At 66.5% G+C, this 113966-nt stretch carries 99 protein-coding genes and 5 tRNA genes (2 of these 104 running past the window's edge); 61 read left to right on the forward strand and 43 right to left on the reverse strand.

Annotated elements, in window-relative coordinates:
* The 13 genes from CTP10_RS05765 to CTP10_RS05825 form a co-directional block, all read left to right on the forward strand.
* A protein-coding gene (locus tag CTP10_RS05765; protein ID WP_116317723.1) for a RelA/SpoT family protein crosses the window boundary here: on the forward strand, positions 1-1841 show its 3' portion. It extends 385 nt beyond the left edge of the window; the window shows 1841 of its 2226 coding nt (coding positions 386-2226); its start codon lies off the left edge, out of view; the stop codon is at positions 1839-1841.
* A 21-nt stretch (positions 1842-1862) separates the two neighbouring features.
* Positions 1863-1939, forward strand: a tRNA-Val gene (locus tag CTP10_RS05770).
* A gap of 368 nt (positions 1940-2307) precedes the next feature.
* Positions 2308-4215 (forward strand): threonine--tRNA ligase, encoded by a 1908-nt coding sequence (gene thrS / locus CTP10_RS05775; protein WP_116317724.1) that lies wholly within the window; start codon positions 2308-2310, stop codon positions 4213-4215.
* 46 nt (positions 4216-4261) lie between these two features.
* Positions 4262-4783, forward strand: coding sequence for a translation initiation factor IF-3 (gene infC, locus CTP10_RS05780; RefSeq protein ID WP_081479471.1), 522 nt, complete (start codon positions 4262-4264; stop codon positions 4781-4783).
* Positions 4784-4951: 168 nt separating this feature from the next.
* On the forward strand, positions 4952-5149 hold the full coding sequence (gene rpmI, locus CTP10_RS05785) for a 50S ribosomal protein L35 (protein ID WP_006575466.1): 198 nt from the start codon (positions 4952-4954) through the stop codon (positions 5147-5149).
* A 28-nt stretch (positions 5150-5177) separates the two neighbouring features.
* Complete coding sequence (gene rplT, locus CTP10_RS05790) at positions 5178-5534, forward strand: 50S ribosomal protein L20 (RefSeq protein ID WP_008650487.1); 357 nt, start codon at positions 5178-5180, stop codon at positions 5532-5534.
* Positions 5535-5785: 251 nt separating this feature from the next.
* Entirely contained in the window at positions 5786-6817 is a 1032-nt protein-coding gene (pheS, locus tag CTP10_RS05795; RefSeq protein WP_116317725.1) for a phenylalanine--tRNA ligase subunit alpha, read from the forward strand.
* A gap of 60 nt (positions 6818-6877) precedes the next feature.
* The gene (gene pheT, locus CTP10_RS05800; RefSeq protein ID WP_116317726.1) at positions 6878-9325 is read left to right on the forward strand and encodes a phenylalanine--tRNA ligase subunit beta; all 2448 of its coding nucleotides are present in this window, start codon (positions 6878-6880) and stop codon (positions 9323-9325) included.
* Between the two features lie 90 nt (positions 9326-9415).
* Positions 9416-9826 carry an integration host factor subunit alpha gene (locus tag CTP10_RS05805; RefSeq protein WP_116317727.1) on the forward strand — a complete coding sequence of 137 codons (411 nt, stop codon included), beginning with the start codon at positions 9416-9418 and terminating at the stop codon, positions 9824-9826.
* A gap of 125 nt (positions 9827-9951) precedes the next feature.
* Positions 9952-10374: a MerR family transcriptional regulator gene (locus tag CTP10_RS05810; RefSeq protein ID WP_116317728.1), complete on the forward strand. Its 423-nt coding sequence runs from the start codon at positions 9952-9954 to the stop codon at positions 10372-10374.
* Positions 10375-10430: 56 nt separating this feature from the next.
* Positions 10431-10507: transfer RNA gene (locus CTP10_RS05815), tRNA-Pro, on the forward strand.
* Positions 10508-10707: 200 nt separating this feature from the next.
* A complete protein-coding gene (locus CTP10_RS05820; protein WP_233527964.1) occupies positions 10708-10989 on the forward strand; it encodes a hypothetical protein in 282 nt (93 codons plus the stop codon).
* Positions 10990-11099: 110 nt separating this feature from the next.
* A complete protein-coding gene (locus CTP10_RS05825; RefSeq protein WP_158577635.1) occupies positions 11100-11267 on the forward strand; it encodes a hypothetical protein in 168 nt (55 codons plus the stop codon).
* A 7-nt stretch (positions 11268-11274) separates the two neighbouring features.
* Here CTP10_RS05825 and CTP10_RS05830 read toward each other — a convergent pair whose 3' ends face one another.
* From CTP10_RS05830 to CTP10_RS05850, 5 genes are all read right to left on the reverse strand, one after another.
* On the reverse strand, positions 11275-11499 hold the full coding sequence (locus CTP10_RS05830; protein ID WP_116317730.1) for a DUF2188 domain-containing protein: 225 nt from the start codon (positions 11497-11499) through the stop codon (positions 11275-11277).
* A gap of 101 nt (positions 11500-11600) precedes the next feature.
* Entirely contained in the window at positions 11601-11894 is a 294-nt protein-coding gene (locus tag CTP10_RS05835; RefSeq protein WP_116317731.1) for a hypothetical protein, read from the reverse strand.
* Positions 11895-11897: 3 nt separating this feature from the next.
* Positions 11898-12146, reverse strand: a complete 249-nt coding sequence (locus CTP10_RS05840) for a hypothetical protein (protein ID WP_116317732.1) — start codon at positions 12144-12146, stop codon at positions 11898-11900.
* A gap of 186 nt (positions 12147-12332) precedes the next feature.
* The gene (locus CTP10_RS05845) at positions 12333-12839 is read right to left on the reverse strand and encodes a cupin domain-containing protein (RefSeq protein ID WP_116317733.1); all 507 of its coding nucleotides are present in this window, start codon (positions 12837-12839) and stop codon (positions 12333-12335) included.
* A gap of 39 nt (positions 12840-12878) precedes the next feature.
* Entirely contained in the window at positions 12879-13139 is a 261-nt protein-coding gene (locus CTP10_RS05850; RefSeq protein ID WP_116317734.1) for a hypothetical protein, read from the reverse strand.
* Positions 13140-13377: 238 nt separating this feature from the next.
* Between CTP10_RS05850 and CTP10_RS05855 the strand changes: the two genes are divergently transcribed.
* The 3 genes from CTP10_RS05855 (at position 13378) to CTP10_RS05865 (ending at position 14476) form a co-directional block, all read left to right on the forward strand.
* Positions 13378-13764: a hypothetical protein gene (locus CTP10_RS05855; RefSeq protein WP_116317878.1), complete on the forward strand. Its 387-nt coding sequence runs from the start codon at positions 13378-13380 to the stop codon at positions 13762-13764.
* 45 nt (positions 13765-13809) lie between these two features.
* Positions 13810-13998: a hypothetical protein gene (locus CTP10_RS05860; RefSeq protein WP_116317735.1), complete on the forward strand. Its 189-nt coding sequence runs from the start codon at positions 13810-13812 to the stop codon at positions 13996-13998.
* Between the two features lie 100 nt (positions 13999-14098).
* Positions 14099-14476, forward strand: coding sequence for a hypothetical protein (locus CTP10_RS05865; RefSeq protein WP_116317736.1), 378 nt, complete (start codon positions 14099-14101; stop codon positions 14474-14476).
* A 51-nt stretch (positions 14477-14527) separates the two neighbouring features.
* Here the strand turns inward: CTP10_RS05865 and CTP10_RS05870 are convergent, their stop codons facing one another.
* Entirely contained in the window at positions 14528-19396 is a 4869-nt protein-coding gene (locus CTP10_RS05870; protein WP_116317737.1) for an NAD-glutamate dehydrogenase, read from the reverse strand.
* A 207-nt stretch (positions 19397-19603) separates the two neighbouring features.
* Positions 19604-20197, reverse strand: a complete 594-nt coding sequence (locus CTP10_RS05875; protein WP_116317738.1) for a MarR family transcriptional regulator — start codon at positions 20195-20197, stop codon at positions 19604-19606.
* Positions 20198-20608: 411 nt separating this feature from the next.
* Here CTP10_RS05875 and CTP10_RS05880 point away from each other — a divergent pair, with 411 nt between their 5' ends.
* Positions 20609-22126, forward strand: coding sequence for an acetyl-CoA hydrolase/transferase family protein (locus CTP10_RS05880; RefSeq protein WP_116317739.1), 1518 nt, complete (start codon positions 20609-20611; stop codon positions 22124-22126).
* A 66-nt stretch (positions 22127-22192) separates the two neighbouring features.
* Here the strand turns inward: CTP10_RS05880 and CTP10_RS05885 are convergent, their stop codons facing one another.
* The 3 genes from CTP10_RS05885 to CTP10_RS05895 form a co-directional block, all read right to left on the reverse strand.
* Positions 22193-22555 carry a hypothetical protein gene (locus CTP10_RS05885; protein ID WP_116317740.1) on the reverse strand — a complete coding sequence of 121 codons (363 nt, stop codon included), beginning with the start codon at positions 22553-22555 and terminating at the stop codon, positions 22193-22195.
* A gap of 320 nt (positions 22556-22875) precedes the next feature.
* Positions 22876-23856: a tripartite tricarboxylate transporter substrate binding protein BugE gene (locus tag CTP10_RS05890; protein ID WP_116317741.1), complete on the reverse strand. Its 981-nt coding sequence runs from the start codon at positions 23854-23856 to the stop codon at positions 22876-22878.
* A gap of 381 nt (positions 23857-24237) precedes the next feature.
* A tRNA-Lys gene (locus CTP10_RS05895) sits at positions 24238-24313 on the reverse strand.
* Between the two features lie 131 nt (positions 24314-24444).
* On the opposite strand from CTP10_RS05895, the gene CTP10_RS05900 reads away from it, so the two are divergent.
* Positions 24445-25353 (forward strand): LysR family transcriptional regulator, encoded by a 909-nt coding sequence (locus CTP10_RS05900; RefSeq protein WP_116317742.1) that lies wholly within the window; start codon positions 24445-24447, stop codon positions 25351-25353.
* Between the two features lie 121 nt (positions 25354-25474).
* Positions 25475-26863 (forward strand): 8-oxoguanine deaminase, encoded by a 1389-nt coding sequence (locus CTP10_RS05905; protein ID WP_116317743.1) that lies wholly within the window; start codon positions 25475-25477, stop codon positions 26861-26863.
* 132 nt (positions 26864-26995) lie between these two features.
* On the opposite strand, the gene CTP10_RS05910 is transcribed toward CTP10_RS05905, so the two are convergent.
* Positions 26996-27071: transfer RNA gene (locus tag CTP10_RS05910), tRNA-Lys, on the reverse strand.
* Between the two features lie 226 nt (positions 27072-27297).
* Between CTP10_RS05910 and CTP10_RS05915 the strand changes: the two genes are divergently transcribed.
* Positions 27298-27561, forward strand: coding sequence for a DUF1488 domain-containing protein (locus CTP10_RS05915; RefSeq protein WP_029047712.1), 264 nt, complete (start codon positions 27298-27300; stop codon positions 27559-27561).
* A gap of 206 nt (positions 27562-27767) precedes the next feature.
* Here the strand turns inward: CTP10_RS05915 and CTP10_RS05920 are convergent, their stop codons facing one another.
* The 4 genes from CTP10_RS05920 to folD form a co-directional block, all read right to left on the reverse strand.
* On the reverse strand, positions 27768-29612 hold the full coding sequence (locus CTP10_RS05920) for a SulP family inorganic anion transporter (RefSeq protein ID WP_376790634.1): 1845 nt from the start codon (positions 29610-29612) through the stop codon (positions 27768-27770).
* Between the two features lie 170 nt (positions 29613-29782).
* Positions 29783-30613, reverse strand: coding sequence for an exodeoxyribonuclease III (gene xth, locus CTP10_RS05925; protein WP_199414510.1), 831 nt, complete (start codon positions 30611-30613; stop codon positions 29783-29785).
* On the reverse strand, positions 30610-32724 hold the full coding sequence (locus tag CTP10_RS05930; RefSeq protein WP_116317744.1) for a M3 family metallopeptidase: 2115 nt from the start codon (positions 32722-32724) through the stop codon (positions 30610-30612). Before CTP10_RS05930 ends, xth begins: the two co-directional genes overlap by 4 nt.
* A gap of 133 nt (positions 32725-32857) precedes the next feature.
* Entirely contained in the window at positions 32858-33709 is an 852-nt protein-coding gene (folD, locus tag CTP10_RS05935) for a bifunctional methylenetetrahydrofolate dehydrogenase/methenyltetrahydrofolate cyclohydrolase FolD (RefSeq protein ID WP_116317745.1), read from the reverse strand.
* A 184-nt stretch (positions 33710-33893) separates the two neighbouring features.
* Between folD and CTP10_RS05940 the strand changes: the two genes are divergently transcribed.
* The gene (locus tag CTP10_RS05940) at positions 33894-34574 is read left to right on the forward strand and encodes an energy-coupling factor ABC transporter permease (protein WP_116317746.1); all 681 of its coding nucleotides are present in this window, start codon (positions 33894-33896) and stop codon (positions 34572-34574) included.
* Positions 34575-34676: 102 nt separating this feature from the next.
* On the opposite strand, the gene CTP10_RS05945 is transcribed toward CTP10_RS05940, so the two are convergent.
* Positions 34677-35309, reverse strand: a complete 633-nt coding sequence (locus CTP10_RS05945) for a response regulator transcription factor (protein WP_116317747.1) — start codon at positions 35307-35309, stop codon at positions 34677-34679.
* Positions 35310-35458: 149 nt separating this feature from the next.
* Positions 35459-38044, reverse strand: coding sequence for a PAS domain S-box protein (locus CTP10_RS05950; protein ID WP_116317748.1), 2586 nt, complete (start codon positions 38042-38044; stop codon positions 35459-35461).
* 422 nt (positions 38045-38466) lie between these two features.
* Here CTP10_RS05950 and aceE point away from each other — a divergent pair, with 422 nt between their 5' ends.
* From aceE to lpdA, 4 genes are all read left to right on the forward strand, one after another.
* Entirely contained in the window at positions 38467-41154 is a 2688-nt protein-coding gene (gene aceE, locus CTP10_RS05955) for a pyruvate dehydrogenase (acetyl-transferring), homodimeric type (RefSeq protein ID WP_116317749.1), read from the forward strand.
* 166 nt (positions 41155-41320) lie between these two features.
* Entirely contained in the window at positions 41321-42988 is a 1668-nt protein-coding gene (aceF, locus tag CTP10_RS05960) for a dihydrolipoyllysine-residue acetyltransferase (RefSeq protein WP_116317750.1), read from the forward strand.
* A 59-nt stretch (positions 42989-43047) separates the two neighbouring features.
* Positions 43048-43677, forward strand: a complete 630-nt coding sequence (locus CTP10_RS05965) for an MFS transporter (RefSeq protein ID WP_116317751.1) — start codon at positions 43048-43050, stop codon at positions 43675-43677.
* Positions 43678-43710: 33 nt separating this feature from the next.
* Complete coding sequence (gene lpdA / locus CTP10_RS05970; RefSeq protein ID WP_116317752.1) at positions 43711-45489, forward strand: dihydrolipoyl dehydrogenase; 1779 nt, start codon at positions 43711-43713, stop codon at positions 45487-45489.
* 529 nt (positions 45490-46018) lie between these two features.
* Here lpdA and phaP1 read toward each other — a convergent pair.
* Positions 46019-46597, reverse strand: a complete 579-nt coding sequence (phaP1, locus tag CTP10_RS05975) for a TIGR01841 family phasin PhaP1 (protein WP_063238608.1) — start codon at positions 46595-46597, stop codon at positions 46019-46021.
* A gap of 363 nt (positions 46598-46960) precedes the next feature.
* Between phaP1 and CTP10_RS05980 the strand changes: the two genes are divergently transcribed.
* The 5 genes from CTP10_RS05980 (at position 46961) to pbpG (ending at position 51553) form a co-directional block, all read left to right on the forward strand.
* The gene (locus CTP10_RS05980) at positions 46961-47881 is read left to right on the forward strand and encodes a histone deacetylase family protein (RefSeq protein ID WP_116317753.1); all 921 of its coding nucleotides are present in this window, start codon (positions 46961-46963) and stop codon (positions 47879-47881) included.
* On the forward strand, positions 47878-48804 hold the full coding sequence (locus tag CTP10_RS05985) for a DMT family transporter (RefSeq protein ID WP_116317754.1): 927 nt from the start codon (positions 47878-47880) through the stop codon (positions 48802-48804). The genes CTP10_RS05980 and CTP10_RS05985 overlap by 4 nt, the downstream gene beginning before the upstream one ends.
* Before the next feature lie 97 nt (positions 48805-48901).
* Entirely contained in the window at positions 48902-49348 is a 447-nt protein-coding gene (locus CTP10_RS05990) for an acyl-CoA thioesterase (protein WP_116317755.1), read from the forward strand.
* 25 nt (positions 49349-49373) lie between these two features.
* A complete protein-coding gene (locus tag CTP10_RS05995) occupies positions 49374-50087 on the forward strand; it encodes a nitroreductase (RefSeq protein ID WP_116317756.1) in 714 nt (237 codons plus the stop codon).
* A gap of 251 nt (positions 50088-50338) precedes the next feature.
* Positions 50339-51553, forward strand: a complete 1215-nt coding sequence (gene pbpG / locus CTP10_RS06000) for a D-alanyl-D-alanine endopeptidase (protein ID WP_116317757.1) — start codon at positions 50339-50341, stop codon at positions 51551-51553.
* A 65-nt stretch (positions 51554-51618) separates the two neighbouring features.
* Here pbpG and CTP10_RS06005 read toward each other — a convergent pair whose 3' ends face one another.
* The 3 genes from CTP10_RS06005 to CTP10_RS06015 form a co-directional block, all read right to left on the reverse strand.
* Entirely contained in the window at positions 51619-53031 is a 1413-nt protein-coding gene (locus CTP10_RS06005; protein ID WP_116317758.1) for an FAD-binding oxidoreductase, read from the reverse strand.
* A gap of 15 nt (positions 53032-53046) precedes the next feature.
* Entirely contained in the window at positions 53047-53775 is a 729-nt protein-coding gene (locus tag CTP10_RS06010) for a FadR/GntR family transcriptional regulator (RefSeq protein ID WP_116317759.1), read from the reverse strand.
* 145 nt (positions 53776-53920) lie between these two features.
* On the reverse strand, positions 53921-54706 hold the full coding sequence (locus CTP10_RS06015; RefSeq protein WP_029047693.1) for an IclR family transcriptional regulator: 786 nt from the start codon (positions 54704-54706) through the stop codon (positions 53921-53923).
* Between the two features lie 232 nt (positions 54707-54938).
* On the opposite strand from CTP10_RS06015, the gene CTP10_RS06020 reads away from it, so the two are divergent.
* From CTP10_RS06020 to CTP10_RS06030, 3 genes are read left to right on the forward strand one after another with little or no spacing between them, the layout of a single operon-like run.
* Entirely contained in the window at positions 54939-55664 is a 726-nt protein-coding gene (locus CTP10_RS06020; RefSeq protein ID WP_116317760.1) for a (Fe-S)-binding protein, read from the forward strand.
* A gap of 17 nt (positions 55665-55681) precedes the next feature.
* Positions 55682-57094, forward strand: a complete 1413-nt coding sequence (locus CTP10_RS06025) for a LutB/LldF family L-lactate oxidation iron-sulfur protein (protein WP_116317761.1) — start codon at positions 55682-55684, stop codon at positions 57092-57094.
* Positions 57091-57360: a hypothetical protein gene (locus CTP10_RS06030; protein ID WP_116317762.1), complete on the forward strand. Its 270-nt coding sequence runs from the start codon at positions 57091-57093 to the stop codon at positions 57358-57360. The genes CTP10_RS06025 and CTP10_RS06030 overlap by 4 nt, the downstream gene beginning before the upstream one ends.
* A 62-nt stretch (positions 57361-57422) precedes the next feature.
* On the opposite strand, the gene CTP10_RS06035 is transcribed toward CTP10_RS06030, so the two are convergent.
* On the reverse strand, positions 57423-58310 hold the full coding sequence (locus tag CTP10_RS06035; protein WP_116317763.1) for a LysR substrate-binding domain-containing protein: 888 nt from the start codon (positions 58308-58310) through the stop codon (positions 57423-57425).
* Positions 58311-58436: 126 nt separating this feature from the next.
* Between CTP10_RS06035 and CTP10_RS06040 the strand changes: the two genes are divergently transcribed.
* From CTP10_RS06040 to CTP10_RS06050, 3 genes are all read left to right on the forward strand, one after another.
* The gene (locus CTP10_RS06040) at positions 58437-59438 is read left to right on the forward strand and encodes an ornithine cyclodeaminase family protein (protein WP_116317764.1); all 1002 of its coding nucleotides are present in this window, start codon (positions 58437-58439) and stop codon (positions 59436-59438) included.
* Entirely contained in the window at positions 59435-60268 is an 834-nt protein-coding gene (locus tag CTP10_RS06045; protein ID WP_116317765.1) for a phosphate/phosphite/phosphonate ABC transporter substrate-binding protein, read from the forward strand. Before CTP10_RS06040 ends, CTP10_RS06045 begins: the two co-directional genes overlap by 4 nt.
* Positions 60269-60365: 97 nt before the next feature.
* Complete coding sequence (locus CTP10_RS06050; protein ID WP_116317766.1) at positions 60366-61400, forward strand: tripartite tricarboxylate transporter substrate binding protein; 1035 nt, start codon at positions 60366-60368, stop codon at positions 61398-61400.
* A 72-nt stretch (positions 61401-61472) separates the two neighbouring features.
* Here the strand turns inward: CTP10_RS06050 and CTP10_RS06055 are convergent, their stop codons facing one another.
* The 15 genes from CTP10_RS06055 to CTP10_RS06125 all read right to left on the reverse strand — a co-directional run bounded on the left by CTP10_RS06055 (position 61473) and on the right by CTP10_RS06125 (position 76389).
* On the reverse strand, positions 61473-62267 hold the full coding sequence (locus CTP10_RS06055; protein WP_116317767.1) for an ABC transporter ATP-binding protein: 795 nt from the start codon (positions 62265-62267) through the stop codon (positions 61473-61475).
* Between the two features lies 1 nt (position 62268).
* Entirely contained in the window at positions 62269-63165 is an 897-nt protein-coding gene (locus CTP10_RS06060; protein WP_116317768.1) for an ABC transporter permease, read from the reverse strand.
* A gap of 169 nt (positions 63166-63334) precedes the next feature.
* Positions 63335-64312 carry an ABC transporter substrate-binding protein gene (locus tag CTP10_RS06065; RefSeq protein ID WP_116317769.1) on the reverse strand — a complete coding sequence of 326 codons (978 nt, stop codon included), beginning with the start codon at positions 64310-64312 and terminating at the stop codon, positions 63335-63337.
* 275 nt (positions 64313-64587) lie between these two features.
* Positions 64588-65646, reverse strand: coding sequence for an aldo/keto reductase (locus tag CTP10_RS06070; protein WP_116317770.1), 1059 nt, complete (start codon positions 65644-65646; stop codon positions 64588-64590).
* A 30-nt stretch (positions 65647-65676) separates the two neighbouring features.
* Positions 65677-66711, reverse strand: a complete 1035-nt coding sequence (locus tag CTP10_RS06075) for a quinone-dependent dihydroorotate dehydrogenase (RefSeq protein WP_116317880.1) — start codon at positions 66709-66711, stop codon at positions 65677-65679.
* 81 nt (positions 66712-66792) lie between these two features.
* Positions 66793-67590 (reverse strand): arginyltransferase, encoded by a 798-nt coding sequence (locus tag CTP10_RS06080; RefSeq protein WP_116317771.1) that lies wholly within the window; start codon positions 67588-67590, stop codon positions 66793-66795.
* A gap of 57 nt (positions 67591-67647) precedes the next feature.
* On the reverse strand, positions 67648-68400 hold the full coding sequence (aat, locus tag CTP10_RS06085; RefSeq protein WP_116317772.1) for a leucyl/phenylalanyl-tRNA--protein transferase: 753 nt from the start codon (positions 68398-68400) through the stop codon (positions 67648-67650).
* Positions 68401-68446: 46 nt separating this feature from the next.
* The gene (locus CTP10_RS06090; protein ID WP_116317773.1) at positions 68447-69031 is read right to left on the reverse strand and encodes an NUDIX hydrolase; all 585 of its coding nucleotides are present in this window, start codon (positions 69029-69031) and stop codon (positions 68447-68449) included.
* 326 nt (positions 69032-69357) lie between these two features.
* A tRNA-Met gene (locus tag CTP10_RS06095) sits at positions 69358-69433 on the reverse strand.
* 122 nt (positions 69434-69555) lie between these two features.
* Positions 69556-70308, reverse strand: a complete 753-nt coding sequence (locus tag CTP10_RS06100; protein WP_116317774.1) for an RES family NAD+ phosphorylase — start codon at positions 70306-70308, stop codon at positions 69556-69558.
* Positions 70268-70657 (reverse strand): MbcA/ParS/Xre antitoxin family protein, encoded by a 390-nt coding sequence (locus CTP10_RS06105; RefSeq protein ID WP_116317775.1) that lies wholly within the window; start codon positions 70655-70657, stop codon positions 70268-70270. The genes CTP10_RS06100 and CTP10_RS06105 overlap by 41 nt, the downstream gene beginning before the upstream one ends.
* A 170-nt stretch (positions 70658-70827) precedes the next feature.
* The gene (gene boxA / locus CTP10_RS06110; protein ID WP_116317776.1) at positions 70828-72066 is read right to left on the reverse strand and encodes a benzoyl-CoA 2,3-epoxidase subunit BoxA; all 1239 of its coding nucleotides are present in this window, start codon (positions 72064-72066) and stop codon (positions 70828-70830) included.
* Between the two features lie 76 nt (positions 72067-72142).
* Positions 72143-73567: a benzoyl-CoA 2,3-epoxidase subunit BoxB gene (boxB, locus tag CTP10_RS06115; RefSeq protein ID WP_116317777.1), complete on the reverse strand. Its 1425-nt coding sequence runs from the start codon at positions 73565-73567 to the stop codon at positions 72143-72145.
* Between the two features lie 42 nt (positions 73568-73609).
* Positions 73610-75310, reverse strand: a complete 1701-nt coding sequence (boxC, locus tag CTP10_RS06120) for a 2,3-epoxybenzoyl-CoA dihydrolase (RefSeq protein WP_116317778.1) — start codon at positions 75308-75310, stop codon at positions 73610-73612.
* 125 nt (positions 75311-75435) lie between these two features.
* A complete protein-coding gene (locus tag CTP10_RS06125; protein ID WP_116317779.1) occupies positions 75436-76389 on the reverse strand; it encodes a helix-turn-helix transcriptional regulator in 954 nt (317 codons plus the stop codon).
* A gap of 309 nt (positions 76390-76698) precedes the next feature.
* Here CTP10_RS06125 and CTP10_RS06130 point away from each other — a divergent pair, with 309 nt between their 5' ends.
* The 8 genes from CTP10_RS06130 (at position 76699) to CTP10_RS06165 (ending at position 86388) form a co-directional block, all read left to right on the forward strand.
* Positions 76699-78321, forward strand: coding sequence for a benzoate-CoA ligase family protein (locus CTP10_RS06130; RefSeq protein WP_116317780.1), 1623 nt, complete (start codon positions 76699-76701; stop codon positions 78319-78321).
* 4 nt (positions 78322-78325) lie between these two features.
* Positions 78326-79162 carry an alpha/beta fold hydrolase gene (locus CTP10_RS06135; protein WP_116317781.1) on the forward strand — a complete coding sequence of 279 codons (837 nt, stop codon included), beginning with the start codon at positions 78326-78328 and terminating at the stop codon, positions 79160-79162.
* A gap of 120 nt (positions 79163-79282) precedes the next feature.
* Positions 79283-80485 carry an ABC transporter substrate-binding protein gene (locus CTP10_RS06140; RefSeq protein WP_116317782.1) on the forward strand — a complete coding sequence of 401 codons (1203 nt, stop codon included), beginning with the start codon at positions 79283-79285 and terminating at the stop codon, positions 80483-80485.
* Between the two features lie 210 nt (positions 80486-80695).
* Complete coding sequence (locus CTP10_RS06145; RefSeq protein WP_116317783.1) at positions 80696-81562, forward strand: branched-chain amino acid ABC transporter permease; 867 nt, start codon at positions 80696-80698, stop codon at positions 81560-81562.
* Between the two features lies 1 nt (position 81563).
* Positions 81564-82661, forward strand: a complete 1098-nt coding sequence (locus CTP10_RS06150) for a branched-chain amino acid ABC transporter permease (protein ID WP_233527965.1) — start codon at positions 81564-81566, stop codon at positions 82659-82661.
* Positions 82658-83419 (forward strand): ABC transporter ATP-binding protein, encoded by a 762-nt coding sequence (locus CTP10_RS06155; RefSeq protein WP_116317784.1) that lies wholly within the window; start codon positions 82658-82660, stop codon positions 83417-83419. Before CTP10_RS06150 ends, CTP10_RS06155 begins: the two co-directional genes overlap by 4 nt.
* Positions 83416-84165, forward strand: coding sequence for an ABC transporter ATP-binding protein (locus CTP10_RS06160; RefSeq protein WP_233527966.1), 750 nt, complete (start codon positions 83416-83418; stop codon positions 84163-84165). Before CTP10_RS06155 ends, CTP10_RS06160 begins: the two co-directional genes overlap by 4 nt.
* A 321-nt stretch (positions 84166-84486) precedes the next feature.
* Positions 84487-86388: a potassium transporter Kup gene (locus CTP10_RS06165; protein ID WP_116317786.1), complete on the forward strand. Its 1902-nt coding sequence runs from the start codon at positions 84487-84489 to the stop codon at positions 86386-86388.
* Positions 86389-86455: 67 nt separating this feature from the next.
* Here the strand turns inward: CTP10_RS06165 and CTP10_RS06170 are convergent, their stop codons facing one another.
* A complete protein-coding gene (locus tag CTP10_RS06170) occupies positions 86456-87484 on the reverse strand; it encodes a hypothetical protein (protein WP_233527967.1) in 1029 nt (342 codons plus the stop codon).
* A 457-nt stretch (positions 87485-87941) separates the two neighbouring features.
* On the opposite strand from CTP10_RS06170, the gene CTP10_RS06175 reads away from it, so the two are divergent.
* The 3 genes from CTP10_RS06175 (at position 87942) to CTP10_RS06185 (ending at position 90442) form a co-directional block, all read left to right on the forward strand.
* Positions 87942-88400, forward strand: coding sequence for a hypothetical protein (locus CTP10_RS06175; protein ID WP_116317787.1), 459 nt, complete (start codon positions 87942-87944; stop codon positions 88398-88400).
* A gap of 229 nt (positions 88401-88629) precedes the next feature.
* The gene (locus CTP10_RS06180) at positions 88630-89055 is read left to right on the forward strand and encodes a hypothetical protein (RefSeq protein ID WP_116317788.1); all 426 of its coding nucleotides are present in this window, start codon (positions 88630-88632) and stop codon (positions 89053-89055) included.
* Between the two features lie 307 nt (positions 89056-89362).
* Positions 89363-90442 (forward strand): alpha/beta fold hydrolase, encoded by a 1080-nt coding sequence (locus CTP10_RS06185; RefSeq protein WP_116317789.1) that lies wholly within the window; start codon positions 89363-89365, stop codon positions 90440-90442.
* 24 nt (positions 90443-90466) lie between these two features.
* On the opposite strand, the gene CTP10_RS06190 is transcribed toward CTP10_RS06185, so the two are convergent.
* A complete protein-coding gene (locus CTP10_RS06190) occupies positions 90467-91522 on the reverse strand; it encodes a bifunctional UDP-4-keto-pentose/UDP-xylose synthase (protein WP_271815575.1) in 1056 nt (351 codons plus the stop codon).
* Positions 91523-91589: 67 nt separating this feature from the next.
* Complete coding sequence (locus tag CTP10_RS06195; protein WP_442875119.1) at positions 91590-93329, reverse strand: glycosyltransferase family 39 protein; 1740 nt, start codon at positions 93327-93329, stop codon at positions 91590-91592.
* Positions 93330-93582: 253 nt separating this feature from the next.
* Between CTP10_RS06195 and CTP10_RS06200 the strand changes: the two genes are divergently transcribed.
* A complete protein-coding gene (locus tag CTP10_RS06200) occupies positions 93583-94254 on the forward strand; it encodes a response regulator (protein ID WP_116321064.1) in 672 nt (223 codons plus the stop codon).
* The gene (locus CTP10_RS06205; protein WP_116321063.1) at positions 94251-95609 is read left to right on the forward strand and encodes an ATP-binding protein; all 1359 of its coding nucleotides are present in this window, start codon (positions 94251-94253) and stop codon (positions 95607-95609) included. Before CTP10_RS06200 ends, CTP10_RS06205 begins: the two co-directional genes overlap by 4 nt.
* Positions 95610-95666: 57 nt before the next feature.
* Here the strand turns inward: CTP10_RS06205 and CTP10_RS06210 are convergent, their stop codons facing one another.
* A complete protein-coding gene (locus CTP10_RS06210) occupies positions 95667-98012 on the reverse strand; it encodes a Tex family protein (protein ID WP_116321062.1) in 2346 nt (781 codons plus the stop codon).
* Between the two features lie 143 nt (positions 98013-98155).
* Between CTP10_RS06210 and CTP10_RS06215 the strand changes: the two genes are divergently transcribed.
* The 3 genes from CTP10_RS06215 to CTP10_RS06225 all read left to right on the forward strand — a co-directional run bounded on the left by CTP10_RS06215 (position 98156) and on the right by CTP10_RS06225 (position 101457).
* Positions 98156-98977: a hypothetical protein gene (locus CTP10_RS06215; RefSeq protein WP_116321061.1), complete on the forward strand. Its 822-nt coding sequence runs from the start codon at positions 98156-98158 to the stop codon at positions 98975-98977.
* 33 nt (positions 98978-99010) lie between these two features.
* Positions 99011-99214 carry a DUF465 domain-containing protein gene (locus CTP10_RS06220; RefSeq protein WP_116321060.1) on the forward strand — a complete coding sequence of 68 codons (204 nt, stop codon included), beginning with the start codon at positions 99011-99013 and terminating at the stop codon, positions 99212-99214.
* A gap of 71 nt (positions 99215-99285) precedes the next feature.
* Entirely contained in the window at positions 99286-101457 is a 2172-nt protein-coding gene (locus tag CTP10_RS06225) for an ATP-dependent DNA helicase (protein ID WP_116321059.1), read from the forward strand.
* Between the two features lie 103 nt (positions 101458-101560).
* Here CTP10_RS06225 and CTP10_RS06230 read toward each other — a convergent pair whose 3' ends face one another.
* The gene (locus tag CTP10_RS06230; RefSeq protein WP_116321058.1) at positions 101561-102391 is read right to left on the reverse strand and encodes an outer membrane protein assembly factor BamD; all 831 of its coding nucleotides are present in this window, start codon (positions 102389-102391) and stop codon (positions 101561-101563) included.
* A gap of 17 nt (positions 102392-102408) precedes the next feature.
* Between CTP10_RS06230 and CTP10_RS06235 the strand changes: the two genes are divergently transcribed.
* A complete protein-coding gene (locus CTP10_RS06235) occupies positions 102409-103680 on the forward strand; it encodes an RluA family pseudouridine synthase (RefSeq protein ID WP_116321057.1) in 1272 nt (423 codons plus the stop codon).
* Complete coding sequence (gene pgeF / locus CTP10_RS06240; protein ID WP_116321078.1) at positions 103664-104467, forward strand: peptidoglycan editing factor PgeF; 804 nt, start codon at positions 103664-103666, stop codon at positions 104465-104467. Before CTP10_RS06235 ends, pgeF begins: the two co-directional genes overlap by 17 nt.
* A 4-nt stretch (positions 104468-104471) precedes the next feature.
* On the opposite strand, the gene CTP10_RS06245 is transcribed toward pgeF, so the two are convergent.
* Complete coding sequence (locus CTP10_RS06245; protein ID WP_116321056.1) at positions 104472-104708, reverse strand: hypothetical protein; 237 nt, start codon at positions 104706-104708, stop codon at positions 104472-104474.
* Positions 104709-105141: 433 nt separating this feature from the next.
* On the opposite strand from CTP10_RS06245, the gene phaC reads away from it, so the two are divergent.
* The 7 genes from phaC to bktB form a co-directional block, all read left to right on the forward strand.
* Entirely contained in the window at positions 105142-106911 is a 1770-nt protein-coding gene (gene phaC / locus CTP10_RS06250; RefSeq protein ID WP_116321055.1) for a class I poly(R)-hydroxyalkanoic acid synthase, read from the forward strand.
* A gap of 82 nt (positions 106912-106993) precedes the next feature.
* A complete protein-coding gene (locus CTP10_RS06255) occupies positions 106994-108175 on the forward strand; it encodes an acetyl-CoA C-acetyltransferase (RefSeq protein WP_116321054.1) in 1182 nt (393 codons plus the stop codon).
* A 104-nt stretch (positions 108176-108279) separates the two neighbouring features.
* Positions 108280-109020: a 3-ketoacyl-ACP reductase gene (locus CTP10_RS06260; protein WP_116321053.1), complete on the forward strand. Its 741-nt coding sequence runs from the start codon at positions 108280-108282 to the stop codon at positions 109018-109020.
* Positions 109021-109444: 424 nt separating this feature from the next.
* Complete coding sequence (gene phaR, locus CTP10_RS06265) at positions 109445-109996, forward strand: polyhydroxyalkanoate synthesis repressor PhaR (RefSeq protein WP_022534503.1); 552 nt, start codon at positions 109445-109447, stop codon at positions 109994-109996.
* 229 nt (positions 109997-110225) lie between these two features.
* Positions 110226-111194, forward strand: a complete 969-nt coding sequence (locus CTP10_RS06270; protein ID WP_116321052.1) for a tRNA dihydrouridine synthase — start codon at positions 110226-110228, stop codon at positions 111192-111194.
* A 159-nt stretch (positions 111195-111353) separates the two neighbouring features.
* Positions 111354-112733: a 30S ribosomal protein S12 methylthiotransferase RimO gene (rimO, locus tag CTP10_RS06275; RefSeq protein WP_116321051.1), complete on the forward strand. Its 1380-nt coding sequence runs from the start codon at positions 111354-111356 to the stop codon at positions 112731-112733.
* Positions 112734-112847: 114 nt separating this feature from the next.
* A protein-coding gene (bktB, locus tag CTP10_RS06280) for a beta-ketothiolase BktB (protein WP_116321050.1) crosses the window boundary here: on the forward strand, positions 112848-113966 show its 5' portion. It continues 66 nt past the right edge of the window; the window shows 1119 of its 1185 coding nt (coding positions 1-1119); it begins with the start codon at positions 112848-112850; the stop codon falls past the right edge of the window.

Genomic DNA, 113966 nt, shown 5'->3' on the forward strand with positions numbered 1-113966 from the left:
AGGTCGAGGCACTGCGCAAGATGCTGCTCGCGTTCGCGCAGGACATCCGCGTGGTGCTGGTGCGGCTGGCGTCGCGGCTGCAGACGCTGCGCTGGCTTGCGGAGACCAAGCACACGCCGACCCCGGGCGTGGCGCGCGAAACGCTCGACATCTACGCGCCGCTGGCCAACCGCCTGGGTATCTGGCAGATGAAGTGGGAGCTGGAAGACCTGGCGTTCCGCTTCGAGCAGCCCGACACCTACAAGCGCATCGCCAGGCTGCTGGACGAAAAGCGCATCGAGCGCGAAGGCTATATTGCCGGCGCCATCGCGCGGCTGCAGTCCGAGCTGACGGCCGCCGGCATCCGTGCCGAGGTGTCCGGCCGGCCCAAGCACATCTACAGCATCTGGAAGAAGATGCGCGGCAAGGAGCTTGATTTTGCCGACCTGTACGATGTGCGCGCCTTCCGCGTGATCGTCGAAGATATCAAGGACTGCTATACGGTGCTGGGTATCGTCCACCATATCTGGCAGCCGATCCCGCGCGAGTTCGATGACTACATCTCGCGGCCCAAGGCCAACGGCTACAAGTCGCTGCACACGGTGGTGATCGGCGATGACGGTCGCGCTTTCGAGGTGCAGATCCGCACGTACGAGATGCACCACTTCGCCGAATACGGCGTGGCGGCGCACTGGCGCTACAAGGAAGCTGGCAGCAAGGGCTACGGTGGGCAGTTCTCCGCCAGCGAACGCTACGACGAGAAAATCGCCTGGCTGCGCCAGCTGCTGGCATGGAAGGACGATGCCGATCACAGCGTGGCGCACGACGAGTGGGAGCAGCTCAAGCACGCCGCGATCGACGACCACATCTACGTGCTGACGCCGCAGGCCCGCGTGGTAGCGTTGCCGCACGGCGCGACGCCGCTGGACTTCGCCTATTACCTCCACAGCGACCTCGGCCACCGTTGCCGCGGCGCGCGCGTGGACGGCACCATGGTGCCGCTGAATACCACGCTGAAGAACGGCCAGACCGTCGAGATCATCGCGGTCAAGCAGGGCGGGCCCTCGCGCGACTGGCTCAATGCCGAGCTTGGCTACCTGGCCAGCAGCCGTGCGCGCGCCAAGGTGCGCGCGTGGTTCAACGCGCTCGATTCGCAGGAGACCATCGCACAGGGCCGCGCCCTGATCGACAAGACCCTGCAGCGCGAGGGTAAGACCGCGGTCAAGCTGGAAGACCTGGCCGCGCGGCTGAACTTCAAGACGCCCGACGACCTGTTCGCGGCGGTGGCCAAGGATGAGTTCAGCCTGCGCCATGTCGAGCACGCGCTGCGCCACCCCGAAGGCGAAACCCAGGCGCCGCTCAGCGAGGAAGACGCCGTCACCAAGAAGAGCCGTGCCACCAGCGTGGCGCGCGGCGCCAAGAGCGGCGTGCTGGTGGTGGGCGTGGATTCGTTGATGACGCAGATGTCGCGCTGCTGCAAGCCGGCGCCACCGGACGATATCGTCGGCTTTGTCACGCGCGGACGCGGGGTGTCGATCCACCGGCGCAACTGCCATACCTTCCAGCAGTTGTCGGCGCGCGCGCCCGAGCGGGTGATCCAGACCGAGTGGGGGCAGAAGAGCCACGCGGCGGTGTATCCGGTTGATATCCACGTCGAGGCAATCGACCGGCAGGGGTTGCTGCGCGATATCTCTGAAGTGCTGTCGCGCGAGAAGATTAACGTCACCGGCGTGAAGACTTTGTCGAGCAAGGGCGTGGCACGCATGCAGTTCACCGCCGAGGTGTCCGAGGCGACGCAACTGCAGCGCGCGCTGTCGCTGATCGAAGAGGTGCAGGGGGTATTGCAGGCAAAAAGAAAGTGATGCTATACTTGCGTCTTCGCTAGGCTCGTAGCTCAGCTGGTTAGAGCACCACCTTGACATGGTGGGGGTCGTTGGTTCGAGTCCAATCGAGCCTACCAACGAATTGCAGTAACAACGAAGTGCAGCAAATCCGATTCAACCTGACATGGAACGGAAAGGCATCATGTTCATGACACCGCGAACTACTACCGCTGGCAAGCGACAGTAGTCGAGGTGCGCCTTCCGACCCGGTTGAAGCGGGTTTGACAAAGAGAAACGCGGCCTTGGCCGCGTTTTTTTTCGTCTGTCGCCTGCCAGCAGCCTGATAAGCTGCCGCTCGCGCGCGTTGGCGTGCATGCGCAGTGTGCAGCAATAAACAATCGAACAATCGCCGGGCCGTGCAGCCGCGGACCGGTGCCCGCAAGATGCAGTTTGATCCGCCTGGCCGAGGCGCTACGCGCCGCCGGCGGAATCCTGGAGAGTCCAAATGATCGCAATCACGCTGCCGGATGGGTCCCGCCGCGAGTTTCCGGGCCCGGTGACGGTTGCCGAAGTGGCGCAGAGCATCGGCTCGGGCCTGGCCAAGGCCGCGCTGGCCGGCAAGGTCGACGGCAAGCTGGTCGACACGAGCTACAAGATCGAAGACGACGCCCAGCTGGCCATCGTCACGGACAAGGACGCCGACGGCGTCGATGTGATCCGTCACTCCACGGCGCACTTGCTGGCCTATGCCGTCAAGGAACTGTATCCGGAAGCGCAGGTGACGATCGGGCCGGTGATCGAGAACGGCTTCTACTACGACTTCGCCTACAAGCGCCCCTTCACGCCCGAAGACCTCGCCGCCATCGAAAAGAAGATGACGGAACTCTCCCGCAAGGACGAGAAGGTCGTGCGCGAAGTGTGGAACCGCGACGAAGCCGTGGCGCTGTTCGAGTCGATGGGCGAGAAGTACAAGGCCGAGATCATCGCCTCGATCCCGGCCGACCAGGAAATCGGGCTGTACCGCGAAGGCAAGTTCGTCGACCTGTGCCGCGGCCCGCACGTGCCGTCGACGGGCAAGCTCAAGGTCTTCAAGCTGATGAAGGTGGCCGGCGCCTACTGGCGCGGCGACGCCAACAACGAGATGCTCCAGCGCATCTACGGCACGGCCTGGGCCAGGAAGGAAGACCAGGAAGCCTACCTGCACATGCTGGAAGAGGCCGAGAAGCGCGACCACCGCAAGCTGGGCAAGACGCTCGACCTGTTCCACCTGCAGGAAGAGGCGCCCGGCATGGTGTTCTGGCATCCGAAGGGCTGGCAGGTGTGGCAGGCCGTCGAGCAGTACATGCGCGGCCGCCTGGGCAACGCCGGCTACGACGAGGTGCGCACGCCACAGGTGATGGACCGTTCGCTCTGGGAAAAGTCCGGCCACTGGCAGAACTACAAAGAGAACATGTTCGTCACGGAGTCGGAGAAGCGCGACTACGCGATCAAGCCGATGAACTGCCCGGGCCACGTGCAGATCTTCAACCACGGCCTGCGCTCTTACCGCGACCTGCCGCTGCGCCTGGCCGAGTTCGGCGCCTGCCACCGCAATGAGCCTTCGGGCGCGCTGCACGGCCTGATGCGCGTGCGCGGCTTTGTGCAGGACGATGCCCACATCTTCTGCACGGAAGAGCAGATCGTGGCCGAAGCCAAGGCCTTCAACGAGCTGGCGTTCTCGGTCTACGACGACTTCGGCTTCAAGAACGTTTCGGTGAAGCTGTCGCTGCGCCCCGAACAGCGCGCCGGCTCGGACGAGGTCTGGGACCACGCCGAGGAAGGCCTGCGCCTGGCGCTGCGCGCGTGCGGCGTGGAGTGGGAAGAGCTGCCGGGCGAGGGTGCGTTCTATGGCCCGAAGGTGGAATACCACATCAAGGACGCGATCGGCCGTTCGTGGCAATGCGGCACGCTGCAGCTTGACCTGGTGCTGCCGGAGCGCCTGGGGGCCGAATACGTCTCCGAGGACAACTCGCGCAAGCGCCCGGTCATGCTTCACCGCGCCATCCTGGGCTCTTTCGAGCGCTTCCTGGGCATCCTGCTGGAAAACCACGCCGGCGCGCTGCCCGCCTGGCTGGCCCCGGATCAGGTCGTGGTCATGAATATTGCGGATTCGCAGGCAGAATACGCCGAAAACGTCGTGCAATTGCTGCAAAAACAAGGGTTTAGGGCCAAGGCCGATTTGCGCAACGAGAAAATTACGTATAAAATCCGCGAGCATTCCCTTCAGAAGGTTCCTTACCTGCTAGTGGTAGGCGACAAGGAGCGGGATGCCAGTCAAGTGGCCGTGCGTGCCCGTGGCAACGTGGATCTGGGTGTGATGCCCGTCTCCGCGTTTGTTGAGCGTCTGCAACACGACGTCGCCAGCAAAGCCTGATGGGTGGTGAGCACGGCTTGTTTTTTTCTTCTTGAGGTAACGCAACATCGCTACGGACAAAGGTCATCGCATCAACCGGGAAATCAGCGCGCCTGAGCTGCGCCTGGTAGGGGTTGATAACGAGCAGCTCGGCATCGTCAAGTTCATGGACGCTCTGCGGCTGGCTGAGGACAAGGACTTGGACCTGGTGGAGATCGCCCCGAATGCGACTCCTCCCGTCGCCCGGATCATGGATTACGGGAAGTTCAAGTACGAGGAAGCCAAGCGCGCCCACGAGGCCAAGCTGAAGCAGAAAATCATCCAGGTCAAGGAAGTCAAGTTCCGGCCGGGTACGGATGATGGCGACTACAACGTCAAGCTGCGCAACCTGAAGCGCTTCCTGGAAGATGGCGACAAGACCAAGATCACGCTGCGGTTCCGTGGTCGCGAGATGGCGCACCAGGAAATCGGCGCGCGCATGCTCGAACGCCTGAAGGCGGACCTGGAAGAAATCGGCCAGGTCGAGCAGATGCCGAAGATGGAAGGGCGCCAGATGGTGATGGTGCTCGCTCCCAAGAAGAAGAAGTAATTCTTGCACGGTGCAGAGGCCGGGATGCCAGTGCATCCCGGCGTTGCTTCGTGCGGAAGTCGCGCGTGCCCTGCAAGGGGCGTCGTGCAACAACAAGTGGATGCGGGTCTTGCAAGCGTCGGCGTGAGCCGTCCACCTGCATGCATGTCATATGAGCTGGAGTTTTTCATGCCGAAGATGAAGACGAAGAAAAGCGCTTCCAAGCGCTTTACTGCCCGTCCGAACGGTTCGTTCAAGCGTGGCCAGGCCTTCAAGCGTCACATCCTGACCAAGAAGACCACCAAGAACAAGCGTCAACTGCGCGGCACTCAGGACGTCCATGAGACGAACCTGAAGTCGGTGCGCGCGATGATGCCTTACGCATAACCCCTGACGATAACGAAAGGAGAATTACATGCCTCGAGTAAAGCGTGGGGTCACTGCACGGGCCCGTCACAAGAAAGTCATCGATGCTGCCAAGGGTTACCGCGGCCGTCGCAATAATGTCTATCGCATCGCCAAGCAGGCGGTCATGCGTGCTGGCCAGTACGCGTACCGCGATCGCCGCAACAAGAAGCGCGTGTTCCGCGCTCTGTGGATTGCGCGTATCAATGCCGCGACGCGTGAGCATGGCATGACCTACAGCGTGTTCATGAACGGCCTGAAGAAGGCCTCGATTGAGCTGGACCGCAAGGTGCTGTCGGACATGGCTATTCACGACAAGCCTGCCTTTGCCGCCATCGTCAACCAGGTGAAAGCCACCGTTGCCTGATGCCGGCTGCGGTAGCGCATAAGCGCTGCCGGGCAAGCACCGACCGCAAGGTCGACCGCTGACCGCAAGGTCTGCTGAAACGGGGCTCCTCACCGAGCCCCGTTTTTATTTGCGTTTCCGCATACCGTTTTGTGCTTGTTATCGGGACGGCATCCGGAAACGCATACCGCACGTAGTGCCAACCCACGTCGAGCCGGCTTTGTTTTTTTGACATTGTTCCGCCGACGTCAGAACACTCCACGACCGCCGCCATGTCTCAGGATCTGGACCAAATCGTCGCTGACGCCCAGGCCGCTTTCGCCGCCGCCAATGACAACGCCACGCTGGAAAACGAAAAGGCCCGCTTCCTGGGCAAGACCGGCGCGCTGACCGAACTGCTCAAGGGCCTCGGCAAGCTCGACCCGGAGACCCGCAAGAGCGAGGGCGCGCGTATCAACCAGGTCAAGCAGCAGGTGGAAGCCGCGCTGCAGGCGCGACGCCAGGCGCTGGCCGATGCGCTGATGAATGCGCGCCTGGCCGCCGAAGCCATCGACGTCACGCTGCCCGGCCGTGCGGTTGCCGGAGGCAGCCTGCATCCGGTGATGCGCACGTGGGAGCGTGTCGAGCAGATCTTTGGCTCGATCGGCTTCGACGTGGCCGACGGCCCCGAGATCGAAACCGACTGGATGAACTTCACTGCGCTGAACAACCCGGACAACCATCCGGCACGTTCGATGCAGGATACGTTCTACGTCGATGGCCGCGACAGCGACGACAAACTCCTGCTGCTGCGCACGCACACCAGCCCGATGCAGGTCCGCTACGCCAAGATGCATGTGGAGAAGTACGCCGGCAAGCCGATGCCGCCGATCAAGGTGATCTGCCCGGGCCGTACCTACCGCGTCGACAGCGATGCCACCCACTCGCCGATGTTCAACCAGGTCGAAGGCCTGTGGATCGGTGAGGACGTCAGCTTTGCCGACCTGAAGGGCGCGTACACCGACTTCCTGCGCAAGTTCTTCGAGCGCGACGACATCCAGGTGCGCTTCCGTCCGTCGTACTTCCCGTTCACCGAGCCGTCTGCCGAAATCGACATGGCCTTCGGCAATGGGAAATGGCTGGAAATTTCCGGTTCGGGCCAGGTGCACCCGAACGTGCTGCGCAACATGGGCCTCGATCCCGAGCGCTATATCGGTTTCGCGTTCGGCTCCGGCCTGGAGCGCCTGACCATGCTGCGCTATGGCATCAACGACCTGCGCCTGTTCTTCGAGGGCGACGTGCGCTTCCTGCGCCAGTTCGCCTGATAAGGCGCGCCGTCAAACTCGTCACCGACTACACAGAATACTTACCGGATCAGAAGCGCCATGCAATTCTCGGAATCCTGGCTTCGCACCTTCGCCAACCCTGAAAAGATTTCCACCGACGCGCTGTCGCACAGCCTGACCATGGCCGGGCTCGAAGTGGAAGAGGTGGGCCCGGTCGCGCCGCCGTTCGACAAGGTGGTGGTCGCGCACGTGCTGTCGACCGAGCGCCATCCCAACGCCGACCGCCTCAACGTGTGCCAGGTCGATGCCGGCACCGGCGAGACCCTGCAGATCGTTTGCGGTGCGCCCAACGTCAAGCCCGGCATCAAGGTGCCGTGCGCGCTGGTCGGCGCGGTGCTGCCGCCGGCAGAGGACGGCGGCAACCCGTTCGAGATCAAGGTCGGCAAGCTGCGTGGCGTGGACAGCTACGGCATGCTGTGCTCGGCGCGCGAACTGAAACTGTCCGAAGACCACGGCGGCCTGATGGTGCTGCCGGAAGACGCGGTGGTCGGCCAGAACATCCGCGAACACCTGAACCTGGACGACCAGGTCTTCGTCATCAAGCTGACGCCGAACAAGGCCGACTGCCTGTCGATCCATGGCGTGGCGCGCGAGGTGTCGGCGCTGACCGGTGCCGCGCTGAACCTGCCTGACATGTCGCCGGTGCCGGTGACGCTCCAGGACAAGCTGCCGGTCAAGGTGTCGGCGCCCGACCTGTGCGGTCGCTTCTCCGGCCGTATTATCCGCGGCGTCAACGCACGTGCCGCCACGCCGCAGTGGATGGTGCAGCGCCTGGAGCGCTCGGGGCAGCGCAGCGTGTCCGCGCTGGTCGATATCTCGAACTACGTGATGCTGGAACTGGGCCGTCCGTCGCACGTGTTCGACCTGCACAAGATCCACGGCGGCCTCGACGTGCGCTGGGGCCGCAAGGGCGAGCAGATCAAGCTGCTGAACGGCAACACCATCGAGGTCGACGACCAGGTCGGCGTAATCGCTGACGACAAGGAAATCGAGAGCCTGGCCGGCATCATGGGCGGCGACAGCACTGCCGTCACGCTGGACACCACCGACATCTACCTCGAAGCCGCATTCTGGTGGCCGGCCGCGATCCAGGGCCGCAGCCGCCGCTACAACTTCTCGACCGACGCCGGACATCGCTTCGAACGCGGCGTGGACTACGCCACCACTGTCGAGCATATCGAGCGCATCACCGCGCTCATCCTCGAGATCTGCGGCGGCCAGGCCGGTCCGGTGGATGACCACGTGGTCAACCTGCCGGTGCGCAAGCCGGTCAGCCTGCGCGTGGCGCGCGCCGAGCGCGTGCTCGGCATCGAGCTGTCGCCGGCAGTGATCGCCGACGTGTTCCAGCGCCTGCAGTTGCCGTTCACGCGCTCGCAAGGCGCCGAAGGCGAAGTTTTCGAAGTCACGCCGCCGAGCTACCGTTTCGACATCGAGATCGAGGAAGACCTGATCGAGGAAGTCGCGCGTATCTACGGCTTCGAGCGCATCCCGGCGCGTCCGCCAGTCGCCGAAAGCGAAATGCGCCCGACCAACGAGGCTCGCCGCTCGACGCATGTGGTGCGCCACGCGCTGGCTGCGCGCGACTACCAGGAAGTCATCAACTTCGCCTTCGTCGAAGAGAAGTGGGAACGCGACTTCGCTGCCAACGACAAGCCGATCCGGCTGCTGAACCCGATCGCCAGCCAGCTGGCCGTGATGCGTTCGTCGCTGGTCGGCGGCCTGGTCGAAAAGGTGCGCTACAACCTGAACCGCAAGGCCGCGCGCGTGCGCCTGTTCGAGGTGGGCCGCGTGTTCCATCGCGACGAGAACGTGAAGGACGGCGGCCTGACGGTGGCCGGTTACCACCAGCCGATGATGGCCGCGGGCATCGCCTACGGCCCGGCGTTTGAAGAGCAGTGGGGCATCGCCACGCGCAATGTCGACTTCTTCGATGTGAAGGGCGATGTCGAAGCACTGTTCCATCCGCGCGTGCCGCGCTTCGAGCCGGTGTCACACCCGGCGCTGCATCCTGGCCGCGCCGCGCGCGTGCTGGTCGATGGCAAGCCGGTTGGCGTCGTCGGCGAGCTGCATCCGCGCTGGCTGCAGGAATACGAACTGCAGCACGCACCGGTGCTGTTCGAACTGCAGCTCGACGCGCTGCGCGAGACCGGCCTGCCCGCGTACACCGAGGTCTCCAAGTTCCCCGCTGCCGTGCGCGACCTGGCGGTGGTGGTGAAGCAATCGGTACGCGTGCAGGACATGCTCGACGCCATGCGCGCGGCGCTGGAAAAGCAGGGCTATGGCCGCTTCTGCCAGGGCCTGGTGCTGTTCGACGAGTTCCGTCCCAAGGCCGCTTCGGCCGCCATTGGCGCGGACGAGAAAAGCCTTGCGTTCCGGGTGACCTTGCAAGATACTGGGTCGACCCTCCAGGACGAAACCGTCGACAGCGCAGTGCGCTGCATGGTCGACGCGCTGACAGAGGCCTTCCAGGCCCGGCTGCGCGGCTAGACCGACATCACCAGCGACGGCTTTACGATAAACAAGGGCGCCCGAGCCTGGCCTCGGGCGGATCGCCAGACAGACACTTGAGCGATCGACATGAATGATCGAGACGCGAATTCCATGACCGCTGCAGCACTGGGTGACATGAGCGACCGGCAGGCTTCCACCCTTGACGACGCGACGCCGGATACCCGCGCGCCCGAAGTTCCTACGCTGACCAAGGCCGAACTTGCCGAGATGCTGTTCGACCAGGTCGGCCTGAACAAGCGCGAATCCAAGGACATGGTCGAAGCCTTCTTCGACGTCATCCGCGAAGCGCTGGAGCACGGCGACAGCGTCAAGCTGTCCGGCTTCGGCAACTTCCAGTTGCGCGACAAGCCGCAGCGGCCCGGGCGCAATCCCAAGACCGGTGAAGTGATTCCGATCACCGCGCGCAGGGTCGTGACGTTCCACGCCAGCCAGAAGCTCAAGGGCCTGGTGGAAGAACGCGCGGACATCGCCGGCTGACGCGTCACCGCCTCACCCGAAAGGCGGATTGCTTCGGCAGGCCTGCATCGGTATCCTTCTGGGCGCGCAAAACCTTGCGCGCCAACCTCATGGCCGGCATGGCCTGACGCTCGTCTACACACCGCATGTCGGACAAATCCAGCGAACGCATCGCCTTGCCGCCGATCCCGGCCAAGCGCTACTTCACCATCGGTGAGGTGAGCGAGCTTTGCGCCGTCAAGCCGCATGTCCTGCGCTACTGGGAGCAGGAGTTCACGCAGCTCAAGCCGGTCAAGCGCCGCGGCAACCGCCGCTACTACCAGCACCATGAAGTGCTGCTGATCCGGCGCATCCGCGAACTGCTGTACGAGCAGGGCTTCACCATCAACGGCGCGCGCAACCGGCTCGACGAAGGCCGCCATCACACTGCCGCGGCGCCGGAAACCGCCGACGAAAGCCGCGAGGAAAGCCCGGCAGCGCTGTCGATCGATGTGGCCGGTTTGCGCAATGAACTGGTCGAGGTGCAGCACCTGCTCGCACAACTGCGCGAGATCGCGAAGCAGGGATAATTTGTGCTTCGGGAGCTAGTCATGCACGAAATGCTTCTGATATAATCTTCTTCTTTCGGGGCGTAGCGCAGCCTGGTAGCGTACCTGCATGGGGTGCAGGTGGTCGGAGGTTCAAATCCTCTCGCCCCGACCAGACAAGAAACCCGCTTGGTGAATGCCAGGCGGGTTTTTTCATTGTGCGTCTTGTTCGCAGCGATGCGATCGTGTGTTGCTTCAGCTTGCATCGCTTGGCCATGCGGTCCCACGGTGGAAGGCGATGAGGCGTAACGCTTTGATACACCCTCTGACAGCGGCTGTTGTTATGCTCAGCGACTTCATGCGCAGGTCGTTCTCATGGCACGCACGTTCATTACTCCATTCCTCATCCTCTCCTGCCTGGTCGCCTCACCTGTCACTCACGCAGGCGGCGAGTACAAGGAGAAATTTCGCAGTGGTCCGTGCAAGATCGAACGCGAGGTCAAGCGCGATGGCGAGTACAAGGAAGAGCGCAAGTGCAAAGGCGGTCCGCGCGGCTATGAGCACAAGGAAAAGTACCGCGACGGTCCATGCCTGATCGAGCGTAAATGGGACGACGACGGAGAATATGAAGAGAAGGTCGAATGCAAGCGTTCATGAACGCGTGACCTGCGCCGTAACCGGCTCCGCATTGCGCCTATAGTGGATGCTCTGGCTGCGGCCATGGCATGACAGGATGATGGCGTCCTGTCGCAATGACGGAGGACGGGATGTCGGACAAGGACCATGGGATGGGGATTGCCGGTACCACCTGCATCGCGCTGGCGGTGGCGGGGCTTGCGCTGACCGCGTCGTTGATTCTCGCTTACTATGCGACGCGGTCGCGCATCGAGGGCTTGTATCTCGGTGGCGGCGGGCAGGAGTCCGCTGGCGAGTAGTCCGGTATTACCCTTTGATATCGGGCGGGTCATTACCGAAGCTGTTGCGCAGGCGGATCTGACCGTCGCGGCCGTGAATCAGCAGTTCGACGCGCAGTTGCTTCGCTTTCTCCGTGCCCGCAGCGATGGCGTCTTCCTGCGACGCAAACAGTTGGCGCCCGCCGGCACCGCCTTCGGATTCGATTGCCCAGCCGTGTTCGACGGGAACGACATGGATGTTGTTGCCTGGCATGGCGATCTCCGGTTGTGTCGATGCAGCCAGTCTCGGCGCGCTCGCGGGGCGCCGGTATCCGTCTTCGTCCGACAGCCATGTGCCGCGCGCAAGACTCCCGGTTACGGGGCTGGCTCGGGCTCGGCGCGGTAGGCGGACCAGTAGTAGTGCGTGTACCGCCCATGGCGCGCCTGCTTCTTTTCGAGGAACAGCCGTACGGTGCCGGCGTGCCCGGCCTCGAGCAGCACTTCGCGGTGGCCAGGGCCGTCGCGAGTGGCCGGTCCGAGCGTGCCCAGCGCGGCGGCAATGTAGTGGCCGGGGATGCGGCCCAGGATGCCGTTGGCCCCGGAAACCGGATAGCTGTCGGGCGCCGCCGCCGGCATGTGGCAACGGGAAGCGAGCTTGTTGTTGCCCATCGGTCAGGGCCTGCCAGGACTGATGCTGATGACATCCCGGGTCACGTCCAGGAGCGGCAGGTGACCATAGGCGCGCAGCCGGCGGATATCCTCGCGGGCCGAGGCCGGCATGCCGGGGCGGCACGATAACGCCCTGGAGCTGATCTGGAAGGTTCCGCAGCTGGGGCAGGTGTAGCGGTAGCCGCGTGGCGCGGCGCGCAGGCGCTCGGCGGCGGCGCCGCAAACGGGGCAGATGGCGGGTTCGGGTGACATTGGCGCACAGGAAGAATACTGTATGGATATACAGTATAGCGCTGCTGCGCGGACTGTCGGCGGAAAATGCGGTGGGATACCCGGGTTCTTTGGTGATGGGGGCGCGGCGTGGCGGCGTAGACTGGCGCAGCAGTCCTGACCGGCCCGCCCGCACCCCGCCGTGGCGGGCTGTTTTTTTGCCAGGGGCTAACGCGAGAGCCGGCGAAACAGGGAGTGATGGCCGCTTGCCAGGCCGGCAAGCGCGGCGGGATCCGCTAGTTCGAACTCGCTGAACTGGAAGGCCGGTGCCACGGTGCAGCCGACCAGCGCAAAGTCGACGTTGTCCCCCAGGTCCACGCGTTCCGCGGCAAACCATCGGCCGGCTGGAACTATCGCCTGGAAGGTTGCGCCGGCGTGGCGCAACGGGTCGCCGAGACGTTGCGTGACAATGCCGCCGTCGACAATGCTGTGCACGTCTACCGGCGAGCCGCGGTGGAAGTGCCACAACTCGTCGGAACGGATGCGGTGCCAGGCGGAATAGTCGTTGCCACAAAGCATGTAGTAGATCGCCGTGCTGGCTTCGCGCATACGCTGGTCGGCACACACGACCCGTTCTGCGCTGCGGTAGGTCTCGCGATAGAAGCCGCCTTCGGGGTGCGGCTTCAGGTCAAGGGTGCGGATCAGTTCGCTGGCGGCAAGGCTGCGGTCTGGCATGTTGGCGTCGGCAGGGCATGGTGTTGGCGGAAGCCTAGCTTAAAGCAGGGCGAAGCGGGCCTGCGCGGGGCCGACCAGCACCGGGCGGCTGACCGGGTAGCGGTGGTGCGTGCCGTGCGTCTCGAATGAGAGGAAATCGGGTGTCCAGCGCAGCGACCGGAGCAGATCCGGCTCGATGCCGTGGACGATGATGGCGCCCGCGTCAACGCTGACGCTGCCGCAGGGCAGGCGCAGGGATTCAGCATCGTCGCCGAAGTAGAAGGCCTCAAGCAGGATGGAATCGGACTGGTACAGGGGCATATGGCAAGGACCATGCGGCAGCGCGGCCAGCGGCAGGACGCCTGTCGGATTACTGTATGGATATACAGTATAGTCGCCGCCAGTGGTTCGGTCACGCCCGGATTCTTATTTCAGGGGGCTGGTGCGCCGCAGTGGCCTTCTTCCGGATTGGTATAACCTGAAACCAACACCGCGCACGCTGCCAGTGTCTTGCGCAGGTGACAGGATTGCCGGCAGGGGCCAATGACAGGGGATGCCGATGGAGTGTGGAAGCAGGGCTTGCTGGTTTGGCCTGGGCGTGGCGCTTGGCGCGGCGCTGGGCGGCGCTTGCGTGGCGCTGGTGCGGGCAAGTCCGGCGCGAGGCGGGTCGAACCCCCGGGCGGATGCACCGGTGGTGCCATCCGATGCCAGCGCCGACCGGGCGCTGACCGATGACGCGACCGACGTGGTCGAGTATCGCGGCTTTGTGGTCCACGTGTTTTGCCACGCGCTGGGGCCGGGACGTTTCAAGGCGTTGTGCGATATTTGGGAGTCTGGCGCAGTCGTGCTGGAAGGCGGTGCGCCGCCGACCACGCATGCCACGCCGGAGGATGCCCGCGCCGCGGCGATATCATGGGCGCGGCAGTGGGTGCAACGAAATGGCTGAGCGGTTCGCTGTCGAGGCCTTGATTATCAATTTTCAGGAGAGTTCATGTTTGTTTGTGGGAACCAGGCTTGCGGCGCGCGCTGGGAGCCGGACGAGGTGCAGATCCGCAACGAAGGGCAGGGGCCGGTGTTCCGCTGCCCGCAGTGCGGCGCCCGCAATCATGTCCAGGCCCGTACCGCGCGCGATGGCACCACGGTCTACCGGCAGGTAGCTGCGAAGCCGGCAGCGCGATAGCCGTATCGGCGTCGCAAGCCTGTGCGCACCCCACGCATGTGGGGTCAAATTCACATGGCTGCCGACTTAAGCTCGCTCCGGCGGGACCGTTAAACACAAAATGGACTTTGCCGACTTTCCTCAAGACTCCGCTTCCAATGCTGAACGCATGGGCTGGGCGAATGCTTCCCCGGAAGTCATCGCCAAGGTATTGAATTCGGCGCTGGCGGCGCAGGACCTGTCCGGGTTTGCCGCGCTGCTGTCTGATATCGCGCGCGACCGCGGCCTCAAGGGGCAGCGCGCCGCGCACCAGTCGATCTACGACATGCCCTATGCCAGCCTGCTGCCCCGGCAGAAGCACCTGTTGTCAGATGCCTTCGACCTGCTGGTGCTGCTCGGGCTGGAGTTGCGCGCCCGCGGGGCCGATGATGGCCTCGACACGGACATCGAAGAAGACAGCGACGACGATGCCGCGCATGCCGCGGACGCTGGCGAGTAAGCCCGGCGCGCCCGCCGCGCTCGCCGACTTGCCCGCCCCACGGCTGGCGCGCTAGCCGCGCTCCAGCATCCCGATCTCGCGCACCGCGACCGACAGCATCGACAGCCCCGCCGCGCCCGACGCGCGCTGGTCGGCCAGCATGCGCGTAAAGCGTTCCAGCGCACCATGGCGGCTGGTACGCCAGGCATCGATCATTGCTTCCGGAGACTCCAGCTCGCCGGGCTGCGACAACACGCTGACCGTCAATGCACGCTTGAGCCGGCCCAGGTCTTCCAGCGTGGTCGTGCGCGCCAGCAGGTCCCAGTGCGTGTCCGAAGGCAGCGCCAGCGCACGCTCGCGCAGCCAGCTGAAGCTCAGGTGGCTGTCCAGCGCGAAATACACCCCCGCGACCAGGTCGAGGCTGCGCTCGCACGCATTCGCCACTTCGGCGATATCCAGTGCCGCCGCGGAAATCTCGCTGCCGGCCACGCGCAAGGCCAGCACCTCGTCGACACCGGCATCGGAGAAGGTCCTGGCATGTTCCGCCAGCGCCGCCGCATCGGCCGGCGGCAGCAGTTGCGGCAACTGCGGCACCAGCCACTGCGCCGCCTGCGTAAAGCGCGCCAGTTGGGCGCCGGCCTGGCCGCCGCCGCGCAGATAGCGGATAAACCACAGGCAGGCTCGCTCCAGCAGCACCGCCACCTCGCCGAACATGCGCGCCTGCTCGGCATCGGGCACGCGGTTGTCCAGCGCATCGATCTCCTGCCACAGTGCGGTCAGCCCGAACACGTCGCGCGCAATCAGGCAGGCCCGCACGATGTCGGCCGGGCGCGCGTCGGTTTCTTCCATGATCCGGTGCACGAAGGTCGCGCCGATGCGGTTGACCAGCATATTGGTCAGGTGCGTCGACAGGATCTCGCGCCGCAGCGGATGGCGATGCATGGCTTCGCCATGGCGCTGGCGCAGCGGCACCGGGAAGTAGTCGGCCAGCAGGCCGCCGACCAGCGGGTCTTCGGGTACGTCGGAATCGAGCAGCGCGTCGTACAGCCACATCTTGCTGTACGCCAGCAGCACCGCGCGCTCGGGCGACGTGAGCCCTTCGCTGGCCAGCTTGCGCTCGGCGATCTCTTCGTCGGACGGCAGGAATTCCAGCGCGCGGTTCAGCCGCCCGGCGCGCTCCAGCCAGCGCACCAGCCGCGCCTCGCCATCGAGCAGCGGCGCGGCGTGGCGCCCGGCCACCGACAAAGCCTGGGTCTGGTAGTAGTTGTCCTGCAGCACCAGCAGGCCGACCTCGTCGGTCATCTCGGCCAGCAGCTTGTTGCGCTGCTTCTCGGTCATCTCGCCGTCGGCCATCACCAGGCCCAGCAGGATCTTGATATTGACCTCGTGGTCGGAGCAGTCCACGCCGGCGGAGTTGTCGATCGCATCGGTGTTGATGCGGCCGCCCTTGCGCGCGAACTCGATGCGCCCCAGCTGGGTAAAGCCCAGGTTGCCGCCTTCGCCGACCACCTTGCAGCGCAGTTCGTTGCCGTTGACGCGCACCGCGTCGTTGGTGCGGTCGCCGGCCTGCAGGTGTGTTTCCTGGCTCGACTTGACGTAGGTGCCGATGCCGCCGTTGTAGAGCAGGTCGACCGGCGCCATCAGGATGGCGTGGATCAGCTCGGCCGGCGACAGCGCGCTGGCCGTGATGCCGAGCACCGCCTGCACCTGCGGCGTCAGCGCGATGGTCTTGGCCGTGCGCGGGAAGATGCCGCCGCCAGCGGAGATCAGCGTGGCGTCGTAGTCGGCCCAGCTCGAGCGCGGCAGGCTGAACAGCCGCGTGCGTTCTTCCAGCGTGCGCGCGGGATCCGGATCGGGGTCGAGGAAGATGTGACGGTGGTCGAAGGCGGCTACCAGTTTGATATGCGGCGACAACAGCATGCCGTTGCCGAACACATCGCCCGACATGTCGCCGACGCCGGCCACGGTGAAGTCCGTGGTCTGGATATCGACGCCCATCTCGCGGAAATGCCGCTTGACCGACTCCCACGCGCCGCGCGCGGTGATGCCCATCTTCTTGTGGTCGTAGCCGACCGAGCCGCCGGAGGCAAAGGCATCGTCCAGCCAGAAGCCATACTCGGCGGAAATCGCGTTGGCGAAGTCGGAGAACGTCGCGGTGCCCTTGTCGGCGGCGACCACCAGGTAGGGATCGTTGTCGTCATGCCGCACCACGTCGGGTGGCGGCACCAGCTGGCCGCCGACAAGGTTGTCGGTCAGGTCCAGCAGCCCGCGCAGGAAGGTCTGGTAGCAGGCGATGCCTTCCTGCAGGAACGCATCGCGGTCGGTCGGGGGAGGCGGGCGCTTGACCACGAAACCGCCCTTGGAGCCCACCGGCACGATTACTGTGTTCTTGACCATCTGCGCCTTCATCAGCCCCAGCACCTCGGTGCGGAAGTCTTCGCGGCGATCGGACCAGCGCAGCCCGCCGCGCGCCACGCGGCCGCCGCGCAGGTGCACGCCCTCGACGCGCGGCGAGTAGACCCAGATCTCGAACATCGGCCGCGGCTCGGGCAGCCCCGGCACCAGCGCCGGGTTGAACTTGAACGACACATAGGGACGCGGCTGGCCGTCCTCGCTGCGGTGGAAATAGTTGGTGCGCACCGTGGCCTGGATTACCCCCAGAAAGAGCCGCAGGATGCGGTCCTCGTCGAGGTTGGGCACCTTGTCGAGCGCGGCTTCGATATCCGCCAGCAGCTTGTCGCAGCGCGCCTGGCGCGCGGTGTCGGCAGCCACCTGGCTGACGGTGTCGAAGCGCGCGATGAACAGCGCGACCAGCATCGCCGCGATGCCCGCATTGCCGGTCAGCGCGCGTTCGATATAGGCATCGCTGAAGGTCGAGCCGACCTGACGCAAGTAGCGCGCGTAGGCGCGCAGGATGGTGACATCGCGTGCGGCCATTTCGGCGCGCAGCACCAGCCGGTTGAGGTCGTCGTTCTCGATTTCACCATGCCAGGCGCGCGCAAAGGCGTCTTCGAACAGTGCCTTGACGCGCGCGATATCGAAATCCGCCGCGCCGCCGCTGTCCGCGATCTCCAGCCCGAAGTCATGCACCCACACCGGCGCGCCGGTATCGGGCTCGATCAGGTACGGACGCTCTTCGTCCACCCGCACGCCCAGGTGTTCGAGCATGGGCAGGCTGTGCGACAGCGCGATCGGCTCGCCTGCGCGGTAGACCTTGAAGCGGAACGCGCCCGGCGCGGCCTCGATCGGCCGGTACAGGTTCATGGCCATGCCGCGCGCGCTGTCGTTGGCGCGCAGCGCGTGCTCCATCAGCTCGATGTCGCGCACCGCGGTCCGGGCAGGGTAGTCTTCGCGGTAGCCTGCGGGAAACGAGGTGCCATAGCGCTGCAGCAGCCGGTTGCCTTGTTCTTCGCCGTGGCTTTCGTGCAGCGCTTCGGCGAGGTCGTCCTGCCAGCGGCGGCTGGCGTGGACGATGCGCTGCTCCAGTTCGGCGGTATCGACATGCGGCATCGTGCCGGGCTCGCCGCGCACGGTCAGCTGGATGCGCGCCAGCGGCGATTCCGACAGCAGCGGCGTGAATTCGCAACTGGTGCCGTGGAAGGCCGCGGTCAGCAGCTTCTGGATCTTCTGGCGCAGGTCGGTGTTGTACTTGTCACGCGGCACGAACACCAGGCACGAGACAAAGCGGTCGAAGCGGTCGCGCCGCACGAACAGCCGCGTGCGCTGGTGTTCCTGCAGCCGCAGGATGCCGATGGTGATGTCGAACAGTTCGTCCTCGCTCGCCTGGAACAGTTCGTCGCGCGGATATTGCTCGAGGATCGTGACCAGCGACTTGTACAGGTGACCCTTGGTGAGGAAGCCGGCGCGTGCCAGGATATTGGCGCACTTGCGCCGCACCAGCGGAATCTCGGCGATCGGCGCCATGTAGGCGGTAGACGTGTACAGCCCCACGAAGCGGCGCTCGCCGAACAGCTGGCCCTGTGCATCCAGCAGCTTGACGCCGACATAGTCGAGATAGCCCGGTCGGTGCACGCTGGCGCGCGAATTGGCCTTGGTGACGAAGATCGGCGAGGGTCCCTCGATGATGGCGGTGGCCGCGGCGGGCAGCGGCGTCAGGTCCTGCGCGTCCGGCTCGCGCAGGCTCTCGCGCAGGATGCCCGCGCCAGAGCCCGGCACGCCGCGCAGGAAATAACGCCCTTCCTGCGCCACCAGCTGGTAGTCGCGCTGGCCGAGGAAGGAGAAATGGTCGTCCATCATCCATTCCAGGAAGGCGCGGGCCTCGGTGCTGTCGGGCGAGGCGGCATCCGGTGCCTGCGCCAGCGCGGCGATGGTGGCCTGGGTGATGTCGCACATTGCAGGCCAGTCTTCGACCGCGGCCCGCACGTCGCCCAGCACGCGCGCGATACCGCTGCGCAGCGCTTCCAGCCGCGCGGCCTCGCCGCTGCGGTCGACCTCGAAGTGGATGAAGGATTCCAGGCGTGAATTGTCGCCGGGCTCGCCGGCGCCGCCCAGGGCGATGCGCTCGATGCCGCCGGTGGCGCTACGCCAGACGCGGAACACCGGGTGGATCGCCGAATGCAACGCCAGCCCTTGCCGGTTGATCTCCATGGTCACGGAGTCGACCAGGAAGGGCATGTCATCGTTGACGATCTCGACCACGGTATGGTCGGAATGCCAGCCGTGCTCTTCCAGGGTGGGATTGTAGATGCGGATGCGCGCGCTGCCCGGGACGAACTTCTGCGCGGTCTGCCAGTGCGCCATCACGGCACCATACAGGTCGTCGACCTCGCGGTGCAGCAGGTCGTCGGCGTCAGCCTGGTCGTAGTAGTGCCGCAGGAAAGGCTCGGCAGCGCCAAACGTGGCCGCCGGCAGCCGTTCCCGCGCGAAGGCAAGCAGTTCGTCCAGCAGGTGCGCGACTTTGTCTTCGTTCTCCTGCGGCATGATCCCTCCTCGCGGTATCGATGGACGACGCGGCCAGTGCGGCCCGCGCGGCAACGACGCCGCCCGGTCCGGCATGTGCCGGGGCATGCTCATACTTTAGGAAAAATCAGCGGACCTGGCGGGACAAAGTCGCGAAGAAAGCGAACGATCCGGACAGTGCGGCCGGTCCGCCTGCAAGGGAGGCGGCAACCGGCCCTGGCGCGCGCGTCAGAAGCGTGCGCTGGCGAGGGTAGGACAGGACGCCGGGCGATGCGCAACCGGCAACAGTCCCGTGCAGGGGACGACGGACGCCGACACGCCGGCCGGCGTGGCGGTCCCGGCGGCATTGGCCAGCTTGTCCTGGCGCGCGGCTTCGCCGCCCACGCGGATCTGGCGCGTGGTGTGATCGTTCAGCCGGATCTTCATCCGTTCCAGCAGGCTGCCCAGCGCCACGCGCTCCTGCGGGCTGAACGGTGCCACCGACACGCTGTGCAGCGCGCTGAGCGCCTGCGAGGCGCGTTCGAGGCGGCTCACGGCGGTGTCGGCGATGCGCGGCGTAATGGCCTCGGCATACTCGATCCAGCCGTCGCGACGCAGTTCATGCAGCAGCAGTTCAGACTGCGGGACATCGATCGGCATGGCGCCCGGCAAGGGGGCGCCGCGCACGAAGTCGCCACGCCGGACCGCGCGCAGCAACAACCATTTGGCGTAAGTCAGGCCAGAGGCGGAGAGGGTCTGCTCCAGGGCGTCTTGCCAGGCGGTAACGGCGTCGACCAGTGCAAGGACGACCGGCTCGTTGGGTTCGAGAGGTCTCGGCTGCATGAATGGCGTCTCCTGATTTTTAAAAATGCCGCCACTACGATGCTGCGGGCACCCGTCACGCTGTTGCAACGGGTTGCTGGGCCGAGCATGGCCGGCCCGGGCGGCACGGTTGCAGGACCTCTCTGGCGGGCCCGTTCAACCGATGAGGCGAGACACTACCAGAAACTTTTGCCATTTTTGTGACATTGCGGGTATGTCCTGAGGCACCAGGCGCAGTGAGTGGTGCGCGCGCCCCCGGTAGCGGCAACTGCCATGAAAAAAGCGACTGGAATCCATGACTTTAAATCGCAGCCGGAATATAGGCAGCTGGCTACACTGCCAGCCGGAGAACCCGCAAGCCAGCCTGCAGTGACGCGAGGCACGGGGCGAGCGGCACGGGCAAGGGCCTGCGCCGCCAGACCGGAGATCACGATGGACAAGGAACGCATTCGCCTGGCCAGGCTGCATGACAAGGTAGTCTCGGCCGACGAAGCCGCCGCGCTGATCCGCGACGGCATGACCGTAGGCATGAGCGGGTTCACCCGCGCGGGCGACTGCAAGGAAGTCCCGTTCGCGCTGGCGCGGCGCGCGGCGACCGAGCCGCTGCGCATTACCCTGATGACGGGCGCCTCGCTCGGCAACGACATCGACCGCGTCCTGGCCGAGGCCAACGTGATCGCGCGCCGTCTGCCATTCCAGTCCGATGCCACGCTGCGCCGCAAGATCAACGCCGGCGAAGTGATGTTCATCGACCAGCACCTGTCCGAAACCGTCGAGCAGCTGCGTTCCGGCCAGATCGCGCCGGTCGACGTCGCGGTGGTCGAGGCCGTCGCGATCACCGAGCAGGGCGGCATCATCCCCAGCACCTCGGTGGGCAATTCGGCCAGCTTTGCCATGCTGGCGCGCAAGGTGATCGTCGAGATCAACATGAACATGCCGCTGGAGCTTGAAGGGCTGCATGACATCTATTTCCCGGTCCAGCGCCCGTACCGCCAGCCGATCCCGCTGATCGCCGCCGAGCAGCGCATCGGCCTGCCGTACATTCCGATCGATCCGGAGAAGATCGCCGCCATCGTCATCACCGCCAGGGACGACAGCCCGTCGAACGCGCTGCCGCCAGACGACGAGACGCGCAACATCGCCGGCCACCTCAATGACTTCCTGCTGCGCGAAGTGCGCGCGGGCAAGCTGTCGCCGTCGCTGCAGCCGCTGCAGGCCGGCATCGGCACCATTGCCAACGCCGTGCTGCACGGGTTGGTCGACTCACCGTTCCGCGACCTGAAAATGTATTCCGAGGTGCTGCAGGACAGCACCATCGAGTTGCTCGATGCGGGCCGGCTGTCGTTCGCCTCGGCCTCGTCGGTGACGCTGACGCGCGAGGTCTACCAGCGCTTCCTGTCGAACCTGGACCGCTACCGTTCGCGGCTGCTGCTGCGCCCCCAGGAAATCAGCAACCATCCCGAGATCCTGCGCCGGCTGGGGCTGATCACCATCAACACGGCGCTGGAGTGCGACATCTACGGCAACGTCAATTCCACGCACGTGGGCGGCACGCACATGATGAACGGCATCGGCGGCTCCGGCGACTTTGCGCGCAATGCGCACCTGTCGGTGTTCGTGACCAAGTCGGTGGCCAAGGGTGGCGATGTGTCGAGCATCGTGCCGATGGTGGCGCACGTGGACCACACCGAGCACGACGTCGACATCATCGTCACTGAGCATGGCCTGGCCGACCTGCGCGGGCTGGCACCGCGCGAGCGCGCCTGCACCATCATTGCCAATTGCGCCGATCCGCAATACCGTGAGCTGCTCGGCGACTATTTCCGCCGCGCCAGCGCCCACGGCGGCCAGACGCCGCACCTGCTGGAAGAGGCGCTGTCCTGGCATGTCGGCTTCCGCGATCGCCGCACGATGCAGCCCGCACGGCCGGCGCAGGCGCTGGCTGCCTGACAGAGACCGCCAAGCCAAAGTAAAACAGCCCGCCGAAGCGGGCTGTTTTACTTGGCAACTGCAGGCTTACTGCGCCTTGCTGCCCTGGCTGGCGGGCGCCTTGGCGCCATCGGTGTACGTGTCGAACTTGCCGGCCTTGGCACCGTCGGTGTACGGATCATACTTGCCGGCCTTGGCACCATCGGTGTTCGGGTCGAACTTCTTGCCCGAGCTGGTCAGGTCGGAGCGGGTCGACTTCTTGGCGCCGTCGGTGTAGGGGTCGAACTTGCCCGACTTAGCAGGGTTCTGGTTCGGACTGGCCTGCTTCTTGGTGTGGCTGCCGCCGTAGAGGTCGCCGCCCTCGGTGTAGTTCTTCTGCGCATAAACCTGCGTCGCGCCCACAGCGGCGAGTGCTGCAATGATCAGGGTCGAAACGGTCTTCTTCAGCATCTGTCTTATCCTCGCGATATCGGCAGCGCAGCGCCTGTGCGATGCCGGGTTTGGGGCCGAGCGTGGTCCGGCATGCGGCCGGCCGTGTGGCGGATCACCCAGCTAATGTACCGAGTTGGCGCGTGTCCGCAAAGTGAAAGTTTCTTCCAGGGATATTGAAACGCTTGGGTGGGCGTAGCGTCCTGTCCTGGATCAAGATCCGGCCGATGGGTCAGAACTTTCGAGCCAGGCAGTGTCGCTATCGGCACCTTTGGTGGCGTCCAGATGAAAAAACGGCTGCCATGCGGCAGCCGTTCGATGGCCCCTCGTCCTGGCGCCGGTTATTCCAGCGTGATGTTCTGGTCATGCGCAATCTTCTTGCGCAGGTCGAGTTCGCGCTTGATCTGCGCGGTGTACTGGGCCGAGGTATTGCCGTCGGTGTAGGCGCCGCTTTCAGCCAGGCGGCGCTTCACGTTCGGGTCCTGCAGTGCCTTGACCGCGGCAGCGTGCACGCGCGTGAGGATGGCCGCGGGCGTGCCGGCCGGCGCTACCAGGCCGTACCAGGCCATGTTGTTCATGTCCTTCATGCCGGCTTCGGCAAAGGTCGGCACGTCGGGCAGGCCCTCGACGCGCTTGGGTGCCGCCACCGCCAGCGCACGCAGCTTGCCGGCCTGGATATGGGGCATCGACGACGGCAGGTTGTCGAACTGCGCGTTGACCTGGCCGGCCAGCGTGTCGTTCAGCGCCGGGCCCGATCCGCGATAGGGGATATGGACCATGTCGGTCTTGGTGATGTCCTTGAACAGCTCGCCATCCAGATGCGAGATGCTGCCCTTGCCGGCGGAAGCGTAGCTGTATTTGCCCGGGTTGGCCTTCAGCAGCGCAACGAATTCCTTCAGCGTCTTGGCCGGCACCTTCGGGTTCACCGTCAGCACGTTTGGCACGTTGACCAGGTTGGTGATCGGCGCGAAGTCCTTGAGCGGGTCGTACGGGTTCTTCGGATTGGTGGCCGGGTTGGTCGCCATGGTGCTGACCGTGGCGATGCCCAGCGTGTAGCCGTCCGGTGCGGACTTGGCCAGCGCGTCGGCACCGATCGCGCCACCGCCGCCGCCGCGGTTTTCCACCACCACCGGCTGGCCCAGTTCACGGCCCAGGGCGTCGGAGACCGAGCGCGCGACGATGTCGGTGGTGCCGCCGGCCGCGAACGGGACGATCAGGCGGATCGGCTTGGTGGGGTAGGACTGCGCCTGGGCAAAGCCGGCGTACGCCAGGCCGATGGCTGCGACGCAGGCGGCTGCGCCTGCTTTGTTGACTGCTTTCAAGGATGCCTCCGTTCTTCTTTCACTGATTGCTTGCCAGGCGGGCTGCAGGCGTTTTCTCGGGCGCAGATTTATCGCGCGCCCCGCGCCGTCAGTCTTCCCGCGCCGGCCGACCCGGCCGCGCCAGGGTGCGGCAGCGGCCTGCACGCCGCCATCGTTCCGCGATACGGAACTATGTTCCACGACGTGTGCGGGAGCGATTCAACCGGGAAAGCGCGCGCAATGGAATTGGTGACAACCCGCGTATCAAGAAAACGGCGGCCGTGCCGTATGGGTGAACCCGGCTTGCACAAGCGTAGGTGGGGCCTGGAACGGACTGGCGAGCGGAAACAAAAAAGAAATGAAAAAAGCCGGAAGCAAGCTTCCGGCTTTTCATGAATTCGCTGGTGGGGCGTGAGTGACTCGAACACTCGACCTACGGATTAAGAGTCCGCTGCTCTACCAACTGAGCTAACGCCCCAACGAAGAAAAAGATTGTAGCAAGGTATCTGATACGACGCAAGACCCTTTCGCCATTTTTTGCGAAGGCGGGCGGCGGCAGGGCACGCGCCCGCCGCTACAATGCGGCACGTCCCGATACCCTGCCAGCCCATGCACGCCAGAGTCCTGCGCTACCTCGACGAGGTTGTCCGCCGCGGTTCGATCCGCAAGGCGGCCGAGCACCTGCACGTGGCGCCGACGGCCGTGAACCGGCAGATCCTCGATCTCGAAGCCGAGCTGGGTGCGCCACTGTTCGAACGCATCAACAAACGGCTGCGCCTGACGCCGCTGGGCGAGATGGTGCTGGCCCACGTCCGTCAGACGCTGCGCGATCATGATGCCCTGCGCGAGCGCATCGAAGAGTTCAAGGGAGCTCGCCGCGGCGACGTCACCGTGGCGGTCACCGCGGGGCTGGCCGGCTCCCTGATGCCGTCGCTGGTGCATGCCTTCCGCCAGCGCTACCCGGGCATCGTCGTGCGCGTGAACGACCTGCCGGTTGCCGATATCGTTGTCGCGGTCGAGCAGGGCGATGCCGATCTCGGGCTTGGCTACGATTTGCCGGAGCTGCCCGCCTTTCGTGCGCTGGCCACCAGCGACTGGCAGATCGGCGCGGTGGTGCCGCCAGGCCATGCGCTGGCGGCGCAGCCGTCGGTGCTGCTGAGCGAGTGCGTCGGCTATCCGCTGATCCTGCCCGCGCCATCGCTGTCGATCCGCGCGCTGCTGGACGCCGCCTTCTCCCGCAATGCCATCGAGGTGTCGCCGGTGGCCGAATCGACCTCGACCGTGCTGATCCGCCAGCTGGTCATGCTCGGCACGGGCGTGGCGCTGCTGAATCCGCTCGATGTCATGGAGGAGCGCGCGCGGCAGGCGCTGGTGTATGTGCCGCTGCGCGACCGCCACTTGCAGGGCCAGACGCTGACGCTGGTGGCGCGTGCGCGCGGCACGCTCAGCGCGGCCGCGGAGCTGATGGCCGAACGCATCGGCGATGCACTGGCCACGTTGTTCGCCCAGGCTCGTTAGTGAGGGTGGTGCCGGTGTCCACTTTTTGTGGACACGGTGGTCGGAATTCCATGCTTAGGCGCGAGCAACCCTTCGCCTTAGACTGGCGGCATCTGTCCCCACGAACCGAAGGAATGCCACCATGACCCTGATTGCCCTGAACGCCGACGTACTCGTCACGATGGATGCGCAGCGCCGCGAGATCCGCGACGGCGCGCTGGTCGCCGAGGGGCCGGCGGTGCAATGGGTCGGCCCCACCAACGAACTGCCGCCCCGATACCGCCGCATGGTCGACGACGGCAGCGCGCAGGTGCTCGACATGCGCGGCCGCGTGGTGACGCCCGGCCTGGTCAACACGCACCACCACATGTACCAGAGCCTGACGCGAGCCGTGCCCGCCGCGCAGGATGCCGAGCTGTTCTCGTGGCTGACCAACCTGTACATGCTGTGGTCGCACCTGACGCCGGAAATGATCGCCGTGTCGACGAAGACCGCGATGGCCGAGCTGATGCTGTCCGGTTGCACCACCACCAGCGATCACCTCTACCTGTTCCCCAACGGTTCGCGCCTGGACGATTCGATCGGCGCCGCGCAGGAGATGGGCATGCGCTTCCACGCCGCGCGCGGCTCGATGAGCGTGGGCCGCAGCAAGGGCGGCCTGCCGCCCGACGTGGTGGTGGAAGACGAGGCCGCGATCCTGCGCGACAGCCAGCGGCTGGTCGAGCAATACCACGACAGCGCGCGCCATGCCATGCTGCGTGTCGTGCTGGCGCCGTGCTCGCCGTTCTCGGTATCGCGCGACCTGATGCGTGAGTCGGCCGTGATGGCGCGGCACTACGGCGTGTCGCTGCACACCCACCTGGCCGAGAACGACAACGACATCGCGTACTCGCGAGAGAAGTTCGGCCTGACGCCGGCGCAATATGCCGAGGATCTGGGCTGGGTCGGACACGACGTGTGGCACGCGCACTGCGTCAAGCTCGACGAAGAGGGTATCGCGCTGTTCGCGCGTACCGGCACCGGCGTGGCGCATTGCCCGTGCTCGAACATGCGCCTCGCCTCCGGCATTGCGCCGGTGCGGGCGATGCGCGATGCCGGCGTGCCGGTCGGGCTGGGCGTCGACGGCAGCGCGTCAAACGATGGCGCGCACATGCTGGGCGAAGCGCGCCAGGCCATGTTGCTGCAGCGCGTCGGCTACGGCCCGGCTGCGATGAGCGCGCGCGAGGCACTGGAGATCGCCACGCTGGGCGGCGCACGCGTGCTCAACCGCGACGATATCGGCGCGCTCGCACCGGGCATGTCGGCGGACTTCGTCGCCTTCGATATGTCAGGAGTGGGCTTTGCCGGCGGCGGCCACGACCCGGTCGCTTCGCTGGTGTTCTGCACCCCGGCCAATGTCGCGGCGAGCGTGATCAACGGCCGCGAAGTGGTGCGCGATGGCGTGTTGCTGACGGCGGACCTGCCCAGCGTGCTGACGCGGCATCGCGCGCTGGCGCGCACGCTGTTCGAGCGCGCCAGCGTGGGTGCCTGACCGCGCCGGGATGGACTGCCGCGGGCATGCGTTGCCTGCCCGCGGCAGTTTTCGAAGCGATCGGAACGAAAAGCGGAGCGGGGAAAAGCAAAAGGCCGGAAGCATTGCTGCTTCCGGCCTTTCTGTATTCGCTGGTGGGGCGTGAGTGACTCGAACACTCGACCTACGGATTAAGAGTCCGCTGCTCTACCAACTGAGCTAACGCCCCAACGAAGAACGAGATTCTAGCATGATTTTCGGCGCTGTCAACAGTTGGAGCAAAACCAGGCGCAACGCTTTTCGCGCATGCCGATGCCGGCAGCCATCCGGTGAACGGAACCGAACGCCAGCCTTGCAGGTCATCCATTTGAGCGCAATCGCACAAGCCGGATCCGCACGATATCGCCGGAGCCATGTTAGGATTCTTCTCCACTTGCATATGGAGGGCTGCACCGATGGATATCAAATTCCAAGAGCAAGAGCGTTACGACATCAACAATGAAGGCTTGCTCTTCCAGGCGATCGTCAATGGCGAGAAAGTGACTTGCGTAGTGACACGCGAGGCACTGTGGGAAGGCTTCAGCGCCGACCAGGTGCTGTCGCTGGAAGAGGCATTCCGTGCCGGCCGCGAAACCATTGAACGCGCCGCCGTGGTGCTGATCGAGCAGGGCGCGCCCCAGCCAATCGTCGTCAAGCGCGCCCACGTGGCGCCGATCTGATGAGGATGGATGCCCCGGCCAGCCGTCGGCATGTCGCGGGCGCCCATCCACCATCAGGCATCACCGCGTAGGGCCGTCCGGCCTTGCGTACCTGGTCCGGCAACGCCGGCGCAGGCACTACCGTCATCTCCGCTGTTTCAATTTCCGTTTGTTTAACACTGTCCTCGGCAGATTTTTATTGCTGAAGGGACGTTGTGCGCGACGCGTCAGCGTGCCGCCGTGGTGGCGCATGCCTTCGGCTGCGGTGCGCCCGCCGCATCCGTGCTGGCGGCGTCGTGCATGGATGCTCCCGGCCGTGACGCGCATTCTTCGAAGATCCTGGCGCGGCACTGTGCACAGATCTCGGGCGACAGTTTGCCAATGATCGTGTGCAGCGCCTGCCGCTTGGTCGGGAAGATATGGTCCGGCCCCAGCTTGTTGCTGAAGCCGGTCTGCTCCCATGTCTGCAGCACTTGCGTGCGCGGGCGGTGGAAGTAGAGGTCGCCACCCATGGCGCGGCGCTCGGCAAGCTCGTTTTCCCACATCTCCGCGCCCGCCAGGTCGATGAAGTTCATGCTCTTGGTCATCGCCAGCAAGTGCGTCTGGCCGGCATTGACCGTGCGCAGCCAGTGCAGGCGGTCGGTCACGTACTGCACGGCGCCGAAGTAGATCGCGCCTTCCATGCGCAGCAGCTTGAGTTGCGGGCATTCCGGCTGCGGACGGTGCAGTTCGTCCAGCGGCGTGAAGCGCCGGCCAGGGTCGTCGGCATCAGGCACCAGGCTGCGCACAGCCGGCCGGGAGGTGCGGTACAGGTAGGCCACCAGCGACAGCACGGTGCCGAGCAGCACGGCCATTTCGAGCCGGATCACCAGCGTCGCGGCGAACGTGCCGATGGCGATCGCGAACTCGGTACGGCTCAGCGTGAAGATGCGCCGCAGCCGCGCAATATCGAGCAGTCCCCACGCTACCAGCAGCAGCATGGCGCCGATCGCCGCCATCGGGATCTGCGCCAGCAGCGGCGCGCTGACCGCGACCAGCGCCACCAGCCACAGCGCCGAGAACACGCTGGCCAGCGGCGTGCGCGCGCCGGCTTCAAAGTTGGGTACCGAGCGGTTGAGCGAGCCGCACGAGATATAGCCGGAGAAAAAGCCGCCAGCGATATTGGACAGCCCCTGGCCGATGAATTCGCGGTTGGCGTCGATATGCTGCCCGGAGCGCAGCGCCACCGCCTTGGCGATCGAGATCGACTGGCCCAGCGCGACGATGGTCAGCGCGGAGGCGATGCCGAGCAGGTCGGGCAGCTTGCGCCAGTCGACGTCGGGCACGTGGAAATTCGGCAGGGCCGACGGGATCGGCCCGACCACGTTCACATGCTGGGCGAAGGTGCCGGCCTGGTTTAGCAGCAGCGCCACGCCATATCCGGCCAGCAGGCCCAGCAGCATGAACGGCAGCTTGCGCCACAGCCGCTTGCATAGCAGCGTGACCACCAGCGTCACGGCAGCGACGGCAACCGCGGACCAGTTGATGGTGTCGGCGTGTTCGGCCAGGTGGCGCAGCACGCCGAAGGCACTGGTGCCGGTCGGCACTTGCAGGCCGAACACATCCTTCAGTGCATAGAGCCCGATCAATGTCGCGGCGCCGCACGTGAAGCCGAGCAACACCGACGGCGAGATAAAGTTGGCGAGCGAACCGAGCCGCAACGTGCCGACCGCGAGCTGCATCACGCCGACCACGATGGTCACCGCCAGCGCCAGCCCGATATACGCGGGGCTGCCGGCGAATGCGAGCGGGCTCAGCATGGCGAACAACGCCAGCGAATTGGCATTGGTCGGCCCCGACATCACGTGCCAGCTCGAACCGAACAGCGCCGCGACGATGCAGGGCACCACCGCGCTGTAGATGCCGTACTGCGGCGGCAGTCCGGCCAGCGTGGCGAAGGCCACGCCTTGCGGCAGCACCAGCACCGCGCCGAGCAGGCCGGCGATCACGTCGGCGCGCAGTGTGGTGCGGTCGACGCGCTGGCGCCACGGGAACATGCGGTGCAGGAAAGAGCCTTGCGTGGATACGGACATGGGGAACAGGACAGCCTCGGCGCCCCTGTCAGCGGTCTCGCCGCGTTCAGGGGTTCATGCCGGCAGTGTAGCGGGCAGGCCGCCGCGGGGCGAGCCGGGCATGCCCGGACTTGCGTGAACGCGTGGACTGGGGCGGCGCGTGCCGCGGCAGCCGCAGCCCCTGGCGGGCGTCAGCCGCAGTGCAGCGTGGCGACCACCGGCGTGTGATCCGAGGGCTGTTCCCAGGTGCGCGGCACGCGGTCGATCGCGCAGGCGGAGCATTGCTCCACCAGCGCCGGCGACAGCAGGATATGGTCGATGCGCAGCCCGGCATTGCGGCGGAACGCCATCATGCGGTAATCCCACCAGGAGAAGCTCTTCTCCGGCTGCTCGAACCTGCGGAAAGCATCGGCCAGGCCCAGTTCCACCAGTGCGGTGAAGGCGGCGCGCTCCGGCGGCGACACGAGGTTCTGGCCCACCCACTTGGCCGGGTCGTGCACGTCACGGTCTTCGGGCGCGATATTGAAGTCGCCCAGCAGCGCGAGGCGCGGATGGCGCTGCATTTCCTCGCGCAACCACGCTGTCATCGCTTCCAGCCACTTGAGCTTGTACGTGAACTTTTCCGACTCGGGCGACTGGCCGTTGGGAAAGTAGGCGCAGACCAGCCGCAGGTCGCCATAGGTGGCGGCGATCACGCGCTGCTGCGCATCCTCGAAGCCCGGGATGTTACGCACCACGTCAGCCGGCCCGGGCATGCTGGCGTCGCGGGCGACGATGGCCACGCCGTTGTACGTCTTCTGGCCGGTGTAGATGCTGTGGAAGCCGGCATTTTCCAGTTCGGCCAGCGGGTACTTGTCGTCCGGCAGCTTCAGTTCCTGCAGGCACAGCGCGTCGATCGGCGCGCCGGCCTGGTCCTGCTCGGCCAGCCATTGCAGCACCTGCGGCAGGCGCACCTTGAGCGAGTTGACGTTCCAGCTGGCGATGCGCAGCGGACCACTGGTGGGCAGTGCAACCGCGCTCATGCCGCCATCCCGCCGTGGCGCAGCAGCGCATCGATCTGCGGCGCGCGGCCGCGGAACGCGACGAAGGATTCCATCGCCGGGCGGCTGCCGCCCACCGACAGGATCTCGCGCTGGTAGCGCGCGCCGGTCTCGCTGTCGAGCACGGTGCCCGACAGCTGCGCCGCTTCTTCAAACGCCGCATAGACGTCGGCCGACAGCACCTCCGCCCACTTGTAGCTGTAGTATCCCGCCGCGTAGCCGCCGGCAAAGATATGGCTGAAGGTATTCGGCCAGCGCGACAGCGGATGCTGCGGCACCACGTGCACGCGGTCGTTGATCTGGCGCGAGAGCTCGAGCACCGAGGTGGCGCCGGCCGGGTCGAAGTCCGTATGCAGGTGCATGTCGAACGACGAGAACACGATCTGGCGCAGCGTCATCATGCCGTTCTGGAAGTTCTTGGCGGCCAGCATGCGGTCGAACAGCGTGCGCGGCAGCGGCGCGCCGGTGTCGACGTGCTGGGTCATGCCGGTCAGCACTTCATACTCCCAGCAGAAGTTTTCCATGAACTGCGACGGCAGTTCCACCGCATCCCATTCCACGCCGTTGATGCCCGACACGCCCAGCTCGCCCACCTGCGTCAGCATGTGGTGCAGGCCGTGACCGAACTCATGGAACAGCGTGATCACTTCGTCGTGCGTGAACAACGCGGGCTTGTTGCCCACCGGCGCGGAGAAGTTGCAGGTCAGGTACGCGACCGGCGTCTGCACGCCGCCTTGCTCCAGCACCTTGCGGCCGCGCGCATCGTCCATCCACGCGCCGCCGCGCTTGCCTTCGCGCGCGTACAGGTCGATGTAGAACTGGGCCAGCAGCGTGCCGTCGGCGGTGGTCACGCGGAAGAAGCGCACGTCCTTGTGCCAGGTCTGCGCCGGCTCGGCCTCGATACGCACCGAGAACAGCTTCTGCACCACGCCGAACAGGCCTTCCAGCACCTTGGGCTCCGGGAAGTACTGCTTGACCTCGTGCTCGGAGAACGCATAGCGCTGCTGGCGCAGTTTTTCCGAGGCGTAGGCCACGTCCCAGGGCTGCAGGTCGGACAGGCCGAGTTCGGCGGCGGCGAAGGCCTTCAGTTCGGCCCAGTCCTTCTCGGCGTACGGGCGTGCCTTGACGGCGAGTTCGTCGAGGAACTTCAGTACTTCGGCCGGCGACTCGGCCATCTTCGGCACCAGCGAGACTTCGCCGTAGCACTGGTAGCCGAGCATCTGCGCTTCTTCACGGCGCAGCGCCAGCTGGTCGCGCATGTTGGCAGTGTTGTCCCAATCCGCCTGGCCCTGGCCGTACTGCTGGCCGAGTTCCGAGGCGCGCGTGACATTGGATTCGTACAGCGTCTGGCGCAGCGCGCGGTCGTCGGCGTACTGCAGCACCGGGAAGTACGAGGGGAAGTGCAGCGTGAACTTCCATCCGGCCTTGCCGTCTTTCTCGGCGGCGTGGCGGGCGGCTTCCTTCGCATCGTCGGGCAGGCCGGCGAGCCGTGCCTCGTCCTCGATGATCAGTGCGTAGGTGTTGGTGGCGTCCAGCACATGATCGGAGAAGGCCTTGGACAGCTGCGCCTGCTGCTCCTGGATTTCGGCAAAGCGCGGTTTCCGGTCTTCAGGCAGCTCGGCGCCGCCCAGGCGGAAGCCGCGCAGTTCGTTCTCGATCAGCTGGTGGCGTGCCGCGCTCATGCCGGCAAACTCGGGGCTGGCGGCCAGCGCCTTGTACTTTTCATACAGCGCCAGGCTCTGGCCGAGCGACGACCAGAACTCGGTCATGCGCGGCAGGTTGTCGGCGTGCGCCTTGCGCAGCTCCGGCGTGTCGGCGACGGCGCTCAGGTGGCTGACCACGCCCCAGGCGCGGCCCAGCGGCTCGGTGGCGACTTCCAGCGCCTGCACGGCGTTGGCCCAGTCGGCCGGCGTGGCCGGATCCTCGGCGCGGGCGACGGCCTGCTGCGCGTGTTCCAGCAGCACGTCCAGCGCCGGGCTGATGTGCTCGGGCCGGATTTCGGCAAAGCGGGGCAGGTCGGAAAAGTCCAGCAGCGGGTTGCTGGTCGCGTTGGTCGCGTTGGTCGAGGTGGTGGCGTCGGCAGCTTGGTCCATGGCGTGTTCTCGGTTGGCTGGCCTCAAAGGTCGATGCCCCGCAGATGGGGGCGGGGTGCGGGCATTTCCAGCACCCCGTGTGGCGTACTGTACGTCGGATGCAAGTCCAATGTACGCCGAACGCGCAGGGGCTTCAGCCCGCGGCGCGTTCCGCTGCTTCCAGCGTGTTGACCAGCAGCATGGTGATGGTCATCGGGCCGACGCCGCCCGGCACCGGCGTGATGTAGCCGGCCACCTCGCGCACGCCGGCGAAGTCCACGTCGCCGCACAGCTTGCCGTTGTCGTCGCGGTTCATGCCGACGTCGATCACGACGGCGCCCGGCTTGACCATGTCGGCGGTGATCAGGTTGCGCCTGCCGACCGCGGCCACCACCACGTCAGCCTCGCGGGTATGGGCGCCGATATCGCGCGTCTTGCTGTTGCAGATGGTGACGGTGGCGCCAGCCTGCAGCAGCAGCATCGCCATGGGCTTGCCGACGATGTTCGAGGCGCCCACCACCACGGCACGCGCGCCGCGCAGCGGGTACTGGATCGATTCCAGCATCTTCATGCAGCCGTACGGGGTGCACGGGCGGAACAGCGGGGCGCCGGTCATCAGCGCGCCGGCGTTGGCGACGTGGAAGCCGTCGACATCCTTTTCCGGGGCAATCGCTTCCAGCACCTTGTGGCTGTCGATGTGCTTGGGCAGCGGCAGCTGGACCAGGATGCCGTGGATGCTCGGGTCCTGGTTGAGCGCGTCGATGCGGGCCAGCAATTCCGCCTCGGACAGGTCGGCCGGGTAGCGGTCGAGCGAGGAGTGGAAGCCGTTGTCCTGGCAGGCCTTGACCTTGTTGCGCACGTAGACCTGGCTGGCCGGGTCTTCACCGACCAGGACCACGGCCAGTCCGGGGCGGTGGCCGCGTTCGGTCAGGCTGGCGGCGCGCTGGGCGGCTTCGGAACGGATTTGTTTGGCAAGGGCGTTGCCGTCGATCAGTTGGGCAGACATGGGGGAAAAGACCGGTTTAGGCGGGTTTAGGCGGGTTTTGGCAGATTCTTGGCCGCGAGTGGCGTGTGCCCGGCATGCAGGCAAGCGGATCAAAGGCGAATTATAAAGGGTCAGTGCGGGCTGGCGCGCGCAGCTTGACCGGCGGCAAGGGTTGGCCGGGTGCGGCGCTGGTAGCATCGGCCGCATGCACACCGCGCTCCCGTCCCTGCTGTCCGATCCGCTGCTGATTGTCGTGTCCCTCGCCGGGCTGCTGTGGGCGCTGACGCGGCGGCCGTGGCAGCTGCTGCGGCGCAATGCGCTGCAGCACGCCTGGCTGGGCGCAATGGTATTGGTGGCGCTGCTGTGGACGGTTCGTGCCACGCTGGTCGGCGGCCTGGTGATCCAGTTGATGGGCGCCACGCTGATGGTGACGCTGTTCGGGCTGCCGCTGGCGCTGCTGTCGCTGTTCGTGGTGGACCTGGTGTCGCTGTTTGGGCTGGAGTACCTCGCCGGGCACGGCTGGGAGCTGTTCGACTGGCCTTCGCTATGGGTGCGCTATACCTGGCTGGCGCTGGTGCCGGCGCTGCTCTCGGCAGGCCTGCAGGCGCTGATGCGGCGCTGGCTGCCGCGCCATCCGTTCGTCTTCATCCTGGGACACGGCTATTTCACCGCGGGTCTGGCCGCGCTGGGCGCCGGCGGGGTGCAGGCGGCGTGGCGGCACGTGATGGCGCCGGGGCTGCCGTTCACCGTGGCCGAAACGCTGACGGCAACGCTGATCCTGGCGTTTGGCGAGGCTTTCCTGACCGGTATGCTGGTGGCCATCTTTGTGGTCTACCGGCCACAATGGGTGGTCACCTTCCGGGACGAGGAATACCTGAAGAACTAGGAAGGGACCGGGCGCCAGGGAGGGACTGGACGCCTGGGTGCGCCCGGCAAGCGGCCGGCCACATGACGGAGCCAGCCTGCACGGTGCTGCCGGCCCGTCGGGTCAGCTGTTGCGCGACAGCGCCAGGCGCAGCAGGTCGGCGACCGTGTTGACGTTGAGCTTTTCCATGATGTTGGCGCGGTGCGCCTCCACCGTCTTGATGGAAATGCCCAGGTCGTCGGCGATCTGCTTGTTCAGGCGACCGGCCACGATACGCTCCAGCACCTGCTGCTCGCGCGTGGTCAGCTTGCCCAGCAGGTCCTTGGCGGCGCGCTGCTCGCGCGCGGCGGAATGGTCGGTGCGGGCCTTCTGCAGCATGCGCTCGACCAGCGCGCGCAGTTCGGATTCGTCGAACGGCTTCTCGATGAAGTCGATCGCGCCGCGCTTCATGGTCGTGACCGCCATGGGCACGTCGCCGTGGCCGGTGATGAAGACGATCGGAATATTGATGTTCTCGGCGATCATCCGCTCCTGCAGTTCCGGGCCGCTCATGCCGGGCATGCGCACGTCGAGGATCAGGCAGGACACCTGGCCGGCGTCGTAGGCGGCGAGGAACTGCTCGGCGCTGGTAAAGCTGCGAACCTGGTAGCCATTGCCCTCCAGCAGCCAGGTCAGCGAGTCGCGCATGGCTTCATCGTCGTCGACGATGAACACGGTCTCGCCGCGGTGGGGCGTGGGGTTTGGCGTTGCGGTCATGTAGTCTCCTCGGGACAACAATTCATTGCTGCGAAGTGTAACCGCCCCGGGGCCTCTGTGGCGAGACGGATCCCCCACCTGCGTAGGGGGTCTGGCGCCGGCCTTGCGGGGGTGTCCGGAATGAATCGGACAGCGGTGGAATGCGGGGATTATTGCTCGGCCATCACGGGATGCAGCGGCAGCATGATCTTGAAGGTGCAGCCGACGCCGTCGATATTGTTCTCCACCCACAGCCGGCCCTGGTGCGACTCGATGATCGAGCGGCAGATGTTCAGCCCCATGCCCATGCCGTCGGACTTGGTGCTGAAGAAGGGCTCGAACAGGCGCTCCTTGGTGGCCTCGTCGACGCCCGGGCCCTGGTCGATGACGTCGATATGGATGTTGTCACCGATCTCGCCCGGCTCCACGCGCGCATGCAGGCGCACCACGCCGCCGGCGTGCAGCGCCGGCAGGCCGGCCATGGCCTCGACCGCGTTCTTGAGCAGGTTCACTAGCACCTGCTCGATCAGCACCGGGTCGACATAGATGGTCATCGGCGGTGCCGGCAGCCGGGTCAGGATGGTGACGCGGCGCCGGGTCGCCTCCAGGTCGGCCAGGCCCACGGCATCGGCGACGATGTCGTGCAGCGACGCCTCGCGCCGTTGTGGCTGGCTGCGCTTCACGAAGCCACGGATGCGGCTGATGATGGTGCCGGCGCGCACGGCCTGCGCCGACGTCTTCTCCAGCACCGGGATCAGGTCCTCCGGCGTGCTGCGGCCCGAATGCAGTCGCGCCACCGCGCCCATGCAGTAGTTATTGATTGCGGCCAGCGGCTGGTTCAGTTCATGCGCCAGCGACGACGCCATCTCGCCCATGGTGGTCAGGCGGCTGGTGAACTGCAGGCGTTCTTCATGCTGGCGTGCCATTTCCTCGGCGGCCTTGCGCACCGTGATGTCGGTGGCGATCTGCATCTGCGCCAGGTGGCCGTCGACCCACTGGATATAGCGGCGGCGCACCTCGAACCATTTCTGCATGTCGGGTACGAACACCTCGCGCGCGTCCGACGCATAAGGCATCAGTTCCGAAGCGGGCAGGCCGGCGTAGGCATCGACATAGTCGGCGTTGTCGCTCGAGACCTGTTCCTTGTCGAGCTCGTCGCCGGCCAGCTTGAGGTGGCCCTCGGCCTCCCAGCCGAACAGCTGCCGGTAGTAGCGGTTGGCGAACAGCAGCTCGGCCTTGTCGGTGGCAAGCACCGACACCGCCGCGTCCAGGCTCTCCAGCACCGTGGTGAAGCGGTCATGCGCGGCGGCCAGTTCCTCGCGCGCGCGCTTGGGCTCGGTGATGTCCGTCATCGAGCTCATCCAGCCGGTATGGCGGCCGCGGCTGTCCACCAGCGGCGACACGTACATGCGTGCGTAGAAGCTGCTGCCGTCGCGGCGCATCGTGCGCATCTCATAGCCGCCGGCGGGCGACTTGCCCTGCAGCGTCAGGTCGATCTGCTTCTGCATCTCCTGCTGGTCGTTGGGCGGCCAGTAGGGGAAGGGCGGCAGGCGCCCGACCAGGTCGTTCTCCTGCCAGCCGGTCATGCGGCAGAAGGCGGGGTTGACGTAGGTGATGCGGCCGTTCAGGTCGAGCGCGCGCAGGCCGATCAACATCGAGTTTTCCATCGCGCGGCGGAACGAGGTCTCAGCCAGCAGCGCGCGCTGCGCCTCGGAGCGGCGGCTGGTGTGGCGCCACATGCTCCACAGGCTCCACAGCAGGAAGCAGGACAAGCCCACCACCAGCCACAGCAGCATGTTGTTGGGCAGGTTCGACGGTGGCGGGTAGGCGTCGGCGCGCAGCGACAGCGAGTGGCCCGGCGGATCGAGCAGCACCTCGTACGACAGCGCGTTGCCCGGGACCGGCCGCAGCGAGGTGCTGGCGCGGGTCTGGTTGTTCTTGTCGATCAGCGAGAAGCGGTAGCGCTCGGTCAGCTCAGGCGGCAGCAGGTGCGTGAGGATGCCGTTGATCGAGTAAAGCGCGCCGAGCGTGCCGAGGAACTCGTTGTCGCGCACGATCGGCACCTGCATCAGCATGAAGCTGTCGCCGCGGTCGTTGACCAGCGGGCGCGAGTAGACCACGCGCTGGGTTTCGCGCGCGGCATCGAAGGTGTCCAGCACTTCGGGTTCGAGCGGCTGGTCCTGGTTCTCGCGCAGGCGCACCGCGAACTCGGACGTCGACGGCAGCGACCAGCGGCCGCGCTTGGTGGCGTCGAGCCAGTTGATAAAGACGATCTCGGGGTTCTCGCGCAGGATTTCCTGCGCCGCGGTGCGGTAGGCGCCTTGCTCCAGTTGTGCCGCGGCGATGTCGCGCGCCAGTGAGGCCAGCTGGTCCTGGTTGCTGAGCAGGGACAAGCGTACGCGCTGCTGCGCCCAGGCGGCGTCGCGGTACAGCGCGTCGCGCTGCTGCTGGCGCTCGGTCTCGTGCAGCGACCACAGGATCACGCCCATCGCCACCGTGAACAGCACGATCGCGACCAGCGGGATGAACATGAACCAGCTGGTGGCGACCAGGTTGCGCCAGCGCAGCCACCACAGGCCGCGGGGCGCCGCTACCGGCGCGCCGTCGTCGGGGCCGAGCGTGTCGATCGGACCAAGCCCGGCCGCCGGGGAGGGGGTGTGGCCGGGATCGCCACCGGCGGCCTTGGCTGTACCCGAGGCATCGGGTGAGAGCATGGCTGCGCGCAGGCGGGAAAGGAAGAGATCGAGGAACGGCATGGGAGGGATTGACGGCTGACCTGCCAGTGTACCGAGATTATTGCGGTGCGTCGCTTGGGGAAAGCGCCAATGAAATCCCGGCTGCCGCTGCCCGTGCCGCCGCCCTTGTGGCTGGCGGCAGGCCGGCCGGGACATGATTGTTGGTGCACCGCGTCATTATTTCACATTGCAAAAAACGATATCGCAATTTGAAAATTTCACTTGTGTTGGCAAATGGGCTTCCATAGAATCGGTTCGACCCAAGAATGCGGGCGGTAGCCATGCGCCTGCCGCGCGGAGGGACCGGAACAGGTTCCCCGGCGGCGGCCCCGATGCAAGGCGCGGCAGCGCTGAACCCGCAACGGTGCGAGTCAACCCGTAAAGCCCCCAGGCCGGCGCCGGAAGCGCAGGCACGGAAGCACGAATTCACCCAGGAGACAGTCATGTCCGCCGTACCAGAGCAGATTCTCGGCGCATCCAGCGCCAACGACGCCGATCCCCAGGAAACCCATGAATGGCTGGATGCCCTGCAGGGCGTCCTCGCCGCCGAGGGCCCTGCGCGCGCCGCGTTCCTGATCGACAAGCAGATCGAGTACGCACGCGTGAACGGCGTGACCCAGCCGTTCCACGCCGAGACGCAGTACATCAACACCATTCCGGTGGAGCAGCAGGCCCGTATCCCCGGCGACCAGGACATCGAGCACCGCATCCGCTCGTACACCCGCTGGAACGCCATGGCGATGGTGCTGCGCGCCAACAAGCACACCAACGTCGGCGGCCATATCTCCTCGTTTGCCTCGGCGGCCACGCTGTATGACGTCGGCTACAACCATTTCTGGCGTGCCCCCTCGGAACAGAGCGGCGGCGACCTGGTCTTCGTGCAGGGCCACTCGGCACCGGGCGTGTACTCGCGCGCCTTCCTGCTGGGCCGCCTGAGCCAGGACCAGCTCGACAACTTCCGCCAGGAAGTCGACGGCAAGGGCATCTCGTCGTACCCGCACCCGTGGCTGATGCCGGATTTCTGGCAGTTCCCGACCGTGTCGATGGGCCTGGGGCCGATCATGGCCATCTACCAGGCCCGCTTCATGAAGTACCTGGACAGCCGCGGCCTGGCCAAGGCCGGCGACCGCAAGGTATGGGCCTTCCTGGGCGACGGCGAGACCGACGAGCCGGAATCGCTGGGCGCGATCGGCATGGCCGGCCGCGAGAAGCTCGACAACCTGGTTTTTGTCATCAACTGCAACCTGCAGCGCCTGGACGGCCCGGTGCGCGGCAACGGCAAGATCATCCAGGAACTGGAATCCGAGTTCCGCGGCGCCGGCTGGAACGTGATCAAGGTGGTGTGGGGCAGCAAGTGGGATTCGCTGCTGGCCCGCGACACCAAGGGCCTGCTGATGAAGCGCATGATGGATTGCGTGGACGGCGAATACCAGACCATGAAGGCCAAGGGCGGCGCCTACGTCCGCGAACACTTCTTCAACACGCCTGAGCTGAAGGCGATGGTCGCCGACTGGTCCGACGAGGACATCTGGCGCCTGAACCGCGGCGGCCACGACCCGCACAAGATCTACGCCGCCTACAAGGCCGCCAGCGAGCACAAGGGCCAGCCCACGCTGATCCTGGCCAAGACCATCAAGGGCTATGGCATGGGCGACGCCGGCCAGGCCATGAACGTGGCCCACCAGCAGAAGAAGATGCCGGTGGACGCAATCCGCAAGTTCCGCGACCAGTTCAACCTGCCCGTTGCCGACGACCAGCTGGAAGAGGTGCCGTACATCACCTTCCCGGAAGGCTCGAAGGAACTGGAGTACATGCGCCAGGCGCGCCTGAACCTGGGCGGCTACCTGCCGGCCCGCCGCCAGAAGGCCGAGGCGCTGCCGGTGCCGCAACTGTCGGCGTTCGACGCGCTGCTGAAGGCCACCGGCGAAGGCCGCGAAGTGTCCACCACCATGGCCTTCGTCCGTATCCTGAACACGCTGCTGAAAGACAAGCAGATCGGCAAGCACGTGGTGCCCATCGTGCCGGACGAGTCGCGCACCTTCGGCATGGAAGGCCTGTTCCGCCAGGTCGGCATCTGGAACCAGGAAGGCCAGAAATACGTGCCGGAAGACCATGACCAGCTGATGTTCTACAAGGAATCGCAGACTGGCCAGGTGCTGCAGGAAGGCATCAACGAAGCCGGCGCCATGTGCGACTGGATCGCCGCCGCCACGTCGTACTCGACGCACGGCGTGCAGATGATCCCGTTCTACATCTACTACTCGATGTTCGGCATCCAGCGTATCGGCGACCTGTGCTGGGCCGCTGCCGACATGCGCTCGCGTGGCTTCCTGCTGGGCGGCACCGCCGGCCGCACCACGCTGAACGGCGAAGGCCTGCAGCACGAAGACGGCCACTCGCACGTGTTCCACGCCGCGATCCCGAACTGCATCTCGTACGACCCGACCTTCCAGTACGAACTGGCGGTGGTCATGCAGGACGGCCTGCGCCGCATGTACGCCGAGCAGGAAGACGTCTACTACTACCTGACGGTGATGAACGAGAACTACGAGCATCCGGAAATGCCGGCTGGCGTAGAGCAGGACATCGTCAAGGGCATGTACCAGTTCCGCAAGGGCGTCGAGAACAGCAACGCGCCGCGCGTGCAGCTGCTGGGCTCGGGCACGATCTTCCGCGAGGTGATTGCCGCCGCCGAACTGCTGAAGAAGGACTGGGGCGTCGAGTCCGACCTGTGGGGCTGCCCGAGCTTCACCGAACTGGCCCGCGAAGGCCAGGCCGCCGAGCGCTACAACCTGCTGCATCCGTCCGAGACGCAGCGCGAGTCGTTCGTCACGCAGAAGCTGAAGTCGGCCCGCGGTCCGGTGATCGCCTCGACCGACTACGTGCGCGCCTTCGCCGAGCAGATCCGCCCGTTCGTGCCGCGCCGCTACGTGGTGCTGGGCACCGACGGCTTCGGCCGCTCGGATACCCGCGAGAAGCTGCGCCACTTCTTTGAAGTGGATCGCCACTGGGTCACGCTGGCCGCGCTCAAGGCGCTGGCCGACGAGGGCGCCATCAGCCGCGACAAGGTGGCCGAGGCCATCAAGAAGTACAACCTCGACCCGAGCAAGCCCAACCCGATGTCGGTCTGATCCGGCAGCCAGCACCCACACCCGCAGTACGGCTACGCCGTGCCGCGGGCGCCCCGGCCTGACGCCGAAGGCGCCTTGCGGCACGGCGGCGTGACAGAAGCGGGCGGCGAAGGTAATCTCGCCGCTTGCGGATGTCATGCGCGCTGGCCTGCCCAGGAGACACTGAATGAGTCAAGCGATTGAAATCAAGGTGCCGGATATCGGCGACTATGACGCCGTTCCCGTCATCGAAGTGCATGTGAAGCCCGGCGACACCATCAACGCGGAAGACGCGCTGGTGACGCTGGAATCGGACAAGGCCACCATGGACGTGCCCTCGCCGCAGGCCGGCGTGGTCAAGGACGTCCGCATCAAGGTGGGCGACAACGTATCCGAAGGCTCGGTCCTGGTGATGCTGGAAGCGGCCAACGAGGCTTCCGCGGCACCGGCCCCCGCTGCCGCAGCGCCGGCACCGGCGCCAGCCGCCGCGTCCCCCGCACCGGCTCCCGCTCCGGCCGCAGCGCCGGCTCCGGCCCCTGCCGCCAGCGGCGGCACCATCGAAGTCAAGGTGCCCGATATCGGCGACTACGATGCCGTGCCGGTCATCGAAGTCCACGTCAAGCCGGGCGACACCATCAGCGCCGAAGACGCGGTGGTGACGCTGGAATCGGACAAGGCCACCATGGACGTGCCCTCGCCGCAGGGCGGCGTGGTCAAGGAAGTCAAGGTCAAGGTCGGCGACAACGTGTCCGAAGGCACGCTGCTGCTGATCCTGGAAGGCGCCGGCGCGGCAGCAGCACCGGCTCCGGCCGCTGCGGCGGCTCCGGCACCGGCCGCTGCCAGCGCGCCCGCCCCGGCACCCGCAGCCGCGGCTGCCCCGGCTCCGGCAGCAGCGCCTGCCGCCGCGCCGGCCGTCGCTGGCGTCAGCGGCAAGGCCGCACACGCCAGCCCGTCGGTGCGCAAGTTCGCGCGCGAGCTGGGCGTCGACGTGTCGCGCGTGGCCGGCACCGGCCCCAAGGGCCGCATCACCCAGCAGGACGTGCAGAACTACGTCAAGGGCGTGATGACCGGCCAGGCCGCTGCGCCGGCCCAGGCTGCCGCGGCTGGCGGCGGCGGTGGCGAGCTTGGCCTGCTGCCGTGGCCGAAGGTCGATTTCACCCGCTTCGGCGAGGTGGAAAGCAAGGCCCTGTCGCGCATCAAGAAGATTTCCGGTGCCAACCTGCACCGCAACTGGGTCATGATCCCGCACGTCACCAACCATGACGAAGCGGACATCACCGAGCTGGAAGCCTTCCGCGTGCAGCTGAACAAGGAAAACGAGAAGTCCGGCATCAAGGTGACCATGCTGGCTTTCATGATCAAGGCCACGGTCGCGGCGCTGAAGAAGTTCCCGAACTTCAACGCTTCGCTCGACGGCGACAACCTGGTGCTGAAGAAATACTTCAACATCGGTTTCGCCGCCGACACTCCGAACGGTCTGGTCGTGCCCGTGATCAAGGACGCCGACAAGAAGGGCGTGCTGGAGATCAGCCAGGAAATGGGCGAGCTGGCCAAACTGGCGCGCGACGGCAAGCTCAAGCCCGACCAGATGCAGGGCGGCTGCTTCTCGATCTCCTCGCTGGGCGGCCTGGGCGGCACGTATTTCACGCCGATCATCAACGCGCCGGAAGTTGCCATCATGGGCGTGTGCAAGTCGTTCCAGAAGCCGGTGTGGGACGGCAAGCAGTTTGCGCCGCGCCTGACGCTGCCGCTGTCGCTGTCGTGGGACCATCGCGTCATCGACGGTGCCGAGGCCGCGCGCTTCAACACGTACTTCGCGCAATTGCTGGCGGATTTCCGCCGTATCCTGCTCTAACGCGGCGGCGCGCACCGGTTCTGCCGGTGCGCGCGCAAGCCGGACGATAGGAGCGAGCCATGACTACCTGTGTTGTCGTCAAGAAGGGCGCCGAGGTGGCGATCGCGGCGGACGCGCTGGTCACCTTCGGCGATACGCGGCTGTCGCGCGCGTATGAGCGCAACCAGAAAGTCTTTCCGGTCGGCGACGGATTTATCGCGCTGGCCGGGACGACCGCGCACTTCCCGGTCATGCGCACGCTGCTGGCGGGCATGGGCGAGGAGTGCCGGCTGGGCTCGCGCGATGACGTGTTCCGCACCTTCCTGAAGGTGCATGAGAAGCTGAAGACGGACTACTTCGTCAACACCAAGGAAGACGAGGACGATCCCTACGAGTCGTCGCAGATCGTGTGCCTGATCGCCAATCCGGCAGGCATCTTCGGCGTCTACTCGTATCGCGAGGTGTTTTCGTTCGACCGTTTCTGGGGCATCGGCTCGGGCCGCAACTACGCGCTCGGCGCGATGCATGCGGTGTATGACCGGCCGGACCTGGATGCGGGCGAGATCGCGCGCATCGGCGTCGATGCGGGCGTGGAGTTCGACAAGAGTTCATCGGGACCGATCGAAGTCCATGCGGTGCGGCTGCACGAAGCAGGCAATGGCGCAGCGCCGGCGGCGGATGCGGCAACCAACAACGACGGCGCGCCCTGAAGCCGAAAGGCGGGCGCGCATTGAGGAGCAAACATGAGTGTGATCGAAGTCAAGGTGCCGGATATCGGCGATTTCGACGCGGTGGAAGTGATCGAGGTACTGGTCAAGGCCGGCGATACGGTCGAGACGGAACAGTCCCTGATCGTGCTGGAGTCCGACAAGGCGAGCATGGACGTGCCGTCGTCGGCCACCGGCAAGGTGGTGGAGGTCAAGGTCAAGGTGGGCGACAAGGTCGGCCAGGGCGCGGTGATCTGCACCGTCGAAGCCCAGGCCGCCGCCGCTGCCCCGGCGCCCGCGCAAGCTCCGGCTCCGGCCGCTGCACCCGCGCCGGCTGCCGCGGCCCCGGCGCCTGCCGCCGCCACGCATAGCGGCAGTGCCGACATCCAGTGCGACATGCTGGTGCTGGGCGCTGGCCCCGGCGGCTACTCGGCCGCATTCCGCGCCGCCGACCTGGGCATGAACACCGTGCTGGTCGAACGCTACAGCACGCTGGGCGGCGTCTGCCTGAACGTGGGCTGCATCCCCTCCAAGGCACTGCTGCACAACGCCGCCGTGATCGACGAGGCCAAGGCGCTGGCCGCCCACGGCATCCTGTTCGGCGAAGCCAAGATCGACCTCGACGGTCTGCGCCACTACAAGAATCAGGTGGTCGGCAAGCTGACCGGCGGCCTGGCCGGCATGGCCAAGGCGCGCAAGGTGCAGGTGGTGCGCGGCATCGGCAACTTCCTCGATCCGCATCACCTGGAGGTCGAGCTGACCGAGGGCGAGGGCAAGCGCAGCACCGGCAAGAAGACCGTGATCCGCTTCGAGAAGGCCGTCATCGCCGCCGGCAGCCAGGCGGTGAAGCTGCCCTTCATCCCGGAAGACCCGCGCATCGTCGACTCGACCGGCGCGCTCGAACTGCCGGAAGTCCCCAACAAGATGCTGGTCATCGGCGGCGGCATCATCGGCCTGGAAATGGCCACGGTGTACAGCACGCTGGGCGCCGAGATCGATGTCGTCGAAATGCTGCCGGGCCTGATGGGCGGTGCCGACCGCGACCTGGTCAAGGTCTGGGAAAAGAAGAACAAGGACCGCTTCGGCAAGGTCATGCTGAATACCAAGACCGTCGGGGTGGAAGCCAAGCCGGACGGCGTCTACGTCAAGTTCGAGGGCGAGCAGGCGCCGGCCGAGGCGCAGCGCTACGACCTGGTGCTGGTATCGGTGGGCCGCGCGCCCAACGGCAAGCGCATCGGCGCCGAGAAGGCCGGCGTGGCCGTGACCGACCGGGGCTTTATCAACGTCGACAAGCAGATGCGCACCAACGTGCCGCATATCTTCGCGATCGGCGATGTCGTCGGTCAGCCGATGCTGGCGCACAAGGCCGTGCATGAAGCCCACGTCGCCGCGGAAGCCGCGCATGGCGAGAAGGCTTTCTTCGATGCCAAGCAGATCCCGTCGGTGGCCTTTACGGATCCGGAAGTGGCCTGGGCCGGCCTGACCGAGGACGAATGCAAGGCGCAGGGCATCAAGTACAGCAAGGGTGTGTTCCCGTGGGCCGCTTCGGGCCGCGCCATCGCCAATGGCCGCGACGAGGGCTTTACCAAGCTGATCTTCGACGAAGAAACGCATCGCGTGATCGGCGGCGGCATCGTCGGTATGCACGCAGGCGACCTGATCAGCGAAGTGTGCCTGGCGATCGAGATGGGCGCGGATGCGGTGGATATCGGCAAGACCATCCACCCGCACCCGACGCTGGGCGAATCGATCGGCATGGCAGCGGAAATTTACGAAGGTACGTGTACCGACGTGCCGCCACCGCGCAAGCGCTGAGAATTGCTGCCGTAGTAGAAGAACCCGCTGCAATGGCGGGTTCTTTTTTGCCCGATAACGCAATTAACCGCCAGGAGCTACTTGCGTCCGCAAAGATGGCCGGCAGGGCGCGGCTCGGGCTTGGACGTCGGCCGCCCTACGACGGCCACGGTGCGTACGCAACTACGCGCGATCTTTGACAAACCTGTACGCGGTCCCAGGCCGAGGCGGTGGGGACCATGTTGTGGGTACTGTCGCAGGCGGAGGGTCGGAAGCCGGAGGCAACCGGGACAGCAGGCTGGCCAGGCGCTCGAGGCGAGGCAGACGCAGGTGACGAGCAAAAAAAAGCCCGGCCATCAGGCCAGGCTTTAACGATACCTTTGGACAAGGAGACCGCGGTACCGAGGAGACATCGGCAGACTAGGCAGTGCCGCTATCCTCGGTCGGGACACCACCATCATCGTTGGCAAAACGCACCGGCAAGATGCCGCATCGATGCGCTTTGCCAACGGACCGGCCGGAGCCGGTCCATCGTCAAGACAAACTGCTATCAGGCAACAGTCGTCTTCTTCGCCGTGGCCGTGCGGGCCGTGGCGCTGGCTTGCTGGGCAGCCTTGGTCGCGGCGGACGCAGCAGCCTGGAAGTTGGTTTCAGCGATTTCGACAGCTTGCTTGGTCGCCTTCTGCACCGACTCGTAGGCGTTGTTGGCAGCCGAGATCGCCGACTTCACGATGGCCACGGTCGATTCCGAACCGGCCGGGGCGTTCTTGGCGAAGTTTTCGACCAGCGCCTGAACGTTCTTCGAGCCTTCGGCCAGTTGGGCCTCGGCCACCTTGGTGAATTCGCTCTGGGTTTCCGAAGCGATTTCGTACAGGTGACGGGTGTAAGCCAGGGTCTTCTCCGCGACCGGCTGCACGGCTGCGGCCTGCAGGGCCAGCAGTTCTTGTGCGTCCTTGGCCGACAGGGCCTTCTTGGCGTTTTCCACGTTCTCGGCGAACGTGGTCTTCACGACCTGCAGGTTCAGTTCGACAAGCTTCTCGACGCCTTCAAATGCCTTGGTAGTCAGGCCGAACAGCGTTTCCAGGTTTGCTTTTTGTGCTGCTGCGACTTGTTCCGGGGTCAGGATCATTGCTGGTCTCCAGTGGTGAACTTCAAGGTCAAGCAAAATTAAGCCGCCTAGATGTCAGGGCCGTGACGGTGTGTGTCCCGTTTCGGCCAGCCCAAGGCGTATGTGGGTGGTTATGTGCCGCGCCCGATGCTTTGATGCGCCGCAACAATTCCAATTTTAGGGGAGCCGGGTTTAATGTCAAGCGCATTTTGTGCGTTGCACAAAAAAGATCGCGGCGGCACGGCAAATTGTGGTGCAACCGGCATCCCCCCGCGTCCGGCGTGCCCCGGGCAGGGGTGCTACCATCGCGGATTGCCTCGCTGTACGGCTGGCCGCCGCCTGCGAAACCGATAAGACGTGAACAGAACCGCACAGGCCAAATCCATGCTTGCATTCTACGCCGACCATTTTGTGTTGCCGCTGCCGCCGGGACACCGTTTTCCGATGCGCAAGTACAGCATGCTGCGCGACGCGGTCGCCGCCCAGGTCCCTGGCCTGCGCCTGGCTGAGGCGCCGCGCGCCGGCGACGATGCGCTGCTGCTGGCGCATACGCCGGAATACGTGCAAGCCGCTTCCGCCGGAACGCTGGATGCGGCCCGCCAGCGCGAAATCGGCTTCCCCTGGTCCGAAGCCATGGTCGAGCGCTCGCGGCGCTCCGCCGGCGCCACCATCGCAGCGTGCCGGGCAGCATTGCGCGAAGGTGTTGCCGTGAACCTCGCCGGCGGCACGCATCACGCGTATGCCGACAAGGGTGGCGGCTTCTGCGTGTTCAATGACGCTGCCATTGCAGCGCGCGTGCTGCAGCGCGACGGCGACGTGCGCCGCGTGGCCGTGGTCGACCTCGACGTGCACCAGGGCAACGGCACGGCATCGATCCTGCAAGGCGACCCCTCCGTGTTCACGCTGTCGCTGCACGGCGAGAAGAACTACCCGTTCCGCAAAGAAGCCAGTGACCTCGACGTCGGCCTGCCGGACGGCTGCGACGACGACACCTATGCCGGTGCGCTGCAGGCGGCGCTGGATGCGCTGTTCAGCCGCTTCGCGCCCGACCTGCTGATCTATCTGGCCGGCGCTGATCCACACGAGGGCGACCGCCTCGGGCGGCTCAGGCTGACTTTCGCCGGCCTGGCCCGGCGCGACCAGCTGGTATTCGACGCCGCCATGGGGCGCGGACTGCCGGTGGCGGTGGCGATGGCCGGCGGCTACGGCAACCAGATCGAAGACACGGTAGCGGTCCACGCACAGACGGTGCGCCTGGCAGCGCAATACCATGCCCGCCACGGCGCGCTGGCGGCGGCGTCATGAGTACCGCGGCGGAACCCGGCCGCGCGGCTGAAGCCGGCACCCGCCCGACGCCGTGGGTGGCGGCGATGCCGTGGCTGTTCGTGCTGATCTGGAGCACCGGCTTCATCGTCGCCAAGTACGGCATGCCGTATGCGGAGCCCATGACATTCCTGTTCCTGCGCTTTGTCGGCGTACTGGTGCTGATGGTGCCGTTCGTGCTGCTGGCCGGCGTGCGGTTGCCACGCGTGGCGGGCACGGCGCATACCGACTGGCGCATGGTCGGCCATCTTGCCGTGGCCGGCTTGCTGCTGCAGGCCGGCTACCTCGGCGGCGTGTGGGCAGCGATCAAGCTTGGCATGCCGGCTGGCGTGTCGGCGCTGATCGCGGGCATGCAGCCGATCCTGACCGCACTGATCGCCGCGCGGCTGGGCGAGCGCATCAGCGGGCGCCAGTGGCTGGGCCTGCTGCTGGGTATTGCCGGCGTGGCGCTGGTGGTAGCCAACAAGCTCGGCACCAGCGCGCTGACGCCGGCAAGCCTGGCGCTGGCGGTCGGCGCGCTGCTCAGCATCACCGTTGGCACGGTCTACCAGAAGCGCTTCTGCCCGGTCTTTGACCTGCGCATGGGATCAGTGATCCAGTTCGGCGCCGCTGCGCTGGCTTGCCTGCCGTTCATGTTCCTGTTCGAGACCCGCGCAGTGCAGTGGACCGCTTCCATGATCGGTGCGCTGGCGTGGTCGGTGGTGGCGTTGTCGATCGGCGCCATCTCGCTGCTGTTCCTGCTGATCCGTCAGGGTGCGGCGACGAAGGTGTCGAGTCTCATGTACCTGACGCCGCCGACCACCGCCGTGATGGCCTGGCTTCTCTTCGGCGAACGCTTCCCGCCGCTCGCCGCCGCCGGCATGGTGCTTGCTGCGCTAGGGGTGGCACTGGTCATCCGCAAGTAGCACTGGTGCGTTCGTGTCGCAGTGGCGGACGCATTGACGGTTGCCTTACGGCACTCCGATTCCATTTTCCGTTCTTGCCCAGTTCCTTCCTCGCCCCATGAAACCACAAGCCGAGCCGCGCAGTGCCTATCCGTACTTCCAGCCGATCACGACGCGTTGGATGGATAACGATGTCTATGGCCACGTTAACAACGTTGTCTACTACAGTTATTTTGACACCGTGGTGAATACCTACCTGATCCGGCAGGGCGCGCTCGATATCGAGTCGGGCAAGACCATCGGGCTGGTGATCGAGACGCAGTGCAACTACTTCTCGTCGCTCAGCTTCCCGGAGACCGTGGTCGCAGGCTTGCGCGTCGCCAGGCTCGGCACGTCGAGCGTGCGCTATGAGGTCGGCCTGTTCAGCGGCGACAACGAGGTTGCCGCCGCGCAAGGGCATTTCATCCACGTCTATGTCGATCGCGCCACGCGCCGGCCGGTACCGCTGCCGGCGCCGCTGCGCGAGGCGCTGCTGCCGCTGGCGGCGGCAGGTGCGCAAGGGTAAGGGCGGGGCAATGGAGACGAACAAGATGTCCCTCGAGAGGCAACCGGGTTCGCCGGACACCGTGGAGTGCGTGGATCGCGCGATCCTGACGCGGCGGTCGGTGCGGGCCTTCCTCGATACGCCCGTGCCGCGCGAGACCGTGGAAGACATCCTGGCCGTCGCCAGCCGCGCCCCCTCCGGCACCAATACGCAGCCATGGCGGGTCTATGTCCTGTCGGGCGATGCCAAGGCAAAGTTGTGCGCCGATGTCCTTGCCGCTTACGCCGACCCCGAGCGCGACAGCAAGTACCTGGAGGAGTACCCATACTACCCCCGCGAATGGGCCAACCCCTACCTGGCGCGGCGGCGCAAGGTGGGCTGGGACCTGTACGGTCTGCTTGAGATCAGCCGCGAGGACAAGGCGCGCATGCATGAGCAGCACGCTCGCAACTTCCGCTTCTTCGATGCGCCGGTGGGCATGATCTTTACCATCGACCGCATCATGGAGCAGGGCAGCTGGCTCGATTACGGCATGTTCCTGCAAAGCATCATGGTCGCCGCGCGGGCGCGCGGGCTGGATACCTGTCCGCAGGCGGCATTTACGCAGTTCCACAAGATCATTGCCAGCCACTTGCTGTTGCCGCCGGAGGAAATGGTGGTGTGCGGCATGTCGCTGGGGTTTGCCGATCCGGACGCGCCGGAGAATCGCCTTGCCACCGAACGGGAGCCGGTGAGCGGATTTGCGCGTTTCCTCTCATAGAGAGGTTTGTATCAATGTGTAACGATTGCTGCCGATATAGAGAGCGAATTGCCGCATTGGCAGCGATTGTTACTGGGGTAAGCAAGGCGGAGCGAATGCAGTTCGTTTGTAAACGTGACCTCTGGTCAACTTTTTTCACCATGTGGAAATGTTTGCAAATCGAACTTTAAGGAGCGTCTGTAAGTCTTTAATCTTGCTAACAATTTCTTAATTTCCTAAACTAGCGCCATTCTTGATGCGCTGAACGAATCATGTTTCGGTCTGATTCCATTTTTTCCAGATTCTTCGGCTCTACGCCTTTGTCCGCCGTTGCCGCCGCGGTGCTGGTGTCGGTGTCGATGGTTGCAGCTCCCTTCGCTGAAGCTGCCAGCAAACCTGCCAGTACGCAAAAAGCGACAAAAAAGCAGGCAACCAACGCTAAAGTCACCAAAAAATCCACCTCTAAAGATGTGACCGCGAAGTCGCGCAGCAGCAGGGTCGCGAAGAGCGAAGCCCGTTCCGCGCGCAAGGTCATCGTGCTGAAGAACGGCAAGCGCCAGGTCGTGGCCGCCCAACGCGTGGCGCCGGTGCGCGCCGTGTTCACGCCTGCCAAGCCGTCGCTGGGCGAGGCGATGGGGCTGCGCGACACGGAAGACGCGCTTGCGCTGCGCTCCAGCGTGGCGCTGGTGATGGACCAGGGCTCCAACGAGGTGCTGTTCCAGAAGAACGCCTCCGCGGTACTGCCGATCGCCTCGATCACCAAGCTGATGACCGCGCTGGTGGTGATGGACGCGCGCTTGCCGATGGACGAGGTGCTGACCATCAGCGAGGAAGATCGCGACACCGAAAAGCACAGCAGCTCGCGCCTGCGCTTCGGTACGCAGCTGACCCGCCAGGAACTGCTGCTGCTTGCGCTGATGTCGTCCGAGAACCGTGCCGCCTCGGCGCTGGGCCGCAATTATCCGGGTGGCCTGCCGTCTTTCGTGCAGGCGATGAACCGCAAGGCGCGCGAACTGGGCATGAACGACAGCCACTTTGTCGACTCGAGCGGCCTGTCGAGCAGCAACGTGTCGAGCGCGATGGACCTGGTGCGCATGGTCAATGCCGCGTACCGCAACCCGACCATCCGCGAGTTCTCGACCCAGACCGAGCATGAAGTCAACGTGCTGGGCCGCACGCAGCACTATGTCAGCACCAACCGCCTGGTGCGCGGCGGCAACTGGGACATCGGCCTGCAGAAGACCGGCTTTATCTCCGAGGCTGGCCAGTGCCTGGTGATGCAGGCGCGCGTGCAGGGCCGCAATGTGGTGATGGTGTTCCTGGATTCGGCGGGCAAGCTGTCGCGCTTCGCCGATGCCAACCGCGTCAAGGATTGGCTGGAGCATTCGCCGTCGCAACAGCATGGCTTTCCCTCGTCCCCTAATTTGACGCAGCGTCCGGGCGGCGCGCACGCGATCCTGGCTTCGCAGCAGGCGCGCGGCATCTGATCGCTGACCTGCAATGAAAAACGCGCCGAATCCCGGCGCGTTTTTTTATTGCCGGCCGAGTACGCTCAGAGCAGCTTGCCGGGGTTCATGATCCCGGCCGGATCGAACACCGCCTTGATCTCTCGCATCAGCCGCAGCTCCAGCGGATCCTTGGCCGCCAGGAAGGCGTGACGCTTGAGCTGGCCGATGCCATGCTCGGCGCTGATGCTGCCGCCGTAGCGCATCACTTCATCCAGTACCGCGTCAGTGACCGCATCGCCCCGGGTCGCCGCCCAGTCCCTGGGGGCGCCCGCCGGGCGCGACAGGTTGTAGTGCAGGTTGCCATCGCCGAAATGGCCAAAGATAAAGGGCCGGATCGCCGGATCGAGCGCGCGCAGCCGGCTTTCCATTGACGTCATGAACGCCGGGATCTGCTCGATCGGCAGCGACACGTCGTGCTTCAGGTGCGGGCCATCGGCGCGCTGCGCTTCGGAGATCTCCTCGCGCAGTTTCCACATCGCCTGCAGTTGCGCCAGGGATGCCGAGACCGCCGCGTCCAGACACAGCTCGCGCTCCAACGCTTCGCCGATCACGCGCTCGAGCAATGCGTTGAGCCCGTCCTCATCCGTGGTGTCCGCCAGTTCCACCAGCACATAGGCGGGGTAGCGCTGCGCGAAGGGTTCCTGCACGCCTTCCGCATGCGTCAGCACCAGGTCCAGGCAATCGCCGGTAAAAAACTCGAACGCCTGCAGGCGCGCGCCGCACTGTGCGAACAGCAGTTCATACAGCTCCAGTGATTGCGCCGGCGAAGCAACTGCCGCCAGCACCACGCTGCGCGTATCGGTGCGCGGGAACAGCCGCAACGCCGCCGCCGTGATCACGCCCAGCGTGCCTTCAGAGCCGATCAGCAGCTGCTTCAGGTCGTAGCCGGTGTTGTCCTTGCGCAGCGTGCGCAAGCCGTTGAACACCTCGCCGTTGGGCAGCACGGCTTGCACGCCCAGTACCAGTTCGCGCGTCATGCCGTAGCGCACCACGTTGACGCCGCCGGCATTGGTGGCAAGGTTGCCGCCGATCTGGCACGAGTCCTCGGCCGCCAGCGAAAGGGGCAACAACCGGTTGGCCTCTTGCGCGGCGCGGCGCAGGTTGCCCAGGATGCAGCCGGCTTCGGCCACCATGGTGTTGGCGATGGTGTCGAGCGAACGCACCGCGTTCATGCGGTCCAGGCTCAGCACCACATTGCCGGCCTGAGCGTCGGGCGTGGCGCCGCCGCACAGTCCGGTATTGCCGCCGCGCGGCACCACCGGCACCGCCGCCTGCTGGCACAGCGCCAGCGCGCGCGAAACCTGATCCACGGAACGCGGGCGCACCACGGCCTGTGCCTGCCCGCGATAGATGCCGCGCCAGTCAGACAGCCACGGTGCGATGTCGTCGGGGTTGGTCAGGACAGTGTCGGCGCCAAGTGCTTCGGTGAGGCGTTGAGCGAGTTGTGCGGTTTGCATGTCGGATACGTTCTCTCAGGGCTGTGCGAGGGAAGGGCTGGCGGTGCGTGCGCGCAGCGTCAGGCCAAGACGCCGTGCCGCGTTCAGCAGGTGGGTGACCGCGGCGGTGCGGGCTGCTTCGGCGTCGCCGCGGCGGATTGCGTCGACGATGGCTTCATGTTCGGCCTGCACGCCTTCGGCCAGCCCCGGCTGGCGCAGCGTATTGGCGCGCGCAGTGGCGACGGCCTGGTGCAACTGCAGGTTCAGGTACTGCAGCAACTGGCGGTAGTACGGGTTATGCGTCGCCGCAGCGATGCCGATATGGAAGGCCGCGTCGATATCGGTTGCCGGCTGCCCGTCGTAGAGGTGGGCATGCAGCCGCTCCAGCAGCGCCGCCAGCGCTGCGACGTCGTCATCGGTGCGGCGCACGGCCGCCAGCGCGGCCGCGGCACCCTCAAGGTCGATGCGCAGGTCGTACAGGTCTGCCAGGCCGGCGGCGTCGATATCAGGCTCCCTCGGCAGCTGGAACCCCGCCGCGCCGGTGCGCGAGCGCACCGTGCAGCCGACTCCCTGGCGTGTCTCGACAAAGCCCTGTGAGCGCAGATGCTCCGTGACTTCACGGATCACCGCGGCGCTGACGCCGTATTGCTCGGAGAGCTGCTTGCCGGTAGGCAGCCGTGTGCCGACCGGGTATGCGCCGCTTTCGATATCGGCGCGCAACTGTCGGGTGACCTGTTCGGTAAGGGTGACGGCACGGGTTCGCATGGCCGTCGATTATAAGGTTTGCTGGTTATCTGAAAACTAAGGGTAAACGCTCAAAAGCGGATATGTCCGACGCCAGATGCAAAACGCGCGGGGCGCCATCGCTGGCGGCCCGCGCGTCGTGGCGCAGAGGAACGAAGGCCGGCGGTCAGGCCGCGGCTTCGGACACGTAACCCATGCCGCGCGAGATCTGCAGCGCGGTTTCCTTCAGGTTCTGCAGCCAGCTGTCCTGGAGCCGGTCAGCCGGGGCCGACAGCGACAGGCCCGCCACCAGCCGACGCGAATCGTCGTAAATGCCGGCGGCAATGCAGCGCACGCCCAGTTCCAGTTCTTCATTGTCGCGGGCGTAGCCGTTGGTGCGTACCCAATTCAGTTCGCGCTCCAGCTTGGTCAGGTCAGTGATCGAGGTCCGCGTATGGCCGGCCAGCCCGGTGCGGGTGGCGTAGTTGCGCACGCGCGCCGACTCGTCGGCGGCCAGGAACAGCTTGCCGACCGAGGTCAGGTGCAGCGGCGCACGGCCGCCGATGGCGCGCACTACTTGCATCCCCGAGCGCTCGCTGTAGGCGCGCTCGATATACACGATCTCATCGCCCTGCCGCACCGACAGGTTGACCGTTTGTCCCGTGACGCGGTGCAGCGCGCGCATCGGCGCCAGCGCCGCGTCGCGTACCGACAGGCGCGCCTTGACCAGATTGCCCAGCTCCAGCAGGCGCATGCCAAGACGATAGCTGCCCGGGTCGGAACGATCGACGAAACGGCAGGCCACCATATCGTTGAGGATGCGGTGGGCAGTGGAGGGGTGCAGGCCCGTGGCCAGCGACAGCTCTTTGAGGCTGACCGGGTCGGCGTGCTGGGCGAGGGCGTCCAGCAGGGTCATCATGCGCTCGATGACCTGGATGGACGTCTTGCCGGGTGACTTGTCTGCTTCGGACATAGGAAAAAGAGGAGAAATGTTGCCTTGCGGCATTTTTGAGTCTGCCTGATTCTATCTCGCATCGTGAAAATTTCAATAGGTGAAATGACATTACCGTAAGAATCACGTCGTGATGTTGTCCTGGAAAGTGATGAACGTTGCACCGGATTCACGCCCACGCTGAACGGTTTGTGCGCCACGCGCGGCGCAAGGCGCGCATAATTGCGGGGTTTGGGGTCTGGAGAAGCCAATAATGCGAGTCGGTCTGTTCGCCACCTGCCTGGTGGACCTGATGCGTCCGGAGATCGGGTTTTCGGTGCTGAAGCTGCTGGAGGCCGCTGGCTACGAGGTCATGGTGCCCGAGGCGCAGACCTGCTGCGGCCAGCCGGCGTACAACTCGGGCGAGCGCGCGGTGTCGCGGGACCTCGCCGAGAAATTCCTGCGCGAGTTCGAGATGTTCGACTACATCGTGGTCCCGTCGGGAAGCTGCGGCGGCATGGTCCGACACCACTACGGCGACCTGCTGCGCGACGATCCGGAGCTGAACGGCCGCTATGAGCGCCTGCGCGAACGGGTGTACGAGCTGACCGAATTCCTGGTCAACGTGGCGCGCGTCGAGACGTTGCCATCCAGCTTCACCGGCCACATCACTTACCATGATTCCTGTTCCGGCTTGCGCGAGCTGGGCGTCAAGCAGCAACCGCGCGAACTGCTGTCGCGCCTGCCCGGCGTGCAGCTGACCGAGATGAAGGACTGCGAAGCCTGCTGCGGCTTCGGCGGCACCTTCTCGGTCAAGTACGGCAATATCTCGACGGCCATCGTCGACGAGAAGTGCGCCAACATCAAGGCCAGCGGCGCCGACGCCGTGGTGCTGGGCGACCTCGGCTGCATCCTCAATATCGAAGGCCGGCTGCGCCGCACCGGCGACAGCCAGACCCGCGTGCTGCATATCGCCCAGGTGCTGGCCGGCGACGCCTGACAACGAGAGACGCCACGATGCAAGTCCACAGCATGGAATTCAAGGCGCGGGCCGGCCAGAAGCTGGCTGACCAGCGCCTGCAGCAGAACCTGAAGAAGCTCTCGACCAAGTTTGTCACGGCGCGCGCCGATGCTATCCGCGACATCGATTTCGACGCCACCCGCGAAGCGCTGAAGGAACGCCGCAACCGCGCGCTGGAAAACCTCGACGTCTGGCTGGCGGAGTTCGAGCAGAACGCGACCAGGCGTGGCGCCACGGTGCTGTTCGCGGAGACCACCGCCGACGCCGCGCGCCTGGTCGCCGAGATCGCGCAGAAGCATGGCGTGAAGAAGGTCATCAAGAGCAAGTCGATGGTGACCGAGGAAATGCGCCTGAACCAGGTGCTGGGCGAGATGGGCGTGCAGAGCATCGAGACCGACCTCGGCGAGTACATCCTGCAGATCAACGACTCGGAGCCGCCGTCGCACATCATTGCGCCGGTGGTGCACAAGGACAAGGACGAGATCGCCGACCTGTTCGCCAGGGTCCACCACAAGCCGCGGCTGACCGATATCCCGGAGATGACCCGCGAGGCGCGCGAAGTGTTGCGCCCCGAGTTCCTGTCCGCCGACATGGGCGTGACCGGCGGCAACTTCATCATTGCCGAGACCGGCTCGGTGGCGGTGGTCACCAACGAAGGCAACGAAGGCATGTGCACGGTGATGCCGCGCGTGCACGTGGCCGTCACCGGCATCGAGAAGGTGTTGCCGACGCTGGAAGACCTGGCCACGGTCATGCGCCTGCTGCCCCGTTCGGCCACTGGCCAGGCGATCTCCAACTATTTCTCGCTGCTGACCGGCCCACGCGCCGAAGGCGAACGCGACGGCCCGGAGCATATGTACTTCGTGCTGGTCGACGGTGGCCGCTCGGGGCTGATCGGCGGCGACTTCCAGGAGATGCTGCGCTGCATCCGTTGCGGCGCATGCATGAACCACTGCCCGGTCTACCAGAAGATCGGCGGCCATGCCTATGGCTGGGTCTATCCGGGGCCGATGGGCAGCGTGCTGACGCCCAGCTACGTAGGCCTGGCGAATGCGGTGGACCTGCCGCAGGCGGCGACCATGTGCGGCGAATGCAATCGTGTCTGCCCGGCATCGATCCCGCTGTCGGACCTGCTGCGCAAGCTGCGCGAGAAGCAGATGGAACGCGGGCTGCGTCCCTGGCAGGAGCGGTTTGCGCTGAAGGCCTGGGGCTACGTGGCGAAGCGGCCCGACCTCTATGCCTTTGCCACACGTATCGGCGCCTGGCTGCTGCAACGCATGGGCGGCGGCAACAAGTTGATCACCAGCCTGCCGATGGCCGGCAAGGGCTGGACCGAAACCCGCGACATGCCGGCCCCGCCGGGCCGCACGTTCCGCGAACTCTACAAGGAAAGGAGGGCGCGTTCATGAGCGCAGCCAACACGGAAACGCTGGCGCGCATGCGCGCCGCGCTGGACCAGCACGTCGCCGGATCGATGCCGGCGCAGGACCTCGTACGCGCATGGCGCGATGCCGGCGGCGGGCTGACGCTGCCGCCCGTCTATGGGCAAGCGATGGAAGAACTGCTGCGCAGGCTGGAGATGTCGGCGGTGTTTGCGCAGGACAGCTGCTCGTTCTCGAGCAGCGCGGTGACGGACCAGCTGGCGCGGTGGCTGGACAAGGCGGCGACGGCCTGAGGCCACTGCGCTTCCTCGCAGCCGCTTCCTCGCAGCCGCTTCCTCGCAGCCGCTTCCGCGGCTCAACGCTGCATCATCCCCGTCAGCGTCTCCACAAATTCCAGCGACAGGCGCGACAGCGGCTCCGTCTGCACATGGAAGATCTGCACCGAGGCATTGACCTTGGTGCGGATCGGCACGGCAACGATATTGGGCCAGTTCGCGCCGAAAACCGTCATGGCATCGACCAGCGCAATGCCGGCACCGGCCTGCGCCAGCGCCCGCGCCACATGGGCCTGCTCCACCTGTACCCGCATATCGGGCTGGTCGCCATCGTTGCCGAACATCTCGTGCACCAGGAGCGCGAACGGCACATCGGGTCCATAGCCGATCAGGTCTTCGCCGATCAGGTCGGCGGGACGCACCCATTTGCGCGTGGCGAACCGGTGTCCCACCGGCACCAGTGCCACGATCTCGTTCTTCACCAGCAGGCGTGCCTCCAGGTTGGGGTGCGTCAGCGGCATGTTCGATACCGCCAGGTCTACCTGTCCCGATAGCAGCGCCCGCAGCATGTTGCCGGGAATCTGCGTGCGCACCACCACGCGCACCGCCGGGTGCGCGGCGCGGAAGCTGGCGATCGCACGCGGCAGCACGGTCTGCCCCAGGTTGGGGCTGCATGTGATGCGCAGGCTACCAGTCCGGTTGGCGGCGAGGTCCTCGGCGATCTCGTTGACGCGCTCGATCCCTTCATACACGGCGTTCACTTCGCCAAGCAGCCGCCGCGCTTCCGGCGTGGGGTAGAGACGCCCCTTGGTGCGGCGGAACAACTCCAGGCCGAGGCGTTGTTCGGTGTGCGACATCAGCCGGCTGATCGCCGGTTGCGACACATAGAGCAGCTTCGAGGCGCCGCTGATGGAACCGGTCAGCATCACCGCGCGGAAGACCTCGATCTGGCGCAGGTTCATTTTCATGGCATTAACCTGATGTTAAGGCAGGCGGACATATAAGCATATGACAGTCAATGCCGCCCACCCTACACTGAATTCCAGCGACACACGACCCACACGACACACATTGATCTGGAGAACGGGGACCATATGGCTGATATTCATCTCACCTACCTCAACGGCCGGGATATTGCGCGCCTGGAAATGACCGACGCCGAAATCATCGACGCGGTGGAGCTGGCACTGATCGCGCAGGGCAACGGCGAGACCGTGATCGAGCCGCGCGTGCACCTGATGCCGGATCCTGCCTTCAACGGCCACTTCAACGTGCTGCGCGGCTACGTGGCGCCGCTGGGGCTGGCCGGCGTCAAGGTCGTCGGCGATTTCGTCGACAACTACAAGCTCGGCCTGCCTTCCGAGATGGCCATGCTGAACCTGTTTGATCCGCGCACCGGCATGCCGGTCGCGGTGATCGACGCTACCTTCATCACCGATGCCCGCACCGGCGCGCTGACCGCGCTCGGCGCCAGGCACCTGGCCCGCCGTGACAGCAAGGTGCTCGGCCATATCGGCGCGCGCGGCACCTCGTACTGGAACGTGCGCCTGCTCGACAGCCTGTATGACTTCGACGAGATCCGCGTGCATTCGCGCCGTCCGGAAAGCCGCAATGCCTTTGCCGCGCGGCTGGAGCGCGATCTCGGCAAGAAGGTCGTGGTGACCGAGGACTGGGAATCGTGCGTGCGCGGCGCCGACATCGTGGTCGAGGCGTCGCGCCTGGAACGCCCGACGCCGATGCTCAAGACCGAATGGATCAAGCCCGGCGCCTTCGTCGTGCCCTACGGCACCATGAGCGCGGTCGAGCTGTCGCTGACCGACATCATGACGCGGATGGTGGTGGACGACTGGGGGCAGTGCAAGGGCGGCATGTTCGGCTCGCTGCGCGCGCATGTCGAAGCGGGCAAGCTGTCGGAACAGACGCTCTACGGCGAACTTGGCGAGATCGCCGCCGGCCGCAAGCCTGGCCGCCAGAGCGACGACGAGACCAACCTGTTCTGGCATCGTGGCCTGTCGCTGAGCGATATCGCGCTGGGACACGCCATCCTGAAGAAGGCCGAGCAGCGCGGAGTGGGCCAGAAGCTGGTGTACGCATGATAGCCAATGCCCGCATGTACGCGGTGACGCCGCAGGCCGAGGAGGCATGGCGCGCATTGCTTGCCCGCGTGTCCGAGCGCGCGGGCGTGGCGTTGCCATATGTCGAGCATCCCGCGCCGGCGCAGGTCAGCGCGTTGTGGGCACGGCCGGACTGCGGCTGCGTGTTCATGTGCGGCTATCCGTACGCGAGCGCGCAGGTGACCCCGCATTTGCTGGCGGCGCCGGCGCCGGCACTGGCGCGCTACGACGGGCAGCCGGTCTATTTCACGGAATTCATCGTGCGCGCGGACGCGCCGGTGCAGTCGCTGGCGCACACCTTCGGCCAACGGCTGGCATGCATGTTGCCTGAGTCCAATTCGGGCTATAACGCGCCGCGCCACTACCTGATGCGGCTGGCGCCGGCGGGTACGCGGGCGCTGTACCGGCCCACCGCCATGCTTACGCCGACGCCGCGTGAGGTCATCGGTGCCGTGCTCGCCGGCCAGGCCGAGGTGGGTGTGATCGACAGCTTCGTGATGGACCTGCTGCGCCGCTATGACCCCGGGCTTGCCGCGCAACTGAAGACGCTGGCGCTGACGCCGCCCACGCCAATCCCGACGCTGGTCGCATCGGCGGGGGCCGATCCGCAGCAGTGTGCGCGTGTGCGCGCGGCACTGCTGGGCCTGCATGAGGATGCCGCGGGTACGGCGCTGCTTGCCATGTTGGGGCTGGCGCGCTTCGTCGCGGTGCAGCCCGCCGACTATGCCTGCCTGCCAGCGATGGCGTACGAAGCGGACCTGGCCGGCTTTGCGCTGACCGATGCCGCGGCCGGCGAGCAGGGCATTGGGTAAGCAACGCATTGGACCGCACACGGCCAACGACGATAACAAGACTGCCGGCGCGGTGGAGGAGCCATTGCCTGATCACTGCCACATTGGGGAAACCGTCATGAAATCCGCTGTGAATGCCGCTGTGAATCCTTTCGTGAATCCTGACATCCGGCGCCTTGCCATGCATTGCCTGTTCGCTTGCGCGGCAGCCTGCGCGACATGGTTCAGTGCGGCTGCGGCCCATGCCCAGCCGCCGGCGTATCCCGCCAAGCCGGTGCGTATCGTGGTGCCGTTCGCCGCCGGTGGCCCTGCGGACGTGCTGGCCCGCGCCGTCGGCGAAGGCATCGCCAAGGCTACTGGCCAAAGCGTGCTGGTCGAAAACAAGGCCGGCGCCGCCGGCACCATCGGTGTCGACATGGTGGCCAAGGCCGCGCCCGACGGCTACACCATCGCGCTGGTGCCGGTCGGCAATATCGCGGTGAATCCCACCCTGATGCCGAACCTGCCTTACAAGCAGGCTGACCTGGCGCCGGTGGCAATGCTCGCCACCGCCGAAAACGTGCTGGTGGTCAACACGGCGATGCCGGCCAGATCGCTGGCGGAACTGCTCAAGCTCGCCGCGCAGAAACCGGGCGAACTGAGCTTCGCCTCGCCCGGCGTCGGCAGCCAGGCGCACCTGGCCGGAGAGCTGCTGCAGCTCGATGCCAACGTCAGGCTCAACCACGTACCGTACAAGGGCGTGAGCCCGGCAATGACCGATGTGGTCGGCGGGCAGGTGACGATGATGTTCGCGCAGCTCTCCGCGGCGCTGCCCTATATCAAGGCCGGCAAGCTGCGTGCGTTGGGCGTGGCCAGCGCCAGGCGCTCGACGGTGCTGCCCGATGTGCCGACGATCGCGGAGCAGGGCTTCCCGAAGTTCGAGGCGGTGTCGTGGTATGCGCTGATGGCGCCGGCGGGGACGCCGCCCGAGATCGTGCGCAAGCTCAGCCAGCATGTCGACGCTGTGCTGGCCGATGCGGCACTGAAGGAAAAGCTGGCGACACTGGGGATGGACGCGGCGGGCGGCACGCCGCAGCAGCTGGCGGCGACGATCCAGAAGGAAAGCGTGCGGTGGGCTGGGGTGATCAAGCAGCGGCGTATTACGATCGACTAGCCGTCTTCACGCTGCTGGCTTGCCAAAAAAAACGGGGAGCGAAGGCTCCCCGTTTTCTTGATGCCAGAGCTATCACCCCAGCAGCAGCGCATCATCATCCAGCTGCTCATGCCGCGTCTGCTCGAACATCTTCAGCAGGTCCGGTACATCCAGCCCCTTGCGCTTGTCGCCCGACACATCCAGCACCACCTGCCCCTGGTGCAGCATCACCGTGCGTTGGCCATAGTCCAGCGCCTGGCGCATGCTGTGCGTCACCATCATCGTGGTCAGCTTGCTTTCCTCGACGATGCGCGCGGTCAGTTCCAGCACAAAGGCGGCGGTCTTCGGGTCCAGCGCGGCGGTATGCTCGTCCAGCAGCAAAATGCGCGACGGCTGCAGCGATGCCATCAGCAGGCTGACCGCCTGGCGCTGGCCGCCGGAGAGCAGGCCGATGCGGTCGGTCAGGCGGTTTTCCAGGCCCAGGTTCAGCAGCCGCAGCTTCTCGCGGAACAGCTCGCGCGAGGCGCGGTTCAGCGCCGGGCGGAAGCCGCGCCTGGCGCCGCGGGCCATCGCCAGCGCCATGTTCTCTTCGATCGTCAGCGCCTCGCAGGTGCCGGCCATCGGATCCTGGAACACGCGCGCCACCAGCGGGGCGCGGTCCCATGCCGGCTGGCGGGTCACATCGGTGTCATCGATGGTGATGCGGCCCGAGTCGACCATCTGGTCGCCGCTGATCGCATTCAGGAAGGTCGACTTGCCGGCGCCGTTGGAGCCGATCACGGCGACGAACTGGCCGCTCGGGATCTCCAGGCTGAGGCCGCGCAGCGCCCGCGTCTCGATCGGGGTGCCCGGGTTGAAGGTGAGCTTAAGGTCTTGTGCGCGCAGCATCTCAGGCACCTCCGTTCTTGCGGGCAAACAGCTTCTTGCGCGTGGCCGGCAGCACCAGCGCGATCGTCACCAGCGCGGCGGTGACCAGGTTCAGGTCCTGCGCCTTCAGGCCGATGAAGTCGCTGTTGAGCGCCAGCGCGATGAAGAAGCGGTACAGGATGGCGCCCAGCACCACGGCCAGCGTGGTCCAGATCAGGCGGCGCGCCGGCAGCACGGTTTCGCCAATGATCACCGCAGCCAGGCCGATCACGATGGTGCCGATGCCCATCGAGATATCCGAGCCGCCCTGGGTCTGCGCAAACAGCGCGCCGGCCAGTGCCACCAGCGCATTGGACAGCGCCATGCCGGCCAGCGTGGCGCGGCCGGTGGCAATGCCCTGCGCGCGGGCCATGCGCGGGTTGGCGCCGGTGGCGCGCATCGCCAGGCCCAGTTGCGAGCTGAAGAACCAGTCCAGGCCGAGCTTGGCGATCACCACCACCACGAACAGCACCAGCGGGCGCAGCACGTAGTCAGGCATCCATTCCGGCTGCAGGATGGTGAACAGTGTCGGCTCGGTGATCAGCGGCACGTTGGGGCGGCCCATGATGCGCAGGTTGACCGAGTACAGCGCGATCATCATCAGGATACTGGCGAGCAGGTCCATGATCTTGAGGCGCACATTGAGCCAGCCGGTGATCCAGCCAGCGAGTGCGCCGGCGGCGATCGCGACGACGGTCGCCAGGAACGGGTCCTGGCCGGCGGCGATCAGCGTCGCGGCAACGGCGCCGCCCAGCGGGAAGCTGCCGTCAACGGTCAGGTCGGGGAAATTGAGGATGCGGAAGGAAATCAGCACCCCGAGCGCCACCAGGCTGAAGATCAGGCCGATCTCCAGGGCGCCCAGAAGGGAGAAAAGGGACATGGGGGAATCCTGTTGCGGGGGCCGGCGGCTACCCTGGCGCCGGTTTGGGGGCGGGGCGGCAGGGCGGCCCGTGTGGAGCCGTCCGCCGCCTCGCCCGGTCTGCGCCTGCCGCGCCGGGTAGGCGCGCCAGGGCGCCGCCGTGTTGCGACGGCGGCGGGCTGTGCCGTGATTACTTGATGACCGTCTTGGCTTCCTTGATCAGCTCCGGCGACAGCGTGGCACCTTGCTTGGCGGCGGCGCCCGTGTTCACGAACAGTTCCAGGTTGTCGCTGGTCTGCGAAGCGATCGCGCCCGGCTTCTCGCCCTTCAGGATGCGCACCACGACCTTGCCGGTCTGGTGGCCCAGGTCGCCGTAGTTGATGCCCAGCGCGGCCACTGCGCCACGCTTGACGCTGTCGGTATCGGCGGCCACCAGCGGGATCTTCGATTCGTTGGCGACCTTGACCAGCGACTCATACGCCGACACCACGTTGTTGTCGGTATTGGTGTAGATCACGTCGACCTTGCCGATCAGGCTCTTGGCGGCCGGGCCGATGTCCACGGTACGCGGCGCGGCGGCTTCCTTCAGCGTCAGGCCTTCCTTGGCCAGCAGCTCCTTCAGTTCCTTGACCACCACGACCGAGTTGGCTTCGCCCGGGTTGTAGACCATGCCCACGTTCTTGGCCTTCGGCACCACGCGCTTGATCAGGGCGACCTGCTTGTCCAGCGGCAGCTTGTCCGACACGCCGGTCACGTTGGTGCCCGAAGCGGCCCAGCTCTTGACCAGCTGCGCGGCGACCGGATCGGTCACGCCCGAGTACACCACCGGCACCGTCTTGGTGGCGGCGACCACGGCCTGCGCCGACGGGGTGGCGATGGCAACGATGGCGTTCGGGTTGTCGCCGACGAACTTGCGGGCGATCTGCGCCGCGGTGCCGGTGTTGCCCTGGGCGCTCTGGTATTCCCACTTCAGGCTCTTGTCGGCGTCATAGCCGGCCGCCTTCAGTTCGGCGCGCACGCCGTCGCGGATGGCGTCCAGCGCGGGGTGGTCGACGATCGACAGCACCTTGACGGTCTGGGCTTGCACGGCACCGCCGTACAGCAGGGCCAGCGCCACGGCGCCGCCCAGGATCGACTTGGTTGCTGCGAGACCCTTGATGGACTTCATTGTCTGTTCTCCCCCGAATGCTCGGTTCTGGATGAATGCGGCCGCGGATGGTTCGGTCCGCTGTCCTGGCGCGCGTCCGCGCACTGGCGGACGGTGCCGGTCCGGGGCGTGCGCGGCGGCTTCCTGCGGCGGGAGGGAGCGTGCGCGGGCGCGTCGGATGCGACAGCGATAAGCCTGCGAGGATACCACTTCTCGCGCACGAAATGCGTAGTCATCATGCCAAAGCGCGGCATCCGATGCTGTCAGACGCCCGCTATCGGCCATCCAGGCGCATATTATTGCGCGGGATTCGTGATTTCCTTGTGGATTACCCCGATTGCGGCGATCACATCTTCATGCAATTGCGCATCCCAGGCGTCGAGGTTTTCCTCGAGCTGGGCCAGGGTGGTGGCGCCGATGATGGTGCTGGCCGCGAACCAGCGCGAGTAGCACCAGGCCAGGGCCAGCGTGGCAGGGGTCATCCCGGCACTTCTGGCCAGTTCGACGTAGCGCGCCGACGCTGCCATGGTCTCGGGGCGCATGTAGCGCGGGCTCCAGTCGGGCGAGAAGCGCGACAGCCGGCCCTTGGCCTCGGGCTTGAACACCGGGCGGGCCATGTCGCCTGCCAGGTACTTGCCAGTCAGTTGCCCGAACGCCAGCGGGCTGTACACCAGCAGGCTGACGCCGGTGCGGAAGCAGGCCTCATCCAGCCCCTGCTCATAGCTGCGGTTGACCAGGTTGTACGGGTTCTGGATGGTGGCGATGCGCGGCAGGCCATGCTGCCCGGCCAGGCGCACGAACTCGGCCACGCCCCACGGCGTTTCGTTGGACACGCCGACATAGCGGATCTTGCCCGCCTTGACCAGTTCGCCCATCACTTCGAGCTGCGCCTGGATCGAGGTGCATTCGCGCTCTTTCTGCGGGTCGAAGCTCAGCTGGCCGAAGATCGGCGCATTCCGTGCCGGCCAGTGGATCTGGTAGAGGTCGATGTAGTCGGTCTGCAGCCGGCGTAGCGATTCATCCACCGCGGCGCGGATGCCGGCCGGGGTCAGGTCGTCGCCGTTGCGGATCCAGGGCATGCGGCCCGGGCCCGCCACCTTGGTCGCGAGCACCACGTGGTCGCGTGGCTGGCGCTTCAGCCAGGTGCCGACGATGCGCTCGGTCTGGCCGTAGGTCTCGGCGCACGGCTTGACCGGATACATCTCGGCCGTGTCGATAAAGTTCACGCCGCGCGAGAAGGCGTAGTCGAGCTGGCTGTGGCCGTCGGCTTCGGTGTTCTGCTCGCCGAAGGTCATGGTGCCCAGGCAGATGCGCGATACCTGCAGGTCGCTGTGACCGAGTCGGATGGTTTCCATGGCGTTTCCAGTGGGGGCGATGGAGAGGGCTTAGCGACGCAGCGCCGCGGCGCAGTCGCGCACCAGCGCCGGGCCGCGGTAGATCAGGCCGCTGTAGACCTGCACCAGCTTCGCCCCGGCGTCGATCTTGGCGCGCGCATCGGCGCCGCTGAAGATGCCGCCCACGCCGATGATCGGCACCGCATCGCCGACCACGGCGTGCAGCGCGCGCACCACGCGCGTGGAGGCCTCGAACACGGGTCGCCCCGACAGGCCGCCGGCTTCCTCGGCATGCGGCAGGCCCTTGACCGCCTCGCGCGAGATGGTGGTGTTGGTGGCGATCACGCCGTCGATCTTGTGGCGCACCAGCGCGTCGCCGATATTGCCGACCTGGTCGGCATCGAGGTCCGGCGCGATCTTCAGCGCCAGCGGCACGTAGCGCTTGTGCTGGTCGGCCAGGCGCTGCTGCGCGTCCTTCAGCGTCGACAGCAGGCTGTCCAGCTCGCTGGCGCCTTGCAGCTGGCGCAGGTTCTTGGTGTTGGGCGACGAGATATTGACCGTCACATAACTAGCATGCGGGTAGACGCGCTCCAGGCAGTACAGGTAGTCGTCGTTGGCGCGCTCGATCGGGGTGTCGGCATTCTTGCCGATGTTCAGCCCCAGCACGCCACCCTCGGCCTTCCAGCGCGATGCCTTGACGTTGGCGACAAAGGCATCGACGCCGCCGTTATTGAAGCCCATGCGGTTGATCAGCGCATCCGCCTGCGGCAGGCGGAACATGCGCGGGCGCGGGTTGCCCGGCTGCGCGCGCGGCGTGACCGTGCCCACCTCGACAAAGCCGAAACCGAGCGCGGCCAGCCCGTCGATATAGGCGCCGTCCTTGTCCAGTCCCGCGGCCAGCCCGACCGGGTTGGGGAAGCGCACGCCCATCACGGTGCGGGGATCGTCGGCGATCTTGTTGCCGATACAGCCGCCCAGGCCCATGCGGTGGGCGCGCAGCAGGTTGTTCAGCGTGAAATGGTGGGCGTCCTCGGCATCCATCGAGAACAGGGCGGGGCGAAACAGGGGGTAGAGCGCGTTGAGCACGGGGCAGCCGGCCGGCGGGGCCGTCACAGAGTGAATTCCAGCCCGGCATTGTAGCGGCTGGGCCGCTTGCCCGGTGGCGGGCTACTCCTGTGTGGGCGGGGCGTCGGGTGCGTCGGGGACCGCAGCGGCGGCGTCCTTTTCCTCGAAGGCCTGCCAGTGGTTGCCGGTCAGCACCTGCAGTGGCTGGAAGCGTGCCTTGTACGCCATCTTGCGGCTGTCGGCGATCCAGTACCCGAGGTACAGGTGCGGCAGCCCGAGTGCATGGGTCTGGCGGATCTGCCACAGGATGTTGAAGGTGCCATAGCTGGCATTGCGCTCCAGCGGGTCGTAGAAGGTGTAGACCGAGGACAGCCCGTCGTCCAGCACGTCGATCATGCTGACCATGCGCAACCGGCCTGCCTCGGGCGAGCCCGGTGGCTCGCGGAACTCTACCAGCCGCGAATTGACGCGGCTTTGCAGCAGGAACTGTTCGTACTGGTCGCGGCTGTCCTGGTCCATGCCGCCGCCGGCGTGGCGCATCGACTGGTACAGCAGGTACAGCGAATAGTGTTCTTCGACGTAGGTCAGCGGCGCCACCAGCGCCTGCAGGTGCTCATGCCGGCGCCAGGCGCGGCGCTGCGAGCGGTCGGGGGTGAACTGGTCGACCAGCACGCGGCATGGCGTGCAGGCGTGGCAATCGTCGCAGTACGGCCGATAGGTGAAGATCCCGCTGCGCCGGAAACCGGCTCGCACCAGCCGCGAATAGACGTCGGCATTGATCAGGTGCGCGGGCGTGGCAACCTGCGAGCGCGCCATGCGGCCTTCCAGATAGCTGCAAGCGTACGGCGCCGTGGCGTAGAACTGCAGCGCAGAGAGCGGTAGTTCCTTCAGCTTGCTCATGACTCTGGGGGCTCCGGGCGGGCGGACGGTGAGCGAGGGCGGCGTCCTTCCCTGGATTCAGCCGGCTGGCGCGGCTGGCGTCCCGGCCCAGCGCTCCAGCACCGATTTATCGAACCGCCACGGGTTGATCGCGGGCTGCGCCGCCGCCGCGCGGACATGTGCCACGAACTGCGCGCGGGGGATCGGGCTGGCGCCCAGCGAGGCCAGGTGATCGGTCTCTTGCTGGCAGTCTATCATCGCCACGCCGTGGTTGCCGAGGAAGGCGCACAGCGCCGCGAGCGCAATCTTGGAGGCGTCGGTGCGGTGCGCGAACATCGACTCGCCGAAGAACATGCGGCCCAGCGCCACGCCATACAAACCGCCGACGCGCTCGCCGCGATACCAGCTCTCCACCGCATGCGCCATGCCGTTGCGATGCAGCGTGCCGTAGGCGGCAATGATGTCGTCGGTGATCCAGGTGCCGTCCTGGCCGTCGCGCGGCGTGATGGCGCAGGCGCGCATCACTGCCAGGAAATCGTCATCGACCCGGATTTCCCAGTCCGCATCGCGCAGCACGCGGCGCAGCGTCTTGCGCAGTGTCGCCGACACGCGCAACGCGTGAGGCGCCAGCACCATGCGCGGGTCGGTGCTCCACCACAGCACCGGCTGTCCGCTCGAATACCAGGGAAAGATGCCTTGCCGGTACGCCAGCAGCAGCCGCTGGGGCGACAGGTCGCGGCTGGCCGCCAGCAGCCCCGGCGCATCCGAATCCGCGCCGAGCGCCTGGTCCACCGGCGGAAAGGGGTCGTGCGGGTCCAGCCAGGCGATCATGCGGGGCTGTGCCGGAAAGGCTGTCGGATGCGCGCCGGTCGGGCGCTCAGGGTGTTACCGTGGCCCGGCTGGTCAGCGGGCGCATGGGCTTGTCGATATCCAGGCTATGCAGCCGGAAGCTGCCGTCCTGCAGCCGGCCGGCGGCGCGGTCGGCAAAAAAGCAGCGCAGCGTGTGGATGACGGTCGGGAACGCGAGTTCGTCCCACGGCACGTCGGCTTCTTCCACCAGCTTGACCTCCAGGCTTTCCTCGCCCGGCGCGATGTCCAGGTCGTCCAGCGTGGCCAGGTAGAACAGGTGGACCTGGTGCACATGCGGCACATTCAGGATCGAGAACAGCTCGCCAACCTGCACGCGGGCGCCGGCTTCTTCCAGCGTCTCGCGGGAGGCGGCCTGCGCCGTGGTCTCGCCGATCTCCATGAAGCCGGCGGGCAGGGTCCAGAAGCCGTAGCGCGGCTCGATCGCGCGCTTGCACAGCAGGATCTTGTCTTCCCACACCGGAATCGTGCCCACGACATTGCGCGGGTTGACATAGTGGATCGTGCCGCAGCTGTCGCAGACGCTGCGCGGGCGGTTGTCGCCGTCAGGCACACGCAACACGACCGCATGGCCACAGTTCGAGCAGAATTTCATGAGGGGCGTCCGGGAGGAATGGCGAAAGTGTATCACCCTCGCGGAGGCGACCGTGGGGCTGTCCAGGATGCTTGCCGCGCCGTCGGTTGCCTGCCACACCGTGCTGCGAAGGGGCGTGCCAAAAGACACTCGCTTATCGGCAGGCACCGGCAAGTTCCATCACCGCATCCCGTCTGCGGCAGTGCCTGGTGCTCAGCGCCAAAGTCGGAAAACGCGGGCAGCGGTCTACAGCGCCCTGGCGGCCGAAAAACAAAAAGCCCGCATGCGCGGGCTTTTGTCACTGCCAACCGCCACTTGGAGGTGTGGGCGATTGGTATCGAATCGGTTGGTTGCGGGGGCAGGACTTGAACCTGCGACCTTCGGGTTATGAGCCCGACGAGCTGCCAACTGCTCCACCCCGCGTCCGTCGAAGACAAGATTATAGGGCAGGCGGTTGCGCATTGCAACACCTGTTTAAAAATAATCCAAAGTGCCGCGCACATCCGCTTGTCTTAACGATTAGAGCGGCGCCAGGGGGTCGAGGTTCAGCCGTTGTCAGGGCTTTCGCTTGTGCGCTGCCACAGGGAGGCTTCGAACTCGAAGCTGTCGCGCTGCTGCAGGTCGTCGCGCTGCCAGATCACGCGGTCGCGGCGTACGGTCAGCATCCAGGTGGTGGTCGCGAGCGGCAGCGGGTGGGCGAAGGCGCGCGGTGTCAGCACGGCGCCGCAGGGCCCATGGAGCGGGTCGCGTACCGAGGTGTAGCGAATCATGCCGAGGCCGGCTTCGCGTGCGACGCGGCCGAAGGCCTGGCAGGGTTCGTGGTGGTCGGGATTGGTCCAGGCGTCGCGGTCGCGGTCGAAGGGCGGGGCGTCGAGCGCGATGCCGTCGGTGGCGATGCGCACTTCGAACAGCGTCTGGGCGCGTGCGTCGATGCGCGGCAGTGCCGGGCTGTCGTTGAGGAAGCGCCAGCGCCAGTAGCCCAGTTCCGCGCAAGCGGTGCGGATCTCCGCCGCACCGTAGAACACGCCCGGGTCCTGGGCGGCGCGGAAACGCGAACCCCAGGGTGACGGCGGGTAGCGAAAGGGGGTGAACAGCAGGTAGTGGAGGTGGCGTGCCTCGATCGGCACGGCGGGTTTGCCGGCATCGAGCACGGCTTCGAGCACAGCCTGTTCTTCGAGGCTGTCGACCAGCGGCATGGTGGAGACAACGTGCTGGGCTTCCACCGCCCGCCACAGCGTGAGCGCGAACTGCCGGCGCTCAGATGCGACCGCGGGTGGCGTCCAGGTAGTGAACGACACGGACCAGGCCTTCCGTTGTGCGGATCATTTCGATGGGCTTGCCGCCCAGTGCCAGGTTTTCATGCGTCAGCCACAGCCGCGCCTGGTCGCCATGGCCGAGGATTGCGTCCAGCGAGCGGAACAGGCGTACGAACAAAACACCGAATTCCCACTCCTTGCGGTGCGCATCGAGCACATAGCCACCCGATGCCATCCGCGAAACCGAAGCCGTGCTGATGCCCAGTACGCTTGCCACCAGGGCCTGGCTGATGCCAAGGAAGCCGGCGGCGCGCATTACCGCCTTGGTCAGCGTGGTGCCGGGGTCGGGGCCGCCGGCGGGGTCTGTTTCAGGGATCCGCCTGGATTGCATCGCCTTGCTCCTGTTTCTTAGGAAAGATTATAGGCGAACGATTTCAGAAGGGAAGGTATTGACGCAAAAAGAACCCGGCCCGCCGGATGCGGGCGGGCCGGTACTGGTTAGACAGGCGTGCAGGCTGATAGGTCTCGGGCTCTGATGGTCTCGGGCTAACAGGTCCCGGGCTAGTAGGTCTCGATATGCAGCCGGCCTTCGGCTTTCATGGTGGCTTCCAGTTCAGCCCAGCTGCGGCCGGTGGCGGCACAGATTGCGTCGAAAGCGGCCAGCACGCCTTCCTCCATCCCTTTCAGTCCGCAGATGTAGACATGGCCGTTCGGATCCGCCAGCAGGGCAGCCGCGGCATCGGCGGCCTCGCGGATCGCGTCCTGTACATAGCGGCGCGGGGCATCGGGGTCGCGCGAAAAGGCGAAATGGATGTCGAGGAAATCCTTGGGCAGTTTGAGCAGCGGGCCGAAGTAGGGCAGCTCGTTGGCATTGCGCGCGCCGAAGAACAGCATCCGGCGCCCGCTGAAGTGCGACAGGTTGCGGCGCATGCGCTCGGTCATGGCGCGCATCGGTGCCGAGCCGGTGCCGGTGCAGATCATCATCACGCTGGCTTCGGCGTGGTTGGGCATCAGGAAGGTGGCGCCGAACGGGCCCACCACCTGCACGGTGTCGCCCTTGGCGAGGTCGCACAGGTAGTTGGACGCCACCCCGCGCACCGGCCGGCCGTCATGGTCCTGGTCGACCCGCTTTACCGTCAGCGCGAGGTTGTTATAGCCGGGGCGTTCGCCGTCGCGCGGGCTGGCCACCGAGTACATGCGGATGTAATGCGGCTTGCCGGCGGCGTCGGTGCCCGGCGGCACGATGCCGATCGACTGGCCTTCCAGGATCGGGAAGAAATGGGTGCCGAAGTCCAGCACGATATGGTGGATATCGCTGGACGCGTCCTCGGCGGTGAGCCGGTAGTTGCCGGCCACCGTCGCGGCGACCGGGGCGCGCACGCCGTGCAGGTTCACATACGGGTGCGCCGCCGACCATGGCGCGCGCTGCGAGGCGTGGCGGCTGGTTTCGACCGCCTGGATGGCGATGTCAGGCGCGGCCGTAGCTGGTGCCGCGGCGGCGGTACTTTCGATCGCCGTGTCCAGCTCTGGCAACGGCACCTCAGCCGGCAGTTCGTCCCACAGCAACTGCGCCTCGATGGTGTAGGCGTCGCCGCGCAGCATGGTGCGCCAGTTGTCGATGGCGCCGGTCGGGCACGGCGACAGGCAGGCATTGCAGCCGTTGCAGACGTCGGCCCTGACCACGTAGTTGCGGTCGTCGTGGGTGATGGCGTCGATCGGGCAGGTGTCTTCGCAGGTATTGCAGCGAATGCAGATTTCCGGGTCGATCAGGTGTTGCTTGATGATGTCGGGGGCGCCCATCGCATATCTCTGGTTTGTCCGGTATGTCCGGTTAGTCCGGTTAGCCCGGTATCTTCTTGCCGGCTCGTTGCCAGGCTCAGTTGAAACGCACGTACTCGAAATCCATCGGCTGGCGGTTGATGCCCACCGCCGGCGGCGCAATCCAGTTGGCGTACTTGCCGGGCTCGACCACGCGGCCCATCAGGCTGGCGACAAAGGCGCGGTCCTCGTCGGTGGCGAGCCACTTGCGCTCGTTGGCCTTCCACTCGGCCTCGGAGATCAGCTCACCCTGCGGCGACACATGCACGTTGGCCAGCGTGCCGATCTTGCGGTTGAAGGCCTTGTGCGGCACCGTCAGGCGGAAGGAGATGCCGGCTTTTTCAATCACCTTGTTCCAGCGCGCCACGCCGCCCATGCTGTCCTTGATGTAGTCGTCGCGCAGCACTTCATTGAGCGCATTGAGCATCGGCACCTCGCGCTCTCCCAGGCGGCCGTCGCGCACTTCCAGCACGCGGTAGGCATCGCCCTTGAGCACGTGGTCGTCGGCGCGCTTGCCTTCCTCGAAGCGGCCCTTCAGGCCGGCGCTGTAGAAGGTGGCCGCGTTGGACGACTGGTCGGCGCCGAACAGGTCGATGGTCACGCTGTAGTGGAAGTTCAGGTAGCGCTGGATCGTCTCCAGGTCGATCACGCCGGCGGCGCGCACCTGTTCCGGATCTTCGATGCCGCGCTCGCGCATGACCTCGCAGGTGCGCTGGATCACGCGCGACACGCCCGATTCGCCGACGAACATGTGGTGCGCTTCCTCGGTCAGCATGAAGCGCGTGGTGCGCGCGAGCGGATCGAAGCCCGACTCGGCCAGCGCGCACAGCTGAAACTTGCCGTCGCGGTCGGTGAAGTAGGTGAACATGAAGAACGCCAGCCAGTCCGGGGTGCGCTCGTTGAAGGCGCCGAGGATGCGCGGATTGTCCTGGTCGCCGGAGCGGCGATCCAGCAGCGCCTCGGCTTCTTCGCGGCCGTCGCGGCCGAAGTAGCGGTGCAGCAGGTACACCATGGCCCACAGGTGGCGGCCTTCCTCCACGTTCACCTGGAACAGGTTGCGCAGGTCGTACAGGCTGGGCGCGGTCAGGCCAAGGTGGCGTTGCTGCTCGACCGATGCCGGCTCGGTGTCACCCTGCGTGACGATGATGCGGCGCAGGTTGGCGCGGTGTTCGCCGGGCACGTCCTGCCACGCGGCTTCGCCCTTGTGCTCGCCGAAATGGATCTTGCGCTCGGGGTCGGCCGGCTGCAGGAAGATGCCCCAGCGGTAATCGGGCATCTTGACGTGCTCGAAGTGCGCCCAGCCCGACGGGTCGACCGACACCGCGGTGCGCAGGTACACGTCGAAGTTGTGCGAGCCATCCGGCCCCATGTCGCGCCACCAGTCGAGGAAGGCGGGCTGCCAGTGTTCGAGCGCGCGTTGCAGCGCGCGGTCGTCGGACAGGTTGACGTTGTTGGGGATCTTCTGGCTGTAGTCGATGCTCACGGTGTCTCCTCGTTGTACTGGCGCGGCGCAGCGGGCAGGGCGCTACACCCGGTCCCAGTCGAAGCGCGCCTTGTTGCCGGTGCCGAACACCTTCAGTGCGCCGTTCTCGCCGACGGCGTTGGGCCGCTGGAAGATCCAGTTCTGCCACGCGGTCAGCCGGCCGAAGATGCGCGTCGCCATGTTCTCGGCGCCACCGAAACGCAGGTTGGCTTCCATGCCGGTGAGTGCGTCTGGAGACAGGCTGGCGCGCTCTTCCAGCGCGATGCGGATCTCGTCTTCCCAGTCGATATCGTCGGGCGCGGCGGTAATCAGGCCGAGCGAATCGGCGCTGAGCGCGTCGAGCGGCGCGCCAATGTGTTCGCGCACCGCGGTCAGTGCGGTCTCGTCGCCATAGAAACGCGCGGCCAGCCGGGTTTGCCCGTTCGGCATCGGGTAGCGGCCGAAGTTGACCGCGGACACGAAGATACGTGGCGCGTCGTCGGGTGCATCGGGCAGGTGCAGCATGTAGCTGCGGTCGGCCGCCAGCGCCAGTTCGAGCAGCGTGCCGGCGAAGCACGAATCCTGCTCGATCAGCGCGATCAGGCTGCGTGACGACACATCCAGCCGCGCCAGCGTACGGCGCAGCATGCCGATGGTCTCGCGCACGAACCAGTGGCCGGCATTGGCTTCCACCAGCGCGTCAGCGGCCAGCACCTGTGCCGGATCGCCATCGGTCTTCAGCACCCAGATGCCGATGTCCAGGTGGTTGGTGCGCAGCGTCAGGATTGCGTCGTCAAGCTCGCGCGCCATTTTCAGCGGCCACCATTGCGCGCCGGCCGCGACCACGGCGGCGAGATTGGCGGGCTGGTGCTTGTCCGGGCCGAACACGGTCAGCGTGGCCTTGCGCGCCGCGGGATCGATATGCACGCGCACGGTCTCGTAGCGGTAGCCGTCGGGCTCGACTTTTCGCGACAGCGGCGTCAGCGTGACGCCATGGTGGCCCTGCGGGCGGTCGCTGGTGGCGGCCAGGGCCGCGGCGCGTTCGGCGACATACTCGGCGAAGCGCGCCGGCTTGACCACTTCATCGACCAGTTTCCAGTCCTTGGCGCGCTGGCCGCGCACACCCTCGGTGGTCGTGCAGAAGATGTCGGCATGGTCGCGCCTGACCTTGCGCTTGTCGGTCACCCGGGTCAGGCCGCCGGTACCGGGTAGTACGCCCAGCAGCGGCACTTCGGGCAGGCTGACCGCGGACGAGCGGTCGTCGACCAGCACGATCTCGTCGCAGGCCAGCGCCAGTTCGTAGCCGCCACCGGCGGTGGTGCCGTTGCAGGCGGCGATGAATTTCAGTCCGGAGTGCTCGCTGGCATCCTCGAAGGCGTTGCGGGTCTCGTTGGTGAACTTGCAGAAATTGACCTTCCACGCGTGCGACGACTGGCCCAGCATGAAGATATTGGCGCCGGAGCAGAAGATGCGCTCGCGTGCGCTGGTGAGCACCACGGTGCGCACTTCGGGATGCTCGAAGCGGATGCGCTGCAGCGCGTCGTGCAGTTCGATGTCGACGCCAAGGTCATACGAATTCAGCTTGAGCGCGTAGCCGGGGCGCAGGCCGGCTTCCTCGTCGACGTCCATCGCCAGCGTGGCGACGGCCCCGTTGAAACTGAGCTTCCAGTGGCGGTACTGGTCTGGATGGCGCTCGAACGTGACGGGAACGGGGGCTTCTGCCTGGTTGGCAGGCTGAAGTGGGGCGGTTGCCGGCGCGGACATGGCTGTCTCCTTGATGCACTATAGTGCCTTGCGGCTTTTGATGAAATATAGTGCAGAGGAAGGCGCGGCGCAATGCCTGATTGCCCCGCGCGCGGAACGGCGGGGTGGAGACGGCGGAAAACGGGTCAGGCGCCCGCGGTCTGCAACTGTGCGCGCAGTTGTTGCAGCGAGGTCGCGGCATCCAGGCCGCTGGTGTCGATGGAGATATCGGCGCGGGCGTACAGCGGCGTGCGCGCCTGCAGGATGCGGCGCAGGTCGGCCATGGCTTCGCGGTTGCCTTCCATCGGGCGCATGTCGCCCTGGGCCACCACGCGCGCCATGTGCTCTTCCGGCGAGGTGCGCACCCAGATGGTGTAGCAATGCGCCAGCAACAGGTTGAAGGTGCCCGGCTCCGACACCAGGCTGCCCGGCGTGGCGAGCACCATGCGTTCGTTCTCGCGCAGCGTGCGTTCCAGCGCACGCATCTCGTAGCGGCGGTAGGCGGCCTGGCCGTACAGCGAATGGATTTCGGACAGGCTGGCGCCGGCTTCCTGCTCGATCACGGTGTTCAGTTCGACAAACGGCACGTCGCGCGCTGCCGCCAGTGCGCGACCCAGCGTGGACTTGCCGGCGCCGCGCAGGCCGATCAGCGCGATGCGGCGGTGGCGTGCGTCGCCGGATTCCTCGGGGGCCAGCGCGTGGCGGCAGGCTTCGCGCACGCGCGCGAGGTCCGCTGCCGGCAGTTGCGACAGCCATTGCACCATCTGAGCGAATTCTGTCGCCTGCTGGCCATTGAGGCCGTCCACCTCGGCCAGCACCACCGGCAGCGGCACGTCGAGCGCACCCGCTACCTGGCGCAGCAACAGCACCGAGGCATTGCCGGTACCGGTTTCCAGGTTGGCCAGGTAGCGCTCGGACACGCCGGCGCCGCGCGCCAGGTCCTTGCGCGACATCCCGCGCGAGGCGCGCAGCGAGCGGATGCGGTCGCCCAGTTGCGTCAGGTAGGGATCGCGCTCGCCATTGGCGGCCGGCGCTGACGCTTCCCGGGCGGTAGGGGCGTCGGAATCGGTGGCAGGCAGCGGGGCTGGGTCGCGGCGCATGGGTGTCGGGAGTCGTGTTGACCGGGCGGCGCCTGGACCGCCTGGCAAAAATGCAAGGGCGCATTATACGAGCAGGCTCGGCGCGTCCTGTGGCGCTTCGGGCTCGCCGCTCAGCGGCGGGCCGCAAGGCGCTGTCTTATAGTGCATCCCCTTGCTTGCATAATAGTTGATATGAAATAAAATGCATCGCAAAGCGGATGCCGGCACCCGACGTGATCCGGACACCGCGACAACAGCGACTCGCCTGGCGCCTGCGCGCAGCTACCGGATTCCGGCGGCTCGCGGCATGCGACACCAAGGAGTGGAGACATGACGCCCCCCAATACTGCCGCGACCGCCGCCGGCGCCGTCGCGGTGCTGCCGCCGCGCTACAACGCCGCCGAAGACCTGCTCTCGCGCAACCTCGAGGCCGGCCGGGGCGGCAAGGCCGCCTATCTCGACGACGCCACTTCGCTGACCTACGCCGAACTTGATGCCCGCGCCCGACGCTTTGCGGGCGCGCTGCGCGATGCGGGGTTCCGGCAGGAAGAGCGGCTGCTGTTGTGCGCGCTCGATACCGTCGATTTCCCCACGGTGTTCCTCGGCTGCCTGCTGGCGGGGGTGGTGCCGGTAGCGGTCAACACGCTGCTGACCGCGGACGACTATGCGTTCATGCTCGGCCACAGCGGCGCCCGCGCGGTGGTGGTATCGACGCCGCTGTTGCCGGTGATGCAGGCCGCGATCGGCAAGAGCGGGCTGGCACCGACGGTGATCCAGGCTGCCCCGCATGGCGATGCGGCGCCGGCATGCAGCGTGGGCGCAATGCTGGCGCGCACGCGCTCGCCCGCTCCGGTAGCCTGCACCGGTCCGGATGACATGGCGTTCTGGCTCTATTCGTCGGGCTCGACCGGCCGACCCAAGGGCACGGTGCATACCCATGGCAACCTGTTCCATACCGCTGACCTCTATGCCCGCCAGGTACTTGGCATCCGCGAGGACGACGTCGTATTCTCGGCCGCCAAGCTGTTCTTCGCCTACGGGCTGGGTAATGCGCTGACTTTCCCGATGTCGGTCGGCGCGACCACCGTGCTGATGGCCGAACGGCCCACGCCGACGGCAGTGTTCCGGCGCCTGCGCGAGCAGCGGCCGACCGTTTTCTGCGGTGTGCCGACACTGTTCGCGGGCATGCTCGCCGCGCCCGACCTGCCCGCGCGCGACGAGGTGGCGCTGCGCGTATGCACCTCCGCCGGCGAGGCATTGCCGCGCGATATCGGCGAGCGTTTCCTGGCGCATTTCGGCTGCGACATCCTGGATGGCATCGGCTCCACCGAGATGCTGCACATCTTCCTGTCGAACCGGCCCGGCGAGGTGCGCTACGGCACCACGGGCAAGCCCGTGCCGGGCTACGAACTGAAACTGCTGGACGAAAGCGGCGAGCCCCCTGCGCCTGGCGAGATCGGCGACCTCTACATCAAGGGCCCGAGCGCGGCGCTGATGTACTGGTGCAACCGCGACAAGAGCCGCGACACTTTCGTCGGCGAATGGACGCGCAGCGGCGACAAGTACCTGCGCGATGCCGATGGCTACTACACCTACGCGGGGCGCAGCGACGACATGCTCAAGGTCGGTGGCATCTACGTCTCGCCGTTCGAGGTCGAGGCCGCGCTGGCGCTGCACCCGGCCGTACTGGAAGCGGCGGTGATCGGCGTGGCCGATGCCGACGAACTGGTCAAGCCCAAGGCCTTCGTGGTGCTGCGGCCTGGCCAGCAATGGCATGACGGCATGGGCGCGGAGTTGCAGGCGTTTATCAAGTCGAGGCTGGCGCCGTACAAATATCCGCGCCAGATCGAATGCGTGCCGGAACTGCCCAAGACCGCGACCGGCAAGATCCAGCGGTTCCGGCTGCGCCAGCGCGAGGAAGCCGCGCGCCAGTCCGGGACAACTCCTTCCTGAAGCGATGCAAGACAACAAGATGCCGATGCCGACCAGCCTGGTGGAAATCCCCTTCGACGAACGCCGTATCCAGATCGAGTACCAGTGGCTGCGCCCCGAGCGCGCGCAGCGCCCGCTGGTGGTCTTCCTGCACGAAGGGCTGGGCTCGGTCAGCATGTGGCGCGACTTTCCGCGCAGCTTCTGCGAGGCTGGCGACTATCGCGGGCTGGTGTTCTCACGCTATGGCTACGGCCGTTCCACGCCGCGCCCGCCCGCCGAGAAGTGGCGCCCCGATTTCATGCACCGCCAGGCGCGCGAGGCGTTGCCGGCGTTGTTCGACGCGCTCGATATCGGCCCTGGCCGCACGCATGGCATGCCCTGGCTGCTGGGGCATAGCGATGGCGGCTCGATCGCGCTGATCTTTGCCGCCAGTTTCCCGCAGGCACTGGACGGCATTACCGTGCTGGCGCCGCATATCGTGGTGGAAGACCTGTCGGTCAGCAGCATCGCCGCTACGCGTCAGGTCTACCTCGACACCGACCTGCGCCAGCGGCTCGCGCGCCATCACGACGACGTCGAATCCGCCTTCTGGGGCTGGAACGATATCTGGCTCGACCCGGATTTCCGCCAGTGGGACCTGCGCCCGCTGCTGTCCGGTTTGAAGGGTCCGGTGCTGGCGGTACAGGGCGAGGACGACGAGTACGGCACCATGGCGCAGATCGAGGGTATCCATCGATATGCCCCGCAAACCACGTTGCTTAAACTCGCGCGATGCGGGCATTCGCCACACCGCGACCAGCCTGAGGCGTTGACGCAGGCCGCGGTTCGGCATATAAACACACATACTTCATACCTAAAATAATTGGGCTTCCCGCCCGCTCCGCAGCGGTCCGCGGCGCAGATGCGCCGACGCAGGCCACGGCAGCGGCAGGGGGACCGGCAACGGTCCAGCGAGCCGCCGGCTTGACCACCAGGAGACAACATGCGTCGCATCACCCCGCGCAGGCTCGCGCCTGCCTGCCTTGCCGTCGCCACCGTGTTTGCCATGGCCGGCGCCTCCGCCCAGACCGCACAGCCGGCGCCGGCTGCGCCGGGCGGCAAGATCAAGGTCGGCTTCATGCTGCCGTACACCGGCACCTATGCGGCGCTCGGCACCGCCATCGAGAATGGCTTCCGGATGTATGTGCAGCAGCAGGGCGGCAAGCTCGGTGGGCGCGAGATCGAGTACTTCAAGGTCGACGATGAATCCGACCCCGCCAAGGCCCCGGAAAATGCCACCAAGCTGGTCAAGCGCGACCAGGTCGACGTGGTGGTCGGCACGGTGCATTCGGGCGTGCAGATGGGCATCGTCAAGGTCGCCAAGGAAAACAACACGCTGCTGATCATCCCCAACGCCGGCGTCGACGAAGCCACCGGTCCGCTGTGCGGCCCGAACATCTTCCGCACTTCGTTCTCGAACTGGCAGCCGGGCTATGCAATGGGCCAGGTGCTGGCTGACCGCGGGCTCAAGAAGGTGGTGACGCTGACGTGGAAATACGCCGCCGGCGAGCAGTCGGTCAAGGGCTTCAAGGAAGCCTTCGAGGCCAAGGGCGGCAAGGTGGTGAAGGAACTGAGCCTGCCGTTCCCCAACGTCGAATTCCAGGCGCTGATCACCGAGGTGGCTTCGCTCAAGCCCGATGCCGTGTTCGTGTTCTTTGCCGGCGGCGGCGCGGTCAAGTTCGTCAAGGACTGGGCCGGGGCAGGATTGAAGGACAAGATCCCGCTGTATGGCTCGGGCTTCCTGACCGACGGCACGCTGGAAGCGCAGGGCAATGCCGCGCAGGGGCTGGAGACGACGCTGCATTATGCCGATGGCCTGACCAACGCGCGCGACAAGAATTTCCGCCTGGATTACGCCAAGGCCTTCAAGCTGCAGCCCGATGTCTACGCGGTGCAGGGCTATGACGCGGCACAGCTGCTCGCGGCCGGTGCCACCGCGGTCAAGGGCGACATGACGCGCAAGGCCGACCTGTACAAGGCCATGGGCGCGGCGAAGATCGACAGCCCGCGTGGGACTTTTACGCTGTCGAAGGCGCACAACCCGGTGCAGGATTTCTACCTGCGCAAGGTGGACGGGCGCGAGAACAAGGTCAGCTCGGTGGCGGTGAAGGCGCTGGCTGATCCGGCGCGTGGGTGCCGGCTGTAAGGCTTTCCAGGTCGCCCGGTTTGCTCCCTGCAGTCATCTCTCCCGCCTGCGGGAGAGGGGCCGGGGGCGAGGGCAGGACTCTCCACGAAGTGTAGCCACGTCGCATCACGCAAACGCCGGCCCTGTCCCCCAACCCCTCTCCCGCGCGCGGGAGAGGGGGGCTTGCCACCAGCATGCGTGGCGCTATCGGTTTCTTGATGTATTGCCCGCATGGACATCGTTTCCTTCCTCATCCAGTGCCTGAACAGCGTGCAGTACGGCCTGCTGCTGTTCCTGGTCGCCAGCGGCCTGACGCTGATCTTCGGCATCATGGGCGTGATCAACCTGGCGCACGGCAGCTTCTACATGCTGGGTGCGTACCTGGCCTTCACCCTTGCGGGGCTGACCGGCAACCTGTTTATCGCCATCCCGCTCGGCATCGTGCTGGCGGTGTTGTTCGGCTACGTGCTCGAATGGGCATTCTTCAGCTATCTGTACGAGCGCGACCACCTGCAGCAAGTGCTGATGACGTACGGGCTGATCCTCGTATTCGAAGAGCTGCGCAGCATCCTGGTCGGCGACGATGTGCACGGCGTGCAGGTGCCGGCGCTGCTCGACGGTGCGCTGCCAATCGGCAATGACATGACCTACCCGGTGTACCGGCTGTTCATTTCCGCGGTATGCCTGGCGGTGGCCGCGGCCATGTACTACGTGATCCGCCGCACGCGGCTGGGCATGATGATCCGCGCCGGCGCGACCAACCGCGAGATGGTGCAATCGCTCGGCATCAACATCACCGTGCTGTACCGCTTCGTGTTCGCGCTGGGCGTGGCGCTGGCGGTGCTGGCGGGCATGATCTCGGCGCCGGTGTCATCGGTGTATCCGGGCATGGGCGGGCAGGTGCTGATCGTCTGCTTCGTGGTGGTGGTGATCGGCGGTATCGGCTCGGTCAAGGGCGCGCTGGTGGCATCGCTGCTGCTGGGCTTCGTCGATACCTTTGGCAAGGTGTTCTGGCAGGAGGCGGCCGGCGTGCTGATCTACCTGCTGATGGCGGTGATCCTGCTGTGGAAGCCGCAGGGGCTGTTCAAGGCGGGATGACATGAATCCGACGACATTGCCGGCGCGCCGGCATCCCCGCGGCAATGCCGCGCTGCTCGCCGCGCTGGGCTGGCTCGTGGCCTTCGCGGTACTGGCCGTGCTGCCGCTGCTGCTGACCGCGGACAGCCACAAGTTCTATATCGAGCTGCTCAGCAAGGTGATGATCATGGCGATCTTCGCGCTGTCGCTGCAGCTGCTGATCGGCTATACCGGGCTGGTGAGCCTGGGGCATGCCGCGTACTTTGCCATGGCGGCCTACGCCACCGCGATGCTGGCGCCGCAATCCGGCCCGGGCAACGGCTGGCTGCTGCTGGCCGGCGCGCTGGCCGCCTCCGCGGGACTGGCGCTGGTGGTGGGCGCGCTGGTGCTGCGCACGCGCGGCGTGTATTTCATCATGGTGACGCTGGCCTTCGCGCAGATGGTGTACTTCGTGTTCCATGACACCAAGGTCGCCGGCGGCAGCGACGGCACCTATATCTATTTCCGCCCGGAGTTCCCGGTGCCGGGCGAGTACCTGCTGACCGTCACCGACGCCACGCACTTCTACTGGCTGGTGTGGATGGGCCTGGTGGCCACGGTCGCGCTGCTGGCGCTGGTGCTGCGCTCGCGCTTCGGCCATGCGCTGGTGGGCATCCGCCATAACGAGCAGCGCATGCGCGCCGCCGGCTATGCCACCTATCGCTACCAGCTTGGCGCCTTTGTCGCGGGTGGGGTGCTGGCGGGGCTGGCAGGCTTCCTCTATGCGATCCAGTTCGGCTTCGTCAACCCGGAGATCGCATCGTGGCACCAGTCGGGCAACGCCATGCTGATGGTGATCCTGGGCGGCGTCGGCAGCCTGGCCGGGGCGGTGCTGGGGGCGTTTTCCTTCGTACTGCTGGCCGAATGGTTCAGCACGCTGACCAAGCACTGGCAGCTGGTGATGGGCGGCTTCATCATCGTTGCCGTGGCGCTGCTGCCGCGCGGGCTGGTCAGCCTGCCCGCGGTGCTGCGGCACGGGCGCCGCGGCAAGACCGGGCGCCACAACGGCGGGCACGGGACCGAAGCCAGCGAGGCCGGCAAGGCCGGTGATGGCAACGCGCGCAAGACGGAGGCCGCATGAATACCCCGGTTCTGCAGGCGCAGCAGCTCACGCGCCGCTTTGGCGGCCTCACCGCGGTGGCCGGCGTCGACCTGTCGCTGTCGCTGCACGAGATCCATGCCGTGATCGGTACCAACGGCGCCGGCAAGTCCACGCTGATCAACATGCTGTCGTGCGAGCTGCCGCCCACGTCGGGGCGCCTGTTCCTGAAGGGTGAGGAGGTCACCGGCTGGTCGCAGCCGCGGCTGGCGCGGCACGGCGTGGGGCGCAGCTACCAGCGCAACAATATCTTCCTGCCGCTGACCGTGCGCGAGAACTGCCGGCTGGCGGCGCAGTCGCGCGCCCAGCGGGCCTGGCGCCTGTGGGAAAGCGCGCAGGGCTGCCGCACCAGCGCAGCGCTGGCCGACGAGGCCATGGAGCGCGCCGGCCTGGCGCAGCTGGCGGACCGCCCCGCCAGCGACCTGGCGCATGGCCAGAAGCGCCAGCTCGAGGTGGCGATGTGCCTGGCCACGCAGCCGGTGGCGCTGTTGCTCGACGAGCCGCTGGCCGGCATGGGGGCAGAGGAGTCGACGCGCATGCTGGGACTGCTGCGCGGCCTGCGCGAGGGCCACGCCATCCTGCTGGTCGAGCATGACATGGACGCGGTGTTCTCGGTCGCCGACCGCATCACAGTGATGGTCAACGGCACGGTGATCGCCACCGGCACGCCCGAGGCGATCCGGGCCAACCGCGAAGTCCAGCTCGCCTACCTGGGCGAGGAAGAAGGCGAGGCCGCATGAGTACGTCAATCAGCACGGCTACTAGCACGCCGACTAGCACGCCGATGATTGAAGCCACCGGCATCAACGCCTGGTACGGCTCCAGCCATGTGCTGCGCGGTATCGACTTCACCGTTGGCGTGGGCGAGACCGTGGGCCTGCTGGGCCGCAACGGCATGGGCAAGAGCACGCTGTTGCGTACGCTGCTGGGACACGTGCGCCAGCGCCAGGGGCAGATCCGCGTGGCCGGCCGCGATATGTCGCGTGCGCAGCCGTACGAGGTGGCGCGCCTGGGCGTGGCCTACGTGCCGGAAGGGCGGGGCATCTTCCCCAGCCTGTCGGTGCGAGAAAACCTGCTGATGGCCGCCCGCAAGGGTTGCAACGGCCGCAACGACTGGGACGAGGCGCGTGTGCTCGACCTGTTCCCGCGCCTCAAGGAACGCCTGTCGCACGGCGGCCAGCAGTTGTCCGGCGGGGAGCAGCAGATGCTGTCGATCGGCCGTGCGCTGATGACCAATCCCGACTGCCTGGTGCTGGACGAAGCCACCGAAGGGCTGGCCCCGCGCATCGTGCGCGAGATCTGGGAAGTCATCGCCACGGTGCGCGCTACCGGCATCGCTTCGGTGGTGGTCGACCGCAACTTCCGCTCGGTGCTGGCGCACGCCGACCGCGCCGTGGTGCTGGAAAAGGGGCGGGTCGTGCTGGCCGGCCCCGCGGCCGACCTGGCCGGCAAGCCGGAGGCGCTGGACCGCTACCTCGGCGTATAAAGCACTCTGGGTGCCGCATGACGCACAAATGTTGCCCTGCCGCAACGGCACCTGCGGGCGCAAGGACACGCTGTTTTGCTTACACGGGCCTTGACCACCGGCCACTTCCCTCCCATTCTTGCTGAGTCGCGAAAACGGCATCCGAATCATCCGGAGTGGTCGTTAGCTGACAGTTCATCTAGAATTGCCCCGGTTTGTGCAATGCAATAGAACGCTAAGAGCGCCGGAAAACGGTCGCAGCAGCGCAGGCCCATGCGCCGGGCCGCGACTGCGCCAGAGCCAACAAAACTGCCGGCGAGCCGGCCGGGCAGACCCAATCTCATGACTACCCAGTCCACAACCAGCCATTATTTCGTCGAGAGTCCCAGCACGCGCGCCCTGGTGCTCGGCGCGGTCGGTGTCGTCTTCGGCGACATCGGCACCAGCCCGCTGTACGCGCTCAAGGAGTGCTTCAGCAAGGAGCACGGCATCGCCTTCAGCACCGACGCCGTGCTAGGCGTCATCTCGATGCTGTTCTGGGCCATGATCATCGTGGTCTCGATCAAGTACGTGGTGTTCGTGATGCGGGCCGACAACGACGGCGAGGGCGGGGTGCTGGCGCTGATGGCGCTGGTGCTGCGTACCGTGGCGCCGCGCTCCGGCAAGGCCAGGATCCTGATGATGCTGGGCATCTTCGGCGCCTGCATGTTCTATGGCGATGCGGTTATCACGCCGGCAATCTCGGTGCTGTCGGCGGTGGAAGGGCTGGAGATCGCCGCGCCGCAGCTGTCGCATTTCGTGATACCGATCACGCTCGTGATCCTGGCCGCGCTGTTCCTGATCCAGCGCCATGGCACGGCCGCGGTGGGCAAGCTGTTCGGGCCGATCATGACAGCGTGGTTCCTGGCGCTGGGCGCGCTGGGCGTGTTCAACCTGATCCAGGCGCCGGAGATCCTCAAGGCGGTCAATCCGATGTACGGCATCACCTTCCTGGTCGAGCACGCGCTGCAGGCCTTCATCGTGCTGGGCTCGGTGTTCCTGGTGCTGACGGGGGCCGAGGCGCTGTACGTCGACATGGGCCATTTCGGCGCGCGCCCGATCCGCATCGGCTGGTTCATCCTGGTGATGCCATGCCTGATGCTGAATTACTTCGGCCAGGGCGCGATGCTGATGCACAACCCCGCCGGCGCCGAGAACCCGTTCTACCTGATGGTGCCGGAGCCGCTGCTGATCCCGATGGTGCTGCTGGCTACCTGCGCCACGGTGATCGCCTCTCAGGCGGTTATCTCCGGCGCCTTCTCGCTGACCAGCCAGGCGATCCAGCTGGGCTTCGTGCCGCGCATGCGCGTGCGCTACACCTCGGCCGCTGAAATCGGCCAGATCTACCTGCCGGTGGTCAACTGGCTGCTGCTGGTGCTGGTGTTCGGCGTGGTGATCTCGTTCAAGAAGTCCGAGAACCTGGCAGCGGCCTACGGCATCGCCGTGACCACGACCATGGTCATCACCAGCATCCTGGCGGCGGTGTGCATGCGCAATGTGTGGAAGTGGAACACTGCGATGGTGGTGCTGGTCGGCGCTGGCTTCCTGCTGGTCGACCTGTCGTTTTTTGCCGCCAACCTGCTCAAGGTTGCCGAAGGCGGCTGGTTCCCGCTGCTGCTGGGCAGCATGGCCTTCTTCATGCTGATGACCTGGTACAGCGGCCGCAAGCTGCTGCGCGCGCGCAGCCTGGAAGACGGCATCCCGCTGGAGCCCTTCATTGCCGGCCTGCTGGCGCACCCGCCGCACCGCGTCGAGGGCACCGCGGTGTTCCTGACCGGCAATACCGATTCGGTGCCGGTGTCGCTGCTGCACAACCTAAAGCACAACCGCGTGCTGCACGAGCGCGTGGTGTTCCTGCACTTCATCACGCGCGACGTGCCGTACGTCGACGACGACCATCGCCTGAGCTGCAAGGACCTGGGCGGCGGCGTCTTTATCCTGAAGTCGGAGTACGGCTTCAAGGAAACGCCGGACGTGCAGAAGGTGCTGGATCTGGCCGACCGCAAGCTCGACATGCATTTCGAGCTGATGGAAACCTCGTTCTTCATCGCGCGCGAGTCGGTGATCCCGTCCAAGCTGCCGGGCATGCCGATGTGGCGCGAGAGCTTGTTCGCCTGGATGCATCAGAACGGCGCCAAGCCGTCCGACTTCTTCCAGATCCCGGCCAACCGGGTGGTGGAGCTGGGTACCAAGGTCGAGATCTGAACGCACGGGCCGCGCGCCCGCTGCAAGCCCCCGGTGGCGCTCACAGGCGCCCCGGGGGTTTTTCGTTTCAGGCGGCCATGGCAGGCGAGGGCTGGCCGCTGGCCGGCATCGCATACATCAGCGGTGCCATCGCGGCCTGGATCCGGGCCATCTGCGATTCGGTCACCATCTCGGTCAGCAGCTTGCCAAAGCGCGGCTCCAGCGCCCCGGTGACGATGTAGGTCCAGCGGTAGGCTTTCAGCACCGTCTCGGCGATCTGCGCGGCATGCGCGGTGTGGCCGGTCACGCTGACGAAGTAATCCGTATCCGCCTTTGCCTGGCCCTGCACGATCTCGTCGAAGCCGGCGACCAGCGCGATCATGTCCTCGATCGCGGCATCGCGCTCGGCGGCGTCAATGCGCGCATCCTCGCGCAGCCATTCCAGCTCGTCCATGATCGCGTGCTGCGATTCCTCGCGCCAGTGGTACAGGAACACGTCCTTGTACAGCTCGGACAGGTCGGGCGCGGTGCCGATGCTGGCGCGGTAGTGTGCCTGCGAGAACAGCTCGAGCTGGCAGGTCATGGCGAGCACGGCCCAGTTGCGCTTGCTCAGCACGAACGCGGCGACTTCGTTGGGCGTGGCGTTGAACTGGTAGCCGTCGGGCATATGCGCGGCGACCAGCCGCTCGATGCGGCGGAACAGTTCCTGGTGCTTGATCTCCTCGTCGGAAAAGCGCACCAGCGCTTCGAGCGCGGTCTGGTCGCCCAGCCAATGGTCACGGCTGAGTTCCAGCACCTTGGCGCTGACGAAGCGCTCCACCAGCCCGAACATGTTGGCGTAGGTGCGGCCCTGCACCTGGGACATGAAGCGCTGCTCGGCGGGCGACAGGAACGGCAGTTCATCGGCCAGCGACAGCCCGTCGGGCAGGAACTTGTGGTCGAGGTCGAAGGTGCGGCCGCGGATCACGTCGCGGTCGATGTCCCAGCGGATGCGGCGCGAGGCGTCAATACAGCGCGCGTAGCGCTGCGTGTCGACCTGGTAGCCGGGCTGGCATCCGGCCTGATAGCCGGTCTGGCTGCCGGTCGAGCCGGTGGAGGATTGGGCGGCGTTTTCCATGAGGAGGACTCCTGTAGGCGTTATCCGTCAGTCGGTTGACGGTGCACCCATCATTGCAGCGGGCCAGCGCCCGCGCATGAGGCCGGCGTCCCGAAATGGCCTTTGCTGGGCGTTGTGGACGGCGTGGCGCCGGGACATCGGTCCCGGGCGCGGGGCCGCGGGGACTGCCGCACTGCAGCCATCACCCCCCAAGGCGCCCATCGGCAACCGCCGCGCCCGCAGGCAGCGATGCGTGCGGCCACCGCGGCAGCCCGGCATGCACGCCCAGGGGGCCAGCGCATGCCATGCGCCACCCGCCGGCGCCTTGCCAGGGCGCTTGTCCCGGAAAGTCGGGCGGCTCCGCGGCCTACCCGGGACCAGGGCCTCATGCGCGCTCTTGCCCTCCGCCAGACAATGCAACCCTCAACCTGTCACAGGACCACCTTAGTGGTGGTCCATCTCCTCAAGGAGCCGTGCCATGCGTCCGTTGCAGCAGTGGTCTCGCCCGTCCAGCCGGCATGCCGACGAAGTCCGTCGCGCCCGCCAGCCGCGACGCGCGCTGCCGCCGTGGCTGCGACGGGCCCTGCGTCACCGCATGGCGCAAACCGGTGCGGTGCTGCTGCCGCCGGCGCTCCTGCTGCTCTACGTCTTCTGTCATTCACATGCGACCTGGGATGCGTGGCTGGCCTCACTGCGTGAGCTGGACCACGATCACGGCGCGCCGGCACGCGAGCTGGGACGCGCGTTGTCGCTGGCGCGCTCCCTGCGCGGACGCCAGGCGCCGGATGCGGCGCTCTTGCGCACCGCGGTGCAGCTGGCCGCCGACCGCGTGTCGGCGTGCCTGGCGGCACGCTGGCGCAGTCCGGCACGGCTGATGCCGTCGCTGCTGCTGCCGCCGCTGCTGCCGCTGTTCGTAATGTTTGGATGGCTGCACTGACGCAGGGCGGCTGAAGCCGGCGCCACGCGCCCGCTATCCCGCACCCGCCACACCCTGATCCAGGAGTCAGGCGCCGCGCTGCTGCCGCGATGGGAAGGCAGCCGGCCGGCGCCAGGCACTCGGCCCGCACGGCGAAGGCGATCCCGTGCGGCCCGCGCATTCCGTCGACGATCGCCTGCATGAGGGACCGCAGCGGCCACGCTCGCGGCATCCCCTGTTGGAGATAGCAATGCATAAGAAGTTTGCCAGGACCCTGCTTGCCACCGCCGCACTTGCCGCCGGGCTGAGCCTGACTGCCCACGCGGGTGTGGGTGACGAAGCCACCCGGACTGCCGCGCATGTCCGCAACGGGCAGCGCGACGCGTTTTCCGACGGCGCACACGGGCCCGCGACCGAGGCCACGATGCTGCCCGTGGTGGCGCGCCAGGGCATGTCCGTGTGCGCGGTCCGTGGCTTTGATCCGTACCGGGACGGCATGCGCAAGCCTGATCCATACACCGACGGCGCGCGCATGGGACAGTTCGACCCGTTTACGGAGGGGACCCGCATCAGCTCGCGCGACAGCTTCAGCGACGGCGAGCGCAGCGGCTCGCGCGATGGCGGCGAATGCCTGACCGCAACCGGGCGCGAAAGCGCCGCGAGCGGCCACGCGTGAGTGAGCCGGGCGCGGCGGAACGGCCGGTCCTGGCGCGCCCGCGACAGCCAGGCCAGGGAATGTGCGCCATGACCCGCGCATGCCCAATCCTGGCGCACTTTGTCCGTTGATTCACCTGCCAACTCCCACCGGCCCGGCGCCACGCCGGGCCGCTGCATCCGCGCAACCGGGTGCTTCAGGCGCAAACGCTTGCCAGGTCCCGTCGATCCTTTCCTAAACTATTGAAGTCACGCGGCGCGCCCGCGCGGCAGGCCGGGCCCACGGGCCCCGGCTGCCGTCAGGCCGTCCCAGCACCGCGCGACCCGACATGCCGATGTTCAAGCAGCAGATACGCCTGTGCACCAGCCGGGATGGCGTTCGCCTTGCCTACGCCGTTACGGGTGGCGGCGCGCCGCTGGTCAAGGCGGCAAACTGGATGAGCCACCTCGAGTTCGATGTCGGCAGCCCGGTGTGGAGCCATATGATCACGGCGCTGTCGACCGCCCACACCCTGATCCGTTATGACGAACGCGGCTGCGGCCTGTCCGACCGCGATATCGAAGACCTGTCCTTCGATGCCTGGCTGCGCGACCTGGAAACGATCGTCGATGCTACCGGGGTAGAGCATTTTCCGCTGCTGGGCATCTCGCAGGGCGCATCGATCGCGGTGGCCTATGCGGTGGCGCACCCGGAGCGCGTCAGCCACCTGATCCTGCACGGCGGCTACGCCCGCGGGCGCCTGAAGCGCGATCACCTGAGCCAGAGCCTGCGCGAGGAAGCCGAATTAATGAACAAGCTTGCCGAACTAGGCTGGGGCCAGGAGAACCCCGCCTTCCGCCAGTTCTTTACGACGCAGTTCATCCCGGGCGGCACCGCCGAGCAGCATGCCTGGTTCAACGAGCTGGAACGGGTATCGACGTCGCCGCTGAATGCCGCGCGCTTCATGCGCGTGTTCAATGAGATCGACGTGGTCGAGCTGCTGCCCCGAGTCACGTGCCCGACGCTGGTATTGCATGCGGTACGCGACGCACGCGTGCCATTCGACGAGGGCCGCCTGATCGCCAGCGAAATCCCTGGCGCACGCTTCGTGCCGCTGGAAAGCGGCAACCACCTGCTGCTGGAAACCGAGCCCGCGTGGCACCGCTGGCTCGACGAGGTGCGCGCCTTCCTGCCGGCCGCGGCACCGGTGAGCGATCCCGCGTTCACCGCGCTGACAAGGCGCGAGCGCGATATCGTCGAACTGATCGCTCAGGGCCGCGACAACGCGCAGATTGCTGCCCACCTGGACCTGTCCGAGAAGACCGTGCGCAACCACATCACCAGCATCTTCGCCAAGCTGGAAGTGGAAAACCGCGCCCAGGCAATCGTGCTGGCGCGCAAGGCGGGCTTCGATCGCGCTGACGCGTAGGGTGCCGGTGCCGCGTGCCTGGGCCTACGACTGGTTCACCAGCGTGCGCGCGTCGGTGACGTGGCCGCGATAGGCCTCGAATATGCGGCGCAGCGACTGCTCCATGCTGACCTCGGGCTTCCAGCCCAGCTCGTCGATGGTGTTGTCGATCTTCGGCACGCGGTGCTGCACATCCTGGTAGCCCTTGCCGTAGAAGTCGCCCGACGAGGTCTCGACGATCTGCGTCTTGCGCGCCTCCTCGGCGTATTCGGGATAGTCCCCCGCCATCTTCAGCATCATCTCGGCCAGCTCGCGCACCGAGTGGATATTGGCCGGATTGCCGATATTGAAGATCTTGCCGCTGGCGATGCCGTTGGGGTTCTCGATGATGCGCATCAGCGCGCTGATGCCGTCCGAGATATCGGCGAACGCACGCTGCTGCGCGCCGCCGTCGACCAGCTTGATCGGCTCGCCGCGCACGATATGGCCGAGGAACTGCGTCACCACGCGCGATGAACCTTCCTTCGACTCGAAGATCGAGTCCAGGCCCGCGCCGATCCAGTTGAACGGACGGAACAGCGTGTAGTTCAGGCCTTGCTCCATGCCGTAGGCGTGGATCACGCGGTCCATCAGCTGCTTGGAGCAGGCATAGATCCAGCGTGGCTTGTTGATCGGGCCGTAGACCAGCGGCGAGGCTTCCGGGTCAAACTCCTCATCGCTGCACATGCCGTAGACCTCGGAGGTCGACGGGAACACCAGGTGCTTGCCGTACTTGACCGCGGCGCGCACGATCGGCAGGTTGGCCTCGAAATCCAGCTCGAACACGCGCAGCGGCTGGCGCACGTAGGTGGCCGGCGTGGCGATGGCGACCAGCGGCAGCACCACATCGCACTTGCGGATGTTGTACTCGATCCACTCCTTGTTGATGGTGATGTCACCTTCAAAGAAGTGCATGCGAGGGTGGTCGACGAGGTCACCGAGGCGGTCCGTGTTCATGTCCATGCCGTAGACCTCCCACGGCGTGGTTTCCAGGATGCGGCGCGTCAGGTGATGGCCGATGAAGCCGTTGACGCCGAGAATCAGTACTTTCTTGCCTTGCATTGCTTTTGACGATCGCATGGAAAAGAAGGCGTGCCGCGCAGGCGCGGCACGAAACACCGGCAGCACGCTAGCGCACGCCGGCGACGGGGAAGTTGGCCACGGCAACGCGCCGCCAGTCGCGCGCGATCACGTGCATCGGCACGCGCACGCTGAGTTCGGCAAACGTCGCTGGCGACAGCAGCGCCACGGCACGCGGGCCGTGCTGCCACGCATCGACAAAGGCGTCGACGGTCGGCAGCCAGTTCTGCGGCTCCTGCTCCGTGCCGAAGGCCAGTTCATCAGGCTGCGCCACCATGGTCAGCGGATGTCGCAGGTAGAAGGGCAACGTATGGTCGAGCATGCCGACGCCATACAGCGGCATGCCGGGTCGCAGCACGCGCTCGATCGGCGCGGCCAGGCCGATGCCAGATGCCGAGCGCCCGATGGCCTCATGGCCGAGCAGGCCGACGGTAAATGCCAGCAGCATGCCCAGCGCGTAAGCCGCGATGCTTGCCATGCGCCCGTGCCGGTGCCGCAGCCACAGCGCGGCGACCGTGCTGGCGCAGACGAGGGCAAACGCAAGCGCCACCCACACGGCGTAGGCGCGATACAGCAGGTTGGGCGTGTTGTTGGAATCGAGCGTCGCCACGATCGGGCTTGCCAGCAGCCCGAGCGCGCCGATCGACAGCATCGCCCAAAGCTGCCTGCGCCATGCCGGCACGCTTGCCTGCGTCAGCGCGGCACCGGCGAGAATCGCCAGCGCCGGGAACACCGGCAGGATGTAGCCGGGCAATTTCGAGCCGGACAGGCTGAAGAAGACGAAGATCGACACTGCCCACAGCGCGCACATCAGCGCGGGCTGGAACGGTGCCGGGCCGCTTGTGCCGGCACTGCCGGCAGTGCCCGCGGCGCCGGCGCGATGCCTGACGGTGCGGACCATCGCGGGCAGCATCCCAAGCCACGGCAGGAAGCCACCCAGCACCAGCGGGACGAAGTACCACAGCGCCCCCTTGCGCGCATGCACGGTCGAGGTGTAGCGCTGCCAGTGCTCGTGGATAAAGAAGAAGTGCAGGAACTCGGGATTGCGCCGCGCCACCAGCCAGTACCAGGGCACCGCCACCCCCAGCATCAGTGCGAACCCCGCCGGCGCATGCAGGCGCCGCCACAGCGCCAGGTCGCGCGTGGCACAGGTGTACGCCACCAGCACCAGTCCCGGCAGCACCAGGCCGACCAGCCCCTTGGTCAGCAGCGCAATGCCCATCGCCGCCCAGCACGCCAGCATCCAGTTGCGTTGCGCCGATCGCGTGGTGCGCGGGTGCTGCGCCAGCAGCATGCCCGCGAGCACGCAGGCCATGACGCCGGAGAGCGTCATGTCGAGGGTATTGAAGTGGGCCGCGGCATTCCACATCGGCGCCGATACCAGCACCAGCCCGGCCAGCCAACCTGCGCGCGCGCCGAACCAGCGCGCCGCCGCCAGCATCGATGCCGCCACGCCGGCCAGGCCCGCGAGTGCGACGCACAGCCGCGCCTGCCATTCGCCGACGCCGAACAGCGTGTACGAGAGCGCCGTCACCCACATGTGGAAGGGCGGCTTCTCAAAGTACTTCAGGCCGTCATAGCGGATCGTGACCCAGTCGCCGGTGACCAGCATCTCGCGCGCGATCTCGGCGTAGCGGCCTTCGTCCGGTCCCAGCAAGTGGCGCACGCCCAGCGTGCCGAACCACAGCAGCGCGAACGCCAGCACGGCGAGCGCGAGCGCAAGGGCGGGGATGCCTGCCACGCGGACGGCATGCCCCGGCCCGGCGGCGAGGCGCCCGGTGCGGGGCAGCACGGCGGGGGTGGCAGGGCTGGAGGGCAGGTGTGACGGCAAGGCGGCGCGGAAGGAAGAGTTGACGGCCTTGTCGGCGCCGGCGCCAGGCGCGGCGTTGAACAGGACAAGGCCTGGCAATGCGAGCGCGAGGATAAGCCGCCAACCTTAATGGCACATTAAGCCTGCGGGCTCACAATCGATATCCTTCGCGGCGTGATTGCCGCGCGCCGCGCGTAACTCCCGCGCGTGACTCCCGCATAACACCCGGAACATGAGAATCCTTATCGTTGAAGACGACCCCATGCTCGGCGATGGCCTGCGGCGCGGGCTGCAGCTGCTGGACTATGCGGTCGACTGGTTCGGCACCGCCACCGAAGCCGACCATGCGCTGGAGATGGCCGACTATGACGCCGTGGTTCTGGACCTTGGCCTGCCCGGCGAGGACGGCATGGCGCTGCTCGCGCGCTGGCGCGCGCGCGGCTGCCGCATTCCCGTGATCGTGCTGACCGCGCGCGATGCGATCGAAAGCCGCATCGGCGGGCTCGACGCCGGCGCCGACGACTACCTGGTCAAGCCGATCGCGCTCGACGAACTGGCCGCGCGCCTGCGCGCCGTGACGCGCCGGGCCGTGGGGCTGTCGTCGCCGGTGTGGAAGCACGGCGCGCTGGAATTCCATCCGGCCGGCAGGCAGGCGTACTGGGCCGGCACGCCGGTGGAGCTGACCAGCCGCGAAGCCATGCTGCTCGAACTGCTGCTGGCACATCCCAACCGCCTGCTGACGCGCGACTTCCTGCGCGACAAGCTCTATGACTGGCAGGGCGGCGTGGAAAGCAATGCCCTTGAAGTCCATATCCACCACCTGCGCCGCAAGATCCATCCCAAGATCGTGCGCACCTTCCGCGGCGCGGGCTACACGCTGGGCGCTGCCGAGGACTGCCAATGACGCTGCAGCGCCGGCTTATCCTTGCCGTGCTGATCGCCACGCCGGTGGTCTGGCTGCTGACCATCGGCCTGACCTACGTGCGCGCCCGGCATGAGATCAACGAGCTGTACGACACCGACATGGTGCGCATGGCGCTGCAGATGCACTCGGTGGTGCCGATGGTCGACCTTGCCGCAGGGCCGTCGCGCACCCGGCTGCCGCAACTTGTGGAGGGCGACCAGGGCGATGCCGGCCTGGGCGACCTCGCCATCGCCGCGTGGCTGCCGGACGGGAAGCCCCTGCATATCGATCCGGAGGGCGACCTGCTGCCGCGCGCGCCGGGCTTGAAGGGCTTCAGCGACACCGTCCTCGGCCAGCAGCGCTGGCGGCTCTACTACCTCGACGATCCCGATACCGGCTGGCGCGTCTGCGTCGGCCAGCAACTGGCCGAGCGCAACGAGTTGATCCTGTCCTATATCGCCGCGCAGGTGCTGCCATGGGCCGCGGGCCTGCCGATGCTGATCGGGCTGCTGATCTGGTTCACGCGCCGCGCGATGGAACCGGTGCGGGCGTTGTCGGCCGATATCGAACGGCGTGCGCCCGATGACCGCCAGCCGCTCAGCCTGGCGGCGGTGCCCGGCGAGCTGGTGCCGCTGGTCCATGCCATGAACCGGCTGCTGGCGCGGGTTTCGGACTCGATCGAGCACGAGCGCCGCCTGACTGCCGACGCGGCGCATGAGATGCGCACGCCGCTGGCTGCGCTGAAGGCGCAATGGGAGCTTGCCGAGCGCTCGCCGGACGCCGTGGAGCGCAACCAGGCCCGCGCCAACGTCGCCGCCGGCATCGACCGCATCAGCCGGCTGGTATCGCAATTGCTGACGCTGAGCCGGCTGGAAGATGCCTCGGCACTGCCGTCCCGCCAGCCGGTCAGCTGGCTGCCGGTGGCGCAGCAGGCGCTGTCAGACTGCCTGGCGCTGGCGCAGCAGAAGCAGGTCGACGTGGAGCTCGAATGGCCGGAGCAGGGCGGGGAACCGCTACCGGTCGCGGGCGATGCCAACCTGTTGTCGCTGCTGCTGCGCAACCTGCTCGACAATGCCATCCGCTACAGCCCGCCGGGGGCGCTGGTCACCGTGGATTTCCAGCCGGACGGCATTACCGTGCGCGACCAGGGGCCGGGCATCGCGCCCGATGTGCTGGCGCGGCTGGGCGACCGGTTCTTCCGCGGGGGTGGGACGCAACGGGAGCACGGGCATGGCCTTGGTGTTTCCATCGCGCAGCGCGTGGCGCGGCTGCATGGGCTGGACCTGGCCTTTGCCAACCGGACCGACGGCGCGACGGGGCTGGCAGTGCGGATCGCCCGGGACGGGCCCCAATGAAAAACGCCCCGCACGGCTTGGTGCGGGGCGCCAGGGATGTCGCGGGCAGCGAGCCGCTCAGCGCTTGAGCTTGGCGAATGCCGCCGCCATTGCGCCCGCCGGCTCCTGCTCGCGGCGGCCGCCGCCGCTGCTGCCCTTGCCGCCACTGCGCTGGCCGCCGCGGTCGCCGCCGGCGCGCGGGGCCGCCTGGCCGGGCTCGTCATCCAGGCGCATCGACAGCCCGATGCGGTTGCGCTTGACGTCGACCTCCATCACCTTGACCTTGACGATCTGGCCGGCCTTGACCACCTCGTGCGCGTCCTTGACGAACTTGTTCGACAGTGCCGAGATATGGACCAGCCCGTCCTGGTGCACGCCGATATCGACAAACGCGCCGAACGCCGCCACGTTGGTGACCACGCCTTCCAGCACCATGCCAGGCTGCAGGTCCTTCACGTCCTCCACACCTTCCTGGAAGGTCGCGGTCTTGAACTCGGGGCGCGGGTCGCGGCCGGGCTTTTCCAGCTCGGACAGGATGTCGCGCACGGTCGGCAGGCCGAACGACTCATCGGTGAACTTCTCCGCCGACAGGCCGCGCAGCGCTTCGCGGTTGCCCATGACATCACGCAGGCCCTTCTTGATGGCGTCCAGGATGCGTTGCACCACCGGGTACGCTTCCGGGTGCACCGACGAGCGGTCCAGCGGGTTGTCGCCATCGTTGATGCGCAGGAAGCCGGCCGCCTGCTCGAAGGTCTTGTCGCCCAGGCGCGGCACCTTCTTCAGCGCCGCGCGGTTGGCGAAGGCACCGTTGGCATCGCGGAACTCGACGATATTGCGTGCCAGCACCGTGTTCAGGCCCGACACGCGCGCCAGCAGCGGCGCCGAGGCGGTGTTGACGTCCACGCCCACGGCGTTCACGCAGTCTTCGACCACGGCGTCCAGGGTGCGTGCCAGCTCGCGCTGGTTCACATCATGCTGGTACTGGCCCACGCCGATCGACTTGGGATCGATCTTGACCAGCTCGGCCAGCGGATCCTGCAGGCGGCGTGCGATCGACACCGCACCGCGCAGCGACACGTCCAGGTCCGGGAATTCCTTGGCGGCCAGTTCCGACGCCGAGTAGACCGAGGCGCCGGCCTCGCTGACCACGATCTTGGTCAGCTTCAGCTCGGGCATCTGCTTCATCAGGTCCTGCACCAGCTTGTCGGTCTCGCGGCTGGCGGTGCCGTTGCCGATCGAGACCAGCGCGACGTTGTGCTGCCTGGCCAGGCGCGCCAGCGTGGCGAGCGAACCGTTCCAGTCGCGGCGCGGCTCGTGCGGGTAGATGGTGGCGGTATCGAGCAGCTTGCCGGTGCTGTCGACCACCGCGATCTTGCAGCCGGTGCGGATGCCGGGATCGACGCCCATCACGGACTTGGGGCCCGCCGGCGCGGCCAGCAGCAGTTCATGCAGGTTGCGGCCGAAGACCTTGATGGCTTCGCTCTCGGCGGTCTCGCGCAGTTGCGTCAGCAGCTCGGTTTCCAGGTGCGGCTGCACCTTCACGCGCCAGCACCAGCGGCACACGTCGCCCAGCCACTTGTCGGCGGGGCGGCCCAACTGCTGGATGCCGACATGGCGCGCGATCATGCCTTCGCACGGGTGCGGCACCATCGCGTCCTGTTCTTCGCCCAGGCCCAGCTTGACCATCAGCACGCCCGCGTTGCGGCCGCGGAACAGCGCCAGCGCGCGGTGCGACGGCACCGTGCGGATGGTTTCGCTGTAGGCGTAGTAGTCGCGGAACTTCTCTTCCTCGGCGGTTTCCTTGCCTTCCATCACGGTCGAGGCGACCACGCCGTTGTTCCACAGGTGTTCGCGCAGCTTGCCCAGCAGTTCCGCGGTCTCGCCGAACTGCTCGGACAGGATGTCGCGCGCGCCGTCCAGCGCCGCCTTCACATCGGGCACGCCGCCGTCGGCGGTCGGGTTGCCGTTGACGTACTTGGCCGCCTCGGTTTGCGGATCCAGCGTGGGATCGGCCAGCAGCGCCAGCGCCAGCGGCTCCAGCCCGCATTCGCGCGCGATCTGGGCGCGGGTGCGGCGCTTGGGCTTGTAGGGCAGGTAGAGGTCTTCCAGCGCCTGCTTGGTTTCGGCGCCCTCGATGGCGGCCTGCAGTTCGGGCGTGAGCTTGCCTTGCTCCTGGATCGACGCCAGGATGGCCGCGCGGCGGTCTTCCATGTCGCGCAGGTAAAGCAGGCGCTCTTCCAGGTTACGCAGCTGCGTGTCGTCCAGGTTGTCAGTCACTTCCTTGCGGTAGCGGGCGATGAACGGGACGGTGGCGCCCTCGTCGAGCAGGGCCACGGCGGCCGCGACCTGGCGGGGCTGCACGGACAGTTCAGCCGCGATGAGCGACACGATTTTTTGCGAGACGGAAGCGGGCAGGTTGGACATCTGAAAACGCAGTCGGTCGAAAGCGGGGCATTTTGCCACAAGCGCGGCGCGGTTCGGCCACGCTGGCCGCTGGCGCCGCGCAAGGGGCGTTACCAGCATGTGCGGGGCAGGCCGCCAGGCGGCCCGGATGCTAGAATCCCGTCATGATCGTCAAGCCCCGTCCGGCCGCCGCCAAGGCCACTTCAGCGGCAACTTCGCCGACACCCTCACCGGCCATGCCAACCGTCGCCAACGTGCCGAAATCCGTCCTCTTCCAAGCTGCCAGCCTGGCAGTGCTGGCGCTCGCCGCCGGCGCCGTGCTGATGCCGGTGCGACCCGCGCTGGCGCAAGCCTCGGCACCGGCCGCGGCAACGCCAACGGCCGCCGGAGCTCCGCGCGATTTCGGCGCCGAACGCAAGGCCATCGGCGATTCGCGCGCGTGGACCAACTACCGTTTCTCCGCGGCCGAGCACGAGTGCTACAGCAAGTTCTTCGTCACCAGCTGCATCGACAAGGCCAAGGAAGCCCAGCGCCAGGAGCTGCAGGTGCTGCGCAAGCGCGAACTGGAAGTCGGCGAGGCCGAGCGCGCGCACCGCGCCGCCGAGCGCGACCGCGACCAGGCGCTGCGCCGTGCCGAATTCGAGGCCAGCCAGCCGCAGCGTGCCGCCAGCGAGAAGTCCAGCCGCACCACATTCGAGAAAAAGCAGCAGGATCAGCAGCTGCGCGAGGCGCAACGCCAGGGCGAGGCGCCGCAGCGCGCCGCCAACGCGCAGTCGTACCAGCAGAAGCAGTCCGACTTCGACGCCAGGATGAAAGAGGCGCAGCAGAAGGGCGGCGAGCAGGCTCGCCAGCGCGAGGAAAACGCGAAGGCGTACGAGGCCAAGCAGCGCGACCTCGAGCGGCGCCAGAAGGAACTGGAAGAGCGGCGCGCCAAGGCCAAGGAACAGCAAGGCCAGGCGTCGGCGCCGCGCCCGTTCGGCTTCTGAGCCGATCGCACTGACCGTACCGCGGAGGCGCACATGGACAGCAACCTGAATACCCTGGAACGGCGCATCATGGAGTTGCAGATCGAGCACCGCGATCTGGACTTCCTGATCGACCGGCTCTCCGGCGACGCCGTCCATGACGAGCTGCAGTTGCGCCGCCTGAAAAAGCGCCGCCTGAAGCTGAAGGACGCCATCACGCTGCTGCAGTTGCAGCTCGAACCCGACGTGCCGGCCTGAGCATCCGGGCCGCCGCGCCAGATGCCGCCGGCAGATCTACCGGCGGCCTACACAAACGTATTCCCCCACCCTTGTCCGACCTTTCCGATTCCCCCGAGCAAGACGACGCCGCCACTGCGGACGACGCAACGGACGTGCATGACGTCGCCGCCAGCGCTTTGGACGCCGCTGCCAGCCGCAGCGCCGAGCTTGGCACCATCTTTGCCGATACCGGCACGCTGGCACAGGCCATCCCGGGCTACCGGCCGCGCGCGTCTCAGCACAAGATGGCCGATGCCGTCGCCGAGGCGATCGCCGCCAACGACACGGTGATCGTCGAGGCCGGCACCGGCACCGGCAAGACCTACGCCTACCTGGTGCCTGCCATGCTTTGGGGCGGCAAGGTCATCCTGTCCACCGGCACCAAGAACCTGCAGGACCAGCTATTCCTGCGCGATATCCCGACGGTGCGCCATGCGCTGAACGTGCCGGTCTCGGTGGCCTTGCTCAAGGGCCGCGCCAATTACGTGTGCCACTACCACCTGGAGCGCGCGCAGGCGGCCGGGCGGCTGGCGTCGCGCCAGGATGCCGCGTGGCTGCGCGACATCGGCCGCTTCCTCAAGGAAACCAAGACAGGCGACAAGGCCGAGCTGGCCGCGGTGCCGGAAAACGCACCGGTGTGGCAGATGGTGACGTCGACACGCGACAACTGCCTGGGCTCGGAGTGCCCGTACTACAAGGACTGCTTCGTGATGCGCGCGCGCAAGGAAGCGCAGCAGGCCGACGTGGTGGTGGTCAACCATCACCTGTTCTTTGCCGACGTGGTGCTGCGCGATACCGGCATGGCCGAGCTGCTGCCCGCCGCCAACACCGTGATCTTCGACGAGGCGCACCAGCTGCCCGAAACCGCAACGCTGTTCTTCGGCGAGACGCTGTCGACCAGCCAGCTGCTCGAGCTGGCCCGCGACACGGTGGCCGAAGGCCTGTCGCATGCGCGCGACGCGGTCGACTGGGTCGCACTGGGCGCGCCGCTGGAGCGTGCCGCGCGCGACCTGCGGCTGGCGTTCAACAAGGACAACGCGCGCCTGGCGCTGGGCCAGATCGAGGCCGACCGCCGCATCGCCGAGCCCTTCAACGAAACGCTCGATGCGCTGGACGAGGCACTGTCGGCCTTTGTCGAGATGCTGGAAAGCCAGGCGGAGCGCGCCGAATCGCTGCAGCAGTGCCATCGGCGCGCGCTGGAACTGGCCGAGCGCCTGGCGGCATGGCGCAGCGATGCCGTTGCCGCGCCCGTGCCCGCCACACCGGCAGGCGAGGGGGGCGAGGGGGGCGAGGTAGCCGAAGCACGGGCGCCGGCAGAAACGGTACGCTGGGTCGAAGTGTTCTCCCATACCGTGCAGTTGCACCGCACCCCGCTGTCGATCGCGCCGATCTTCTCGCGCCAGCGCGGCGGCCAGCCGCGGGCGTGGGTCTTTACCTCGGCTACGCTGTCGGTCAAGGGCAACTTTACGCACTATGCGGCGCAGCTCGGGCTCGACAAGGACCGCTCGCTGACGCTGCCGAGCCCGTTCGACTACGCGACGCAGGGGCTGCTGTACGTGCCGCGCGACATGCCCGCGCCGCAGTCGCCGCAGTTCACCGATGCCGTGGTGCAGGCCGCGCTGCCGCTGATCGAAGCGGCCGGCGGGCGCACCTTCCTGCTCTGCACCACGCTGCGCGCGGTGCAGCGTGCCTCCGACCTGCTCTACGATGCCTTCGCCGAGCGCGGCCTGAACCTGCCGCTGCTGGTGCAGGGCCAGGCCAGCCGTACCGAGCTGCTCGACCGCTTCCGCGAGCTGGGCAACGCCGTGCTGGTCGGCAGCCAGAGCTTCTGGGAGGGGGTGGACGTGCGCGGCGAGGCGCTGTCGCTGGTGATCATCGACAAGCTGCCGTTCGCGCCTCCGGACGACCCGGTGCTGGCCGCGCGCATGGAAGTGCTGCAGAAGAAGGGGCTGAGTCCGTTTGCCGCGCACCAGCTGCCGCATGCGGTGATCACGCTGAAGCAGGGCGCTGGGCGGTTGATCCGCTCGGAGTCCGACCGCGGCGTGCTGGCCATCTTCGACACCCGGCTGGTGGAGAAGCCCTATGGCCGCCAGATCTGGCAGAGCCTGCCGCCGTTCACGCGCACGCGCGAGGCGGCCACGGCGGTGCGCTTCCTGGAATCGCTGCGCGGCGAGGGCAAGACAGCGCCTGCTGAGGCGCAGGACGCCGACGCGGACGATTGACGGGGCGCCGAAGGGACGTTGAACGCGCCGCGCTGAAAACAAAAACGGGACGGTCATGCGACACGTCCCGTTTTTTATCGCCGCCGCCAGGCGTGAGCGAGGTTCAGAACACTTCCCACCAGGACTTGTCCTTGCGGCGCTCACCGTACTTGATGAAGTCGCTTTCCGGGAAGTTCTTCTCCATCACGCGGGCGGTATCGTCGCGCAGGTCCTTCATGCCCATCGCATCGTACGAACGGATCATGATGTACAGCGCTTCCTCGTTGGCCGGCGCGCCGTCATAGTCCTTCAGCGCCTGCTGCGCGCGGTTCACCGCGGCCAGGTAGGCGCCGCGCCTGTAGTAGTAGCGTGCGGCATGCACCTCGTGCTGGGCCAGCGAGTTGACGATGTACTGCATGCGCAGTGCGCCGTCGGCGGTGTACTTGCTGTCCGGGTACTTGGTGACGAGCGTGTTGAACGCGTCGTAGGCGGCACGTGCCGCCTTGGGATCGCGCTCGCTCAGGTCCTGGCCGGAAAAGCGGCCCAGCCAGCCCAGGTTGTCGTTGAAGTTGATCAGCCCCTTGAGGTAGTAGGCGTAATCGATGTTGGGGTGGTTCGGGTGCAGCTGGATAAAGCGGTCGACCGCGGCCAGCGCGGCAGCCGTCTCGCCATCCTTGTAGTTGGCGTAGGCGGTGTCGATCTGCGCCTGCTGCGCGTAGCGGCCGAACGGATAGCGGCCTTCGAGCTTTTCGTACAGCTTGACGGCGCGGGTGTAGTCGCCGCCATCCAGTGCGTCCTTGGCTTCCGAATATAATTTGTTGGCCGACCAGCCGGCGGTTTCGTCGGGCTGGTCCGCCAGCAGGCCGCATGCCGATAGCATGACGCAGCCGCCTGCGAGCAGAACCGCTCCAATAGTCGCGCGCCACGGCGCGCGTTTCATGCTCAGCAATTGCATGGGCAATCGTATCCCGGATGAAGAAAAATAGCGTCAAGCATTATAGCCCAAGCCCCCAGCCCCAAGCCCGACCGGCCGCAGGTGTGGGAGGACTGCCACCCGAACAGGTGCGCGCCGCCGCAGCCGTGGCCGATTCCGAGGAACTGGAAGACCTTGCCGATGCCGTGCCGGCCAACACCGCGCCAGGCGCCGAGGCGGGGGTAACCCTGTCGCTTGAGGTGGACAGTGCCGCGCATGGCGAGCGTCTCGACAAATTGCTGGCGCGTCACTTCAGCGAATTTTCGCGCAGCCGCCTGCAGCAATGGATAGAAAGCGGCGCAGTGCGCGTCGACGGCCAGGTGCGCCGCCCGCGCGATGCGGTACAGATGGGCAACCGCATCGAGATCCAGCCGCAGGCCGCGCCGGAGTCCTCCGCCTTTGCCCCGGAGGACGTGCCGCTGGACGCGGTCTATGAGGACGACACGCTGCTGGTGATCAACAAGCCTGCCGGACTGGTGGTGCATCCGGCCGCCGGCAACTGGAGCGGAACCGTGCTCAACGGACTGCTGCATCGCGATCCCGCTGCCGTGGCGCTGCCGCGCGCGGGCATCGTGCACCGGCTCGACAAGGAAACCTCCGGCCTGATGGTAGTCGCGCGCTCGCTGACCGCGCAGACCGACCTGGTGCGCCAGTTGCAGGCGCGCACGGTCAAGCGCACGTACATTGCGCTGGTGTGGGGCCGCACCTATGACGAGGGCACCATCGATGCGCCGATCGGCCGCGACTCGCGCGAACGCACGCGCATGGCGGTCGTGCATACGGCCAGCGGCAAGCCTTCGCGCACGCATTTCCGCACGCTGGCCACGGTGCCGCTGGGCCGCGGCTTTGTCTCGATGGTGATGTGCAAGCTCGAGACCGGACGCACGCACCAGATCCGCGTGCACTTCGAATCGATCGGCCATCCGCTGGTGGGCGATCCGGTCTACTTCCGCGCGACGCAGCGCGGCCAGCGTCCGGCGATCCGCGTGCCGCTGCCGGTGCCGTTCGAGCGCCAGGCGCTGCATGCGTACAAGCTTGGGCTGGTGCATCCGGCGACCGGCCGCCACATGTCGTGGACCGCGCAGCCGCCGGCGGACCTGCAGGCGCTGATCGATGCACTCGACTTCGAAAGCGCGCAGGAAGAGGATGAGGAAGAAGCCTGGGACGAAGTGTGGGAGGGCGGTGAAGCCCACTGGGAATATGCCGGCGGGGGTGACGAGGAGGGTGACGAGGAGGGCGACGAAGATGAAGACGATGAGCGCGACGCCTGATTCTCACTGGCTGGTGCCAGACTGGCCGGTGCCGGCGCGCGTGCGCGCGCTCTCGACCACGCGCCACGGCGGCGTCAGTCAGGGACCATACGGACTTGCCGGCGGCGTGCCGGGCGGGCTCAATCTGGGCACGCATGTGGGCGACGATCCGTTGGACGTCGCGCGCAATCGCGAACGCCTGGCCGCGCACCTGCCGTCGATGCCGCGCTGGCTCGACCAGGTGCATGGCTGCGCCGTGGTCACCGCCGACCACGTGGCCGGTGCCGATGATCGCGCGCCGCAGGCTGATGCCAGCGTGGCGATCGCGCCGGGCCATGTCTGCGCCGTGATGACGGCGGACTGCCTGCCAGTCCTGCTGTGCGATGCGCAAGGCACCGTGGTGGGCGCCGCGCATGCCGGCTGGCGTGGCTTGTGCAATGGCGTCATCGAAGCCACGCTGGTACGCATGCAGGCCGCTTCAGGCGGCCACGGCAGGCGCTGGCTGGCCTGGCTCGGCCCGGCCATCGGCCCGGATGCGTTCGAGGTCGGTGCCGAAGTGCGCGAGGCCTTCCTGGCGCAGGCGCAGGCCGGCGAGCAAGACGCCGTCGACGCGGCGTTCCGTGCCGGTGCTCCGGGCAAATACCTGGCGGATATCTATGCGCTCGCGCGCATGCGGCTGGCACGCGCCGGCTGCACCGAGGTGTATGGCGGTGATGCCTGCACCGTCACCGACGCAGCGCGTTTCTATTCGTATCGTCGCGACGGCGTAACCGGCCGCATGGCCAGCCTGGCCTGGCTGGCCGACTGAGGCGTCATTCTTTCCTCTCCGGCGGCATTTCCGCCACCGGCGGCCCATCGCTGCCGGCCTGCGCGGCGCGCTCGGCTTGCGCCTTGCGCCGCCGCCGCGCGGGCGTGCCCATGATGTAAAGCACCAGCGCCACCGGCGCCAGTCCATAGAACACGAACGTGGCGACGCCCGCCACCACCGTGTGCTCGGTGATCGCCATCATCAGCGCGACGTAGAGCCAGCCAATGGCCACGATGTACATAAAATTTTCATCCTTCTCGCCTATCCTGCGGAGCCTCGGCGGAGGCAGGCGCGGCATACCGTCCGGTAGGTCGGGAAGCGCGCCTCGCCGGGGCGGATTTCCACATTGACAGCGCATACGTTGCAAGGCAACAATGGCCTCAAATGTCTCGGGATCGCTGACGATTCCAAGGATTTTTGCCGGCAAGCATACCGCATGGCGTTGCCAGCCAGAGCGCCGCGGTAGCCGGTAAAAAGGGAGTTGCTATCGGGATGGGCGGAATCCGCCGCGCAAGCGCGGCGTCAGGATTCCGGCGAATTATCTGGCTAGCCTGCCCAATTCGGGTGAGGCGCGCGCCGGGTCCATCCGGATAGCATCTCCCCATGCAAAAGTGCCGGCCAGGGCAATGCCCGGAGCCGGTTCGTATAGTGACGGCAGAGAGACAATTCACATCATGGCGACCGGCAAAGGTGCGGCAGCTTCCACCCAGGAAGGCAAGTCCCAACCGTTCAAGTTCACGCCGGGGCCATTCGATCCAGCCACATGGCTGGAATGGTCCCGCCAGTGGCAGGGCACAGGAGGTAACGGCCATGCGGCCGGTGCAGGCATTCCGGGCCTGGACGCGCTGACAGGCGTGAAGATCGCCCCGGCGCAGCTGGGCGATATCCAGAAGCGCTACATGAACGACTTCGTGGCCCTGTGGCAGGCCATGGCCGAGGGTAATCCCGACGCCGCGGGCCCGTTGCATGACCGGCGCTTCGCCGGCGAGGCGTGGCGCAACAACGTGCCTTACCGCTTTGCCGCCGCGTTCTACCTGCTCAACGCACGCGCCATGACCGAGCTGGCGGACGCCGTCGAGGCCGACGCCAAGACGCGCCAGCGCATCCGCTTTGCGATTTCGCAATGGGTCGATGCGATGTCGCCGGCCAATTTCCTGGTCACCAACCCCGAAGCGCAGCGGCTGCTGATCGAATCGGGCGGCGAATCGCTGCGCTCCGGCGTGCGCAACATGCTCGAGGACCTGACGCGCGGCAAGATTTCGCAGACCGACGAGACCGCGTTCGAGGTCGGCCGCAACGTTGCCGTGACCGAGGGTGCGGTGGTCTATGAAAACGAATACTTCCAGCTGCTGCAATACAAGCCGCTGACCGCCAAGGTCCACGCGCGGCCGCTGCTGCTGGTGCCGCCGTGCATCAACAAGTACTACATTCTCGACCTGCAGCCGGAAAGCTCGCTGGTGCGGCATGCGGTGGAGCAGGGTCATACCGTGTTCCTGGTGTCGTGGCGCAATCCCGATGCCAGCCTCGCGGCCTCTACCTGGGACGATTACATCGAGCACGGCGCCATCCGTGCCATCGAGGTCGCGCGCGATATCGGCGGCCAGGACCAGATCAACGTGCTGGGCTTCTGCGTGGGCGGCACCATTGTCTCGACCGCACTGGCGGTGCTGGCCGCGCGCGGCGAGCATCCGGCCTCGAGCCTGACGCTGCTGACCACGCTGCTGGATTTTGCCGACACCGGCATCCTCGACGTGTTCGTCGACGAGGCCCATGTGCAACTGCGCGAAGCCACGCTGGGTGGTGGCGCCGGCGCGCCGTGCTCGCTGCTGCGCGGGCTGGAGCTGGCCAATACGTTCTCGTTCCTGCGCCCGAACGACCTGGTGTGGAACTATGTGGTCGACAACTATCTGAAGGGCAACACGCCGGTGCCGTTCGACCTGTTGTTCTGGAATGGCGACGCCACCAACCTGCCTGGCCCGTGGTACTGCTGGTACCTGCGCCACACCTACCTGCAGGATGAACTGAAGGTGCCCAACAAGCTGACCGTGTGCAACGTGCCGGTTGACCTGGGCAGCATCGACACGCCGACGTATCTCTACGGCTCGCGCGAGGACCACATCGTGCCGTGGACCGCCGCCTATGCCTCGACCGCGCTGCTCAAGAACAACGTGCGTTTCGTGCTGGGGGCGTCCGGGCATATCGCCGGCGTGATCAACCCGCCGGCCAAGAACAAGCGCAGCCACTGGACCAACGACAAGCTGGCGGCCTCGCCGCAGCAGTGGCTGGCCGATGCCACCGAGCACCACGGCAGCTGGTGGCCGGACTGGATGGCATGGCTCGCCGGCCATGCCGGCGCCAAGCGCGCCGCGCCCGCCGAGTACGGCAACGCGCGCTATCCCGTGATCGAACCCGCGCCTGGGCGTTACGTCAAAGCCAAGGCATGATGCTTGCATGACGGCCGGGCCGCCACACCGGGCGGCGCCGGCCGCCGCGCAGGCTTTCCATTTCCATTGAAAGGACTACACCATGACTGACGTTGTCATCGTTTCCGCGGCCCGTACCGCAGTAGGCAAGTTTGGCGGATCGCTGGCCAAGATCCCGGCACCGGAACTGGGCGCCGTGGTCATCAAGGCCGCGCTGGAGCGCGCCGGCATCAAGCCGGAACAAGTCAGCGAAGTGATCATGGGCCAGGTGCTGACCGCCGGCTCGGGCCAGAACCCGGCGCGCCAGGCGTCGATCAAGGCCGGCCTGCCGGCCATGGTGCCGGCGATGACCATCAACAAGGTTTGCGGCTCGGGCCTGAAGGCCGTGATGCTGGCGGCCAATGCCATTGCTGCCGGCGACGCCGAGATCGTGGTGGCCGGCGGCCAGGAAAACATGAGCGCCGCGCCGCACGTGCTGCCGGGCTCGCGCGACGGCTTCCGCATGGGCGACACCAAGCTGGTCGACACCATGATCGTCGACGGCCTGTGGGATGTGTACAACCAGTACCACATGGGCATTACCGCCGAGAACGTCGCCAAGGAATACGGCATCACGCGCGAGGCGCAGGATGAATTCGCGGTCAGCTCGCAGAACAAGGCCGAAGCCGCGCAAAAGGCCGGCAAGTTCGACGAGGAAATCGTGCCGGTGCTGATCCCGCAGCGCAAGGGCGACCCGGTCGCGTTCAAGACCGACGAGTTTGTCCGCCAGGGCGCCACGCTGGACAGCATGTCCGGCCTGAAGCCCGCCTTCGACAAGGCCGGCTCGGTGACCGCGGCCAACGCCTCGGGCCTGAACGACGGCGCTGCCGCGGTGGTGGTGATGTCGGCCGCCAAGGCCAAGGAACTGGGCCTGACGCCGCTGGCCACGATCAAGAGCTTCGCCAACGCCGGCGTCGATCCCAAGGTGATGGGCATGGGCCCGGTGCCGGCTTCCAAGCGCGCGCTGTCGCGTGCCGGCTGGACGCCGCAGGACCTCGACCTGATGGAAATCAACGAGGCCTTCGCCGCGCAGGCGCTGGCGGTGCACCAGCAGATGGGCTGGGATACCTCCAAGGTCAACGTCAACGGTGGCGCCATCGCCATTGGTCACCCGATCGGTGCATCGGGCTGCCGTATCCTGGTGACGCTGCTGCACGAAATGAAGCGCCGCGACGCCAAGAAGGGCCTGGCCTCGCTGTGCATCGGCGGCGGCATGGGCGTGGCGCTGGCGGTTGAGCGCAACTGATCCGCACCTGAGCTGACATTACGCGGCAACAAATCAGCAGTAGGCCGGGCCAGCGGTCCGCGCGGGCCCGGCAACGATAACGAAGAGCCAATCAAGGAGTGGACATGACTCAGCGCATTGCGTATGTGACCGGCGGCATGGGCGGCATCGGGACCGCTATTTGCCAGCGCCTGGCCAAGGATGGCTTTCGTGTGGTGGCCGGCTGCGGCCCCAATTCGCCGCGCCGTGAGAAGTGGATCGAGCAGCAGAAGGCGCTCGGCTTCGATTTCGTTGCCTCGGAAGGCAACGTCGCCGACTGGGACTCGACCAAGACCGCCTTCGACAAGGTCAAGGCCGAGGTCGGAGAGGTCGATGTGCTGATCAATAACGCCGGCATCACGCGTGACGTGGTCTTCCGCAAGATGACGCGCGCCGACTGGGATGCGGTGATCGACACCAACCTGACCTCGCTGTTCAACGTCACCAAGCAGGTGATCGACGGCATGGTCGACCGCGGCTGGGGCCGGATCGTCAATATCTCGTCGGTGAACGGCCAGAAGGGCCAGTTTGGCCAGACCAACTACTCCACCGCCAAGGCCGGCCTGCACGGTTTCACCATGTCGTTGGCGCAGGAAGTGGCGACCAAGGGCGTGACGGTCAATACCGTTTCGCCGGGCTATATTGCCACCGACATGGTCAAGTCGATCCGCCAGGATGTGCTCGACAAGATCGTCGGCACGATCCCGGTGAAGCGCCTGGGCGAGCCGGAAGAGATCGCATCGATCTGCGCCTGGCTGTCTTCCGATGAGTCCGGTTTCTCCACCGGCGCCGACTTCTCGCTGAACGGCGGCCTGCACATGGGCTGACCTGCCGGCGTGATCGGCAACCGCGCCGGCGGCCGCTTTTTGCGGTGCAGCCAGCGCGGCGCACAAGGCGGCGGACGTTTCGTTTCGCTGTCTCTTTCGCGGGCCGCAACGGCCCGCGAATCGTTTCTGCGCGGTGGTTTATTTGCTGTTCTTGCGCCGGTTTACCGGGTTTTCCTTAAGCTGGGTCGCTTTTCTTAGTGCTTTGTTGGGCATAGAATCAGGGCAGCGGCGCAGCCAGCACCATAGTCGTGCAGCGCGGCCCTCGCGGGGGCGAGGTGGCGAAGCCGCAACGCGCAGCCATGCGCGCACAGGCCGCGGCAGCCGACACGACAACCACAGATGGCGCAGGCGGTACCGATTTGCGCACTGCACCCCATGCGGTGCAGCAGCGCGCAAACAGCGACGACACAAGGACAGAGCACCGATGGCCACGACCAAAAAAGGCGCAGAGCGACTGATCAAGAAGTATCCCAACCGCAGGCTCTACGACACCCAGACCAGCACCTACATCACCCTGGCTGACGTGAAGCAGCTGGTCATGGATTCCGAAGAATTCAAGGTCGTTGACGCCAAGTCGGGGGACGAACTGACCCGCAGCATCCTGCTGCAGATCATCCTTGAAGAAGAGACCGGCGGCGTGCCGATGTTCTCCAGTGCCATGCTGTCGCAGATCATCCGTTTCTACGGCCATGCCATGCAGGGCATGATGGGCACCTACCTGGAAAAGAACATCCAGGCGTTTATCGATATCCAGAACAAGCTGGCCGAGAACTCCAAGGGCCTGTATTCCGGCGAAGCCTTCAGCCCCGACATGTGGTCGCAGTTCATGAACATGCAGGGCCCGATGATGCAGGGCATGATGAGCAACTACATCGAGCAGAGCAAGAACCTGTTCGTGCAGATGCAGGAACAGATGCAGAGCCAGGCCAAGAATATGTTCGGGACGTTCCCGTTCAACCAGCCGGACAAGAAGTAAGCGATGTGGCGGCGGGCCGCCTGGCCTGCCGTATTCCCTGTGCGCTGTCGATGAAAACCTCCGGCGTGCAGCGCAGCGGCCAAAGCGGTTAAAATGCCGACCTCCTGAACTGGCGGCTCATTTGCGGACTCGCCTGCAAAGCGCGAATCCCGATGCCTTCCAGAATCCACCGTCATTGCCATCTGCGTGCCCGCGAAGCCGGCGTGCGCCGCCTCGCGCACTCCCGAGTATGAGCCGCCTATTCCTCGCTCCGATGGAGGGGCTTGCGGACTATGTATTGCGTGACGTGCTGACGGGCCCGGGCGGCTACGACGGCTGTGTGTCAGAGTTTGTCCGGGTGACGGGCTCCCTGCTTCCCGCGCGTGTCTATGAGCGGGATACGCCCGAAACCCTGCAGGGTGGCTACACCCGCAGCGGCACACCGATGGTGATCCAGCTGCTGGGCAGCGACCCCGAATGGCTGGCGCGCAATGCGGCCTATGCCGCAACCCTGTCGCCGCATGGCATCGACCTGAACTTCGGCTGCCCGGCGAAGGTGGTCAACCGGCATGGCGGCGGCGCCATGCTGCTTGGGCAACCTGAGCTGCTGAACCGCATCGTTGCCGCAGTACGGGCCGCGGTGCCGGCGCATATCGCCGTGACGGCCAAGATGCGGCTGGGTATTTCCGACACGGCGCTCGCGCTGGACTGCGCCACCGCGCTGGCGGAGGGTGGGGCGGCGTCGCTGGTGGTGCATGCCCGCACACGCGACGACGGTTACCGGCCGCCTGCGCATTGGGAGTGGATCGCGCGGATCGCAGAGGCCATCGATGTTCCGGTCATTGCCAATGGCGATGTCTGGACCGTTGCCGACTGGGAACGCTGTCGCGCCGTGACCGGCTGCGACGATGTGATGATCGGGCGCGGCGCGGTCTCCGATCCTTTCCTGGCCCAGCGCATCCGCGGGCAGATGGAGAGCACGCCGTCCGCCGCCGAATGGCCGCTGGTGCTGCGCCAGATCTCGCTTTACCTGAAGAAGCTGCACGAACGGATCTCGTCCTGCCATGAGCACGGACGGGTCAAGCTGTGGCTCAGCTACCTGAAGCGGACCTGGCCGGAGGCCGCTGAACTGCATGCCGCGATCCGGCGCGTGCATGACTCGGCCGAGATCGGCCGCCTGCTGCTAAGTGTCCCCGGCGCCTCTCCGATTTCAGGCTGAGCAAGCCCGCCGCTGACCAGGCGACAAGTGTGGCGTCAGGCGCCGGCAAAACATGGCGAAAGGGTAAAATATGCGATTGGCCTGCACCGCCTGGCGTCCGATCGCCCGCGCGATAACCGGATATACTCCGCCCCGCCTGCCCCACATTCGTATTGCACCGTGAAAAACCCTTCAGAATCAACGACCCAGAAAGACCATAGTCCGCGCGTGGGATTCGTTTCGCTCGGCTGTCCCAAGGCCCTGGTCGACTCCGAGCAGATCATTACCCAACTCCGCGCCGAGGGCTATGCCATCAGCGGCACCTATGACGGCGCCGACCTGGTGGTGGTCAATACCTGCGGCTTTATCGACGAGGCCGTGCAGGAAAGCCTGGACGCCATCGGCGAGGCGCTGACCGAGAACGGCAAGGTCATCGTGACTGGCTGCCTTGGCGCCAAGAAGGACGCGGCGGGACACGACATCGTGTCTTCAGTGCATCCCAAGGTACTGGCCGTGACCGGCCCGCATGCGCTTGGCGAGGTGATGCAGGCTGTGCACACGCACCTGCCGAAGCCGCACGACCCGTTCACCGACCTGGTGCCGGCCGCCGGCATCAAGCTGACGCCCAAGCATTACGCCTACCTGAAGATTTCCGAGGGCTGCAACCACCGCTGCTCGTTCTGCATCATCCCGTCGATGCGTGGCGACCTGGTCTCGCGCCCGGTGGCGGAAGTCATGCTGGAGGCCGAGAACCTGTTCAAGGCCGGCGTCAAGGAACTACTGGTGATCTCGCAGGACACCAGCGCCTATGGCGTCGACGTCAAGTACCGCACCGGCTTCTGGAACGGCCGCCCGCTCAAGACCCGCATGACCGAACTGGTGGCGGCGCTGGGCGAGCTGGCCGCGCAGTATGGCGCCTGGGTGCGCCTGCACTATGTCTACCCATACCCGCACGTCGACGAGATCATCCCGCTGATGTCGCAGGGCCACGTGCTGCCGTACCTGGACGTGCCGCTGCAGCATGCCCACCCGGACGTGCTCAAGCGCATGAAGCGCCCGGCCAACGCCGAAAAGACCATGGATCGCATCCGCGCATGGCGCGAGATCTGCCCCGAGCTGACCATCCGCAGCACCTTTATCGCCGGCTTCCCGGGCGAGACCGAGGCCGAGTTCCAGACGCTGCTGGACTTTATCGCCGAGGCGGAGCTGGACCGTGTCGGCTGCTTTGCGTACTCGCCGGTGGAAGGTGCCACCGCCAACGACCTGCCGGGCGCGCTGCCCGACGAGGTGCGCGAGGAGCGCCGCGCGCGCTTCATGGAAGTGGCCGAGGAAGTGTCCGCGCGCCGCCTGCAGCGCAAGGTCGGCCAGACCCTGCGCGTGCTCGTCGACGAGGTCAACCAGGACGGCGGCATCGGCCGTTCCTCGGCGGATGCGCCGGAAATCGACGGCCTGGTCTATATCGCGCCGCCGGAGCGTACTTCGCAGCGCTACCGCGCGGGCGAGTTTGTCGACGTGAAGATCACCGGCGCCGACGGCCACGACCTGTGGGGCGAGGTCTGAGCTAGTCCTGCCGGACGAGTTGGACCCGGCGTCGATTAGGTAAAAGTACGATCGTTCGTTTTGGCGGATGCACCGTTATACTGTGCGGTGCAACATACCTCCTGGAGACAAGTCATGACGCGTGAAGTCGTAGTGGTGAGCGGTGTCCGTACCGCGATCGGGACCTTTGGTGGCAGCCTGAAGGACGTGGCGCCGGCAGAACTGGGCGCGCTGGTCGTGCGCGAGGCACTGGCCCGCGCGCAGGTGTCCGGCGACGACGTCGGCCACGTGGTGTTCGGCAACGTGATCCAGACCGAGCCGCGTGACATGTACCTGGGCCGCGTCGCCGCGGTCAACGGTGGGGTTTCGGTCAACGCGCCCGCGCTGACCGTGAACCGCCTGTGCGGCTCGGGCCTGCAGGCCATCGTCAGCGCCGCGCAGACCATCCTGCTGGGCGATGCCGACGTGGCCATCGGTGGCGGGGCCGAAAGCATGAGCCGTGCCCCGTACCTGGCGCCGGCAGCTCGCTGGGGCGCCCGCATGGGCGATGCCGGCCTGGTCGACATGATGCTGGGTGCGCTGCATGACCCGTTCCACCGCATCCATATGGGCGTGACCGCCGAGAACGTTGCCAAGGAATACGATATTTCGCGTAGCCAGCAGGACGAGGCCGCGCTGGAATCGCACCGCCGCGCCTCCGCCGCGATCAAGGCCGGCTACTTCAAGGACCAGATCGTCCCGGTGGTGAGCAAGGGCCGCAAGGGCGACGTTACCTTCGATACCGACGAGCACGTGCGCCATGACGCAACCATTGACGACATGACCAAGCTCAAGCCGGTCTTCGTCAAGGAAAACGGCACGGTCACGGCCGGCAATGCCTCGGGACTGAACGACGCCGCCGCCGCGGTGGTGATGATGGAGCGCGCCGAGGCCGAGCGCCGGGGCCTCAAGCCGCTGGCTCGCCTGGTGTCGTACGGCCATGCCGGTGTCGATCCCAAGACCATGGGCATCGGCCCGGTGCCGGCGACCAGGATCGCGCTGGAACGCGCCGGCCTGCAGGTGTCGGACCTGGACGTGATCGAGGCCAACGAAGCCTTTGCCGCGCAGGCTTGCGCCGTGACCAAGGCCCTGGGACTGGATCCGGCCAAGGTCAACCCGAACGGTTCGGGGATCTCGCTGGGCCATCCGATCGGCGCAACCGGCGCGCTGATCACGGTCAAGGCGCTGTACGAGCTGCAACGCGTGCAAGGCCGC

The organism is Cupriavidus sp. P-10 (genome assembly GCF_003402535.2).
Lineage (GTDB): Bacteria > Pseudomonadota > Gammaproteobacteria > Burkholderiales > Burkholderiaceae > Cupriavidus.

Bases quoted from the DNA above. Each gene is read 5' to 3' on its own strand.
- thrS (WP_116317724.1), top strand. From the start codon at position 2,308: ATGATCGCAATCACGCTGCCGGATGGGTCCCGCCGCGAGTTTCCGGGC.
- rpmI (WP_006575466.1), top strand. From the start codon at position 4,952: ATGCCGAAGATGAAGACGAAGAAAAGCGCTTCCAAGCGCTTTACTGCC.
- rplT (WP_008650487.1), top strand. From the start codon at position 5,178: ATGCCTCGAGTAAAGCGTGGGGTCACTGCACGGGCCCGTCACAAGAAA.
- pheS (WP_116317725.1), top strand. From the start codon at position 5,786: ATGTCTCAGGATCTGGACCAAATCGTCGCTGACGCCCAGGCCGCTTTC.
- pheT (WP_116317726.1), top strand. From the start codon at position 6,878: ATGCAATTCTCGGAATCCTGGCTTCGCACCTTCGCCAACCCTGAAAAG.
- CTP10_RS05805 (WP_116317727.1), top strand. From the start codon at position 9,416: ATGAATGATCGAGACGCGAATTCCATGACCGCTGCAGCACTGGGTGAC.
- CTP10_RS05810 (WP_116317728.1), top strand. From the start codon at position 9,952: ATGTCGGACAAATCCAGCGAACGCATCGCCTTGCCGCCGATCCCGGCC.
- CTP10_RS05820 (WP_233527964.1), top strand. From the start codon at position 10,708: ATGGCACGCACGTTCATTACTCCATTCCTCATCCTCTCCTGCCTGGTC.
- CTP10_RS05825 (WP_158577635.1), top strand. From the start codon at position 11,100: ATGTCGGACAAGGACCATGGGATGGGGATTGCCGGTACCACCTGCATC.
- CTP10_RS05830 (WP_116317730.1), bottom strand. From the start codon at position 11,499: ATGCCAGGCAACAACATCCATGTCGTTCCCGTCGAACACGGCTGGGCA.
- CTP10_RS05835 (WP_116317731.1), bottom strand. From the start codon at position 11,894: ATGGGCAACAACAAGCTCGCTTCCCGTTGCCACATGCCGGCGGCGGCG.
- CTP10_RS05840 (WP_116317732.1), bottom strand. From the start codon at position 12,146: ATGTCACCCGAACCCGCCATCTGCCCCGTTTGCGGCGCCGCCGCCGAG.
- CTP10_RS05845 (WP_116317733.1), bottom strand. From the start codon at position 12,839: ATGCCAGACCGCAGCCTTGCCGCCAGCGAACTGATCCGCACCCTTGAC.
- CTP10_RS05850 (WP_116317734.1), bottom strand. From the start codon at position 13,139: ATGCCCCTGTACCAGTCCGATTCCATCCTGCTTGAGGCCTTCTACTTC.
- CTP10_RS05855 (WP_116317878.1), top strand. From the start codon at position 13,378: ATGGAGTGTGGAAGCAGGGCTTGCTGGTTTGGCCTGGGCGTGGCGCTT.
- CTP10_RS05860 (WP_116317735.1), top strand. From the start codon at position 13,810: ATGTTTGTTTGTGGGAACCAGGCTTGCGGCGCGCGCTGGGAGCCGGAC.
- CTP10_RS05865 (WP_116317736.1), top strand. From the start codon at position 14,099: ATGGACTTTGCCGACTTTCCTCAAGACTCCGCTTCCAATGCTGAACGC.
- CTP10_RS05870 (WP_116317737.1), bottom strand. From the start codon at position 19,396: ATGCCGCAGGAGAACGAAGACAAAGTCGCGCACCTGCTGGACGAACTG.
- CTP10_RS05875 (WP_116317738.1), bottom strand. From the start codon at position 20,197: ATGCAGCCGAGACCTCTCGAACCCAACGAGCCGGTCGTCCTTGCACTG.
- CTP10_RS05880 (WP_116317739.1), top strand. From the start codon at position 20,609: ATGGACAAGGAACGCATTCGCCTGGCCAGGCTGCATGACAAGGTAGTC.
- CTP10_RS05885 (WP_116317740.1), bottom strand. From the start codon at position 22,555: ATGCTGAAGAAGACCGTTTCGACCCTGATCATTGCAGCACTCGCCGCT.
- CTP10_RS05900 (WP_116317742.1), top strand. From the start codon at position 24,445: ATGCACGCCAGAGTCCTGCGCTACCTCGACGAGGTTGTCCGCCGCGGT.
- CTP10_RS05905 (WP_116317743.1), top strand. From the start codon at position 25,475: ATGACCCTGATTGCCCTGAACGCCGACGTACTCGTCACGATGGATGCG.
- CTP10_RS05915 (WP_029047712.1), top strand. From the start codon at position 27,298: ATGGATATCAAATTCCAAGAGCAAGAGCGTTACGACATCAACAATGAA.
- CTP10_RS05920 (WP_376790634.1), bottom strand. From the start codon at position 29,612: ATGTCCGTATCCACGCAAGGCTCTTTCCTGCACCGCATGTTCCCGTGG.
- xth (WP_199414510.1), bottom strand. From the start codon at position 30,613: ATGAGCGCGGTTGCACTGCCCACCAGTGGTCCGCTGCGCATCGCCAGC.
- CTP10_RS05930 (WP_116317744.1), bottom strand. From the start codon at position 32,724: ATGGACCAAGCTGCCGACGCCACCACCTCGACCAACGCGACCAACGCG.
- folD (WP_116317745.1), bottom strand. From the start codon at position 33,709: ATGTCTGCCCAACTGATCGACGGCAACGCCCTTGCCAAACAAATCCGT.
- CTP10_RS05940 (WP_116317746.1), top strand. From the start codon at position 33,894: ATGCACACCGCGCTCCCGTCCCTGCTGTCCGATCCGCTGCTGATTGTC.
- CTP10_RS05945 (WP_116317747.1), bottom strand. From the start codon at position 35,309: ATGACCGCAACGCCAAACCCCACGCCCCACCGCGGCGAGACCGTGTTC.
- CTP10_RS05950 (WP_116317748.1), bottom strand. From the start codon at position 38,044: ATGCCGTTCCTCGATCTCTTCCTTTCCCGCCTGCGCGCAGCCATGCTC.
- aceE (WP_116317749.1), top strand. From the start codon at position 38,467: ATGTCCGCCGTACCAGAGCAGATTCTCGGCGCATCCAGCGCCAACGAC.
- aceF (WP_116317750.1), top strand. From the start codon at position 41,321: ATGAGTCAAGCGATTGAAATCAAGGTGCCGGATATCGGCGACTATGAC.
- CTP10_RS05965 (WP_116317751.1), top strand. From the start codon at position 43,048: ATGACTACCTGTGTTGTCGTCAAGAAGGGCGCCGAGGTGGCGATCGCG.
- lpdA (WP_116317752.1), top strand. From the start codon at position 43,711: ATGAGTGTGATCGAAGTCAAGGTGCCGGATATCGGCGATTTCGACGCG.
- phaP1 (WP_063238608.1), bottom strand. From the start codon at position 46,597: ATGATCCTGACCCCGGAACAAGTCGCAGCAGCACAAAAAGCAAACCTG.
- CTP10_RS05980 (WP_116317753.1), top strand. From the start codon at position 46,961: ATGCTTGCATTCTACGCCGACCATTTTGTGTTGCCGCTGCCGCCGGGA.
- CTP10_RS05985 (WP_116317754.1), top strand. From the start codon at position 47,878: ATGAGTACCGCGGCGGAACCCGGCCGCGCGGCTGAAGCCGGCACCCGC.
- CTP10_RS05990 (WP_116317755.1), top strand. From the start codon at position 48,902: ATGAAACCACAAGCCGAGCCGCGCAGTGCCTATCCGTACTTCCAGCCG.
- CTP10_RS05995 (WP_116317756.1), top strand. From the start codon at position 49,374: ATGTCCCTCGAGAGGCAACCGGGTTCGCCGGACACCGTGGAGTGCGTG.
- pbpG (WP_116317757.1), top strand. From the start codon at position 50,339: ATGTTTCGGTCTGATTCCATTTTTTCCAGATTCTTCGGCTCTACGCCT.
- CTP10_RS06005 (WP_116317758.1), bottom strand. From the start codon at position 53,031: ATGCAAACCGCACAACTCGCTCAACGCCTCACCGAAGCACTTGGCGCC.
- CTP10_RS06010 (WP_116317759.1), bottom strand. From the start codon at position 53,775: ATGCGAACCCGTGCCGTCACCCTTACCGAACAGGTCACCCGACAGTTG.
- CTP10_RS06015 (WP_029047693.1), bottom strand. From the start codon at position 54,706: ATGTCCGAAGCAGACAAGTCACCCGGCAAGACGTCCATCCAGGTCATC.
- CTP10_RS06020 (WP_116317760.1), top strand. From the start codon at position 54,939: ATGCGAGTCGGTCTGTTCGCCACCTGCCTGGTGGACCTGATGCGTCCG.
- CTP10_RS06025 (WP_116317761.1), top strand. From the start codon at position 55,682: ATGCAAGTCCACAGCATGGAATTCAAGGCGCGGGCCGGCCAGAAGCTG.
- CTP10_RS06030 (WP_116317762.1), top strand. From the start codon at position 57,091: ATGAGCGCAGCCAACACGGAAACGCTGGCGCGCATGCGCGCCGCGCTG.
- CTP10_RS06035 (WP_116317763.1), bottom strand. From the start codon at position 58,310: ATGAAAATGAACCTGCGCCAGATCGAGGTCTTCCGCGCGGTGATGCTG.
- CTP10_RS06040 (WP_116317764.1), top strand. From the start codon at position 58,437: ATGGCTGATATTCATCTCACCTACCTCAACGGCCGGGATATTGCGCGC.
- CTP10_RS06045 (WP_116317765.1), top strand. From the start codon at position 59,435: ATGATAGCCAATGCCCGCATGTACGCGGTGACGCCGCAGGCCGAGGAG.
- CTP10_RS06050 (WP_116317766.1), top strand. From the start codon at position 60,366: ATGAAATCCGCTGTGAATGCCGCTGTGAATCCTTTCGTGAATCCTGAC.
- CTP10_RS06055 (WP_116317767.1), bottom strand. From the start codon at position 62,267: ATGCTGCGCGCACAAGACCTTAAGCTCACCTTCAACCCGGGCACCCCG.
- CTP10_RS06060 (WP_116317768.1), bottom strand. From the start codon at position 63,165: ATGTCCCTTTTCTCCCTTCTGGGCGCCCTGGAGATCGGCCTGATCTTC.
- CTP10_RS06065 (WP_116317769.1), bottom strand. From the start codon at position 64,312: ATGAAGTCCATCAAGGGTCTCGCAGCAACCAAGTCGATCCTGGGCGGC.
- CTP10_RS06070 (WP_116317770.1), bottom strand. From the start codon at position 65,646: ATGGAAACCATCCGACTCGGTCACAGCGACCTGCAGGTATCGCGCATC.
- CTP10_RS06080 (WP_116317771.1), bottom strand. From the start codon at position 67,590: ATGAGCAAGCTGAAGGAACTACCGCTCTCTGCGCTGCAGTTCTACGCC.
- aat (WP_116317772.1), bottom strand. From the start codon at position 68,400: ATGATCGCCTGGCTGGACCCGCACGACCCCTTTCCGCCGGTGGACCAG.
- CTP10_RS06090 (WP_116317773.1), bottom strand. From the start codon at position 69,031: ATGAAATTCTGCTCGAACTGTGGCCATGCGGTCGTGTTGCGTGTGCCT.
- CTP10_RS06105 (WP_116317775.1), bottom strand. From the start codon at position 70,657: ATGCAATCCAGGCGGATCCCTGAAACAGACCCCGCCGGCGGCCCCGAC.
- boxA (WP_116317776.1), bottom strand. From the start codon at position 72,066: ATGGGCGCCCCCGACATCATCAAGCAACACCTGATCGACCCGGAAATC.
- boxC (WP_116317778.1), bottom strand. From the start codon at position 75,310: ATGTCCGCGCCGGCAACCGCCCCACTTCAGCCTGCCAACCAGGCAGAA.
- CTP10_RS06125 (WP_116317779.1), bottom strand. From the start codon at position 76,389: ATGCGCCGCGACCCAGCCCCGCTGCCTGCCACCGATTCCGACGCCCCT.
- CTP10_RS06130 (WP_116317780.1), top strand. From the start codon at position 76,699: ATGACGCCCCCCAATACTGCCGCGACCGCCGCCGGCGCCGTCGCGGTG.
- CTP10_RS06135 (WP_116317781.1), top strand. From the start codon at position 78,326: ATGCAAGACAACAAGATGCCGATGCCGACCAGCCTGGTGGAAATCCCC.
- CTP10_RS06140 (WP_116317782.1), top strand. From the start codon at position 79,283: ATGCGTCGCATCACCCCGCGCAGGCTCGCGCCTGCCTGCCTTGCCGTC.
- CTP10_RS06145 (WP_116317783.1), top strand. From the start codon at position 80,696: ATGGACATCGTTTCCTTCCTCATCCAGTGCCTGAACAGCGTGCAGTAC.
- CTP10_RS06150 (WP_233527965.1), top strand. From the start codon at position 81,564: ATGAATCCGACGACATTGCCGGCGCGCCGGCATCCCCGCGGCAATGCC.
- CTP10_RS06155 (WP_116317784.1), top strand. From the start codon at position 82,658: ATGAATACCCCGGTTCTGCAGGCGCAGCAGCTCACGCGCCGCTTTGGC.
- CTP10_RS06160 (WP_233527966.1), top strand. From the start codon at position 83,416: ATGAGTACGTCAATCAGCACGGCTACTAGCACGCCGACTAGCACGCCG.
- CTP10_RS06165 (WP_116317786.1), top strand. From the start codon at position 84,487: ATGACTACCCAGTCCACAACCAGCCATTATTTCGTCGAGAGTCCCAGC.
- CTP10_RS06170 (WP_233527967.1), bottom strand. From the start codon at position 87,484: ATGGAAAACGCCGCCCAATCCTCCACCGGCTCGACCGGCAGCCAGACC.
- CTP10_RS06175 (WP_116317787.1), top strand. From the start codon at position 87,942: ATGCGTCCGTTGCAGCAGTGGTCTCGCCCGTCCAGCCGGCATGCCGAC.
- CTP10_RS06180 (WP_116317788.1), top strand. From the start codon at position 88,630: ATGCATAAGAAGTTTGCCAGGACCCTGCTTGCCACCGCCGCACTTGCC.
- CTP10_RS06185 (WP_116317789.1), top strand. From the start codon at position 89,363: ATGCCGATGTTCAAGCAGCAGATACGCCTGTGCACCAGCCGGGATGGC.
- CTP10_RS06190 (WP_271815575.1), bottom strand. From the start codon at position 91,522: ATGCAAGGCAAGAAAGTACTGATTCTCGGCGTCAACGGCTTCATCGGC.
- CTP10_RS06200 (WP_116321064.1), top strand. From the start codon at position 93,583: ATGAGAATCCTTATCGTTGAAGACGACCCCATGCTCGGCGATGGCCTG.
- CTP10_RS06205 (WP_116321063.1), top strand. From the start codon at position 94,251: ATGACGCTGCAGCGCCGGCTTATCCTTGCCGTGCTGATCGCCACGCCG.
- CTP10_RS06210 (WP_116321062.1), bottom strand. From the start codon at position 98,012: ATGTCCAACCTGCCCGCTTCCGTCTCGCAAAAAATCGTGTCGCTCATC.
- CTP10_RS06215 (WP_116321061.1), top strand. From the start codon at position 98,156: ATGATCGTCAAGCCCCGTCCGGCCGCCGCCAAGGCCACTTCAGCGGCA.
- CTP10_RS06220 (WP_116321060.1), top strand. From the start codon at position 99,011: ATGGACAGCAACCTGAATACCCTGGAACGGCGCATCATGGAGTTGCAG.
- CTP10_RS06230 (WP_116321058.1), bottom strand. From the start codon at position 102,391: ATGCAATTGCTGAGCATGAAACGCGCGCCGTGGCGCGCGACTATTGGA.
- CTP10_RS06235 (WP_116321057.1), top strand. From the start codon at position 102,409: ATGAAGAAAAATAGCGTCAAGCATTATAGCCCAAGCCCCCAGCCCCAA.
- pgeF (WP_116321078.1), top strand. From the start codon at position 103,664: ATGAGCGCGACGCCTGATTCTCACTGGCTGGTGCCAGACTGGCCGGTG.
- CTP10_RS06245 (WP_116321056.1), bottom strand. From the start codon at position 104,708: ATGTACATCGTGGCCATTGGCTGGCTCTACGTCGCGCTGATGATGGCG.
- phaC (WP_116321055.1), top strand. From the start codon at position 105,142: ATGGCGACCGGCAAAGGTGCGGCAGCTTCCACCCAGGAAGGCAAGTCC.
- CTP10_RS06255 (WP_116321054.1), top strand. From the start codon at position 106,994: ATGACTGACGTTGTCATCGTTTCCGCGGCCCGTACCGCAGTAGGCAAG.
- CTP10_RS06260 (WP_116321053.1), top strand. From the start codon at position 108,280: ATGACTCAGCGCATTGCGTATGTGACCGGCGGCATGGGCGGCATCGGG.
- phaR (WP_022534503.1), top strand. From the start codon at position 109,445: ATGGCCACGACCAAAAAAGGCGCAGAGCGACTGATCAAGAAGTATCCC.
- CTP10_RS06270 (WP_116321052.1), top strand. From the start codon at position 110,226: ATGAGCCGCCTATTCCTCGCTCCGATGGAGGGGCTTGCGGACTATGTA.